This window comes from Pseudoalteromonas sp. Angola-7 (assembly GCF_028599255.1).
GTDB classification, from domain to species: Bacteria; Pseudomonadota; Gammaproteobacteria; order Enterobacterales; family Alteromonadaceae; genus Pseudoalteromonas; species Pseudoalteromonas atlantica.
Genome location: NZ_JAQREL010000011.1, coordinates 1 through 115,343, shown reverse-complemented (window position 1 = coordinate 115,343; position 115,343 = coordinate 1). Strand labels below are relative to the sequence as shown.

Genomic DNA, 115,343 nt, shown 5'->3' with positions numbered 1-115,343 from the left:
AAAGTCGGAGCCGTTTTCGGGTGCAGATTGCCATTGCCCTAAGCGGGCAAAGTTATATAAAAAGCCTGCTTTAAGCACATATTCTTTTTGCACCGCAAACGCGCTTGAGCTTGTACAAAGCGCAAGGCAAAAAAATAGGTAAAGCAATCGATTTAAAGGCTTAAGCATTGGCTCTCTTAAAATGTTGCACTAACAGAAAACGTGACACACTCGTCTATGTAATTAGGAACCGTAAATGTTTCGCGAGTATTGGCGTATTCTATGTGTGAGCCTGCAAATAAATTTTTGCCTGATACTGCTGTGGCCCAGTTATTGTTTATTTTCCAGTTCCATGTAAGGTCTACAGCGGTGTAGTTATCTGTATTGTAAGTGCTTGAGTTTTCGGCTCTTAGCGTGGCAAAAATAGAATGCTGCTCACTTAATTGGTAATTCAGTTTAGTAAATAATTGTCTGTTTACTGAGTCGTAGCCAATAGTAGGGCGTGTTGCATTAGGTAAGTCGTAATCTATTTTTGTATAGCTGTAGCCAACTTCGCTGCTTAAGTTGTCCATTAGTTGCATCGAGAACAATAAATCACCGCCGGTTGTGGTGGTTTCACCTACCGAAACAAAGTCGTAATCTAAGCTTGTTGTTTGAAGCGCCGCAAATGCTTGTGACACTTCCCCGGCTAAGTAAAAGTTTAATGCAGGTATAAATTGTTCTACATGAGGGTTTAAACTAATTACGGCCACATCATCCGCTTGCGTATTAAATGCAGAAACATCTAAAGACCACTCCGCCTTTGATATACGGTAGCCTAGCTCGTACGAGATATAATTTTCGGCTTTTACGTTATCGTTACCATTTAAAAATGTAGCTATATGGTATTGATCTATTTCAGCAATACCCGACTGCATGCCAATAACGTCTGAGATTTTTTGGCCATTTACTCTAAAGTTATCGTTAAATTCAATTAGTGTAGGAATACGTACGCTTCGTGAAATTGAACCCCATGCTAGGTGCTCGCTATTTGGCTGATAGGTAAAGCGGGCAAGGGGTTGATTTTCCCAACCGGTTAAATCGTTATGCTCTATTTTTGTGCCTACAATGAGGTTTAACGTATCAGGAATAACACTGTATTGCGCTTGCAGCATAGCACCGTATTGATGAAGGTCTTCTAGGTCTTTATCGCTATTAATAAAAATGCTGTCTTGAAAAGAAATATCATTAAATCGATAATTAAGCCCCCAATCTACCTGGAGTGCTCCGGTAATAAAGTTCATTTGATAATCAACGTCAATCGATTCAAAATCTTCATTTATATAGGGTTGTTCACCATGTTGTTTAAGCCACGACATTTGCAGCATTTGGTTTGCATTATCTGAAAGGCGATGCTCAACACGGGTCATTAATCGCGTATCGCGCCTATCTGCAATAGTTGGAAATTGCTGACTGCGGTTAGACGCATCTACTACCCCAGTAAGGTTTTGGCCGTGCTCTGTGTGGGTATGATCCCCTTGCAGGAGGATTGACCACTCATCGCTTGGCGTAAAATCAGCTCTAAAGCCGCCAGCGTGCTGTTTAGTAAAGTCATTAGGTTTAATGCGGCTGCCTTTTTTAGATGGTGCGGTATTTTTAGTATTATAGTAGCCCCTGTAACTACCAATATCAGAAATATCACCACCATGGCGAAGGCTTATGTCGGCATTTATTTGATTACCTGTAATTGCTTTAGCGTAAGTGTTGCGTGTATCTAAGCTATTTTTAGTAATGATATTGATCACGCCGTTATTTGCGTTATTACCCCATAACAACCCGCCCTGACCACGAATAACCTCAATGCGTTCAATATCGTATAAAGGCACATGCAACGACTCCCAATACACAGCCGCAAATTTGGGGGTATATAGGCTTTGCCCATCTATCATTACTAATAATTTGCTGGAATACCGTGAAGCAACACCGCGTGCAGAAATAGCCCATTGATTGTTATCAAGTTGTCTTACGGTAAGGCCTGGCACCATTTTTAATGCCTCAGGAATAGAGGTAGCGCCCGAGCTTGTAATTTGCTCTTTGCTTAGCACATAAATAGAAGAGGCGGTGTTAAAGGCCGATTGTGCTCGTTTCATTGCAGAAGTTGCTTGAACATCCATTCCCATTAACGCGTCAAGGTCTAAGTCATCGTCGTTTAATGGTTCTGCAGCAAGTATTGGTGAGGCAATAATAAGTGAGCACAATAACTTTTTAGGTATTTTCACCTAGGTTTCTCCACAGGGATCAAAAATCAAAAACAGGATATATTTTTGTAAAACATTTGTTACCACAAAATATTAGCATACTTTATATTGCTAAAAGTACACTTTATTAGGCTAACTAGCATAAATTACTAAGTAGTAAGGACGTTTTAAAACTTAACGCTAAATTATTAAAGTTTTGTAGTTTTTAAATAAAATTAACAAATAAAGCCTCAAAATCAAGTAATAAGGCGTGTAAATTAGGCGCTGCTTGTAAATTCGCTTATCTAATTTAGCCCGCTGGCTACACCATTAATTATTAGATGGTTTGTAAAACGCAGCACACCTAAACACACGCATTAATAAGGTAAATTACTTATAGTTAGCTGGTTCATACAGGTAAAATAATTTACCCTAAGTGTATTAGTCACTTTTATATTATTTGTTTTTATGAGCCTTCTTTTTTCTATTGCGTTAGCAAGCCTTCCTGCTTTACCCGAACCCGTTGCAAACAATGCCGTAGCTAAGGTTACTGTTGAAAACCAACGCTATTTTTTGAGTTTTATGGGGCTTGGTAAAAACAAACAACACACAGATGTACACAATAAGGTATTTTCGCTAAAACTGGGCGATAGCGCTTGGCAGCAACAAGCGAGTGTGCCTTCAAGTTTGCCATTAAAGGGGCGCTTAGCCAGTACTGCTGTTGGCTTAGGTGAATACGCTTATATTTTTGGTGGTTATACGGTAGATAGCGATCATACTGAAATTTCAAGCCCCGATGTGTACCGTTTCGATATAAAAAGCAACACGTATAAACACCTTGCAAGCATGCCAGTACCGGTTGATGACAGCGTAGCGCTAAGCTACAAAGAGCGTTACATATACCTTATTAGCGGCTGGCATAACGATGGCAACGTAAATTTAGTACAAGTTTACGATACTAAAAACAATACATGGCAGCAGGCGTCGCCTTTTTTAGGTGAGCCAGTATTTGGCCAAGCGGCTGCTATTAGTGGTAATACTATTGTTATTTGCGATGGCGTTAAAACCCAAGCAAATCCAGATTCACGCCGCTCTTTTGCAGGTGTTGCGCAGTGTTTAAAAGGCACAATAAATGCCAACAACCCGCTAAAAATAGACTGGCGTACTTTGCCCCACCCTACGGGGGAGTCGCATTACCGTATGGCTGCTACTAGCTACAATAACAATATTTATATGCTGGGCGGCTCTAACAACCCCTATAACTATGATGGTATTGGCTACAATAAAAAGCCCGCTCCGGCGAGCAACCATGTGTGGCGTTTTGATATAAAGCAAAACACGTGGCAGGTATTACCTAATGTAGCTGTTGGCAGTATGGATCACCGCGGGCTACTTAAGCACAATGGGGCTTTATATCGTATTGGCGGCATGAATAATCAACAGCAAGTAATAAGCGATGTATTAGGGTACGAGGTAACACAGTGAATACACTTTATATTACCGGTGCAGGGGTAAGTGCTGCTAGTGGCATACCTACATTTAGAGGCGAAGATGGCTTTTGGACTATAGGCAGTAAGAACTATACGCCTATGGAAATGGCCACGCGTGCTATGTATCAAAACAATCCGCGCGAGTTTTTAGCTTGGTATTACAACCGTTTTGCTGCCTATCGTAACCATGGCCCTAATGAAGTACACCATTGGCTGAGCGATAAAAATTTAATAACCCAAAATATAGATGGTCTTGATGGCAAAGCCGGTAACAAAAATTACATTGCTATACACGGTAGGCTCGATCAAATGACGTTATTTCATGAGCAAGGCGAAGCCGTTAAACCGCTTATGACTCCGTGGGATAGTGTAGATGAAAGTCGCCTGCATGAGTCTCTTTTTGAGCTATTTAATATTCAAAACCAAACACCGGAGCTTAATCATTCGTTTAAGCCTTTTGTGTTGTTGTTCGATGAATTTTACACCGAGCTTTACAGAATAACCGAAGCACAACAGCGTATGCTCAACGCCGATAAAATTGTATTTATGGGCACCTCGTTTAGTGTAAATATCACCCAAATGGCATTAGAAGTAGCCCGTAATTACGACATACCTGTAGAAGTGGTAGACCCTAACCCTGTTCACATAATGCACAGCAATGTAACGTACAAAAAAATGAATGCATTAGAATACATCCAATCTAATTAGAAAGTGCTATATTTTGAAGAGATTGCTAATGTTTTCTTAAATATTACAATCTCTTTATATAATATTAACGAGTCAACAATGTTATTATTATCCTTATTATAACAATACTAAAGAGACTTGAATGAGCGACCTAACTGCAATAGCAAACTTGTCCATTTTACTTGTAGAGCCTTCAGAAGTTCAGCAAAAAATAATAATAAAATCGCTTGCAGAAAGTGGTGTTAAACAAGTAGAAACTGCGGCTACTCAAGCGCAGGTTTTATCGTTACTTGAAAGTTACCACCCAGACCTAGTAATAAGCTCGATGTACTTATCAGACGGCACAGCCGACTCATTATTGCAAAAAATAAGACTTAACCCCGCCACTGAACATCAACCTTTTATGCTTATATCGAGTGAGCGTAATAAAAAGTACCTTGAGCAACTACGCCAGTCGGGTGTGTTGGCTATTTTACCTAAGCCTTTTAGCGCAAAAGCCATTACTCGCGCACTCAAAGCAACTCTCGATATAATAAGCGAAGAAGAAGTAGATCTTGATCATTTTGATGTAACGCTACTTCGCGTACTTGTAGTAGACGACAGCCGCTTTGCTCGTAAACACATAATACGCGTGCTTGCTGGCATGGGGATCCCCGAACCGGTAGAAGCCGAAAACGGAAAAGAAGCCATAGCGCACCTTAGTGAGCAATCGTTCGATTTAATCGTTACCGATTACAACATGCCAGAAATGGATGGTCGCGAACTAACCGAAACTGTACGTGGCTCAAATGCTTACTCGCATATTCCTATTTTAATGGTGAGCTCAGAGGCAAACGACACTCACCTAGCTAATATTGCGCAAGCAGGAGTTGATGCTATTTGTGATAAACCGTTTGAACCGGCCACAGTGCGAGAATTACTTTATAAAATAATGTCTTAGTCTTTTATAAAATGGCTAACAACAGCGGTAGTTTAATACATAACTACCGCTGTTTTGGCTTATTGGCTTGGCACGTTATATAACTGAAACGCTACAACACATAAAATAACTACAATACAGCTATCAAATACGCGCCACCTAAATGGGGAGCTTAAAACCTTTTTTAATTTTGGCGCAAACAACACTAAGCTACTAAACCAAATAACAGAGGCCACACAAGCACCAATAGCAAAGTGCATAGGCGCGGGTTGTAATGCGCCAATGCTGCCAAGCAGCAATACGGTGTCTAAATAAACATGTGGATTTAGTAAGCTTATAGCAAAGGCCGCAAGGGCCGTTTTCCACCAGCTCACTTTTATTACCTGAGTTACTTTTAACCCCGATGTGCCTTTAATTGCGCTGCGCGCAGAGCCAAATGCTAAGTAAAGTAACATAGCTATACCGCCCCACGTTAACCACGGTAATAACCCCGGCAGCCATAGCTTTAACTCATTAGCGGCAAATACACCTACAATAATTAGCGTGGCGTCGCAAAGTATACAAACCGCAGCTAAAACAAAACGGTTAGCGCCCGCCATACATTGGCTTAAAATCCAAATATTTTGCGCCCCAATGGCAATAATTAAACTTAGCCCTAACATCACACCCGACAAAAACGACATACTTCTAATCCGCTAAAATAAAACCTGTTATCCAATGCCTTGCAGGGTAGGGGGGATTCTGTTACAAATCCAATGAATATATTTATTGTTATATGCGTAAAACTCATGATTGATTACCAGTTACTCAATGCGCTTAGTGCCGTTATAAGTGAAGGCGGATTTGAAAAAGCCTCAAAAAAATTATTTATTACCCAATCGGCGGTGAGTAGGCGTATTCATCAGCTAGAAGCCAAACTAGGCGAACCCGTATTAATAAGAACCCAGCCGCCATCGCCAACAGCATTAGGCAAGCGCTTACTTAATCATTTACAGCAAGTATTACAGCTAGAAGTGGCCCTTAATGTAGAGGCACTTAACGAGCACACAGATTTAAACACCCCGCTTAGCGTAAAGCTTGCTGCTAATGCGGATTCGCTTGCCACCTGGCTGCCCGAAGCACTCGCCGTATTAGATACAGAGCTTGCGTGCAAATTACGCTTTGAAGTCATTAGTGAAGATCAATCCATTGCCCATAAAAGAATGAAAGACGGCGAGGTTATGGTGTGTATTAGCTCATCCCCCGAGCCCGTTAATGGCGGCCTAGTTAGCCCACTTGGCGCCATACGCTACAAAGCCATTGCAAGCCCCGATTTTATAAAACAACATAAGCTTACTGAGCTTTCGCAATTAGCGCATTTACCTTGCTTGGTATTTAGTGAGTATGACAAGCTACAACACCAATTTTTAGAAGATATTAATGGCTCAGCCCCACTGTTTACCCATATTTACCCTTCGTCAGAGGGATTTAAACAAGCCATGATAGCAGGCCTAGGTTATGGGCTATTACCTACATTACAGCTAGGAGATTCGCTGATAAAAGGCGAGTTAGTCGATTTATTCCCAGAATATTATATTGATACACCTTTATACTGGCACTATTGGCAAACCGAAAGCCCGCAGCTTAAAACGTTGCGTAAGTTTGCATTACAAGTAGCAGGCAAACGGTTAGAGCCTATTAACCCATAAAGGCTAAGCCTGCGTCTATAACTGCCCTAATCTGTAAATAAGCAGTGCTGTTTTAGCGGTGTTTTTATTAAGTGAGGTTAAATCGGCGGTTTCGTTTTTAGTGTGTGCGCCACTGCCCATTAGGCCTAGGCCATCAAGCGCCATATCAACATGGTTTGCAGCAAACGAAATATCAGCCGCGCCGGCATTACGTGGGTTTGCAGTCTCCACTTTGTTATAGCCTAAGTCTTGGCTTGCTTGGCTATACAGTGCAAGCAGCTTTTTATTACCCTCGGTGAGCCCCATTGGTGGGTAGCCGTCTTCAAAAATAAGCTCAGCGTGGCTGCCATTTAAGCTTTTAGCCACTATTTGCTGCATCACTTTTTTAGCGCCTTCTACCTGCTTTGGCGAAAGCGCCCGTAAATCACCCGCTACATGGACGGTTTGCGCAATTACGTTACTTTTACCAAACGCAGTGGCTGACGAGTTAGCACTGTCGTAATCGGCATTTGTACCGCCTACAATAAGCCCCGGGTTAAAGGTTAAATTAGGTTGTGTAGCTAGTTGCTCTCTAAAGTTATTTAAAATACGCGACGCCTCGTAAATAGCGCCATAGCCCACATTGTCACTAAATATTTGCGATGAATGTGCGGCATTGGCCGTTACATTTAACGTCCAACCGGTATAACCACGGCGCGCCGCCATCGCGGTTTTAATATTGTTATCGCCGTTCTCAAAACCTAGCGCTACGTCAGCCCAAATTGCTGCATCAACAATCGCCTTTTTAGATAAACTAAGTGGACGACCGCTGCTTTCTTCATCGCCGGTAAGCAGTACTTTTACGCTTACGTTTTCAAGTAAATTAAGCGCTTGCAGGCTTTTAAGCGCGGTAATTATAATAGTGTTACCACCTTTCATGTCGGCTACACCTGGGCCACTGGCGGTGTGTTCATCAATTGGTTTATAGGTAGTAAAGTTATCGTGTTTAGCAAATACCGTATCTAGATGGCCGATCATCAGTATTTTTATTGCATCGGGGTTTTTACTTTTGTGCGCAGCTAATACATGCCCTGCGCGGTTAAAAGCGCTGCCATCTAGCCACTCAACCTTAAAACCAATGGCTTTTAGTTGCTCGCTTGCAAGCGCGCCCACCTTTTTTACGCCTTCAATATTTAGTGAACCGCTATTAATGTTTACCGCTTGTTCTATTTCTTTAAGCGCTTGCGGCATGTTCTGCTCAACTTGTTTTACTATTTCACGCTCGTTTTTATTAAGCGCCGCGTGGCTTGTAAACGGTAGGGTACTCGCAAGGGTAAAAATAAGTGCTTGGCTAAATTTTAAAAGTGACATAACAGCCTAATAATTGAAAAGTAGTTCAGCTAATATGAAGTAAAAATACAAAGGGTTCAATAGAAGTAGATTGTGATTCTTAACTAATTCCATAATAAACAATGAGTTAAAAGGTTAAGGGTTAATGTGTGTATGCGTTATTGATTTAAACACAGGTATTTAAAATATGATTTGTTAATTAATAATCAACTAGTACAACTACACAGCTATATGTCTGATATTACTGATCTCCACCATTTTGGGGTTTTGCTACATTTAGGAAAGGTAAGGTGAAGCTAACTATTTGTTTACAGGTATTTATTTTATAGCTAGGATGAAAATAGTATAAAATAGGGACATTCGTCGGCGTACTGTTTTTTATAATACGGCTCACCGAAAATACCTTTGCGGAATTCTAATTAATATTAGAGTCTCCACTCTGGGACTGAGTATTATCAACATTACCATTTACACTTTCATATACTTCAGTATTAAACCATGATGCAGTTTCTATTTCACAAACTTTAATAATTGTACTGATATCATTCTCACTAGAATGTAATGCATTATAGTCATTTGTAAATATGACCTTAAGCTCATTCGAGGAACGGTATCCAGATAATACTGGGACTATTGAGATTTCTTGGTTTGGCAAAGATGATTCATTAGGCTCACCCAGTTGGTTTACAATACCTACATAAACTTTTTTACTTTTTAGAGTAATTAAGATTGGCTTTAAGTTACTAAAACTATTATAAAATAAACTGTCAATCGGACTATCTTTCAGAATTTCGCCAAGATAAGAGATACTCTGCACTTTGTTTCCGTAGTATCTTTCTGAAAGTGCATCTAACGAAAATGTATAAAATTGAGCCAAACATGTACAGAAATATGAAAAAATTACAGTAAGGAAAGATATTACCAATAACCAAGTAAATTGAACCTCTGAAGTTGATATTTTCTCTTTGTTTAAATCTCTACTCTTAATAATATCTAACAACCAGGTTACTGGTTGAAATGAGTAATTTGCAATAGCAAAATCTTTCAATAAAAAACATAGCAATGAAGTAACTAAGAGGTATACAACACCGTGTTTGGCTGACTTCAAGTAAAGTAATTGACCGTCATATCGGTGGAGTTTTAGTTTTTCTTTGGGGTATCGTGATAAGTGAATAAAACCACTTATCAAAATTGGTAAAATAAGTAAGGCAAACAAAGCTTAACCTTACCTTTGAGCACCACGTAGGTTTTCCGCTTTAACAATACGAGAAGCAGCTTCTTTTAATGCTGTGAACTCTTGAGAAGAGGCTATTTCTTTACCATCAACTACTACAGTACCACGCCCAACAACTTGAGCACCTTTAATTGATGATTTATCAAAGTTATTAGCAATTTCTTTAGCATTATCAGATAATAAAAAGTCTAGGATGTTTTTTATACTCATGCGAATCCCCTTCATTTATGTTAGATAAGTAGAGCGTATAATCCTTGCTCTCCAGCTAACTATATAACTCATTCTAAAAAAAAGCTACTAAATAGCACTCAACCATTTACGTAAGCAAAACTTACAAAAATCGTGCCGCGATTCTATAGATTAGACTATTGCAAAGCAAACATAAATTCGCATACATTATAATGGCATGCTATATTTCGAACGATTTATTTTGCATGGAGTATCTATAAAGTAATGGAACACGTTGAACCGATTGAACAAAAATATCATCTAGGATTAGTCGATGAACTCGAATCGACTGATATATTTTTATATGCGGGCACAATTTCCTGTGAGGGATTCACAAAACTATCATCAGAGTTAGAAAAACGGAATATTGATGGTACAAAAGGCGATAAAGTTGTTCTAATTATTAATACTTTCGGTGGTGATCCCCATGCAGGTTATAAGATGGCAAGGTTACTACAGTATGAATATCAAAATTTAACAGTAGCAATTCCTGAAATGTGTAAAAGCGCAGGATCGTTAATAGCTATAGCAGCAAACGAAATAATTTATGGGCCTTTAGGGGAGCTCGGCCCTTTAGATATTCAAACTAGAAAAAGAGATGAAATGGGCGAGCAGAGCTCTACTTTGGATATATTTAAAGCTCTCGATAATTTACAGACTAGAGTAATTGAATCTTTTCGCCATTATGTTACAGACATCAAATATGGCAGTGGCTTAAATACTAAACTAGCATCGGATATCGCTTCAACTTTAAGTGAAAGCTTAATAAAACCTATTTCAGCGCAGATTGATCCTGTAAAATTGGGTGAGCAAAAAAGGGCGCTAAGTATAGCGTTTGAATATGCTGAGCGACTAAATCAAAAATCTAATAACCTTAAAGAAAGCTCATTGAATAAATTGATTGAGGGGTACCCAAGCCATAGCTTTGTAATTGATTATTATGAAGCGGTCCAACTATTTCATGAAGTAAGGAAAGTTAAAACTGAAGTTGAATATATATTAAATGGGTTAGCACTGAATACCATTCAAAAGTTACAACAAGAAATTCATGAGCAGTCATTCATTGCTTGCGACTTCACTAAGCTAGCGAAACAAGTATTACAACAACAAACTAATATTAATAACGAAGAAGATCCTAATAGCGACGAAACGGCATCTAACGAAGACGTCAAGAATATTTTAGACGCTGTGGGTACAGATTAGCTTTTAACCGTCAGGTTTAACGCCATTGGCATTAAACCTGAAAGCTCAAATTCAACCAATCATCGTTAATTAGTCGGCATTAAATATATCTCGCGCACGTTGTTGCGCTGGTTTGCTTCAATGGCAAATAGTACGGCGTCGGCCACATCTTGTGGGTCGAGTTTGTCGGGTTTTGCTTCATCAAAAAATGGAGTGTTTACCATGCCAGGGGCTATGGTGGTACAGCGGCCGTTCCATTCGCTCATTTCTTCAGCTAAGTTTTGCCCAAACCCGTAAGCAAACCATTTAGTTGCACCGTAAATAGAGCCTTTTATTGGCTTACGGCCAGCGGCTGAGCTGGTTAATATAAAGTGGCCTTTGTTTTGGCGTAAATGGGGCAGGGTTGCTTTTGCCGTCCACAGCAGGGCTTTAATGTTTACGTCTATCATGGTTGACCATTCATCGGGGTCGCCTTTTTCGGTGCCTGCGGTTGAAACGCCCATACCCGCGTTGGCAAATGCGGCATCTAGTCGGCCAAATTTTTTAAGCCCTTTTGTTACTACGTTCTCAAGTTCGGTAAAGTCGGTGGCATCTGCGGGTACACTCAGTGCGTTATCTTCACCTAATGACTCAACTAGTTCAGCTAATTTATCTTCACTTCTGGCGGTAAGAATGACTTTATGGCCGTTATTAACCAATGTTTTTGCACTCGCTTCACCTATGCCACTAGAGGCACCTGTAATTAGAACTACTTTTTCTTTCGCCATGATTATTTCTCCTATGTTTACATATTCAAAATGATAAGAACGGTTTAATTAATACGTGCTATTGACTGTACCAGTTCTGGGTTAACGGGGCTTGAATGCAGGTCACTTTACGAATAAATTATTTGGATGATGTTAGGTGAGTGGCTTTAATGGGTTTTTGCAAAGGTGGAGTGTTCGTTTTTGTTATACTTTTTATAAAAAAAGCGCACCTTAAAGTGCGCTATACGTTTATTGTGTTATGTCAAAGCTAACTGAAAGGTCCTCAGTTTGCGGTACACTAATTTGCTTAAGTTGATAAACAGTGAAATCAGTATCTTCTAGCTCTGCATCGTCTATATGTGCGGTGCACGTATAGCCAAGTTGGTAGTCTCCCGGTGTAATGAAAGCAAGCTCAAACTCATATTGGTTATCGTCTTGATCAAATACAACATTTGCGGTCGCAAGTGGAGCATCTTCTGGGGTTTGCTCATCTATTTCGTATATATCTTTAGGTGTTTGAGCATCTGATGAATATAAATATACGGCGTGTCCAAACGTTGAATCTGCAGCAGCAGTGGCGATATTGTCTGTTTCACAGTTATTAATAAGCGCTTGGCTTACTGTGCCTTCAATTTCTTGTGACTCAGAAAGATTTTGTAATCGTACGCCTCTAGGTTTTAAAAAGATCTCCTCATTATTTTGGGGATCGACCAGCGATTTTTTTAGGTCAAATTCTAAAACAAAGTCGTTATCAGTTTGGTTAAGTGTAAAGCCATCGAGTTGTATTTCGCCTACACCATCATTCCCTTTTCTTTTTACCACGAGCGGAGCAATGCTGTCGTCTTCGTATACTACGTGAGATGTAAAACTAAGGTTATTTGTATCGCCATTTATAACTTGAGCGCGGATCCACGAGTATTCGCCTGCTGGCACTTCTTGATCGTCAATCAGCTCAAAAACATCGTCCCCGGTGTAATCGAGCAAATTAACCATTTGTGGTTGAGATGCGTCAGCTTCACTTCGGGTTTCAAAACTAAATTCTTCATCGCCTTGTGTTTTAATAGTGATTGAATCAAACACGACGTTAACCGCTTTTAAACCACTAACCGGCGCATCTGACACACCAAGGCTAAAGGTTGACTTGTCGCTAGATTGTGGCGGTGTTGTGCCATTGTCATCACTTGAAGAGCCACACCCGGCTAATGCAAAAAGAACGGCGCTGCTGACTAATGTTGATTTAAAATTCATGATTTACTCCTTTAGTTTATAGAGCAGATTGTAGAAGGGCTAAGCTGAATTTAGATTGAACTGGTTTTTAGAATAGTTACTTGAAGTTAATCTTTATTTTACTTTGCGCATTTTTGAACAAAAGTATGTACGCCATAGGTTAACTAGTTTGTGAGCACTAAGGTTTTAAGTGTGAAAATTTAAGCGAAAAAAAGAAAAACTTTGCCCAATTAATTTGCTGATATAGGCACACCTTCCACTTATTTTAATGCTATCGCTTTAAAATTTTTACTATATACTCCCGCCACTTCTTTTGAAGTGTATAGATTTAATTCTTGCTGATAATCAGCCCATAGTTGGAATATGTATGAAAGATAAACTTATTGTGTTTTGGCAAAGCCATTCAGAAACAATTATCACTTTAGGTTACAAAGTGGTATTAGCTTTGGCTATTTTAGTTGCGAGCGCGCTTATTGCGCGTTCAGTAAAAAAAGCGATTAAAAATTCTAAGTCGCCATTAAAAAAAGTAGACGAAACGCTACTGCCGCTGTTATCGAGCATTGCGGGGTATTTAGTTTACATAATTGCTGGGCTGTTTATTTTAGATATTTTTGGCGTTAATACGGCAAGCTTAATAGCGCTAATGGGCGCGGCGGGTTTAGCGATTGGTTTAGCCCTTAAAAACACTTTAAGTAATATTGCAGCCGGCATTATGTTATTAATACTTAGGCCATTTAAAATAGGCGATTTTGTAGATGCGAGCGGTACGCTTGGCACAGTGAACGAAATAAACTTATTTACGACCATTTTTAAAACCACCGACGGCCTTTATATCGCATCGCCTAACGGTAAAGTGTGGGGCGGCAACATTAAAAACTTTACCCGTAACGGTAAAAGGCGCATGGATATAGTGGTGGGAATTTCGTACGCCGACTCTATTGATGTTGGCTTAAATGTACTTAAAGAAGTTGCCGAATCAGAAAGCCGATTACTTGCAGAGCCTGCGCCTAAAGTAATGGTTACTTCAATAGGCGAAAGCGCAGTAAATATTCAATTACGTGCATGGGCTGTAAATGGCGATTACTGGCAAACCGTGTGGGATTTAAATAAACGCGTTAAAGAGGCCATAGAAGGCGCGGGGCTGAGTATTCCGTTTCCGCAGCGAACGCTGCATATATCTGAGTCGATGGCATCGGCAATAACGGTTAATAACGGTAAATAAAACCTTTAAACTCTATTAGCACAAACACAAATAAAAATAGCGAGCCTTGGCTCGCTATTTTTGTATCAGCTTTTTGCTGACGAGTATTACCCTTCTAATTGAAAGTCGTATACCGAGCCTAAATTAAGCAGCTGGGTTAGTTCATCCAGTGCTTGGTAGCTTTCGGTGAGTAGGGCTGAATCGGCAAAGTCGCTTGCACCTAGCTTATCGCGGTAGTTACGCTTTGCCCAGTCACAAAGCTGAGTGTATTTATTATCGGTTAAAATAACCTCTGGGTTTACCGCAGCAAGTTCTTGCTCGTTAAGAGCTACACGTAAACGCAGGCAGGCAGGGCCGCCGCCATTTTGCATACTTTGGCGCAGGTCAAAAAACTGCACTTGGTTTACTGGGTTATCGGCTAAAATCATTTCTTCAATGTAGGCATTTACTGCGCTATTACGTTGACACTCTTGTGGCGCTACTAATAGCATTGAGCCATCATCTAGGCTTACTAATTGGCTATTAAATAAGTAACTGCTTACTGCATCGCTAATGCTTACTTTATCAGTAGGTACTTCAATTATGTATAGCTGTTTGTTGCCGGTGTAGGCATCGCGAATTTCTTGCAGGGCATCGTGTTGGTTTAAAAATGCTTGCTGGTGGCAAAGCAATACGTTTGCGTTACCTACTGCAATTACATCGTTATGAAACACGCCTTGATCTATAACATCTGGATTTTGCTGCAGTAAAATTTGGCTCGATTCTCTTAAATTATGTAATCGGCAAATGGCTTCTGAGGCTTCTAGTGTTTGCCTTGCAGGAAACTTAGCCGGTTTTGGTAACTGGCTGTTAAAGGCACTTGCGCCAAATACGAACATTTCTAGGCCTTGCTCGCCGTGGCTGTCGCAAAGTCGGGTGTGGTTAGCCGCGCCTTCGTCGCCAAAAAAGCCCTGATCGGGTAAATGCGTGTGATGTGTAAAGTAGCTATCGTTATTAAACATGGCTTTTAGTAAGCGGGTAGTTGTAGCAGGCTCTAGCGAGCGGTGAAACTTATTGTTTAAATTAGCTGAGGTAAAGTGCACTTTGCCATCGAGGGTGTCTGGCGATGGAGAAACAGTAGCGGCATTGGCAGTCCACATTGCAGAGGCCGAATAACACGCGCGCAATAAAATAGGGTCGGCTTTAAATGCTTTATGAATAACTTGCGAGTCGTTGCCGGTAAAACCTAGGCGACGTAGTACGTTTAAATCGGGGCGTGCGTGGGGCGCAAACACACCTTGTGTTAGGCCTTTGTCGTGCATGGCTTTCATTTTTTCAAGGCCCTGTAACACAGCTTCTTGAGGGTTTGAAAAATTTGCCGCATTATTTAACGAGGCAACGTTACCATACGATAAACCCGCATAGTTGTGAGTAGGGCCAACTAAGCCATCAAAATTTACTTCTAAGGCGTGCATACACGTTCCAATCATATTGTTTTTAGTTACTTAACAATACAACGCAATGGCCGCGCTTGCAAAGCCTATAAATACGAAATTTATCGGCTGTAAACGCGCTCTTTGTCGCACGTGGTATGGGTATTGCTCGGATCGTTTACCTGCCATACGCTAATGTCTAAACGCCATAGTAGGTAAAGGGTGTGGTATAGGTTAGCCATGGTATTTTCCTTGAAAGTTTCACTGAACACATCTGTACTGTGGAAGAATTATGCCAACTGTTAATTGAATATTTTATGAATACAAATCAGATATTTATTAAAACACTAAAAATAACTTTTGAGCGCTTAGCACCATTTTGGGGCTAAAAGGCTTAAAAGTTGCACCAAAAAGCCACGCAGCGGGTGCGTGGCGTATGGTTTATACGCTGTATTTAGCGCCCTACTTTACCCTTTACTAGTGGGTCGAACGACAGCACACTAAATTTTCCTTGGCTGGCGTTTTTACCGTTATTTAATACTGGCGAGCGATGTAACTCATCTACGGTAAAATATATTTTATGATCGGCGCCATAACTAAAGCCATCAGGCCAGCTTAAGCGCTCGTCTTTAAATAATACGTGGTATTTACCGCTTGGTTTTACTACACCAATTGCGCCGTTGGTTATGTCGGTAACATACACATTGCCGCCGCCATCAACAATAATGCCATCTGAAATTGGTTTAGTGCCGTAACGCGTTACTTTACTTTCAAGGGCGCTTGCGCTCAGGCTTTTATTATTAATATCGCTTGTGGCAACACGATAAACCGATGTGCCAGACATAGAGCCAAAGTAAAGCCACTGTTCGCTTGGGTCGAGTGTGATTGGGTTTACCCCTAAACGTGCTGGTTGGCCGCCTAGTTTCATGGTGCGCCCTTCAATGACCATGTCGATGTTTTCGGCTGTGGTGTATGGGCTATTTTGTAATACTCTGCGCGCCTCACCTGTTTTTAAATTTACGGTAATAATAGCGGCTTGGCTGCCTTGTGCGGTGTCGGCAATGTATACAACGCCGTGTTTATTATCGATAACTAAATCGTTTAAAAACGAGGTGTCGGTAATGGTGGGTTTAGCTAAATAAATTATTTTATGCAGCTGCTCTTTGTTGGTATCCCAACCGACTAAACGCCCAGCATGATCAGGGCCTGATGTATCAAGCATCCATAACACGCCATCGGCAGATACATTTATGCCAAGTACATCGTAAAAGCCTTTGCCGTTTTTATACGCGTATGCCCATTCTTCATTAGGGTAGGGTTTGGTGGTGCCATCGCTTAATAGCTCCATAATTTTTTGTTTTTGGCCGTAAAAACCATGTACCGATAAAAACTTACGACCCGATGGCGTAATAGCAATATTACCCGGTGGGTGCTGCGCGTCGAAAGTAGCAACTGTTTTTAAATCGGTGTGCGTAGGTTGGGTATTAGCAAATGCACTGCTGGTTAAAAATGCGGTGCTGCAGGCTGCTGCTAAAAGTATTTTTTTAATCTGGTTCATGCTTAAAAGCCTTCTAGAACAAGTTTACCGCGTGCGGTGTGCGATTCTAAAATTTGATGTGCTTTATATAAATTAGCGGCGTTTATTAACCCTAAATTTTGCCCAAGCGTGGTTTTAAGTATACCTGAGTCTATCAGCTCGCTAATTTCATTAAGTAAGGTGTGCTGCGCTGTTATATCGGCGGTAGTAAATAGCGAGCGGGTAAACATAAACTCCCAATGCACCGATATACATTTACGCTTAAACTTTAAAATATCGAACGATGAAGGGTCATCTATTAGCGCAAATTTACCTTGCGGTTTAATACACTCAACTATTTGATCTTGGTATTGGTCGGTATGGGTTAAGCTAATAACGTAATCAAACTCAGCTAAACCAAGCTCTATGCGCTGCTCGTTTAAATTTTTAGTATGATCGAGCACATAATCCGCTCCTAACTCTTTAAGCCAGGTTACGCTTTGCTCGCGTGATGCAGTACCTACCACCTTTAGCCCCGTAATCTGCTTGGCAAGCTGTACTAAAATAGATCCAACGCCACCTGCGGCGCCAATAACTAAAATAGATTGCTGAGTATTTTGCTTATTTTTAGGCACTTGTAAGCGCTCAAACAGCATTTCGTAGGCGGTAATACTGGTTAGCGGCAGCGCTGCGGCTTGTGCGTCGGTTAATGTTTTAGGCGCACGCCCTACAATACGCTCATCAACTAATTGAAATTGCGCATTACTACCTTGGCGCGATAAATCGCCAGCGTAAAATACACGATCTCCCACATTAAATAACGATACCGACTCGCCAACGGCTTTTACAACGCCTACGCCGTCCCAGCCTAATACTTTGTAGCCTTGCTCTGGCGCTACATTTGCACGTATTTTTGTATCTACAGGGTTTACCGAAATAGCCTTTACTTCAATAAGTAGGTCGTGCCCGCTGGCTGTTGGGGTATCAAGCTCAATTGCTTGTATAGAGCTTGCTGTAAGCGTTTTAGTGTTTTTGGTGTAGCCAAATGCTTTCATGTGCGTTCCTGATGATTTTAACCAAGTGTTTTTAACTTATAAGCACTATAGCTCAGTTGAAAAATAGAAAAAGACATGAAAAACTAAAGCACTTTCAAATTTTAATTGAAAATATGCGATCATTTAACGATATTCAAACTTTTATAGATGTAGCCAGTTGCGCCAGTATTTCTGAAGCTGCACGACAAAACGAGCAAACCCCAGCGGCGGTAAGTGCAGCTATTAAGCGCCTAGAAAAAGACTTAGGAAACGTGCTGTTTATTCGCTCTACCCGAAGCTTACGCTTAAGTGTGGCAGGGGAGCAGTTTTTAAGTTACGCCAAAGACTCCCTTTCACTTATTCAACAAGGGGTAGCTGCAGTACAAACCGCAGTGGGCGAAGTAACAGGGACACTACAGGTATCGGCCCCGTGCGACTTAGGGCGCAATAAACTAAGTGAATGGCTTAATGAGTTTTTAGCACACTACCCGCATGTAAAACTTAAACTGCACTTAAGTGACGAAGTAAGCGACATTTACAGCCAATCAATTGATATTGCGCTGCGCTTTGGTGTACCAAAAGATTCGCAGTTAATTGCAGCGCCACTTTTTTTAAATAATGCGCGTATTTTAGTGGCCTCTCCTGAATATGTGGCAAACAATGGGTTGCTTACACATCCACTTAACTTAACGCAGCACACCACCATTACCTTTATGCGTTTTGGTGAAGTGTTCAAAGAGTGGCGATTTTATAAAAATGGCGCAGTGCAAAAAGTGCAGCTAAATTGCCAACACATAGTAAACGATGGCGAAATGGTTAGGCGATGGGCGCTAGAGGGCAAAGGCATTGCGTATAAGTCGTACTTAGATGTTATTGATGATTTAGCAAGCGGGCAGCTCGTTCATTTATGCCCCGAGTGGCAAAGCGATCCGCTACCGCTTTATATGATGTACGCCGATCGGCGCCAAATGACCCCGGTGATCAGCGCATTTAGGGCGTTTATTCAACAAAAAATAACTGCGTTAGTTGGCTAACTCATCATCGTTTTTAGTTGTTAAATCGCTTATTACTAAATCAAGCAGCAGCATTAGCTGTTTGGCTTGTGTGGGCTCTACACTTTCAAACTTACATAATATATTTTTTGGAATATCAGCAGCTTCGTTTTTAAGGGCTTGCCCACTTTGGGTAAGCTGAATTAGGCGCTTACGCTTATCGTGCTCATCTTTAATAACAGCCAGCAGAGACTTTTCGGTCATTTTTTTGAGTATTTGGGTCATAGCGCCACCATCAATAGCAGTTTTATCTATTAGCTGCGCTATGGTTATTTTGTCTTGCTCCCACAGCGCCATCATTACTACATACTGCGGATACGTTAAATTAAGTGCAGCTAAAGGCTCACGGTAAGCACGTGCAATGCTATTTGATGCCATATATAACCTATGACAAAGCTGATTTTTTAATTTTAATTGCTCAAATGACATACCTAACTCCTAGTGCGTTAATACCTTCAACTCAAAAAACATTTTAATTTGCATGCAAAGTATTTGCAATCTCTAATTACTTGACCTATTATTTTGCATGCAAATTAAATTAATTGATAAACTTTGGAGTTCACTATGAATGTATTACAAAACGTTGCCTACACAGCAAAAGCAACTGCAACCGGTGGCCGTGAAGGTGTAGCTAAATCAGACGATGGCCGTTTAAATGTAAACTTATCAACCCCAAAAGGGCTAGGTGGTGACGACGGACAAGGCACAAACCCAGAGCAATTATTTGCAGCTGGTTATGCAGCATGCTTTATTGGTGCACTAAAATTTGTAGCCGGTAGCGAAAAAATTGCGTTACCAAGTGATACACACATTAACTCTGAAGTATCTATTGGCGCGATTGAAGGCGGGTTTGGCATTGCAGTTAAATTAGCTGTATCACTCGGTGATATGGATAAAGCGGCGGCGCAAGAGCTGGTAAATAAAGCACACCAAGTATGCCCATACTCAAACGCTACACGCGGTAATATTGAAGTAGAACTTTCGGTTATTTAATTAACTGATTACTTAGTATTGTAATAGCCCAGTGGTTTGCCTCTGGGCTTTTTTATAAGCAAAGTTTATTAAATAGCTTATAAATACATGAAAACAGCATGATTAAATTAACCTATGTACCATCAATTGACACAGATGTATTTGTCATTGCAGTGATTAAGTAAGCAGCTCTTTAATGCTGAAAAATGTTGGGAGGATGAAAAGGGTTAAGGCGTTCTGCATGAACGCCGATAGAGGGCAGGCTTTATCGTTTGTATCGGATGTATTGGGTGTGCTTACAGCCCTAACTCCGATAACCCTGGGTGGTCGTCGGGGCGGCGTCCTTGAGGCCAGTGGAATTTGCGCTCTGATTCTTTGATGGGTAAGTCGTTGATGCAAGCGAAGCGATTTTGCATTAAGCCGTTTTCATCGAATTCCCAGTTTTCGTTGCCGTAGGAGCGAAACCAGTTGCCGCTGTCGTCGTGCCACTCATACGCGTAACGCACGGCAATACGATTTTCAGTGAAAGCCCATAACTCTTTTATCAGCCTATATTCCAATTCTTTTTCCCATTTTCCTGTTAAAAATGCAGCGGCTTCTTCGCGGCTGTTCACGAAAAAGCTGCGATTACGCCATTTGGTATCCACTGTATAAGCAAGTGATACCTTTTCAGCGTTACGGCTGTTCCAACCATCTTCTGCTAGGCGCACTTTTTCGATGGTGCTTTCGCGGGTAAAAGGGGGCAGTGGTGGGCGTGTACTCATGTTTAAATCCTCTTTGGGTAAAGTAACGTTGAATAACTTGTATAGGTTTCATCAATAAGTGACTTTGAATATTAGCCTGTTTAATTGAGCTACAAATCTAATATAACAGTGTCGCAATCTTTCGCTGGCACAGCGCAGCATAACAATACGTCTGGTGGGTCAATATGCGCACTTGGCTTGGTGCGATACGTTACAGCACCACTTTTTATTTTAACCGCACACGAGCCACATTGGCCGTTGCGGCAACTGTATGGTGGCGTAAGCCCTTTGCTTTCGGCTACGTCGAGCAGGGGCTTGTCACCCTTGTACCAGCTTTGTTCAATACCTGAGTGGGCAAACTTTATCACAGCAGATTCAGCCTCTAGCTCAGCGTGGTCGCTGGTATCTGTTGATTGGCGTGCTAAAGACGACGGCCCAAACGCTTCGGCATGAATATCTTGATCTTTTACCCCAATGCCGATCAGTAAGTCATACATACTTTGCATAAAACCTTGGGGGCCACACAGATAAAAGTCTTTGTCGAACAGCGATGGGAAATCGACGCTATGCTCTGTGGCCATTGCATTAAGTACGTCCATTACCAAGCTTTGGCTAATTCGCCCTTGGGAAGTGTAATCGTTCGACGCCGCAGAACTCTCTGTCTGAGCGTAGTGAATATCACTTAAGACAGAATAATACTGAATACGCCCAGCGCTGCGCTTTGCAATGTTGCTCAGCTCTGCATAAAAAGCGCGTTGCTCACTATTTTTTGCGGCTTGAATAACTGCCATCGGGCGGATATAGCGAGTGCGTGTACCTTCATTAACTGCATCATTTGCCATGGCCACCATTGGTGTAATGCCCACACCTGCACCTATTAAAATGGCTGGGCGCTGTTGTGAGTTATCGATAAAAAAATGGCCGCTTGGTGCTTTAATCTGTATTTCACTGCCAATCAATATTCGAGAATGCAAGGTACTTGATACCAGACCATACTCTTCACGTTTTACTGAAATACGGTAACCACTTTGCGATGGGGCACTGGATACAGTGTAATTGCGCACAAGCCAGTTTTCAGTATTTTGCTGTTTAATACGCAGGGTTAAGTGTTGCCCTGGGGAAAATGGCAGTACGGGAGAATCATCTTTTGGCTGCAAGTAAAATGAGCGGATTGTACTGCTCTCGTCTTCGATTTTACTGACGGTAAATGCGCGCCACTGGTTGCGTTTAGCTTGTGCTTTAACGATTGCTTCTGCCTGTGACCAAGTACCCGTTGCTTCAGAATTGGGAGAGTAGCTATCGAATTGAGCGCGAAATGGAAGTGCCGCTTTTAATGTCACCCCTTGGGTTAGGGTAAATTGCCAGCCGCGCTGCGCACCTTGAAACCCTTTAATTATCGGTGAGTCACTCTCCAGCAAGGTAACCGTGCCGGTTAACATAAAAACATCGCCGCTGGTAAAATCAACAAACAGTAAACCCGCTTTGGGGTTTAATACGAAATTACCCAGCGTATTGAAGAAGTTATTTCCTGCATAATCAGGAATGGTGAGGGTGTTTTCGTCAACCTTTATAAAACCTGGCATGCCACCACGGTGTGACACATCAACCCCCATAGCATTACGGGCAGATACCTGACGGTTTACTTCGTTTGCAGGTTCGTGACCCGCAGAACTGGCAACAAAAAACGTATCCGCTTGGCGGATAAAGGTCTTTAAGGCATCACTTAATTCAAAGAACGTTTCAGCGCGCGGGGCCTTGTATGGCGCATCTGGCGAACGGATAAAGTGAAGGTCGCGAGTTTGAATATACTGCGGACAATTGCCAAAAGATTGCTCAACTTCTAGGGTAAATTGGTGACTCGCTGCGCTAGTAACACAAGCGTTGACGCGGTTTCTACGCCGGGTCGCCATTTCTAACCCCAATAAACCCAATCGAGCACCTTGTGTGATTGCTGCGGCTAATGGATCACCTGATAAAATTGGGGTGTTTACTGTGAGCTGAGTCGGGGAAGGGGACTGCACGAAGCCGGGCTTTCCAGGCAAAATTGACGCCCAAAGTTGCCCCTTATCCGATGTACTACCCAACACCATAAACGGCAGTTGTTGGAAAAACTGCCTATGCTGATCTGGCATAAATTCGCGTATCGCGCGGCGGCCAATAGTACGCATTTTTTCGTAACTTCCGGCACGTCTTTGCATTTGCTGTTCACCTTCGTGAAAAGCACTTGAAGTAATGTGTGTATTCATAATGACTCCATGAGCGATGTGCGCCGGATAAGCATTTGCCAAAAATATTAAACTGGTGATGCAAAAGAATGTCGGGCTCAAACCTATTCATTGAAAGGCAGAGCCGCTAAAACAAACACTTACTTTACCAGTCCTGCTTTTGTAGCCTGCATAGGAACGAAACCGCTTAATCCCTCTACGTTAGATAACCAGCGACGTATATTTGGATATGGGTCAAGAGATACATCACCCTCGGGAGCGTGGGCGACATAGCTGTATATCGCAAAATCAGCCAAGCTCACTTTATTTGCCACTAAGAAGTCATTGCCATTGAGTTGCTGTTCCAGTTTTGTTAGGGCTTTTGCTGCTGTTTCTTTAGCGAAAACAGGGTCAACCGGCGAGTTGAAAACATTAATTAACCTCGCTGCACCAGGGCCGTAGGATATCTCTCCTGCAGACATGGCAAGGAAACGATGCATCTCAGCTTCGCTGGCAAGATCTTGCGGAATATATGAAGGTGCGTATTTGCGTGCCAAGTAAATCAAGATTGATATTGAATCGTGGATTACCTCGTCAGAATCCTCAATTACTGGTACTACACCTAATGGATTGAGAGCCAAAAAGGGGGCTTGTTTATGCTCCCCCGCGGGTAAGTCTACATAAATAACTTCATGGGCTATGCCTGCAACACTTGCAAATAACTCTACTCGGTGGGCATGGCCGGATAATGGAAAACCGTGAATTTTAATGGCGTTTGACATGATATTGACCTTATTTAATCGTTAACTGATGACTTTTGCTGTTAGCCACTGACCTGTTGTGGCATGGGTAAATATTAGGCGTTGAGTCTCTTATGAACAATATGTTGATTTATGGAATCACTATGTACAAAATATTCATAAATTGGGCGAAGCATTACACGGAGCAATATAGGGAGCTCTTATGGATACACTTGACGGCATGCGCACGTTTATTGCGGTGGCAAAGCAAAAATCTTTCACAGGTGGTGCTAAGCAACTAGGCATAAGCACTAAACTGGCGAGTAAATACATTGCTCAGCTGGAGCAAAAGCACGGTGCCTTGTTGTTCCACCGTACTACGCGCACTGTTACCTTGACCGAAACTGGGCAGGCGTATTTTGTGCGATGCGTTCCTTTGCTGGAACAATTTGAAGAGCTAGAAGATGTCATTCAGCATCGTCAGTCTGCTCTGTCTGGCACGGTTCGCTTAACCGCACCTACCGCATTTGGCAGTACTAAATTAGTTGATGCACTGGCCCCATTTTTAGCCAAGCATCCGAAAATCAATGTTGAGTTGAACCTGTCTGATCAGTACGTGGCTATTATCGATGAAGGTGTGGATGTTGCTGTGAGGTTTGGGCCGTTGAAGGATTCAACGCTGATCGCAAAAAAATTGATGGATATGCGTATTGTTTTTTTTGCCTCTCCTGAGTATTTAAAGCGCAATGGCAAACCAAGCCATCCCCGTGCGCTGGCGACACACAATTGTTTATTGCAAACTTCTCAAAACGACCCTGAAAACTGGAAGTTCAAGGAAGATGGCAATACGTTCACCGTCAATGTTAGCGGTGATTTTGCTTCTAACTCCCCCAGAGCAGTAACCCACATGGCTTCACAAGGGCTGGGAATAGGCATGGGCCCACAATACGTGACTGAGCCTTACGTAAAAGACGGCTCATTGCAGTTGCTGTTCGAACCCTATGAAGCAAGCATATTGGAGCTAAATGCAGTGTATGCTTCAAACCGCCACTTACCGGCAAGAATACGAGCATTACTTGATCATCTCGCGCTTTCTTTTGCAACTTAGTGGTAATTACCTCAATAGCTACTGTGCAGGCACAATGTATAACGTACCTGCTTATTAATTTAGACTTTGCTTGTGAAGTAGAGCAAAGCGTAGGGCATCTTTTTATCGCACAGACCTGCGTAAATACCTTGTTAGCATAAGGCTTTAAATGGCAGCAGCGATAAAGCACACCAAGTATGCCCATACTAAAACGCTACAAAAGCCCAGTGGTTTGCCACTGGGCTTTTTTGTGCGCTGCAATTTACTAGAAATCACATTAATTGAAGTGGGCTTTTAAATAAATATACGAAAAATCGCATATTCACTATTTCATATATTCTCATTTTGTTTTATTGTATGCACACTAACTAAACGAGGATGCTATGGAACAACTCAACCCACTACAATTTTACAAATGCTTAGCCGACGATACACGCTTAAAAGCCATGTTATTAATTAGCCATGAGCAAGAGCTGTGTGTGTGTGAGCTTGTTGCTGCGCTTGAACTGAGCCAACCTAAAGTGTCGCGCCATTTAGCGCAGCTTAGGCAATGTGGCTTATTGAGCGACCGTAAGCAAAATCAATGGGTGTATTACAGCATTAACAAAGCCTTGCCGGAGTGGGCTCTTAGCGTAATAGCACAAACCAAAAACGAAAATTCTGCGTTTTATAACGACGATTTAAATCGACTCAATGCAATGGGTAATCGCCCAGAGCGTGCAGCAAGCTGCTGTTAATTAAGCAAATTGATATAACTTTACTAAAGGTATTTATTATGACAATTAAAGTAGGTATTAACGGCTTTGGCCGTATGGGACGTTTAACACTGCGCGCAGCACTAGAGTGGCCAGAAGTAGAATTTATTAAAGTAAATGATGTTGCAGGCGATGCTAAAACACATGCCCATTTATTAGAGTTTGACTCAGTGCACGGGCGTTTAGCGCACAGCGTTACAGCAAACGAGAATAGCTTTAGTGTGGGTAAACACACTATTGCCGTTACCAATAACAAAACCATTAGCGATTCCAATTGGTATGATTGCGATGTTGTAATAGAAGCCAGCGGTAAAATGAAAACCACTGAGCTGTTAAATCAATATTTAGCACAAGGTGTTAAGCGCGTTGTGGTAACCGCTCCGGTAAAAGAAGACGGCATTTTAAATGTGGTTATGGGCGTTAACGATAATTTATATAACCCAGATGAGCACAAAATTGTGACTGCGGCTTCGTGTACGACTAACTGTTTAGCGCCTATTGTAAAAGTACTGCAAGAAAAAGTAGGCATAAAGCACGGCTCAATGACCACTATTCACGATATTACCAATACCCAAACTATTATTGATGCGCCACATAAAGACTTACGTCGTGCTCGTTCATGCGGGACAAGTTTAATACCTACCACAACCGGTAGTGCAACAGCCATTACGCATATATTCCCTGAGCTAAAAGGTAAGTTAAATGGCCATGCCGTGCGCGTACCTTTAACTAACGCATCTATTACTGACTGTGTATTTGAGCTTGAGCGTGGTGTAACTGCCGCTGAGGTGAATGAGTGGTTTGCTCAGGCGTCTAAAAACGAGCTTGCTGGCGTATTAGGTTACGAAGAAAAACCGCTGGTATCGATTGATTACAAAACCGATCCACGCAGTAGCATTATTGATGCGCTTTCTACCATGGTTATTAATAATACCCAGCTTAAATTATACGCTTGGTACGATAACGAATGGGGCTACGCTAATCGTACTGCCGAGCTTATGCTTAAAGTTGCTAAAAGTGACTTGGTTTAACCATTAATTAAAGGTTTTAAGGGCGTTAACCATGTTTGAGCAACTCGCTAATTTACCTACAGCAATAAAACAGTATTTAATAATTACCGGTAATTACTGGGCATTTACCTTAACCGATGGCGCACTACGTATGCTGGTGGTGCTGCATTTTCATCAGTTAGGGTATGGTGCGCTGGCCATTGCCATGCTGTTTTTGTTTTACGAAATTTTTGGTGTGATCACCAATTTAGTCGGCGGTTGGCTAGGGGCTCATTTAGGCCTTAATAAAACCATGAACTTTGGCTTGGCGCTGCAAATAATGGCGCTTGCCATGTTATGTGCGCCAAGTGAATGGCTCACTGTGGCTTATGTTATGGCGGCGCAAGCGCTTAGCGGCATAGCAAAAGATTTAAATAAAATGAGCGCCAAAAGCGCCATTAAAAACTTAGTGCCCGAGGGAGAAAGCGGCCAAGGCCAGCTCTATAAATGGGTGGCTATTTTAACGGGCTCAAAAAATGCGTTAAAAGGGGTCGGCTTCTTTTTAGGTGGTTTACTCCTTACTGTACTGGGTTTTGTAGGTGCTTTAAAAGCCCTAATTATACTACTTACTATTGCGTGGATTATTAGCGTTGTATTTTTAAAAGGCGACATGGGCAAGGCTAAAAATAAGCCTAAGTTTAAAGAGCTATTTTCTAAATCCCGTGCAATAAATTTATTAAGTGCAGCACGATTATGCTTGTTTGCCGCGCGTGATGTATGGTTTGTAGTGGCTTTACCTATTTATTTAGCCCAGCAGTTTAACTGGAACTTTTGGTGGGTAAGTGGCTTTATGGCACTTTGGGTAATTGGCTACGGTGGTGTGCAATCGCAAGCGCCGCGTATTACCGGCACCAGTAACTCAAACGTTGATACCGTTAAACATGCCTATTTATGGGTGTTGCTGCTAAGTGGTGTAACAGCACTATTAGCTCTTTTTATGCAACTTGATGTGGCCGTGCATGCCACGCTAATTATAGGTTTGCTTATTTTTGGCGGTGTATTTGCCGTTAATTCATCTGTGCATAGTTACTTAATTGTCAGCTTTGCTAAAAGCGATGGTGTATCGCTTGATGTTGGCTTTTATTATATGGCCAATGCCATGGGGCGTTTACTGGGCACAGTGCTTTCGGGGTGGGTGTTTCAGGTTTATGGCTTTGTAGCGTGTTTGTGGGTGAGCCTTGCTTTACTCATAGGTGCCACGATAACCACTGCTATTTTGGCCAAGCGTTAGGCCTAATTGTTCAAAAAACTTAAATTATTTTATGTTATTGATGGCTTGATGCAGTTTGTATATTAAACTGTAGGGGTGTTTTAACAAAAGGTAATTTAAGTGCGAGAACTCACGTTAGCAAAAAAGTTATTATGGATAACTGTAGGGAGTACATTTTTAACAGTATTAGTACTTTCTGGGGTTTTATGGTGGCAAATGTCATCAAACAGCGAGGCGCTCGCTAAAGAATCTGAAGATTATATCGTGGCCGAAGTTGAGCAAAAGCTTAACGCAAACGCGGCTGCTTACGGCGAAAAAATTGCCGGATTTATCAACGAAGCTTACCGAATTCCAAACTCATTAGCTGCATTACTTGGTGATGCGGCTAATACTCAAACATTAAACCGCGACACGGTAGTGAGCATTAACCGCTCTATACTCGAAAAAAATCGGTTTTTATCGTCAATTTATTCGCAGTTTGAAGCCAATGCCTTTGATGGGCAAGACGCGCAATTTAAGCAAGGATATAAACACTCAGTTAATGGCGATGGCACGTTAGAAGTATATATAACGCGTGACCAAAACGGCATTATTGAGCAGCAAAAAGTAGCTAACGCTGCCGATAAATACCTGACCTCGTTAAACGAATTTGGTATTCGTGAAGCGCATTGGTATTTATGCGCAAAAGATACACTCAAGCCCTGTATTATGGAACCTTACCTTTACGAAATACCTTCTGGCGATTCGGTTATGCTTACCTCTTTAACCGTACCTATTACTAAATCGGGCCGCTTTATTGGTTTAGCAGGCGTTGATTTAACGCTCCCTACGTTTCAGGGCTTAACCGAAAAGCTTTCGAGCGAACTTTATAACGGCCAAGCAAAAGTAACACTTTTAAGTGATATAGGTTTAATTGTAGGCAGCAGTCATTATAAATCTAAATTAGGCCGCCCATTTAAAGAGGCGGTTAGTAGCAATACTTACAGTGAGCTGGTTAAATTTAAAGGGCAACATGGCCTTTTTAAAACACCTAGCGAGTATTTAGTTAACTACCCAATTAACATTAAGCTGGCTAACACTCAGTGGAGCCTACTTATTGAAGTGCCAAGTAATTTAGCGCTAGAGGGGCCCAATGCCTTAGCTAAAAACATGAGCGACTCGGCCAATCAGCTCGGTGTTGTTATTTTAATAACCGGTGCTGTTATTGCTTTAATTGCTTTTATTATTATGAAAGTGGTAGTGGGCACTGTGGTTGCACCCCTTGAGCAAATTCAACAACGTGTAGATAACCTTGCCAGCTCAGAAGGTGACTTAACTCATACGCTCCATGTAGATACCCACGCAGAGCTGATTGCGCTTGCGGGTGGTTTTAATGCCTTTTTAGCTAAGCTACGTGGCTTAATTGCAGAGCTTAAAGATGTGTCATCGCAAACAAAACAGCAAGGCGAAATAGCACAACATATTGCTATTGATACAAAACATAATGTGCAATCGCAGTTTCAAGAAATTGAAAGTGTAGTGACCGCTATGAACGAAATGAGCGCCACCGCACTTGAAGTTGCCAGAGCCTCTGAGCAATCTGCTCAACAAGCGGATGAAATAAATGGTTTAGTGGTTAGCAGTGAGTCGAGCTTGTCATCGGCTATGAGCCAAGTGAAAACCATGTCTGAAGAAATAAAAGAAGCCAACCAAGCGGTTGAAAAAGTGGCTTCGCGTAGTAAAGATATTACGCAAATTTTAGATGTGATAAGAACCATTTCAGAGCAAACCAACTTACTTGCACTTAATGCCGCCATTGAGGCAGCACGCGCTGGCGAGCACGGCAGAGGCTTTGCCGTAGTTGCCGATGAAGTACGTGCACTGGCGTCTAAAACACGCTCATCTACCGATGATATTAGCCAACTTATAGATAGCTTATTGTTAGAAGTAGGTAATGCATCAACCGTAATTGAAAAAGGCGTAGTACGCGCGCAAAGCGCAGTAGACGAAACCTCAGTGGCGTTTGACGCGCTGCACAGTGTGGTAGTAAAAGTAGATGAAATTACTAATCAAATTACCCACATTGCCACCGCAGCCGAAGAGCAAAGTTTAGTAACCGAAGAGATAAACCGTAACCTTACGCTAATTTCTGATGCGGCATCGCAACTTGCTGATTTATCTACCCAAGCTGGCGATAGTAGTGAAGCGCTTAATGCACTGGTAGCGCAGCAAGATAGCGAGCTAAATAAACTTAAAACGTAAGTAAAGCTCAACCCTTGCAAATATAAAAAGCGGCTAATTCACACGAATTAGCCGCTTTTTTTAGTTGAGACTTTTTAGAAGTTAGTAAAACGAAACGTTATAGCTTTTTGATCAAGGCAAACATTTGGTTGATCATCGGCTGCGCTAATTGCTCAACCCCTGGGCGGTTAAAATAGCCACGCAGCCCAGTAAATTGCACCTGAAAAAACTGCGCGTATTCAAGCGCGGTAAGGTTGCTGCTTAGCTCATTATTTTTAATGGCTTGAGCAAACAAGGTGGTTAAGTAGGCTTCAAACTTTGCTGATAGATCTAGGCTTAGCTCGTATAACGAGGCGTCTTTTTCTGCAAATTCGCTGTTTGCTTTTACCAACATACAAATAGCACTTGGGCTACAGTCTTTGGTTTTAATAATTACGTTTTCTACAAACGCACGCAAACCACCTAAAACAGAGTCAGAACTTGCTAAAAACCCATCAATTTGGCTTTTCATTTGTACTGTGTAGTCTTTTAAAGACTCGCTGTATAGGCCTTCTTTAGAGCCAAACGCCGCATATATACTGCCTGGGCGCATGTTAATGGCTTCTTGTAAATCGCGGGTTGAGGTGGCGTTAAACCCCTTTTCCCAAAACAATTGGCTTGCAACGCGAATTACATTATCGCGCTCAAATTTAACTTTGTTTGCCATTTTATTCTCAACTATTTTGAACGTATGCTCAATTTTAACTTGAACAGTCGCTCAAAATCAAATAGTATGTGTCTCGAAGTTACTTAACCTGACACCAGGTTACTCAAACACATTAATTTATTGGAGCAGAACATGGCAGAATTTACGTTATATACCCAAGACAACGCACCAGAAGAGTCAAAATCGCTTATGGCTGATTCAGTAGCAGCATTTGGCATGTTACCTAACCTTCATGCCGTAATGGCAGAAGCGCCTACGCTACTTAAAGGTTACCAAGTACTGCATGAGTTATTTCAAAACACCTCGTTTAACGCAGAAGAGCTAACTGTGGTATGGCAAACAATTAATGTTGAGCACGAGTGTCATTACTGTGTACCAGCACACAGCGCAATTGCCGCTTCAATGAATGTAGACCAAGATATTGTTGATGCTCTAGTAAACAAAACACCACTTGCAGATGCAAAACTTGAAACACTACGTGAAACCACACTTGCAATGACACGCGATCGCGGCGTAATTAGCGATGAGCAAATTGAAAAGTTTTTTGCAGCAGGTTACGGTAAACAGCAACTACTAGAAATTGTTGTAGGCTTATCGCAAAAAGTAATGAGCAACTACACTAACCACCTTGCTGATACACCAGTTGACGAACCATTTAAAAAGTTTGCTAAATAATAGCGGTTTTATAAATAACAAAGGCAGCTTAGGCTGCCTTTTTGTGTTTTAAGCGAATGGCCATTATTTAAATTTAACGGCTTTAGTGCTGCGTGTATAAGTACGCTGCTCGGGCTTAGTCCACTCACCCTTTTTTAAATAAGAAGTTGAAACTACAAACGTATCGTTTTTTAGCTCGCTGATCGAGCGCACTTTAGTAATACCTTCTTTACTGCCTGTTACCTCTTCATACGCTACAAATTGGGTAGGGCTGAGCACTTTCATGGTGCCTTTTGTGTAAAAACCTGCGGTAGTAAAATAGTAAAACACCAATGACTCTTTTTTACTGTCGTAAAAAATCATTGATTCCCCACCATATTCGCCTTCATTAATAGAGTGCTTGGTATGTATAGCTTTACCATTTAATGCGCGCTCCCAGAGGCCAACATCTTGTACAGGTTTTGCACCTTTAGGTACGTCAAAATCGGCCTGCCATGTACCTAAATAAGGTTTAAATACAGCGAGTTCTTTATCAAGGTTACTTGGGGTATCAGCGGCGTAGCTATTAAAGGCGTATAAGCATAATACTAAAAATAGGGCTTTAAAGTATGTCATAATTTGGCTCTTATTATTTTGGTTTAACTCTTTTTAGTATAGGCGATCATGAATTGATAAAGAAAACATTAATCACCTTCTCACTGCTTTTTTTGGTCGCAGTATGGCAAGCTCATTGGCTTTATAATATGAGCATTTATATACCAAGCTACTTTACAGGTTTAAGCTTTTTTACTTTTATAATGTACGCATGGGATAAACGACAAGCTAAACAATCAGCGCATAAAAAAGTAAACCGCACACCCGAGCGCATGCTTCAGTTACTGTCGTTACTAGGCGGTTGGCCCGGCGCACTCATTGCACAGCAATGGCTTAGGCATAAATCGCAAAAACGTCGTTTTATAGTGGTGTTATGGCTATGTATTATTTTAAATGTAGCGAGCATACTGTCGATATTTTTTCTGGTAGGCTAAAAATATAAACACAAAAAGGACTTTTATGACTAGTTCAAGGTTAGCAGGTGTCACTTTAACGCTTATTTTATTTTTACTATTTCCGATACAAGGATGCGCAGATATGTTTGGCTTTTTTAACAAACAAGATGTAACACTATCACTGCAAATAAAAGGCCGGCTAGTAAAAAATGGAGAGCCGCAGGCGGGTGTTAAAATTACCAGAGAACTCATTTATGGTGATACCTACACAGATGAAGTAATAAGCGATAGTAATGGAGATTTTTACTTTAAAAGTAAAACTATACGCAGCTCTAATCCTACAAATATGTTTTTTAATAGCTCTTTGCTACAGAGTATTTATATTGGAAATAAAAAAGATGAAGATTCAATACTTTGGGATACTTCAATACAGTTCACGCAAGAGCAAGCGCTACTTTCTGATATGCTAAATCACTTTGAATGCGACCTCAGTGAAGAGGCTGAAACTTACGATATACCGATAAAAGATACTGGCCAGTATTATACAGTTTATACGCGGTGCCTAATTTCGAAGTAGCAAAAGCGCAGGTAATGTATTCTCAGCGTTAATTAGAAAAATTAAAATTAATTCTGTGGACTCAGTAAGTTTTATTTTATAGGTTGAATAAAGTACCTAAACAAATTGGTCTTGTTTAGGTACTACATTAAACAAAATGAGGGGGGATCTACTGAGCTGACTGACTTGGTTCCATTTTATCTAGCTCAACAGTTAAGATAGTTTTTTTATCTACAACAACCCATTTACGATAAGTAAGGAAGCCCGGTTTACTTACTTCTACATCGTACTTGCCTTCTTTGAGCTCGATCGCATCTTGGTATACTGGTGCAATGTTCATAATGCGCACTCGAGCGTCCGCAGGATTGGTTATTACCGTAAGTGAAATAGGAGCAATCGCTTCCGCTGCTTCAGTTAAAGCTGTATTGTCTTCAACAGGCTGCTGTACTTCATTATTGCTTGAAGTGGTCGAACACCCAGTTAATATCATTATTGCTGCAAGTGCGCTTATTTTTTTCATAGGTACTCCGTAAAGCCTTTCAATTTTAGTGTGTATTTGTCACGAAAAATCTAGAAGGAGTGCATATAAGATGGGTTAGCTAAACTCGTCTTCCTTGACTTTCGTTTGTTATTAAACAAATTAGCCTTAGTTTAATATGTATCCATCTAAGGTTCAATAATGTTATTAAATTATCAACAAAATTATGTTCAGTAAAAAATTGACTTATAGAATGAGTATAATAATGATTATTTCGCCTCATTTACTGCGTAGTTTTTAATAGACGCCATATCGTTTACTTAAGCCTTATCACTTTACTACGCAAATACTAAACCATACATACTATAACTTACCTGAGTTAGACTCTCTTGTTCTATAAGCAATACTGTTATCTGATTAACGTTATTAATTTGGACTTACCATCGTCTGCTAGACACCCAATAGTGCATTTACTCTTTAAGCGCAGCACCTCTAAACCTCTTTGTGAATAATTCATTTAAAATATTTTTTGCACAAAGAGAAAAGAATGAGAAGTAAATGAGGGACCCGATTTGAAATACAGCCAAAGGCTAGGGCGCTAAATTTTTAAGGCTTTAGCGCCTAGCCAACACCCGTGTTGTTAAAGAGCGGGTTAAATTAATACTTAACGTGTTGGAACAGCGGCGATTACTTCTTCATCATTATTATCGCGCTCAAAGTTTAAGTTAAACTGACCTTGTCGAGTGATAGTAAAAATAGCGCGCTGCCAATTTTCCACTTCATTTTTAATGGCGTGGTCAAATAACGTTTTAAACAACGCTGTTATATTTTCAGATACAGCAATTGAATGCTCTTTTCCGTCATCTAGTTTTATAAAGAGGGCCTTGCATTCAAGTTCCTTGTTATTATCGCAACCTAAAATAAGCTGAGCTTCATGCCATGGCTCTTTTATTTGTTGATAAAGATATTGACCTAGGTGTTGCGGGATGTGTTTAATATCTGGTTGCATGTGCAGTCCTTAGCGATAAAGTTTATAAAGTGCCATTTTCGTATTTCTTGGCAAGCTCTTTCCACGTATCAAAGAATCCACCTTGGAAAAAGTAACTATCTGAAACTGTTAGTGATTGATAGCCCGACCCATCAAAATCTTTTCGAGAATAGTTTGAAAGCTCATAGCCTTGATCGCCTCGTTTATTTAGCCGACCCATTAAGCGAGTAAGGCCAATATCTTCACCTTCCACTAGGTCGTCAGTGCTAATCTTGCCGTGGGGCAACCCACCTTCGTGAGGCATTTTGGTAAAAAACTCAAATTTATTAACAAACCAAGGCAAAATTGATAATGGTGCATCAAATTGCCTCGTTGCTAGAAAAGGAGGCTGATTTTTTGGTGAAATAATCCAATGAAGGACGATTGATAAGTACCCGTTTTGATTGTAAAAAGAGTGATATCGCCCAGGGTAGTTTAATGAATCTTCAATGGTAGTTAAATGCTTTATCCCTTTCGGTGGGATTTCGGGGGCTTTAATTTCTTTCAGTTGGGGTAAAAATTGTGTCGTCATTATTACATACCGAGGTTAAGTGGTTTAATTACTGGCGTGATATTTAAGGAGTCACCAAATTGTTCTAAATTAATCAACTTTCTCTCAAAGTTAAACGTTTCAACAGCACCATATTCTGTTCCTTCTAATAAACTTTTTGTTAAACCGTTGCCTAGAAAGTGTTGGTTGTTGCCGAGAACCCTTTGCATTTCAAGCCGCTTTTTTATTAGATCAATCTCATTTTGGGTTAATTCTAAATTTGAGAAGTATTTTAATGCCCCTTCCGTATCCCATTCAGCTTCCATAACGCCAGAATTGAGTGCTTCACTGTACAATTCATTGTACTTAGCTTGAAATTTAGGGGTAAGTAGCGTATCTAGTTGCTCGGGCGTGAATTTTTCTGATAACTCTTCTCGTGCAAATTTATTGAGATTTCCATAAGTGGGTACAATACTTTTGGTATCTGCTAGTGCGTGTGCTTGTTGTGTATCTATAATAACCAGTGAGTAATCGTTTTTGGGGTTATAATCAAGCCCAAGTACTTTACTGATAATTTCTGGATCGGAGTCTGCACTTTCTAATTGGTCAAATGTGGTAGACCAATATTTTGCGCCAAATCCTGACTCACCTTGAAATGGTGCGCCCAACATGCCAGGTTTGCCTTGATACTCTAAATATGATGACTCCATAAAACGAACATGGAAGCGTTCGTTAATTACACTTCCACTATTTGCTAAAGCAATTAATTCATCATCGCTATATTTAGCCACATAGCCATATTTTAGTAAGTTCTCTCTTGCTACTTCTAACCTTAGCATTGCCTCTTTTAATGATTGAGGCTCAGGCCGACGGCGCTTTGCTCCGGGTGTTAAGTCATCATCTACTTTTTCAATACGATCAGTGTGCTGCTGCTCTGTATTACCTATGCGCGTATGATTCAAGCGCTTTAGCTTAATAGCTTCAGTGAGCTTTTGTATTGCTTGCGCTGCTTTGACAAAATAACGAGATTTAGACACTGCAGATACAATGGCACCGGCACCAAATGTGACCAGTGCTAATAAAATTTCCAAGGCGAGCTTACCCACTAAACGCACTTTTTCAACACTGGAGTGTGCGTCAAAATAATCATAAGGGAAACTGGCCAGTAGCGCTCTGGCTTCTTCATCTTGTGCAATCATAACTAAAGTTTTAAATCCATCGGCGATGGCATCAAATGTATTGTCAGCACTTTCGAGTATTTGTTCGCACTCATGCCTAAGTGCCTCAACATCTCCGCGAGCAAGATACTCAAGTATACGCAAACAAGCAGCCCCAAAGTCAAAAATGCTATCGCCGGACCACTCTAAAAAGTCGCCAACACCAGATACAATGCTCGAGCCTTGCTCATATAAACCAGTCATAAATGCACCGGTATAAATTAGTCCTTGCATTGCTATATTTTCTTGGTCAATCAACGCTTCTTGTACTTTAGCTTGGGCACGAATTTCTTTTACCATAGCGTTAAGGTTAGTACGTAAATCAGCGCGAAGCTTGTCTAGCTCATCATCAGTCGTACCTTGGTAGGTTACGGAGTAGTTTCCAGTCGGTACACTTTGAATAGTAGCAACTCCCGATAATAATTGTCCTTTATACTCCCCCCCCTTAGCATGGTCAATGACATAGCTAATATCCTCTACAGGTAAGCCATCATCATAAAAATAACTGAGTTCGATAACTTTATCTTGAGCGGTAGCTATTCCAGACTCTGAAATATCAAAATCTGTGATGCTTGCTATACTCGCAGGGCTTGCATTGCTTGGTGCCCGCGCGGTTTTTGGGCTGGTTATGTCGTAATCAACCGGCCCATCAAAGGTTATAAATGTGCCATCGAGTGTGAGCACGTTAGTGGCGGTAATATCAACATTACCTTGGCTGTCGAGCTTTATTTCGCCGCCCACGTTGTGAATAATTAAATCGCCATTGCCAGAGCCCGTTATGTTTATATTATTGTTAGTTTGTAAAAACGTAGAGCCAGTAGGCACATTAAGCTTTAAATCGCTATTATCAGTTTTAAGAAGTATGTCGCTTTGGGCATTTACTTTTAGTGCACGCCCGGTGAAAAGTGATATTTCTTTCTCACTCTTAAGGGTTGTATTTTTACCACTGAAGGTTTGGCTGCCACCGCTTTGATAATTTACATGGTTGTTATTAGTGGTTTGCGATACGGTATTTTTAACATCAATAAATTGATTGTTTTTAATAACAAACTGAACATTTGCTTGCTCGGTTTCAAGGCACAGGTCGCGCCCAGCGTGTAAATTAATAGTACCGAGTTGGCTTATCCATTGAATAAACTGGCGACCTGATTTTTTAGCATTTAATTCAATATAGTGCTCACTTGCGAGCGTTTGTAAGATGACTTTGGGTACATCTTTGTCGTCATCGAACATGAGTTCATTTTGCGCTGCGCTTAATAAGCGATTATGTGTTGGGTTAGCGGCTGTAACTACGCTTGGCTGGTCGGCGTTTAGTGCAAAACCCATTATAAATGTGTTGTTTGGGTCGTTATTAATACACCCAATAAGTACCTCAGAGCCACCGACCAGTGGGAAATGCCAGCCAGTGGCTTGAGGTTGGTTTTCACAAGCATATAGTGCTAGCTTTTTTAGTGCTGGGCTTGATTGAATTAGTGGTCTAGCTGTTTTATCAAACTCGTTACGAATACGGTATTGGCCGTGTTCATCTACAAATGCATTACTTGTAAGGGATTCTACGGTTGCTGGAAATACCATGGGCTTTGGGGTGTGCGACTCAGGCATTGGCTTAAAAGGTGTACCGCGCTCTATAAATTGCGCTACGCAGTGGTAGTGTGTTTCACCTTCGTGGCTGCTTTCATCATTTGCTTGATTGAGCGTGTGTTCAATTGCAATACATAGCAAGTCACCGCTTGCAAATCCCATATTATCGTCAAGCGAAATAGAGCACCCAGCAAATACATCAGGTACGTTACCCGTGAGCGTAACTAATTTATTGTGTGTGGCTAATGCATTACTAAAGTTTTGCGTTTGCGCTGATGCTTCGGCGTTTGAGTTTGCAGCAGGCTCGAAAAAAGATTGACTGTTACTGGCTACTTTTTGAAATTGCCCATGGGCATTACTTTGCGCTGCATTATTATATAAGGTTTGTGTTACTTCGCTGTGCATAAAGCCAACAAAGCTACCCCAGTATTGGGCGTTCATCCCTGCGTTTGCTTTAACCTCTAATACACCTGTACTTAAATAGGGGCTGTTGAGGTTGCTGTCACTTATAACAAGTGTTTCGGTGCTAGATTCGCTTTCAATCCAGTAAAAAAGACCATGCTGAGACATTAATCTATTAAAAAAGGCCCAGTCACTTTCCATTGCTTGCACACATTGCTTTAAATGCGGTAATGCGGAGCTTGTCCTAAAAACAATTTGTCCTGATGAATAACCTGCTTTTTGTGCTAAGTAATTTAATACATCTTGCACGTTTACAGTAATAAAAACTTTGCTGTTTGAGGTGTTTTTTAAGGTAGATAATCGGTCTTGAATATGTATTTTGTATCGGTGTTTATTATTAAATACACCTAAATTGGTTACAGCTGTAATTATACCTGTCTGCTCTCGGTAACTATTATTTTTATCACTAAATATAACGGTAGCATTTGCTAAAAGGGAGTTGGTTACTACAGGTGAGGGGGATTCTGCAGTTATATTATATTGAAAGCCTAAATTCACATTTTCATGACCGTTTAAGCGCGTCACATTAAGGGTTTTGTTATTAACCTCTAAGAAAAAACGTGTTTTAGCCACTGCTATGCAATCCCTGCTCAGTAAAATTAGTGGGTAAACATACCTATTTTTATAATTTCGATCAACATATTAATTGTAATTTCAATATTTGATTGTTCCAAAAAAGGGGATTGTTATTTAGGCTGTTGCAATTAATGCAATTGAAGGTTTTTTAGAGTTTTTATTCTAGTTTGTTTTCTTGCTGCTTTAGTTTTAATTAAGTTCCATATATGTTGACAATGCTGTAGAGGTGTTTGTATCATTGCGCCCATTAAATGGACTTTTTACTAACCTTCATCTATTAAGGTTTTTAGAATAATTGACAACAAGGAGCAAGTTATGAATAAAAAAGAATTTATAAATCAAATAAATAGCCTTTACTCTTTGGCTTGGTCTCTTACTGTTAATGTGTCTTCATTACTTGATCAAGTAGGTATTCCACCTCATCGTGTATTTTCAGAAAAAGCAGTTGAACACTTTTTCTTTTTCTTAAACAACCCTCCCAAAAAAAATGATCAAGTAACATTAATAGAGAATGATGTCTCTACTTATATTAATGAACTTTGTGTTATTAATACTAAATTTATTACGTCTATTGATGATGTTGTGACTCAATCTTTATTAGTGGAATCACAAGAAAAAAATAAAAAAAGTATATTGTTTGGTTTTTTTAAAAGCAGTAAATGGTCGGATTGCGCAAACGTTAGGTTTGATAAAGTTATATGCCCTGTCTATGAAGCTACGCTGTGTAAAAACTAATTTTAATTTTAAGTAAATAATATTTAATGAGGTAAAAATGCGCTTTCTATTTAATTCAATTATCAGCTTTTCGCTCTGTATAGTTTTAACTGGTTGTATGAGTACGAATGTGAGTTTAGATGTAAAAGCAACAGATAATTTAAATCTTAATCAGTTTGATGAAGCGCTCCCTGTTGTTTTAAAGGTATATCAACTCTCAGATATACAGACATTTAAAACGGCCACCTTTGAAGAACTATGGAAATCAGATAAATCTATTTTAGCTAATTCATTAATCACTTTAGAAGAGCGTACGATTCATCCATCTGAAGAATCAAAAATCAAATTTGAGCAAGCTGAAAATGCAAAGTTTGTAGCTATTGTCGCTCTATTTAGAGACCGAAATGGCGACAACTGGAAAGCATACTATCCGCTAGCCGATGGCCCAGTTAAGTTATCTACCTCTTTAGACGTATTAGTAACTAATAATGAAGTCCAATTACCTGGTGTGGATAAGGCTGAGTAATGGCATTTAAAGCGTCGACAAAACCCGTCTGGGCAGAAGGTGTATTGCTAGCACAACAGCATTTTCAGATGTTTGATGAATACCACGAACAAAACCAAATTGCTCGCCAGGCACTAACAACACCTTTGGGTTTTGGATTACAGCATTTTGCAATTGATGAGTCTTCACTCGCTAGGGGCGTTTTAAAAGTAAGCAGCTTTACTGTGCTTTTAGAGAATGGGCGCCTACTAGAATTTGATAGGCAAGGGCACGAAGACCTAAAGCTTGAGCTCGATAGTAATCACCAAGATAGCATTATTTATCTTGCTATAGCTTCTAATAAAACTGTTAGTAACATAGAAGGGTACGCTACGCATGGTCAGTTAAGTGCTTATGAAGCGGATTATATCGATTTAGAAGATAGCCATGACCCATCTCGTAGCAGAGAGGTATTAATCGCAAAGCCAAAATTTATACTTTTGAGCGACCATGATGTTAAAACATACTTTGATACAATTGCGTGCATTAAAATTATGCGCAGCGAAGATGGTTCTTTTTCATTAGATAAACATTATGTTCCTCCACTATTAAATATAAGCGCTTCTTCATACTTAACCGAGCTTTTAAACAGGACTGCAAATCTTGTTAATGCAAAAGTAAATGTTTTACTCAATCGACGCAAAAACTATGGTTCAGTTACTGATTTCGGTCCTAATGAAATGAACACGTTTTTATTATTAAATGCTATGGCCCCATCAGCTAAAAGGCTCGATCATTTAAAAAGCTTAGCGTTGGTGCATCCTGAGCGCTTGTATTGCGAGCTTGTTGATTTGATCAGTTCTGTTTCTATGTTTGAGCATAGCGACTTAGTAAATCAGGTCCCTCCTTATCAACATAAAAATTTAAGTAAGGTGTTTGCCCAATTAGACGAATTATTAACACGTTTACTAGAAGGCGTAGTGCCTAAGAAAATGGCCGGGCTTAAACTTGAAAAAACCTCTAATGCAATTTATCAAGTGGCTACTATAGATTCTGCAATATTTGCTAATAACGACTTTTATCTAGCTGTTTATTTTGAGTCTGAAGATACAAAGTGGATTGAAACATTCAGTGAACAGGTAAAAGTTGGTGCAAGTGAAAAGCTCGATATCATGATTTCTTCGGCGCTTGCCGGTGTTCAGCTAACACACTGTCAACGTCCACCAAATAAATTAGCAATAAAAAGTGGTTATGAATATTTTAGGCTTGAGTCACATGGCTTTATTTGGCAACAAATTATTGAAGAGCAATCACTTAGTTTATTTGTGCCATTTGGTCTGCAATCTGCACAAATTGAAATTGTGACAGTAGCTCGTAATTAACATTGAGTAAAAATATGCAAGAAGCACAGCAAGAACAAGACTTAGTCGCCTGTATATCACCGGTTATAAACGCATTAACACCTTTGAAGTTGAAGCAGTCTACAACAGTAGAGCTAGAAGAGTTTAGAGATACCTTACTAACTAGCTTCGATGAGTATGAGCGAAACTGTTATTCACAACAGGTGACAACGAGTGTGATGCAAGAGGTTAAATTTGCGCTGACAGCTATGTGTGATGAGTTTGTTATGAGCTCTGGCGCTCACTTTCGTATGGATTGGATGTCGCGCCCATTACAACTAGAATTTTTTGGTAACAACCGAGCTGGTGAAGAGTTTTTTGAGCGTTTAGCAAAGCTCAGAACTGGTGGTGAACAAAAACTTGCAGCCCTAGAAGTGTATTATATTTGCTTACAGCTAGGCTTCGAAGGCATTTACAAAGTTAAAGGTATTGAGCAATTAAAAGCATTAATAGTTGATGTTAGAGCGCAAATTGAAGACATAAAAGGCACACCCAACTCACAGCTTTCTGACAATGGGATTCCAGCGGAAGGTTTTGCAATGAAAGTTGGGCGAAATATACCGTACTGGGTGATATTGGCAATTTGTTTAGGCTCTATAGCTTCAATATTTGCAGGCTTTCACTATGTCATTAGCAAGCAAGCAGCTCAAAGTGCCCAGGTTATTGATAACCAAATAGAAGTGCTTACACAGCTCAATAAAACCAACGAAACACGATAAGTATAGGTAATACAATGCAAGGAAGAGTTAATAAAAGCGGCTTAGTTCATTTTTTATTGGGCTTAGTTTCATCGCGAGCAACAGGCCAGTTAATCGGCTTAATCGCGGTGCTGAGTATTGTATGGTTTGCTGGGCGCATGGTTGGCCTAGATACAACCGACAAAAAACTTATCGCTATGGGTGCAGTAACTGCTGTATTTGTTTTATTTATTTTTATTCGTTGGTTATGGACAAAGCGTTCGGGCGATAAACTCGTATCAGAACTTGCTAGTCATAATGCAGGCTCCAGCGCGGAGTTAGATGAAATAAAAGAAAAGATGCAAGAAGCTTTAGGCTCACTGAAAGCATCTCACTTAGGGGCTGGTTACAGAGGTAATACTGCTCTTTATGCACTTCCGTGGTATATGATTATTGGTCCTTCGGCTACAGGAAAAAGTACCTTATTTGCTAATTCTGGGCTCCATTTTCCTTATTCAAATTCAAACGAGCTTCACATTCAAGGTTTTGGCGGTACACGTAATTGTGATTGGTGGTTTTCTGATCAGGCAATTTTAATTGACACAGCTGGGCGTTACACCACCGAACAATCTGAAAATAAAGAATGGTTATCTTTTCTTTCATTACTTAAAAAGTACCGTCCTAAACTCCCTATTAACGGTGTAATGGTTGCAATTAGTGTAGCTGATGTTTTAACGGCTGATAGTGAAGAAATACGCCAACATGTAAAGCTAGTACGTGAGCGAATCGAAGAGCTGATTACCCAGTTAGGGGTTATATTCCCAGTCTATATTACCTTTACTAAAACAGATTTAATCAGTGGATTTGAACCTTTTTTTAGTGACTTATCTGAAAAAGAGCGTGAACAAGTTTTTGGAGCTTATTTGCTTGATATAAGTGAGGATCAAAAAAATGATCCCGCAGAGATGTTTGAGCTACGGATGCAAGAGTTATATGAGCGTTTGTGTGAACAGCGTTTAAGCAAAGTAGCTAGAGAGCGTAATGAACACAGAAAGCAATTAATTCTAGATTTTCCAAATCAGTTTCAATCAGCTTCTACAAAGCTAACCGAATTTGTTAATTTGTTGTTCAAATCAAACCCATATCAAGAGGTTCCTTGGTTTGCTGGCGTGTATTTTACTTCAGGTACCCAAGAAGGAACACCAATCGAGCGTATTACAAACGGTGTTAGAGATCAATTTGGTGCGGTTGTAGTTGATCAAAAGCAAGAAACAATTACCCAAAGCTACTTTATAAACCGGGTGTTCAATGATGTTATTTTTAAGCTCCAAGATTTAACGCGAGGCAATCGTAAGAAACGCTTGATAGGTCGCTGGTTAAAAGGATTAACAGTGACCTCTGGTCTTGCGTCAATTGCTGCAATTACAGCGCTATTGATTACCTCATATACAAGTAATCAGCTGTTGTTAAATCAGGGTGAGGCTCGGGTTAAAGCAGTTGTAGAGGCTAATGTAAATAAAGCAAAAGACGAGCAGAAACTTGCGGTTACTCTAGCCTTATTTGAACATTATGGACAGCTTAAAACGTATGAAGATTCACTACCGTGGTATTTCATTTTTGGAATATACGAAGGGGATGAAACAGTCGACAGTGTTGCAAATGTTTTGTTTAACCAAATGAATCAGCTTATAACATACCCTGGAGAGCAGTATGTTTTGGCTAAAATAAAAGAGTATGAAACACAGTGGATTGCAGACGAATTAGAAGCTAAGGCTACAATACGTCAGCCATATTATGATGCTCTAAAAATGCATCTTATGATGAGCTCAAACCCTGAACACATTTCTAAAGAATTTGCAAAAGAGCAATTACTCAATTTTATAGCTGAATATTTTCACATTGATATTCATGCACCTGAGCAAGAAGCGATTAATGTTCGAATTAGTAGTTTGGTAGATATGTATTTACAAAACTTAGGTGATGATATTGAGGCTCCTGGCAAAATTGATTTCTGGCAAGCAAATGAAACTGCAATTACCGTCGCACGTGAAAACTTAAATACACAGCCTGAAGCATTTCCTTTGTACGAGCAGGTTATTACTAGCTTCGCTGAGCGAAAAAAACCATTAAAACTTAACGACTTTATGGCCTCTAAAAACCGTGATGTTTTTAAAAGTTCATTCAATATTCCCTATGTATACACAAATTTAGGATGGCAAGAATATGTATATCCTGAAATAAAGCGCATATCTCGTTTAGTATTCTCTGGCGATTGGGTAATGGGTACAAGTAATGAAAACGGTGAAAATGTTGTAGATGAAGCACAAGCTGAAACTTTAGCTAAAGCAATGCGTGCCTATTACTTTAAAGATTACGGAAACACTTGGTTTACATTTCTGGATAATATTAGAGTTCCTGCGTTTAGGGATTTAAATGATGCAAGTATTGATTTCGCAAGGTTATCATCTGTAGATGGTCCTTTTAGCGACCTTATGAAGCTGGTTGATAGTAATATAACTCTTGCTGATTCACCTTCAAAAAGCCAAGCTTCGATTGGGAAAACAGCATCTGACGTAGCCAATAAATTAGCTTTAGATACACCTAATATTACACAAATGAGTACAGTTCGTGCTCCTGAGCTCGAGAGTCGTTTTGCTGATTTAAGGCGTTTTGCTCAGGCTAATGAGGATAAAAATTCTTCAGATTACTTAAGGCAATACATTAGTTCATTAAGCAGTATTCATTCTGATATCAAAGCGATGGCTGCAAGTAGCGAAGATGACGCCCAAGCTATGGTATTTGCACAAGACTTACTCTCAGGAAATAGTCAAAGCAATGCACTGCAGTCATCGTGGATTATTATTGAAAGTCAAACTCGAGCATTAGACCCTGAAACAAAGGATACACTTGATACGCTGTTTAAAGCGCCACTTCATGCTGGTATTGCAACGATTATGGCAAAAGCACGAAGTCAGTTAAATCAAGAGTGGGAAAACCAAGTTTATACAATGTACAGCAGCAGTTTAGCTGGTAAATACCCTTTTAATCTTAGTGGGCCTGATGCGGCAATAGCGGATGTTTCTGAATTTTTAAACCTTGAATCCGGAGTGTTATGGAGTTTTATTAATACTCAGCTCAAACCTTTTATGAAAGTTAGGCGTGGTACGTGGGAAGAAAAACAATGGAATGGCGTTGGTATTGGTTTTAGTAAAGAATTACTAGATGGCTTAACTAAAGCAAATAAAGTGACGCGCTCACTATTTGCCAGTGGCGCTGATAGTGCGGGGTTTACCTTCCAAATGATGCCAGTTCCTCATCGCGGTATCCGGGAAACTTATTTAGGCTTTAGTGAACAAGGCTATAGGTATCGTAATGAGCCTGAAGAGTGGAGAAATTTTTCGTGGCCAGGTCGTGGTGCAGCTGAAAAAGCAGTGCTTTATGGTCTAGATAACACAGGCCGAAGAATATCTATTGAGCAAGATGGACCTTGGGCTTTATTAAAAGTTCTTAACTCTGCAAATGTTAAATGGATCAAAGGCACCGAATTTTTAGCCACATGGGAATTAACAGATAAGTCAGAGCAACCACTTAAGGTGCAGTTCTCACTTAAGTCGGGACGAAATAGCGGTATTTTTTCTAAATACATGCTTACTTCTTTTGCATTACCAAGTTCGCTGTTTGAACAGAGCCCAAGAATGGCTCAGTCTCAAACACGTATTATGCAATAAGGTCGACTATGTTTGGTTTATTTACGAAAAAGAAAGCTCCCACACTTGTTAAGCAGCATGGTTATGGGTTTATGGGTAAAACACCTGTCAGGCCTGATTTTGTGAAGCTGAATATATCATCTCGTGAGTCTGTTGCTTTTGACCATTGGCTCCAAGAAGGCTTTGCCCATTTAAATAGAGGCCGTAAATTAAGTGACAATAGTCACTTAAATGGTACAAAGTCACTATTTTTTATTTCTGGAAATGCAGATGATGGCGGGCTGCTGGGTATTTTACAACCTAGTAAAGATAGCAGTGGTCGGTTTTACCCTTTTAGCTCGTTTGTTCACAGTGGTCTTGAAACGTATAAAAAGCACCCTGCGTTTTTATTTATATTTGCTAGCCAAATCATAGAGCATTTACTAGGTGTTAATGAGAGTATTAAAAACGCTGATAGTATCAACGACATGCAAAAGTATGCTCAAGACTATAACAAAGTTGCAGATGCGCTAAAGCAACAACCAAATTTAACCCAAGAGCTTGATAAGCTTAGAACAATCCCGATGAGTGTGTTTTGGGATCATCTTGGAATGAATGATGTTTCTAAGCGAGCAATTTTGATAGAAGAACTATCAGCAGTGCTTAAGTCTATTGCAAACAGGGGCTGTTTACGTAGCCAATTTGGTATTAGATTACCAATGCCTAGTTTTAACCACGAAAGCGCTTTAGTAGCAGGCTTTTGGCTTCACTTAATAGCTTCTATGGTGGCTGATCATAACTGGCAGCCATGGTTTTTTTATAGCTTAGGTGATGAAAATTGTGAACCAAGCCTAACTGTATTTTGTAGACCTATCCCCGCCTCTTATTTTAATAGTGTGTGGGAGGGGAGCTCAAAAACTAAAGATATTATAGATCTATGTGATTTAAAAGTAGATAAACAACCATCTGAACACACATTGAATTTTGCAGATATGGACAACGTGAGTGTTTACGATGCATTACGTAGGTGGTGTAAAGCATGACTATAAAGCAACCACATACACATACTACATGGATAGAGTGGTTAGAAGCGCTGAGCGCTCCACTTTTAGGAAATAAATGTGGTGAAGATTTAAAGTACGATGAGACATTTAAGTCTTTAAAAGCCTCTTCCTCTGGCGTTGGTGAAGTAGACTTTAAAGTGATGTTTATACAAGCATCTGATTTGCTTAATTCACAAAGTAAAGATCTAAGACTAACTAGTTACTTAGCATTAGCAGCTACAAGTGAGTTCGGTGTTATAGGCTTAACGCACTCTTTATTGCTTTTTAATCGCTTATTAACCACTTATACGGATGAAGTCCACCCGACAAAAGCAAGAATGCGAAATGCTGTAAATACATGGTTTTTACAACAGCAAGAGCGTTTAAAAGGGATTGCTGAAGCTCACACTACTGAGGCTGAGCAATGGCCTGAGCTTATTGCTGCTCTTACGCAATATAACGAACAATGCGTTCCGCTGCTAGATAGTGAGTCAGGCCCTTTGTCTACTTTAAATGAGTGGGCATTAAAGCAACAAAAGCGTAACCCTGTTGCAGTTGTAGAAGTACCAAAACCTAAAGAGGTAAACTCTTCAGTTAAGCCTGAAGATAATCAAGCTAAAGAGCAACAGTCTCAGGTCCAAAGCCAGCAACTTCAAGCTACCTCATCACAGAGTAACCCTGTGAGTGTAAGTGATGTTTCAACAGATTCAGCTTATTTAACTGCAATAAGGCAATTACTAAATTTTGATAAAGAACAAAATAATATTGAGCGTGTAATTAAGCTTTCAAGGGCTGCTCGCTGGAGTAAATTGTCATTGCCAGTAAGTGACAATGGAAAAACACGATTACCAGCGCCACGAGCTGCTGCATTTGCTCCTATTGAAAATGCTTTAGCAGCAGATGAGCCGCAACAAGCTTTAAACTTAGCAGAAGCCTTATTTATGGAAGGGGCAATGCAGTTTAATTTAAATTTGCAAATATTAAGCCTCTCAGCCTTAAAGAAGATCAATAAGCCTCACTTAGTAAACTGGTTAGAGCAACAACTTGTTGGTTTGGTTGAGCAGTTTCCTAGCTTATCTTTGCTTCAATATGATGACGGCAGCCCATTATGTTCATCAACTAATAAAGAGTTTTTAAAAGAGCTTGCACATGAATCCAGTGGTGAAAAGACAGCAGTGTTAAAAAATGAATTTGAAGAGCAGTACAAAGCGCTTTCATTGGATGTAGAAAAAGGTCAACTGGCTATGGCATTAAATCACGTTGATTCAATAAATATATTAACCGACTTTGATAAAGCGCAAGCCCAGTTATTAAAAGCAAAGTTACTTATTAAGGCTGAGCACTATGAGCACGCATTGGCTCTGCTTAGTATTTTATTAGAGAAAATTAAAGTGCACGAATTAGCACAATGGCAACAACGTTTTTGTATGGAAGTATGGCGATTTTCCAAGCAGTGTTATGCAAGTTTGTCACAAGCGCCAGAAGATGAAATGAGTTTAGCTGCTAAACATATTAGTCAGCAAATGATGGTAACTAATCCCGCAGAGGCATTAGCTTGGGTTTAGTTACAAAGGCCTGACTAATATGTCGAGGTTTAATTGGAATTGAGCAAACAAACGCAAAGGAAAAAACATGAGTGATACATTTCAAAAAGAGATCCCAAGGGCCAGAATCAATATCTCACTAGAGCTTGATACAGATGGAGCGTCACAAAAAAGTGAACTTCCGTTAAAAATGCTAGTTATTGGTGACTATTCAAATGGTCAAAATAGCCAAGAATTAGCTGAGCGTGAGCGAGTAACAATTAACAAAAATAATATTGAACAAGTGCTTAAAGATATGGCCCCTAAAGCCAATTTTCAGGTCTCTAACAAGATAAAAGGTGACGGGGAAATTAATGTAAACCTTGAGTTTGATTCATTTAAATCATTTGATCCTGAGTCTGTTGCAGCCCAAGTACCAGAGTTAAATAAAATGATGGCTATGCGTAATTTACTACGTGATCTTAAGTCTAATCTTTTAGATAACTCATCGCTTCGTAAGGAGCTTGAGCGTGTACTTCAAAATCAGCCTGAACTAGATGAGCTTAAAGCTAAACTAGATGAAATTGCACCGCTTGCTTCTGAAGATGAAAAGCAGCCTGTAACTAAATAAGGAGATTATTATGTCAATGCAAGAACAACTCAATGTTGCAGCAAAAACAGTTGAAGAGGCGCCGCAATCTACCTATGAAAATTTATGTGGCATGGTTGATATTTTACCAGTAGCTGATGAAATCAAGCTGGATACATTCCGAGATGCAGGTAATTTAGCTGAAACTCGCGCTAATGAGCGTTTAACTGCAGCTATTAATGTTTTTTTAGACATGGCAGGTACAAGTGGTCAAGAAGTAACGCGTATCGATAAGTTACTTTTAGATGATTATATTGCAAAAGTAGACACTATAATATCTGAGCAACTTGATCAGATATTACATCATCCAAACTTTCAAAAAATGGAATCGGCTTGGCGCTCATTACGTTATTTAATTAACCGTACGCCAAATAATGCAAATATTAAAATTGAAATGCTTGATGTGGATAAAGAAACCCTTCGAGATGATTTTGAAGAAGCGCCTGATACTACGCAATCAGCACTTTATAAGCATGTTTATACATCTGATTACGATACGCCAGGTGGTGAACCTGTATCAACTATGGTTTCTAACTTTGAGTTTGATTGTTCAGCCCCTGATGTTTCATTACTACAAGAAATATCACGAGTATCGGCAGCGGCGCATTGTCCGTTTATGGGTAGTGTGGGTCCTAAGTTCTTCTTAAAAGACTCGTTGGAAGAAGTATCTAAAATTCAAGATTTAGGCTCATACATGGAACGAGCTGAATTTTTACGCTGGAAAAACTTCCGAGAATCTGAAGATTCTCGCTATATTGGTTTAGCGTTTCCACGTTTTTTACTTCGTTTACCTTATGGAGAAACAAACCCGCTACGTAATTTTAACTATCAGGAAGATGTAAATAGTCAGCACCATGAACGTTATTTATGGGGTAATGCCACATTTGCATTTGCTGCAAATATCATTCGTAGCTTCCACGATAATGGTTGGGCTGTAAATATTCGAGGGCCACAATCTGGTGGTAAAGTTGAAAATCTTCCACTTCATTCATTTGAAGCGGGTAAAGGCTCAGAAACAAAAATTCCAACTGAAGTACTTATTTCTGAGACTAAAGAGCTTGAGTTTGCTAACCAAGGATTTATTCCTCTTAGCTACTATAAAAATTCAGACTTTGCTTGTTTCTTCTCTGCCAATAGTGCGCAAAAGCCACAAGTTTTAGAAACTAATGAAGCAACAGCTAATGCTCGTATTAATTCACGTTTACCTTATATTTTCTTGGTGTCGCGTATTGCACATTATTTAAAAGTTTTACAGCGTGAAAACATTGGTTCGAGTAAGCCTCGCCATGAACTAGAGCAGCAATTAAATGATTGGCTAGGCGCGTTAGTGACTAAAATGAACAACCCTGATGAGTCGTTAATTGCAACACACCCATTGAAAGATGCAAAAGTGACTGTAGCTGAAATCCCTGGTAACCCGGGTTATTACCGCGTAAGTACTTACATTGTACCGCACTTCCAAGTTGAAGGAATTGATGTGCGTTTAGCGCTAGTTGGGCAAATGCCTGGCGAAAAATGAACTGCCACGCCGCCAATGAAACGGATTTAAGTACTATCAAATACGTCTATTTGGTGAGTAGTTGGATGGCGATTGAAAGGATTAAGACGTTTGTCTAAAAGTTGCCCCAAGTTGGTTGCATCCAACTTGGGACATATTCCCCAGTGGCATGAAGCAGAGGGCTTTTTGGGGGGCATAAACTTTATGTTTGTGCCAATGCCAACTAACAGGAAACACTTCATTCTAAAAGGAGAATAATGAAATGGCAATTCCAGCGTATATGTGGTTAAAGGATGACCAAGGTAATGACATCAAAGGTTCTGTAACTGTTGCAGAGCGTGAAGGTTCAATTGAGATCCTACACTTTGATCATGAACTTCGTATTCCTACGGATAACGATACAGGTGAACTAACAGGTACTCGTAAGCATGAACCTTTTGTAATTACAAAAGCGGTTGATGCGGCTACGCCGTACTTGTACAAAGCGTGTTCAAACGGCCAAACACTTAAGCAACTTGAGCTTAAGTGGTACCGTATTGATGACACAGGGACTGAGCGTGAATATTTCTGCCACAAATTGGAAGATGTAAAAATCACTTCAATCTCACCAACAATGCATAATGTAAAAGACTTAGACAAGGAGCGTTACCCGCATCTTGAAACAGTATGTTTACGTTACAAACGCATTACTTGGACATACTTAGATGGCAACATCGAGTTCTCTGACTCTTGGACTGAAGGTCGTTAATTAGTCAGTAGTTTTAAAGGATATGCGTAAGCATATCCTTTTATTTGAGGTAATTAGTGGCATTATTCGATTTTTTAACTCAGCCAGTTATTCGTAATGGTCAGCACGGCTTTCAAGCAAATGAGCAGCAAAGTGTATGCAATCATTTAAATGAATTACTTAATGCTCGCAGAGGGGTATTAAAACACTTGTCTGACTATGGTTTGCCTGACGTAGAGGATATTTACGAGGGTTTACCGTACTCGCAACATACATTAGCGTTTGAAGTTAAAAAATTGATTGAAAAGTACGAACCTCGAGTTCGCTACGCCAATGTTGTGCCGGTTGAAATAAAAGAAGACAACTGTGTGATTAGATTAGATATTCAAGCATTTTTAACAAATGGTCAAAGTATAAAATTAAACACACGATTTGAATCAGGCGGAAAAGCTGACGTTGTACAGCGCGCTAAAAATAAAGATTAACGTTAAGCAAAAGGATTGACAAATGCAGCAATATTTTGATGCTCAAATGCGCTTGTTGACTCAAGCTGGTAAGCAGTTCGCTCAGTTTTATCCTGAGCATGCAGGTATGCTTAATATTGATGCATTAAAAGATAGAGACCCGCATATTGAGCGCCTACTCGAAGGTGTAGCCTATTTAACAGCCCATACGCAAAAAAGGCTTGATGAGTCTGTACCAGAAGTATCTGAACAGGTGTTGCGTCAATTGTGTCCAATTTTATTGAGTTATTACCCATCAACAACGGTTGTTCAATTTAAGCCTAAACTCGCAATGCAAAAAACGCATAAAATTGAAAAAGGTTTAGAGCTGAACGCACAAAAATCAAAAGTAGATAACAAAAAGGTTGTCTTTAGCACTTCTCATGAATTAGATGTAACTCCACTTGATGTAGAGCATGTAAAGTATCAAGAGTCGCATTTAGGAGCAGAGCTTCGTATTGGTTTAAAATTTATTTGCCAAGGAGAGCGTGCCAACTTTGATTTATCAAAATTAAACTTTTACTTAAGAGGTGACACTCCTCTTTGTAGTGCTTTATTTTTATTATTGAAGTCACCAACTAAACAGGCTGAGCTTGACTTTGGTGCAAGTCATTTTGAATTTAATAAAAAACTTAAAGTAAAAGGGTGTGTACCAACTTATTTAGGTATTGATGGTGCATTACTACCAAGTGCTGCTAAAAGCCACCCAGGGTATGCTTTATTGCTCGATTATTTTAATGCAAAAGATCGGTTTTACTTTTTAACTTTTACTGGCTTAGCGAATCAAGAACTGCCCGAGCACATAGATAGGTTTGAGCTTGTATTTAGGGGGGAAAACAAATTGCCTCCAGGTCATCAGCTCAGCAAAGAAAATATCCTCATTAACTGCGTTCCTGCAGTAAATATTTTTGAGCAAGCAGCAGAGCCAATTAAATTAGAGTCTAATCGAACCGATTATATGATTAGTGCTGACCAAGCAAGAGCTGATCATGTATTTAGTTATTCGGTTGATGCGGTAGCAGGGCGGAACTCAGTCACTGGCAATACTCATACGTATACTCCTCGATACCAAAGCGTGTTTGAGGACGAGAAAAAGCTATATACCGTTCAAACAAAAGATGTGGGTTCTGCTGCTCCTTCGCATTACCTTCAGCTTCCCTTTAATTTAGGTGAAGAGAAAGAAACCCTCTCGGTAGATTTAACTGCATTTAATGCTGGTTGGCCTAGACAGCTTTTACAAGAGGGGGATTTAAATGAAGGCGGTAAAAATATGCCAAATATTGTTGACGTTAAAAATGTTATACGTCCAACTAATTATTTAGCCTGTCCGAGTCAGCCAAAACATTGGCAATTAATTAGTCTACTAAATGTAAAGTTTTCTCAAATAACACAAGTTACTGAGTTAAAAAGATTGCTTGTATTATTTGATTGGTCAGGTAAACCCGAAAACCGTTTTCGTATCGAAAGTATTATGAAAATTACCGCTATGCCAATTAGCCAAATAAAACGGGGGATTTTTATTAAAGGAGTCGATGTTCAGATAGATATTGATGAAAGTAAGTTTGTTGGCGATGCCGACCTATTTCATTTTTGTAATGTTCTACATGAATTCTTTTTAATGTATGCCCCCATTAATGAAAGTGTACAAACACGGGTTAATGCCATCCCAAGTTATAAAACGTGGACATGGGATATAGAGCCAGGTAAAAGCTATCAGCTATGAGTACATTCGAAGTTAAAAATGCACATCCTGTATGGGCTAAGTTGCCTCCAGCTATAGAGCATTTAATTGCTAAACCATGGCAGTTTAGTTTATTTAAAGCGATGAGCCTCATAGAAAAACACTGGGCAGCTCCAAATGAGCTTGAGCAGGGCATAAGTCAACGGGTTATGTTTAAGCCATTTAAAGAGCTTGGCTTTCCTGCTACCGATGTACGCCAATGCACACTCGAAAACGATGGCAGGGGCCGATTAAGTTTATCCACGTCATTTTTAGGATTATATGGCGTAGATGCGCCAATGCCTCACTATGTTTTAGAACAAGCTGCGAGTGATGAGCAAAGTGGCGATAGAGTAAGGCAGTTTTTAGATATATTTAATCATGTTCTTTATTGTCAATTGTTCCAAGCCTGGAAAAAGTCTCAAATTAATATTGCAGGTCGTGGTGCAGAGCAGTTTGATGGATTAATAGAATCTATTTTACTGGGCAAAACAGATCAAAAAATTCAGTGCGGTATTGCAAGCTTAAAGCAAACTAGTGCTTCTGGTTTAGCACAGTTACTTAAACACAGCTTAGATATAGAGTCATTAAAAGTAGATGACACAAGGGCCAATTGGCAATCTATAGATACACCAAGTGCAATTGGTACTAACAATCAAATGATACTAGGAAACTCAGCAGTATTAGGTACCAAAGTATTGGTAAGCGGAAGTATTTTAACGATTGAAATAGGCCCTGTAACAAACGAGATAGCCTTAAACCTCACACCTCGCAGTGCTGATGGAATCAAAATGGCTGCACTTTTAAGTGCACACTTACCTAGCAATATCGAATGGGTATGCCAAATAAAAGTTGCTAATGAGGCGCTTGCTGAACAAACAATAGGCAAGCATGGGCTTGTGCTAGGCCATAACTCATATTTAGGGGCTGCAGCTGCCAATATAACAACACACAGCTACACCCATAACCAGTATAAACATTAAGGAATTAAGGATAAAAAATGGACGCTAAAGGTATAAAACAACTCATAGATAAGCTTAATGGCCACACCGCTTCGGCGCTAGAGTCAGCAGCAGGTTTTGCAAGTAGCCGTAGTCACTTTGAAGTACTTCCTGAGCATCTTCTTATTAAATTAATGGAAGAGGGAAGTAATGGTGACCTTGAGCACATTTTTCATTTTTTTAATGTTAATCAAGATGCTGTATGGCATGAGTTATTAGACTTTTTAAACAGGCAGCCAGCAGGAAACCAAAGTAAACCCACGTTTTCACGTCGTTTGTATGAATGGTTAGAGCGTGCATGGTTAAGTGCTAATGTTCAACATAAAAGTGACTTTATTACAGGAGCCGCTCTAGTTGACTCATTAACAGAGCTATTACCGTACAGCCCAGTACTTCAGCTACCAGCGTTACTGGATAAAATAGATTCTCGCTTTTTAGCCGAAAATCTTGAAAAAATATGTCAGCAGTCATCAGAACGCCTTAGTCAAAATGTGAGTAAAACGGCCGAAAATCAAACCGCGGGTTCTCAAGGCGGTAATGCGCTAGACGAGTTTTGTGAAGACTTAACTGAAAAAGCAAAGCAAGGAAAAATTGACCCGGTATTAGGGCGTAATGACGAAATTAGAATGATGGTAGATGTACTTTGCCGTCGTCGTAAAAATAACCCTATATTAGTAGGCGACCCAGGTGTAGGTAAAACAGCCGTAGTAGAAGGGTTTGCACAAAGAATTATTGATAATCAGGTGCCAACAGATCTTCAAGGTGTACGGTTATTAGTGCTTGATATGGGCTTGCTACAAGCAGGTGCAGGCGTTAAAGGTGAGTTTGAACGCCGGTTAAAAACAGTGATTGATGAAGTCAAAAACTCAACTACACCCATTATTATGTTTATTGATGAAGCGCACACGCTCATAGGCGCTGGTGGTGATGCCGGAATGAGTGATGCGGCTAACTTGCTTAAACCTGCTCTTGCTAGAGGTGAACTTAGAACAGTTGCTGCAACTACATGGAGCGAATATAAAAAATACTTTGAAAGAGATGCTGCGCTTGAGCGTCGCTTTCAGCTAATAAAAGTTGATGAGCCTACAGAGCAGGCTGCGCAGCTTATGCTTGCGGGCTTAAAAGACAAATACCAAGAGCATCATAATATTCAAATTACGGATGATGCGATTGAGGCTGCGGTGGTTTTATCGTCGCGCTATATAACAGGTCGCCAATTACCAGACAAAGCTATTGATGTACTAGACACGGCCGCAGCGCGTGTACGTATGTCTTTTGCTACTGATCCCGCGGCTATTGAAGCTGAGCGTGAGCATATAAACTATCTCGAAACGAGAATAAATAGCCTAAATGTTGAGTTTGGGCAAGGCTTAGCGGTTGATCAAGATAAGCTAACTTACTTAATCGAAGAATTAGTTAATGCACAAGATAAGTTAGCACAGCTTACTCATTCAAGAGAGTCACAAATTTCTACGTTGAGCCAAATTAACGAAATTAAACAAGCGACAGACCAAGAGCTTGATAGTGAATCGTTGTTAGCTCTTCGCCAAGCACTTAAAGAGCAAAATACGCAAGATAATGGCCTGTTTAGTGAAGTAGACGCCGACGCAGTCGCGCAAATCATTTCGCAGTGGACCGGCGTACCTGTAGGGGCAATGGTTAAAGACCAAATTAGTAATTTAATCAATCTTGAAGCCACAATTAGCCAAGAAGTTATAGGGCAGCAGGCTGGCTTAGCCAAAATAGCGCAAACGCTTAGAGTAAGTAAAGCGGGTGTTAGTAATGATGAAGGCCCATTGGGTGTATTTTTATTAGTAGGACCGTCGGGTGTAGGTAAAACTGAAACCGCGCGTTGTTTAGCAAAACAATTATTTGGTGGCGATAAGTTCTTAACCACAATTAACATGAGCGAATATCAAGAGTCGCACACCGTATCCCAACTTAAAGGTTCGCCTCCTGGTTACGTTGGTTACGGCGAAGGTGGTGTGTTAACTGAGGCTGTTAGGCAACGTCCATACTCGGTAATTTTGCTCGATGAGGTAGAAAAAGCGCATAAAGATGTGATGAACATGTTTTATCAGGTGTTCGAACGCGGGAATATGCGCGATGGGGAAGGTCGAGAAATTGACTTTAAAAACACCGTTATAATTATGACTTCTAACTTAGGCTCTGCAGAGTTGATTGAAGCGTGTACGCCACCGACCGTTATTGATTTGAGCCCTCAAGAAGACGAGCAAGAGCAGCAAAGCGAACAAGAAGCTGAAATTAACAATGCATTAAATCCAGCTCAAGCGCTAATTAATGAAGATGGGACACCTTGGAAAGTGCCATCAATAAGTGCACTCACAGACTTAATAAAGCCGCAATTACTTGCATTTTTTGCTCCCGCCTTACTTGCGCGTATGCAAGTTATACCTTACTTAGCATTAGACTCAGAAGCACTGCAATCAATTGTTAGCTTAAAACTTGAAGCTATTGCCAATAGATTACATGAAAACCACAAAATGCAGCTAAGAGTGGATGCGAGTGTGTTAGAAAAGTTAACGACACAATGTACATTATCTGACAGTGGAGCACGCATGGTTAACGCGGTAATTGAGCAGCAGATATTACCGGGTATTGCTAAATCAATTTTAGAGTTTATGGCACAAGAAGATATGCCAGACATTTTAACCCTAGCTGTTGATGAGCAAGACGAGATCACTGCAACATTTGCCGATAACGCATAATTAAGGATAAACAAATGGGATTCATGGACATATTTAACGAATTAAAAAGTAACACCAGTCATTTTAGTGTTGTTATACAAGGTATGCCTGATGAAATGGTATATGTAACTGACTTTGATTCAAAAAATGATCGTTTATGCGAAGACTATGAATTTAAAATACAAATTTTAAGCCCAGAGCACCTAACATCAGAAATGTTAATAGGTAAAGATATTACTTTATCAATGGTATGGTCAATGGTTGACCGTACCATCTCGGGCTTAATTAGTGGTTTTACCGCTCATGGACAAAGCCATCAAGGTTTTCATTATACTTTGGTGATGAACTCCCATTTAACATTACTCAAGCACCAGCATTCTAACCGCGTTTTTACTGCTATGGATGCCGGGAAAATAATTTCGAGTGTATTCGAAAAATCAGGGTTTCCTACACAAAAGTTAAGTGTAAAGGCAAGCTCATCTACACTCGACATGACCGTGCAATATAATGAAACAGATTACGATTTTGTAACACGTTTAATGCGTAAGCATGGGTTTGTATATTCTTTTGTAGAGCAAACTGGTGGTGATTGCGTACTCTACATATGTAACAAAGCCAAAGAAATAAGCAATTTATATACTCCAGTTAATTTAAGCTATGTCCCACCTTCAGGGCAAGTTAGAACAAGTGAGTCTATTTTTGCTATTAGTAGGCAGGCTCAACTGTTTGCACAAAATACACAACTTAATGATTATAATTATCAGGCCCCTGCAAACTTACAGATCACAGCTAATAATTCATCTCAAATAGTTGGTTTTGGTGAAGATTCTCATTATGCAGACAATTATCAAACTGCTGAACAAGGGCAGTTATTTGCAACTATTAGGCAGCAGTCATTAGATTGCCAAAGAGAGCAAATAATAATAGATACCGATTGCAGAGCCTTGCGTCCAGGAATGCAATTAAATATATACGATCACCCTGAGCACGATGGACAGTACCTTGTAACTCGCGTTGAGCACAAGGGAAGCCAAAATGCGGCTGTAGAGTATGGCTCTAATGTAAAAGGTTTAACTTATAAAAACCAAGCTTACTTAATAAGTATTGACCAAACCTTTAAAGCGCCTTTAATGCAAGCACGGCGTGTATTTGCAACGTTTAACGCGCTAATTGAACAAGAAATAGATGACAAAGGTAATTACGTTGTAAAGCTGCCTTTTAATCAAGATGGAGAAGGGCAAGAAAGTCGCTCAACACGCCTAATGCAGCCTTACGGTGGCAGTGGTCATGGTATGCATTTTCCACTAACACAAGGTACAGAAGTATTAGTATGTGGAGAAAATGGCGATTTAGACAGGCCTATTATTTTAGGTGCCCTTTATAATGAAAATGCACCAAACCCTGTAACAAGCGAAAACCCAACTGAAAATAAATTAGTAACTAAAGCTGGGCACAGCTTTGTAATGGATGATAAAAAAGGCGAAGAAAAAATAAGCCTTGCCAATAAAAATAATAAAAACCAATTAATACTTGATGCAACTAATGGCGCACACCAAGCAACGCTTAAATCGGTTGATGGTGACGTAAAAATTTCGGCTAAAGAAAACCTGCAATTTGTTGCTGAGAACGACGCAAACTTTACAGTTGCTAATAACTTTACAACGCGAGTAGAAAACAATCTGCAAATTCAAACCCGCGAAGGAGATATTACTGTTACTTCAGCCGCAGATTTAACTTTAAACTCAGTATCAAATAGTCGAATTCAAGCAACTGACGGTAACCTAGAGCTCACAGCAAGTGATGAGCTAAAAATGCAAGCACAGCAGGATATTAATGTTTACTCGGTTGATGGCAACCTTGAGTTACAAGCCCCACAAGGTGATTTAGAACTAAATAGCGGTAAAAATATTACTATAAAAGCAAATGGGCAAGGCTCAATTCAGTTAAGTCAAGGTGGTGCAAGTATTGAAATAGATGCTGCGGGTAACCTTACAATTGACGCCACTAATATAACGTTAAGTGCCACTAATATAGCAATTAAAGGCAGTGCAATTAGTAATAACTAAGTTAAAGGAGTAATTTAATGAACGCAAAAGTTAAAAGTATATTTAATCACGATCAGCAACTTGCACCTGTAAGTAAAGTTGATGAATTTGGCCGAGTTAAAAGCGTTACAATAAATAACGACGAACATAATGTGGTAGCACAAGCGGCCCACATAACACCATGCCAAGTGGGCGACACAGTACTGCTTACCCATACTGCACAGGGCTTTATAGTCACAGGGCTACTTGCAAGTGAAGAGCAAGCGCCCGCTGCATTTATTAAAAATAGCCAAGGCCATATAACTATTGAAGCGCAGCAAAGTATTAGCCTTCAAACGGCTAAAGGGACAATAGAAGTATTTGCCGACGGGGCGATAGTGCTCGAAGGGCGAGACATAACAGCCAATAGTGAGCAAGATCTTACCTTGGCTGGCTGGCCAATTAGGCTTAATTAATTCTATGTTTGCACAAGTCGCTAAGGTTAAGCAGCATCAGCAGCGCTTAACTACTTTATTAAAACACAAACAAAAGTTGCAAGCGCAAGGCGTTTACCCGCTTGCGCGACTAAATGTAATTGAAAGCCAATTACTAAATCATTTATATACGCTCAGCGATTTAAAAAGTGATGCCCCCACAGATTACTTTGCAGGTAAAAATTTGACACAAGTCAGTCAATTAGTACTGAATGAATTTATTACCTTTGCGGCAGAAAACCCCGATCACCACAGTATATACACGCTATTGTTGCAAAATCTTAATTTCAAAAGTGAGTTGACCGCCGCTGAAACCTTTTTAGCTTTAAAGTCGGACAAACATTTAAGTAATTACGGTGTATTACAGCACTTACTTGATTATTGGCAGTTAGATGATGATAAAGCACTACGCAACAGTGTACTCAACGAAAAAGAAGAGCTAGATAGCACCGCTCTAACTTTACTTTTTTCGCAGCACTTGAGTGAAACAGAGCTAAACAGTGCCATGCTACATGCTAATTTTGATATTGCTTACGCAGCACTCGTAAATGCCTATTGTAATAAAGCAAGTGACGTATCAGACATGCTGTTTAAAGTTTTTGCAAAAACAAATGATGACGACAAAAAAGCAAAATTACTTGCCTTAGCAGGGCTTACTAACGATCCGCGCTGGGATGAACCTTGCCTTCTTTTTTGTAAAGCCAATCCCGAGCTTTGCCAGCATGTACTAAGCCACTTTGTATATAAACGCGCATTGCCTTTATTTATTAATTTAATGGCGCACGGGGTAACGCAAAAACCAGCATATGCAGCGTGGTTAACAATAACTGATAGGCCGCTTGCCCAAGCAGACAAAGTGACTGTAGTGGAATCAAATAACGAAAAAAACGTACATAGCGGCATAAACCTTGACGATGCAGAGCATGCAAGGCAAACGTTTGCATTAACGCCCGGGGATCAATTATTAAACGGCATTAGCTTTTTACACAGTAATGCAAAACAAAAACTAAAAATGCTTGCAGGTGAAGTTGTGCAACGTGTAATAGCACCGCATTATCCACTGCAAAAAGCCTGTGGTTTGTACCATGTATTAGTGAGCGCCAAACAATGGCAAAGTGTTATAGCGGAGAGCTCAAGTGCTGAATAACTTTTCTCCTTGGCAGGCTAGTTTTTTTGATGGTTGGTTGAGTGACCGCACATTGGCTCAAGTTGTTCTTGTAAAACAAAGCTTTGAATTTGACGAAAAAGGCAATGTTACACCAAACGAGCCTGGACCCGATATTGTTGTAGCGGATGACTACGATGGCGACCCCGCATATACGCCACTGAGTGAAGTAAGCGAGCAAGTCGCCTTTAAAACAGGTTTTGAAGTGTATGGCGACTTTACAGCTTACCCACCTAAAGCCAAACAAGCGCGAGTGATTGAAGTAGAGCTTGGCCTTTATAATAAAACACAGCCACTATTTAATAAGCGTTTACGTGTAACAGGCACACGTTTTTGGAAGCGCTCTTTGCTAGGGCCAGTCGCAACTGATCCTAATATTATTGAACCTACACCTATCAATTACAGCAATGCCTTTGGTGGAAAAAACCTGAATGACGAAACCGATTACCTGCTAGAAAACCCAATAGGAAAAGGTTTTAAGCTTAAAAATAAACAGGCAATAGGGCAACAACTACCCTCTATTGAGTATGCAAACGAGCTTCTGCGAAAGCCGAGTCATACTACGCCAGTAGCTGGTTTTTCAGCTATACCATCACATTGGTCACCACGTATAGAGCTTATGCCCGACATTGATAAAAAAGCACTAATGGCAGGTAATTACCCATTTAAAACAATGCTTGATGAACATTTTAATAATGTGGCACCTTTAGATCAGCGTATAAAAAATGAGTTTACAGCAGGGTGGGCGTTTTCGCTTTCTGGACTGTACCCGTTACAAAACTATGGTCAGCACCAGCGAGTAGAGCTTCCATTTGACGAGCCAATAGTTCAGCTAGTTAACACATTAAACAGACATACAATTAATATGCGCTGCGACACCTTAATTATTGATTCTGACGCGCAAAGTTTTTCTTTATTATGGCGCGGGAGCATTGATGCTATGCACGTAGGCGCAAATAGTCAGTTAGTCGTGGCAAAAAAGGAAGCTAACAATGAAGTTTGATGTACTTTGCCACATAAATGCCACAGGGTGTACACCAAGCAGCCTATATACCGCTGTTGCAAACCAAATGTTATTTTCTAAACCGAGTAAAGCATTAATACGTTGCGATATAAGCTTAGATGCTCCTTACATAATGATAGAAATGGAAGAGCTTGCCCAACTAGACAGGCAAACTAAATGCTTACTACTACTAAGCCAGCTTATCGAAAACCTTGACATTGCAACCCTTAGAAAAACATCTCGTATAAGTCAAATAATGTTTGTATTACCACAGGATGAGTTAAAAAACCCAGTAATAAGTGATGATACCGTCAATGAGCTTTTAGCTGAGGTGATCTCTCAGCAAATACCTGATTTTATACAAACAACAACTATCGACTTTAAAAATATAGCCCCAGATACGTTAATAATTGCAGTAGATTCGTGTGTTAGTTACCAGTATGTGAGCGAGCAAGCAAAAAATAACGATGTGCAAGTGCTAAATGGCCCTCCGGGTATAATTAATGGAGAAGGTGGATGTGCATTACTTATACATGGTCAAGGTGGGCTAGAAGCACATCTTTTTAGTGGCGAGTTAAAAGAACAGCTTAACCAAGCACAAGCGTGTGTTAATGATACTTACCTCTTTGCAGCTAAGCAGTCGTTAGCATGGCAAAAAAAATGGTTTGCTAATACACAAGCATTGTATAGCCCAGAAGACGAATTAATAGAGCTTGCCGACTTAAATAATACTATTGGCTATCAAGGCGTTGCAAACGACCTAACTGGTTTAGTGCTTGCAAACAGTTATTTAAATAACCCATTAAGTGAAGGGTTAAATCATGTGTTTTTATTATTTAATTCACCCAATGAGCAATTAATAAAAATTTCAAGGAGTGAAAATTCATGACATACATTAATGCAGCCGCAGGTAAACAAACTGGCAGTGTGCAATATGATATAGACGCGCTAACTGCCGATGTTCGCTCAGGTGGGTCATTAACATGGCGACACAATAATCCAACGCTATTAGCCCTCAATAATAGTGCACGAAGTAACGGCGCGTTAGGTAAAGCCAGTAATGTTGCTATATTTGAAGACAGAGATGCCGGTGAAGCTGCTTTTTTAGATGAAATAGCACGCCCAAAATACCGCGATAAAACACTAGGCGAAATGGTTAATACCTTCATACCCGACTATATAATTCCGCCACCACAATGGGACGATGAAAAAAACGAGCCCATCTTGCCGTGGAACGAACCACAAACAGATATGGATGTTAATAAACCGATTACCAATGCCCAAGCATTTTTAGACTTAGTGTCGAGTCATTTAGGGTGGCAAGCCGGCAGTCAAGAGCAGTTAACCAAAGATGCGCAATCGCAAGCAGCGCAAGTAGCCACAGTATCAGGGCAAAATGTACTCATAAATGGCCGTACCGCGGTACACAAAAAAAGCGGCGGTAAGTTAAGTACCATAGATGTATGTTTAACCACAGTAGGGCCAAGTGTAATCCCTATTCCATACGCAAATATGGCTGCGGCCAGCGATGTAGCAAGTGTTGCAGGTTCAGTAAAAATCAATGGTAACGGTGCTGCTAACATCAAAAGTAACTTTTCAAAGAGTAAAGGCGACAAGCCGGGTAACAAAAAAGGCATAGTAAGTGGTACAAACGATGGAAAAGCCGAATTTATTATGGGCTCATTTAACGTACTTATTGAAGGTAAACCCGCAGTGCGCCAAGGCGATCCAATGATTTCAAACGCAAAAAACACCCCACCTATGCCTCTCGCGCAATCAGGTGGCGCATCACCAAGAGGGTTGAGTGTGGAAATGAGGGATTCAGATACACAAAGTGAAGACCCTGCGGAGGCTGTGTATAACATTAAAGCCAAAAGTGATGAGAGCTTTATTGGTCAAGGAGTTTTTAAGTTGTCACAAGGTAACTACCAAAAAAACAAAGTGCTGGGTGAGGAATAATAATGACAACTACTCGTAACTATGTAGAGCCAATACCGAGTGCAGAGCAAGCGTGTTCTCTTGATTTAATTGTACCTACGCAATGTGGACACGAATTAAGTATTCCGTTTGGTGAAGCTGAAACTCAAACTAAAAGTAACCCGAAACAAGCTGATCAAATCCCGCAGCAATTGACAATAAAGCCATTGGTTTTTTCAGAGCCTTCACTAGATAAAAATAAAGCTACGGCGCCAACCTATATTGAGCAACCTGAAAATTTTGTTGAGAACACTGCATGCGGATATTTATATGTATTTGTCGATGGTTTTCTTTGGCGTGAATATGCGGTGCTAGGTGCAAATGGCTACAGTGAAATTGATTTAGCAAAAGAACACAGCTTAGATACGCGAAAACATTCAGGCATAAATGTAAATAATCTCATTATTCCTTCAGCTGCAAAAAATTTATACAGTGGCAGCACCCTTCAAAAAACAAAAGTAGAGGTCGCATTTTCAAGAGTACAATGGTCTTGGGATTACATTTGTACTTTAGGCGGCATGTTCGAAAGTGATAAACGCTTATCGCTCAAACCACTGATGCAAAAATGTAATGACACTACAAAAGCGGCAGATTACAGATCGCACAGGTTTACCTTATTAGACTTTACTCAAGGAAAACCACAGATTTTAGGCTCTGATGGAAGCTTATATTTGCATGATAAACTAGGTATTGCGCATCGTTTATTTATGCAAATGGAAATGGCTAAAATAGCCATGCAGTTCGACTATGATAAATTAAAGTCAAAACCTTTTTATGACTCTGCAATTCTTGCTTATCAGTTATATTTAAATGAAAAGCTACATAAAAAAATATCAACGTTTGCAGGCCCAGCAGCAGGGAATGTTGAAGTTCATGAAGATAGGAGTCTACAAGCAGGCTCATTACGTGATGTTGCTAAGCACCTTGATGAAAAAGAGATAGAAAAGTGGCTTATTTCAGAAACTTCAATCAATGCGTTAGGTATTTACCTAGACAGTCGAAAACAGCTTACAGATTTTTTCCAAGATAAGTCAGCAGCAGAGTCGCTCCAAACAACATGCAAAAATCAAAATATATCACCCTTACCTAATTGGAGTGCTGTAACGCGAGACTTAACATGCTTAAAGGAGAATGCTTATGGAGCTGCTATAAGTTCGTTGTATCAGTATTTAAATGCAACAAATGAACGTACTGCTGAATTACCTATTTTTATAAAACCTATTACAGATAGTGCAAAAAAAAATGAACTCAAAAAGCGTATAGCTGAAGCAGAAAAAGACGGGCAAACACTTGCCAAAAACCTATGTAATGATCCTCAAAGCTTTGTTAGAACACAATTAAGTGCTAAAGAAAGTGCTTATGGGCAAGATTTTAATAACGCGCAATATGCCAGTATTACGCCTGATAAATCACAAGAGCCCGGCACCTTTGACCCAGATAAATGGCAAACGTATTTTACAAATATTGATCAAGCAGGTCACAGCCTTGGTAATACAGAAACACTAATAGCTCATGCTTTCAAAACGTCTGATAAAGTACTCACCGAGTTAATTAAATATTGGAAGCGCGCATTCGACCCAGCTACTAACCCTAATGTGTCGACACTTCAAATAAAAGTGATTGGCGCAAGCTTAAAAGCATCAGGCATTGAACCTTATGGTAATATTAAAATTCATAACTTTAATGGTGTACCAGAAGGGCATACAATTATTGGTGTTGATATAGTAGAAAGCACGCTATTTAAAGAGCCTAAACTCAGGCGTGCAAGTAAAGCACTAGATAGAGTGATTAACGCGATAGATAACAATAAAAAGCCAAGCGCTAAAGATATTAGTATTATTTCGGGGAATGTACCGCGTGAAGTCACGGGCGACAAAGGTGCTCACGGCACAGTAACCATCACGGACAGTAAAACAGGTAAAACAATTGGTGTACAAGCCTCTAAACACGCCGCTGCTTTTATACAAAAGGGGCTGGATACAAAAAACTTTGCTAAAGACTTATCAACTCTCACGCTTGATGTTTTAACGTTACCTACCGAGCATGTATCAAATTCGATGTTGGCGGCGCATTACAACAATTTAAACCCTATAAAAAGCACGGCAATGCGGTTACCATCAACAGCTAAATTAATGGATAACTGGATAAAATCAAACCCCGGGACCTTTTTTTTACTCGATTCAATCAGCACTATTAATACTTATAAAGAGTATGAAAAGAACTTTAAAGGTAAGGGAGAAGGGTATGAATTCTTTAAAAATATAGCGTCCATTTCTTCGGTTATTATCTCATCGGCCCAAGTGTACGAGGCTTACTTTAATAACCGCACTGCTATGTCAAAAGCGATGTATACTGATGCTGCAGAAAAAGTTGAAGACTTTATGCGTTATAAAGAGGGAACAGTCTTATTTACAAAGCTAAGGTTTGCGGCTGGCTTGGCAGGTGTTTTAACCTCTAGCTTATTAATCTGGGACGCGCACGATTTAAATAAAAAAGGGCAGCATGGCGCAGCGCTTGCCAGTTTGATTGGTGGCGGCTTGGGTATTGCCAGTGCTTTTCATGGCGCTGTACTTGCTTCAATGGGACCATTTGGTTGGGCGTTTTTAATTGGCAGTATTTTAGCTGGGCTCGTCGCGAGTTACCTAACAATCACTGATGCCGAAATATGGGCAAAATACGGCATATTTTCAAATAATAAATCGATAAAAATAAATTTTGATGAACAAACAAAAAAAATAATCCTACCTTCACAAAACGATTATACAACGTTTACAGACCCCAAACTTTACATGAGATTTATCACTTCTGTACTCTTTAGCCCTAAGCTAGCAATTAAAAAAATGGCTATGAGTTGGGACCAATATGTAATTGAAGTCGGGTTACCCTTGTATATTGAACAAAAAAGCCAAGTTTACTTAAATGTAACAATAAAACGTTACTCACGAGGTGGTCAATCACTCAACGTAGAAACAACCCCTATTTACGTTCCAAAAACAGGGCGGCCTGTTCGCTCTCAAACAGCATTTGGAATTAAAGACATCGCCGTGTTACAACCGCTTGAGTACGAGCGTGATGCTAAAGGGCAAATAATAAAAGCGAATACGTTTGGGGAGTTTGATAAAAGTATTGTATGGCATATAAATGCAAAGGCGCGTGTTGAGGTAGAAAATGTGTCGTACCCACAAAAACTGTTAGCTTATAAAAAAATAGACGAAGAGCAAGCACAACTAGAAAATGCTATTGATTGGCAAACAGAAATTTTAAAACTGTAAGGGACAAAATGTCGATTTCATATAAATTTGCAAAACTAAATGCAAGAATGATAGAAAATTCGCAAAATTTTAAAAATTATTTTTCAAAAAAGAGGTTTAATAAATTTACAGGTTTAATGGGGTTTCAAATAGTTAAAATATTAGTATTAAAAGATGAAGAAAGAAGGCTTAAAGACTCAAATAGTATTGATAACGAAGGCCGTTATTTAGGTTTTCATCATGCGGGTGATTGGACGCTAGGGTTAACATTAGGGCCTATTTTTTTAGGGGTTTTTGGCAGTCTTGTATCTATACTGGCTATTTTTGGGGTTTTTATTATGGATAATATGGAATACCCATGGGCTTTTCTATTTATTACTATTTGTTGGAACTTATTCTTCTTAAACTTCGGCCCCATTTTAGCGCGGTATATTCTACCTAGACGTGAGGTGTATTTTGACCGCCAAAACCAAACAGTGAGCTTTTCGTGGTCAGTAAACAACGCAGATAAAAATGAGCATGGCCATTCGACATTTCCTTTTGAGGATATAGAAGCGTTTTATTCTAAAGCTAACCATTCACAAGGCCACGGTGTAACCCATGCGATGTATATTGCCCATAAAGATTACGAAAACCACCGTGGTGCATTTAGTGAAATACGTGTAAAAGACAACCCACAAAACCCAAACTACTGTAAGTACACATGGGAGCGCGTTGTGCGCTTTATGGACGTAACCAAACCGCTCGTTGATTCACCTGAAATAGAGCCGTTTCGCCATTTTGACCCAATAACACGCGATTTTGATAAACAAAATAACCGCCCTGAAAAGTACTGGCGTTTAATGAGCTACAAGCAGATGAAGCAAATAGAAGAAGCACTTGATGATGATATTTACCGCTTTAACTTTGACGGCGCTATCACCAACCCAAAACGCTGGGCAAATAAAGAAATCACCAAGCCGTGGGAAAAGTGGCCAATAGATGAAAGCCTAAACAAACCAGACAACACACCGTATTGGAAACGCCTGATGAAAACCCTTGCAATGCAAATTATTGCGGGCGTTTAAACGCGGTTGCTCTTTAAAAATCAGAAAAGGAATTGAGACCTAGGCGTTATATGTTGCCTAGGTTTACTGTCACATGGCGACACAATGCCCCCACTTTTTCAGACTCAAACCAATATTTTAAATATATCCAAAGTGTATTGTTTTCGCCTAAAGTGACTGTTAATACGCCAACTTTTTTGATAATCGCAGCTATTATACGGTGAAAGTAGATTTACTCATGTTTATTGTTGATAAGTCTGAGTTGCTATTAAAACTAAACAAGACAGCCATCCTAATTTTGCAGTTTGGCTAACTAAGCACTAGACTTTTCCAGTGCAAAAAACAAGTAGGGTCTCTTATGGTAATCACAAGAAAGCGTCAAGTAAGTTTGGCTGATACACAATATTACCACTGTATCCTTTGCTAAAGGGTTAAATATATCGACAGAAAACTGACTACGCAAGTTACACGCGTATCTCACGAGGCCGGTTATAGGCCATCATCACAAGCAGGTTAATGTGAAAACTTAAATAGAAAACGGCGAGCGAATATCAGTAACTGTGGAAAGCTACTGGCATAGACTTAAACTATTCATTAATAAATCATAACTGCACCAGTGCAGTTATTTTATGCCTATAATTTAGGTTTATAGATGAAAGTGGCTTATTTAGTAGATGAAAAGAAGTTACGCAGTCTTAAAAAATAAATTATTAACCTAAGAAATAAATCTAGTGACACAGCCTTGCTTGCTAATTTAGAGTGAGTGTCTCGTTTATTTTTTGCACTTATAAAGCAAAAAGTATTAAAACCACTAATTTACTTAATCGCACACTTCATGCCTCTTTGCGCGACAATTTTAACTTTTCTGTTAACCCTGGCGCAGTACAAGGGGTAACGGGCAGCTTTTTTTCTCATTTATTTAATTTAAGCACGGGCTTTGCTTTAGTAGGGCATGGGCTTGGCGCGTATGAGGGCGATTCGGTTATAACTATTCGGGGGACTAACTCGCTAAGAGATGGATTAACCGATGGGCACTTTGGTGTGAGTGGTGGGTCAAATGGCAGTATGGTGCATGCTGGTTTTAATAAGACTTTTTATAGTATGAAGCCTGCGCTGCAAGAGTTTATAGCAGCGAATATTCAAGATAAAGTGACTGGTTGCGTTCATTTAGTTGGCCACAGCTTGGGTGGTGCGTTAGCGACGCTTTCTGCTGATTGGATCAAAGCTGAGTATTCACTTCCTGTAAAATTATATACGTTTGGTTCGCCACGTGTTGGGCTTGAAAACTTTTCTCGCGCAGCAACATCTAGAATCGATAAAATTTATCGCTGTACACATGGGGCTGACCCAGTGGCTAAAGTGCCTTTATGGCCTTTTTCGCATGCTCCGCACAATGGCCAAGAAATACGTTTAGATAGTGGACAAGGTTTAAAAGGTGCTGCTCATACTCTTGCTGGTACGCCTGGCTACTTAAACACTGCCAATAGCAATAATTGGAACAACTTAACTATACAAGCTAATCACTTTTTAAACATGCCTGTGCGTTTAAAATTTGAAGACAGAAATCAAGCATCATTTACCTCACATTGGGCAGATAAACTAGGTGCTGCATTAATTACCCTTTTAAAAGATGCAGGCTATTACAGCGCAGTTGCTGCCCAAGCAGCTATTGGTACTGGGCTCACTTTTTACGATATGTTGGCGCGAACGCTTGATAAAATAGCTAAAGCGTCAGCCTCGTTTGCAACACAAACCTTAGGTTTATTAGGGCATATGTTAGTGTTTGCAGGCAAAGTAATTAGTAAAGCGGTGGAGCTGACTTATAGCTTTATAAAATCTGTTTTCGACTCAACCCTAGGCGCTTTATACAGAGCTGCAAGAGAAGGGCTTAGCGGCCTAGACTAACCTTAATTTAAATCTCAATCTCGCTCTAACAAAATAGCACCACTTTGGTTTTCGCCTAAGTGGTCGTTTTTGTTATACATAGGGCACTTACTCATAGATAAACACCCACAACCAATACAGCCATCTACGCGGTCGCGTAGGCGCTGCATATAAGCTATGCGCTCATCAAGCTGTGCTTGCCATTGCTTCGAAAGGGCTGACCAGTCTTTTTGTGTGGGAGTGCGCTGCTCAGGTAATGTGGCCAGGGTGTGTTTAATTTCATCAAGCGTTATTCCCATGGCTTGTGCGGCTTTTATTACCGCTATACGGCGCAGCACATCTTTTTTATAGCGGCGTTGGTTGCCGCTATTTCGCCAACTACGTATGAGTCCTTTTGTTTCGTAAAAGTGTAGGGTTGATACTTTTATGCCGCTGCGCTTAGCGACATAACCTACGGTTAGGTTAGCCTCGATTAGTTTTTTTTGATCTATTGGCATTGTTTTAAATTTCCGGTTGACCTCAATATAAGTTGAGGTTTTAAGCTTCTTTCAACATTAAAAAAGGAGCTAACTAAATGCAACAAAAACTTAAGCGTAGCACTGTTATTATTTACTCAAGCGCACTTAAAAATGGTAATACGCAGGCACACGTTAACAGCTTTGCTGAGCAAAACGATGTAAGGATAATATGTTTAGATGATTATAAAATAGCGCCGTACTGTTATAACAAAAACTATAAAAGCGATGACTTTTATGCTGTATTTGAAGCACTGTTAAAGTATGACCACTGGGTGTTTGCCTCACCCGTTTATTGGTACAGCACCACGGTACAAATGAAATTATTTATTGATAGAATAACCGACTACATAGACGATGAAGCATTAAAACCAAAATTACGAACGCTGCGTAGTAAGCATTTTTCTTTGCTTTCTAATGCGTCATCAAGTGAAGCGCCGGCGTGTTTTGTAGAGCAATTTAAAAATACGTTTAGTTATTTAGGTATGCAGTTTATTAATCATCACCATAAAAGTACCCAAAAGGTTGCTTAAATTGCAGCCTTTTTTGGTTGTCTCTGGTAGTTTAGTAATACGCTTAAAAACACAGGATTGTTTTATGAAATATTTACTAGGGTTAGTGCTGCTTTTTAGCCCGTTTATTAATGCTAATGAGCAACCAATTAACGGGTTTGGTAATTATTATAATGTACCAAAGCATGACAAAATTAATAGCTCTACGGTATTTAAAATAGCATTTGATGTTGCCGATGGCGCTAAAAAAGGCGAGCAAAATAATTCAATAAATTCGCTAGCGCGTTTTATTAACATGCATGTAGCGCATGGTGTAAAGCTTAAAAACATTCAGCTTGCATTAGTTGTGCACGGCAGCGCAAGCGTTGATGTGTTAGCTAACAGCGAATATAAAAAGCGCTTTAGTGCTAACAATAAAAACCAAGCCTTAATTAAGCAGCTACTTGCTAATAACACTCAGGTGTATGTGTGTGGGCAATCGGCAACTCACTTTAAAGTAACGCCTGAGCTGCTTATTTATGGCGTAAAAATGTCGCTTTCTGCGATGACCGCTCACGCACAACTTCAACAACAAGGCTATACGCTCAATCCATTTTAATGACGCAAATAACAAAAAATATACTCTGCTTTGGCGACTCTAATACGTGGGGTTTAAACCCCGAAACAGGTAAGCGCTATGATGAAAAGACCCGTTGGACGGCGCGGTTACAGCAACAGCTAGGCAGCGGCTTTACCGTAATAGAGTCGGGGCAGCCAAACCGTACGCTTGTGAATAACCCGCCTTTTACGGGGGAGCTTAATGGTATTCGCTATTTAAAACCCGATTTGCAGCAACATGCTTTACACACGCTCATTATTGCACTTGGCACTAACGATTTAAAAAAGCGTTTTAACTTAGCCCCAGCAGATATAGCCACCGGCCTTACGCATTTTATTGGTTCTATTAAGCAATTTTACTCGCCCGCTAATTTACCGAACATAATTGTTATTGGTCCTTTATTTATTAACCCTCAGCATGGATTAAGCCATATTTATTTAAACTGTAATCAAAAGTTATTGCCCTTAAACGATCTCTTTAAACGTATAGCTCAAGAGCACGCGCTTAATTACGTTGATATATCACACCTTAACGCCCCCCTAGGTAGCGATGGTATACATTTAAATAGCCAAGGCCATACGCAGCTTAGCGATATACTCAGCCACCTGGTTTTGCAATTATAATGCAAACAAATCAATAAATTAAAAACGTAATTTGCTTTAATTATTTTACAAGCTTGATTGCTTTTATGCCCAGATATGCAATTATTATTGCACCTGACTCACACACAGCTTCTTTAAAAAGGTGTTATGAAACAATATCAACGTAGGTCTTTAATTGCAGTATTAAGCGGTGTCGTGGTTTTTATTATATGTGCTAGCACACTGATGTACTTTGCTGCACAAAAGCTAAGCAGGCAGTTAGCGCGAGATTCAAATTATATTGTTCAACACATAGATGCTGCCGCAACAGAGCGTAGAAAAATTTTAACCCGCCTAAATAACGCAAACGCTAAACAATGTAATAACAATACATTGATAGAAATGCGCCGCGCGTTGTTTGATGCACAATACGTGATAGATATTGGTTTTTTTACAAATAATGAGCTGGTTTGCACCACCGGTGCTGGAAAGCTGGCAGCTACAATTACCGATAATCCTCCCGACTATATTCGAATTGATAAATACGATAATAAACCTGTGCGCGTAAGGTACGAACCGCAATTGTATTTGCTTTTGTTTAGTGGCCGAGCAATGGAAGTGATAATTGTAAGGCAAGGTAATTACAATTTAATAGTCGATACGCGTGCTTTTAACGATAAAGTAATTGTTTCTCCTCAGTGGGAAGTACTTTATAAAAACACGCGCGAGACGTTTCATTTAGCAGGGGCTAAAGGGGTTTATGAGCAGGTAAAAAATCACTCATTTTTACCTTATGAATCAATTATTAAATGCAGTACTAATAACCCCGAGTACTGCGCAGCCGCACAACTTCCGTGGAGCCAATTTTTTGCTGATAATCAATTTTTATTGATTATTTCGCTTATTTTAATTTCGTTAGCGGGTGTATCGAGTGGACTGTTAATTGACTATAGCTTAGCGGCTAGGCGCTCAACTATCACGCGTGTGCGCAAAGGCCTTAAAAAAGGCTCATTTTATTGGACCTACCAACCCATTATTTGTTTGCAAACGGGTAAAGTGGTTGGCTGTGAGGCGTTAGCCCGTTTTGAAGATAAATACGGGGTTTTATTCCCTGATCAATTTATTCCTATTATAAGAAAAACCAATTTAACGTGGCGCTTTACCCAAGCCATGATTGAAAAAGTACTTTATGAGCTAACCACCGTTGAGGCATTACCGCGCAATTTTAAAATTTCTATTAATATTTTTCCCTATGATGTAGAAACAGGCAATATTGCGCTTTTAAAAGACATACCTGCACTCACCGATTCGCGCTTTATTATTTGTTTAGAAATAACAGAAGACGAATACTTAGACTCAACAGTTGCCCATACCCACTTTAAAAGGCTGGTTGAGGCGGGCTTTAATTTATCGATAGATGATTTTGGTACGGGTTACTCTAACTTAAAAAATCTACAAAACTTGAGCTTTCATCAGCTTAAAATTGACCGCACTTTTGTACAAGATATAACAACACAAGGCTTAAAGGCATCAATGATCCCCAATATTATGGCGTTGGTACGTAAGTTTAACTACACCTGTGTAGCAGAAGGCATAGAAACAAATGAGCAAGAAGCCATACTAAAACAAGCTGGCGTACATTATGGCCAAGGCTGGAAGTATGCCAAGCCCATGGCACTTCGAGAGTTTAAAGCGTATTTAAAATTGCAAACGGTTTAAACGTGTTTTACCTCATATACGTATCAGTATGATATTTATAACAGTGTAAGGTTTTAAAATGATTAAAATAATAGCCAGCGCATTTATGGTGTTAATGCTTAGTGCGTGCTCAGCTCAATACCCAAATCAGCAAATTACCGGTAAGCAGTTTCCTACCATTAGCGGCCAAAGCCTAGATGAGAAAAGCGTAACCATACCGAGTAATTTTAAAGCCGATAAAACCTTGTTACTCATTGGCTATAAACAAGATAGCCAATTTGACATAGACCGTTGGTTAATTGGCTTAGACATGACAGGGGTTACATTACCCACTTACGAACTGCCTACCATAGCAGGTATGGCCCCGCGTATGTTTAGTACATTTATAGACAGCGGTATGCGCAAGGGTATACCAAAAGAGCTGTGGGGCGGGGTAATCACTATTTATGAAGATGGTGAAGCTGTGCAAAAATTTACAGGTAATAAAAACCCAAACAATACTCGCGTTGTTTTAATAGATAGCAAAGGTAAAATTTTACATTTTTACGATAGGGGCTTTTCGGTAGAGGCGCTTAATAAACTAAACGAAAAAATAAAATAAAGGGAGCCAAGCTCCCTTTAGTATTAAGTGTGTTTAAAACGCATAACTTACACTAAAGCGCGTAGTGCGTGGCATAATATAGCGGCCATTTGGGGCATCGGCATTACGTGGGTCGCCCTCTGTTATACCTTGCTCATCCGTTAAGTTATCAATGGCCAGTTGTAGTTTTATGCCTTCCATAGGTTCTAAAATTAGGCCTAAGTCTACTTTTTCGTAGCCATCAAGAGTCACCGTGTTTTCGTTGTTACCAAAGCGGTCATCAACAGCCGACAGTGTGCCATATAACGTGGCATACATACCTTGTAGCTCAAAGTCGTAGCTAGGTGTGATACGCACTTGCCACTTTGGCTGACGCTGAGATTCATTTCCTTCATTGGTTGGGCTTTGCGTAATTTCGGTTTCTTGTAGTGTGGTATTTAAATTAACCGAAAAACCCGACTGATGATTAAAGTTATAATCAAGCTCAACACCGTACGCTTCGTTTGTTAAAATTTCTGCAGGTACACCTGGGCGGCGTACAAATGTATCGCCCTTTACTTCGTTAACAAACAAGGTAGCGTAAAAGTCTGTAGAGTCAGAAATTAGCTTGTAGCCAAATTCGCCTTGGGTTACTTCTTTAATTAGCTTTTCGCCGCCTTCATAAGCGCTAAAGTTATCTCTAAAGTCGTCAAAGTAAGGCATTTTATAACCACGGTTTACGCGTGCAAATACACCCATATCATCGTTTATTGAATAGTTAATCCCCGTTGTCCACGATGTTTTACTTTCATCATAGTTAACTGTTTTGGTAATAATTCCATCAAGGTCTTCATCAACACTGTATTCTACTTCATGACTTTCGTGGCGCACGCCTGCATCTAATGTAAAGTCGTCGGCAAATTTGTATTGAGCTGTTACATAAAACGCATTGGTGCGCGCATCACCTGTTGAGCTAATATCGTAGTTAAAATCGCAGCCATCAGTGCTTTGATTACACTCAATGCCAGTTAGCGACTCGCCGCCGGCTTCTAGTACGTGGTAAGCCGTATTACCTAAACTCCACCAATCGTTTGCCGATGTACTGGCTGTGTAGTAACCAAATGTGGCTGATAAATCATCAAATTGCTTTGAAAACGCTAAATCGTTTGTAAATGAGCTAATTTCTTTTAAAACAACCCAGCGTCCAAGCTGTTGTATAGGGGTGTCGCTTGCGTATTCTGTATTGGTTACTGCACCAAATGCGGTTTGCCCATTATCGGCAACGTCTCCAACTGTGGTTGCTGAGCCACTTGGCACTAATCCGTATGTATTAGCATCCCCTTTAGTTATATTAAAGCGGTCAGAAAATTGCCAACCATTATCAAGCTCTAGTTTAATGCTACCACCTGTTACGTGGCCGTCCCAACCTCGGCCATCCCCTAAATCAATATCGTGTGCTTGTGCATCGGGGCCGGTAAAAATGGTTGCTTGGCGGTTTAACGTGCCAAGTTGGGTATATTCTGCGTCAATCCCTTCAATATTAAGTGGGGTAGGTAAGTACCATGCACCATGGTCATCTGTTTGACGGGTATAAAAGTTAAGCTCGCCGTTATCTAAATCTTTAGTGATATTAATGGTAAATTGGCTGCCTTTCTCAGAGGTAAAACCTGCATCACGAATACCCGGAGAGCTTTTTACATAGCCGCCAACCATAAAGTATAAATCGTCAGTAATTTCACCACTAATAACAGCATCTACTCGTTGTAGGTCGTAATCAGATGTTGTGTATTTAAATAAGCCTTCGGTGTCTTCACCACCGCGCTTTAGCCTAAAGTTAGTTGTTAAACCCGGTTGACCGTTTGATAAAACAGGGTTTGGCCCACCGCGTAAAGCCTCCATGGTCTCAATCGTTTCATCAATTCTAAAAAGTGAAGAGTTTTCTAAAAACGATAATGTAGGGGCTGGGTAAACGGGTGACCCTTCAATACTTAAGGTTAAAAATGGGGCGTCACCGCCGCCAGGAAAACCACGTACAAATACATTGGCACCAGATTCACCCCCTGAGCTTTCTACCCAAACCCCAGGTACGGCTTTAAACAGATCGGCAGTGCTTTTTGGTGAAAGTTTAATAATTTGCTGGCTATCAATATTTGTAACAGCGTAGCCTGCATCAATTTTTCTGATGCCGACCCCGGTAGGTGTGCCCGAAACAACAATTCGCTCTACCTTGGTTTCTTGTGCTTGCTCTTGTGCAAAGGTGGCGTGTGAGCTTAAGGCTAAAGTTATAGCGCACGCTAATGTACTTTTTGCTTTATTGAATGTCATGTGTGATCCCGTTTTAGTGTGTTAAACAGTGTGTTTTTTACTGCGCTGTAAACAAAGTTTTTATGTAAACAGGCTGTATATGATGAAACCTTAAAGATTAATGCAAACGTTTGCAATATTTATTTGTAAATTATTTATGAATTATATTTGTAGAAATATTGAGCGTAAAAGCCAAGGTATGGCTTTTTTAGCCTGTGAGGCAAGCCAGAAAAAATTAATAATGCTATATTGTCAGCTAGTTACATTAAACATTAGTTAATACAACGCGGCTCAGGGTTTTCATGGATAACAAAAAAATAAAATTAGCTGATTTAGCAAAGCTGGCAGGGGTGTCTACCTCTACGGTTTCGCGTGCTTTAAATGACAACCCGTTAATAAAACAAGAAACACGCGATAAATTAAAACAACTCGCTAAAGAGCATAATTTTAGTTTAAACACCGCTGCAAGCCGCTTGCGAACGCAAAAAACAAATGTTGTTGCTGTTATCATTAACTTAGATGAACAAACCGAACAATCGATTAGCGATCCATTTTTACTTAAAGTGGTTAGCGAAATTAATCTTGCACTTAATCAACAAGGGCTAGAGCTTTTATTGTCTAATTCAATAATGGCACAGCACGATTGGGCCAATTATTTTATTAATGGTCGAAGGGCCGATGGTATTATTGTGGTTGGGCAGGGTAAAGATCAGCGCAATATAGAGGCGGCTGCTAAAGCGGGGATCCCTTTGGTTGTGTGGGGAGACCCTAAAACACCCAGTAATTACCCTATTGTAGGCAGTGATAACTACCTAGGTGGAATGCAAGCCACTGCGCACTTAATCGAACACGGTGCAAAAAATATTTTATTTTTAGGCGACCCAGAGCACGGTGAAATTAGCGAAAGACACCGCGGTTATGTGGCTGCGCTATCTACGCATAAACTAGAGCAGCACGTTGTTTCTATTGATATTACTAGTAGTTCGGCGTATCAAGAAATTAATAGTCTATTACGCGAAAAAGGGCTCTACTTTGATGCAATAATGGCTTGTAGCGATATGGTTGCTTTAGGTGCAATGAAGGCGTTAAAAGAGCGCTATGTCAGTATTCCTAACGATGTTGCATTGGTGGGCTTTGACGATATAGCAATGGCAGATATTAGCCATCCGTCGCTTTCAACAATTAAACAAAATACTCAATTAGCGGCTGAACTTTTAGTTAAAAAGCTTATGCAACAATTTATGGGTCAAAAAGTTGAATCTCAAGTTATTGATATAGAATTAATAACTCGCCAATCGAGTAAACGCTGATTTATGAATGATAGATACAAATTTTAAAACTTGAAATGCAAACGATTGCATTGATTTTTATTCTACACTAAACTCAACATTCACTGACACAAACACACACGCTAATTACCCAAAGGTGTTAGCTTTAATCGTTATGGCGCACTGCGTTATAAGTAAGGCAAGCTATGAGTAAAACAAAAATCACACTAGCAATTGCTGCAAGCTATTTTATTTTCGCAATATTATTAAATAGCGTAGGAACAGTCATTTTGCAGGCAATAAATACACTGGGCGTTAGCAAAACTGAGGCGTCTGTTTTGGAAGGGTTTAAAGACTTATCAATTGCGATAATGTCTTTTGTTGTTGCCTCATTCATTCCTAGATTAGGGTATAAGCTCGCGATGTTAGGGGCTTTAGCGGTCGTTGCATTAGCGTGCTTAAGCACCGCACTGATCAGCGAATTTTATATGTTTAAAGTGCTATTTGCAGTGATAGGCTGTGGCTTTGCGGTAGTAAAAGTTTCTGTTTATTCGATTATTGGCCAAGTAACCGAAGATGCTAATAGTCACTCGTCACTTTTAAACACTATCGAAGGGATTTTTATGGTGGGTGTATTAAGTGGTTATTGGATTTTTACCGCCTTTATAGACCCAAGCCAAAGCAATGCGTGGCTCAATGTTTATTACGCGTTGGCTGCGCTTACTTTAATTGTATTACTAAGTGTTGTTATTGCACCGATTGCGCCTGCAATTGATAAAAATAAAACTGACTCTAGTTTGAGTGACTTTATAGCCATGCTTAAATTAACGTATCAGCCCTTGGTGCTTATTTTTATTATAAGTGCATTTTTATATGTCCTTATTGAACAAGGCGTAGGTACTTGGCTGCCAACCTTTAATAACCAAGTTTTGCAATTGCCTGTGGCTATAAGTATTCAGTTAGCGAGTATTTTTGCAGCGGCGTTAGCGTTTGGTCGATTAGTTGCGGGGCAGGTGCTTAAGCACATTAATTGGTTTTTTGTTCTGTGCGGATGCTTAGTCGCCATGGCATTACTTATTATTATAACGTTACCCCTAACTGAAAACCTACCTAATACAGCAATCACTAGCCTATTTGATGCACCACTAGCTGCATTTGTTTTGCCCCTCATTGGCTTTTTTATGGCGCCAATTTATCCAGTGTTAAATTCGGTAATGCTCAGCGCATTAGAAAAGCACCAGCATGCAGCCATGACAGGGTTAATCGTTGTGTTTTCAGCACTTGGAGGCACAACTGGTTCAATGATCACAGGCTACGTATTTGAGCATTTTAGTGGTCAGCACGCATTTTACCTGTCGTTAATTCCCATTAGCTTAATTTTTATAAGCGTGATTATTTTTAAACAGCGCACCCGCGCCATTTCTCAGCACGCTGCCAGCATATAATTGATTTAGGATTGTTATGAATTTTTTTGAGAGCCAGTTATTTAAAGATGTACAGACCCAACATATTTTTGATGACTGTAAAACATTTGCAGATGCAACTGCACGAAACAGCTGGCAAAGTGCGTGTAAACACTACGAGCAAGTAGCACCGCTTAATCAAGCCCAATTAAAAGAGTTTGTAAATGCTCACTTTATTACGATCCCCTTACTCCGTATGCAAAGTGAGCCAGATACCGCAAGCGTTAAACACTACATTAACTCTTTGTGGCATGGTTTGAGACGGGCGGCTGATAAACCTAAAGCCGATTCTTTATTAGCATTAAAGCATAGCTACATTGTGCCTGGTGGGCGTTTTCAGGAAATATACTACTGGGATAGCTACTTTACAGCGCTTGGCTTAATGGATGCTAATAAACCTGAAATTGTTGAAGATATGCTGCAAAACTTTATCGACCTTATAAACGATTATGGGTGTATTCCAAATGGCAATCGCAGTTACTACTTATCGCGTTCACAGCCACCTATTTTAGCGCTTATGGTTGAATTACTATGGCAGCACGAACACAACAAAACCAATAATGTAGCGTGGCTTGAAAAATGTGTTGATGCGCTTGAAAAAGAGTATGCGTTTTGGATGCAAGGCGCAGAAGAGCTTACTAACGAGAAAACGACACTAAGGCGAGTTGTAAAAATGCCATGCGGTGGCAAGCTAAATCGTTATTGGGACGATGAAGCAACCCCTAGGGCAGAATCCCTGAGAGAAGATCTGACACTCGCAGAGGGCTTAGCTGAGCATAAAAAGCCCGACTTTTATCGACATATACGCGCAGCGTGTGAATCAGGCTGGGACTTTAGTTCTCGCTGGCTAGCTGAGCCTGATTCACTTAGCTCTATACAAACGACCGATATAATACCCATTGATCTTAATTGTTTGCTTTATAACCTAGAAAAACAGCTTAGTAAGTTTAATAAGCTGCTAGGTAATAGCCAACAAGCCGATTTATTTAGCGACTACGCAGCAGCTCGCCGCACACTGATTAATAAATACATGTGGAGTGAGCAACAACACTTTTTTGTTGATTATAATCATCACAAAGCGAGTCAATCTAAGGTGTTAAGCGCTGCCGCAAGTACTGCATTATTTTTTAACTTAGCGTCTGAGCAACAAGCTCAACATATTGCCGAGCGACTAAGCCGCGACTTTTTAAAGGCTGGTGGCATAGTTACTACCGTTACCTCTACATCACAGCAATGGGATAGCCCTAATGGGTGGGCTCCGCTGCAGTGGTTTGCTGTAAAAGGGCTTAATAATTACGGTTTTAGTGATCTTAGTAAACGTATAATGCAAAACTGGCTAACAATGGTAGAAAACGACTTTTCTGTTAATCAGTGCCTACTAGAAAAATACAATGTGTGCGTGCCTCAATTAAAAGCAGGGGGCGGAGAATACGTAGTACAGCAAGGTTTTGGCTGGACTAACGGGGTTACCTCACGCTTTTATACGTTATGTGAGGACTGATCAGAGCAGTATTTTATATGAAAATAATTCATTCATTATCATTAAGTTATTGTAACTATTAACTAAATATAATTGGTGATTGTTTTATGCCGTGTATGAATAATACCAAGGGCGCATTGTAAGTTGTTAATAAATTCGGTAATGTGGTGTAAACATTTCAAGGAAGAAATCTATGCTACAACCACACGCCGTTTTTGTAAAAACCACGTTTCAATCTTCTTTTCACTGTGAAAGCTACACAACTATATTAAAAACCATGCAAGCTATTTTTGGCGATATTAAAATGGACGACGTGATCCCTAAAAACGAGAAAAGGGACAAGTTTGATTTATTTTTAATTGATGGCGCTAAAAATAACTGGTTAGATTTGCTGCCTGCCGACTTAATTTGCCTCGCTAAAAAGCATAAAGTTGTCTTATTTAATGTAGAGCCCAATGCCGTGTGCGAAAAAAACCTACTGTTAAATCATTTCAATGGTGTGTTTTATAAATCAGATGCACCAGAAACTATTTTTAAAGGGCTAGTTAGAATAACCGCAGGCGAGTTATGGTTTACGCGAAAGGTTATATCAAAAGCGTTTTCAGATATTCTCTCGGTTGCCTCTTCGTTTAATAGCCTACAAGAAGATATCACCCTAAAAAAAGGGGATTATGCGCACCTTACTAAACGTGAAAAATCGGTTATTCACTTAATTGCTCAAGGGGCGAGCAATAACGCCATTGCCGATAAACTTAATATAAGTGACCACACCGTTAAAACGCATTTGTATAGTGCCTTTAAAAAAACCAATTCTCGTAACCGTGTTGAATTGGCAAATTGGGCTCAGCGTTACATATCGGTTTTATTACCTATGGCTAAGTAGTTATAGCAATTTTTTAAAACACGATTGTTGTATACACTCATATAAAAAAGGCTACATCATGTAGCCTTTTTAGTTTTTAAATTATAGCCTTATACCAATTCGCTTAATCAAGTGTTATTGCGCATTGGTATTACGCTGCTTTTTGTGCCCACAAGCCTCTATCAATTCCTTTTGTAATTAAGTCTGTGAGTGCTTTTTCAATGGCTTGGGTTACACATATGCTCATCGGTTCGTTATCACTAAAGCCGGCTTCGGCTTCGGCTAAGCGTTTGTAGCTTACGTACCTAAAAAATCCTGCACGCATTTCTTGGCTAAGTACTTTTTTGCTGGTGGCTACGCTAAGTAATACTTGGCCGGTGCGAACATCAACTGCGCGTAAATATATAGATATTGCATCTTCACGGTATAACTCAGAGGCGCCAATACCAAAGTATTCCATTCCTAAACCGCCTGTTTTTACATTGGTATCGTAGCTAATAATACCGCCTTCTAAAATTATTTTAGCGGTTGTTAGGGGCGGTAAATCTGGTTGGTTAGGGTTGTCAGATTGGCCTGCACGAATAATTTTTCGCTCTGTTAAAATATTTTGTAAGCCTTCGCGTTCAACCGGTGTAAACCAATCAGACTCGTGCAGTGCTTGCACTAAAATAGAGTTAGCACCTTGCGTTACTGCCGTTGAAAACGAGCTAACATTAGTTTGCGGCTTGTATTGGCCTGTTTGATCTCTAAACGAGTACACAGACACAGGGATACTGCCTACAGGTTTAGGTAAGTTTTTTAAATCACTAAATATTTCAGTGGGTTCTAATGTGGTGGCGACTTGCTGTGAGGGAGGGATTAAGTTTCCCATACTTGAGCAACCAGTTATGGCTAATAGAGTTATTGTTATGAGTATTTTGCGCATTATCCAAACCTCGGAACTTCGATGATCACGACAGAGTCATCTAATATATTGGTTATTTTTACTGTAATAGTGTCGGTTGTGCTGGTGATGACTTCTATTTGATAATCGCCACTCATGAATATTGAGTCTTGGTCAAATAGGCTGTCTTCAATTTCTTCGCCAAACGCCATATCGGTAATTTCTCTTACCATGCGGTTTAAATACGTGCGCTCTAATGAGTCTTGAAATTGCTCGGCGTAGCCTTTTTCGATGGTTGGGGCTTTGTGTTTGTTTTGCGCTTGCGCTTTACTAAGCAGCATAGTGGCATTGAGTGGGTTACCACCAAAGCTTGGGTTGATTGGGGTATAAATAATTTCAGTTGCCGAGGCTGAAAAACTAAGTGTTGTTATTATTATAAGTGCTATTTTTTTCATTTTACCATCCATTTACTGCCATATCGGGTGACGATGTTGCCATATTTGAGCGTGCCATCGCGTCTATTACAGTGTAAACAGCTTGCTCAACGCGTTCGTCGAGGGGCGCTAATCTACGTCCTAAATAGGTTACATACACGAGTTGGTTATTCATAATTAGCGAAAGCTTTGTGCCAGCTTTTGGTATTACTGTTTCTCTTATTTCTATATTAAAACCAGCGGTTGAAGGGAGATCTCGCCAGTAATTTGAAAACTCGTAATAAAATTGATGGCCAAAACGACTAATGCTTCTATCAAGCAGTAAGCCATCTATTTCTAGTTCTTGCGCAGCATTGCTTAGCGAAGAAAAAAACAGAAAAAAACTCAGTAGGTAGTAACGTAAGAGAATATTTATTTTCATAGTAAAATGGGGAGGGTTAACCTCCCCACCTCAATAATTACATTTGCGTAATTGTTGCTGTGTTGCCATCACCAATTTGCGTAACAGAAACCGTGCTGTCGTAGCCAATTACTGAGCCTTCAACAAGGTTATCGTTACCTACTTGAGTAACTGTGAACGATACGTTTTCACCGCCCACTAAAAAGGCTGACTGCTCAACGCCGCTTACCCAGTTACCTTCACCTTCTTGTGAAATATCAATACTGTGGCTACTACCTTCAACCATCATATCGACTAGGTTTAACATGCCATCTTGCGCAATATCGATTTGGTTATCGTTACTATCTAAAATACCCGCAAGCGTAACAACTGCTTCGTTTTGAGCACCACTTTGGGCAATATCAATATCGTTATTGTTTGATGTAAGCGATACATCAGGGTACGACGATTGCACCAGCATGACGTTTTCATCACCAGATTGAACTAAATCAACATCGTTATCTGTGCCGTTAAAGTTAGCAAGGTGAACAGAGTTTAAGTCGCCAACTTGAGTGGTTGAAAACTCATTATCAGAGCCAATTACACCCATGTAAGATTCGTTAAAGTCACCGTTTTGTAGTGAAGTTAGCTCGTTGTTATCGCCAATTAAATCGGCTGTCATTAAGTTTTCAGCGCCAACTTGCGTTGCTGTCACTTCGTTATTTGCACCTTCAAATAAGTTTGATTCAATTGTATTTAATGAACCTTCTTGATCTAAATCTATTTGGTTATCATCGCCAACAACAGCTGCAAACGTTACTGCATTTGTTAAGCCATCTTGCTCAATTTCAATTTCATTTGCATCACCAGAAATTGAACTAAATGCTACAGCGTTACGGTCGCCGTTTTGTTCAACATCAAGTTCGTTGTCGTTACCTTGTAAGCTGCTTACTTTAAAGGTATCCCAGTAGCCGTCTTGAACTAAATCAAGTGTGTTTTCATCGCCTGAAAGCATAGTGATTTCTGCTTCATGCCATTCACCCTGTTGTAAAGACATGATTTCATTTGCATTACCTTGCATATCCATGTTGTAGAACCAGTGGCCGCCGCTACCTTGCTCTACATCAATAAGGTTGTCATCACCGGTTACGATGTTAATCGCTTCGTTATTTACGAAAAAGCCTTGGCCAAATTGGCTAACAAATAACATGTTGTTGTTACCTGTTACCTCAGAAATAAACCCATTAGCAACGCCATCTTGCGAGTACACTTGCATGTTGTTATCGCCAGTTGTTGTTACTTCGGCATAATTCCCAAATTGGCTTTGCACAACTTCAGTGTCGTTATTGTTACCAGTTGTGGTCACAAGCATGGTGTTGCTGTCGCCTTCTTGATAAAGAAACGCGTTATTTTCATTTGAAGTTTGGCTCAGGGTTAAGCTGTTTTCTAGACTCTCTGTAGATACCTGTGTACTTAGTTGCGAGCTAGACACTGATTTGTTTTGTGTATCTGCGTGTGAGGCAAAGCTGGTACCGACTGCTAATGCAACAGCGCAGCTTAAAAGTGTTTTATTCAACTTCATTATTATTCTCCTTGAAATAGTAAAATCAAATACCTTAAGTGTTATAAATTTTAATAAGATATTTTCGCTCAGCATGCCGTGCTGAAATAATGGTGTGATCCACTGTTAATTTGATTTTGTAAATCGTTTGTTATTACAAATGCTAAGTTCAAGCCTGTCATTTTTATTAAACATAAAGTGGCTAAACTTTTTTGTAAGAACACCTTCACTGTATTCTCCCCGGCGAAGGACTTAAATCATCTTTTTTTACCAATTTTATTTTTTCTGTATTTCATAAAGTTATAAAAAAGTATCCATATAGGAACAAAACTAGGAAGGAAAACTAGTAAAAATGTTTGGTCCTTAAAAAGGTAAAAATGGCGAGTGGTATTTCATAAAAATGACTGTGTTGTATGTTTTTTTGTTAATCAGTCTGGTTAAAAATGTTGATTTTTAGTTGTTTGTTATTTTTTGACTTGTGTAAATCCATATTTATTAGTTTTCTAGTTCTATGCCACGTGATCCTCTTGTATTTGAAGTTGTAAGTAAACTTACTTAGTACGGCTAAGTTAAACCAACTATGGATAGAACAATGAAAACAAAATTATCTATTATCACTCTTGCTTTACTCCCGTGTTTAGCTGCTGCAAAACTACCTGATGCAGGTGTTAAACACCCTGTTGTAGCAAGTAGTGATGCAGTAATTGTTAAATACAAAAAAAATGCATCAGCACAAATGCGTAAACAAGCGCGTTCGTTAGTTAAAGCAACAATTTCAGATGTAAATGCTGATGAAATTGATGATAACTATAAGTCTTTACTTTCTGGGCGGTTAGCTAAGTTTAAAATTTCGGGCATGAGTACTAAAGAAGCCATTGCGCGCTTAAAATCTCACCAAGCGATTGAATACGTTGAGCCTGATTACCAAGTAAGCATTGCTCAAACGCCTGATGATCCGCGCTTTGATGAGTTATGGGGTTTAAATAACGACGGCCAAACAGGCGGTACTGCTGATGCTGATATTGATGCAGTAGAAGCATGGGATATTTCTACAGGTAGCCGCGATGTTGTGGTAGGTGTAATTGATACCGGTATTGACTATAGCCACAGCGATTTAGCTAGCAATATGTGGGTTAATAGCAGTGAAGTGCCTGGAGATGGCATCGATAACGACGGTAACGGCTTTGTAGATGACGTGCACGGTATTAATGCAATTACCAACACTGGTGACCCTATGGATGATGAAGGCCATGGTACTCACGTATCGGGCACCATAGGCGCAAGCGGTAATAACGCAACAGGTGTTGTAGGCGTTAACCACGAAGTATCGATGGTAGGGTGTAAATTTTTAGATGCTGCAGGTAATGGCTCAACATCAGATGCAATTAAGTGTATTGATTACATGGTAGGACTTAAAAATGCCGGTGTTAACTTACGTGTTTTAAATAATAGCTGGGGCGGTGGCGGTTATAGCCAAGCATTAGCCGATGCAATTGCCTCAAGCGAAGCAGCCGATTTACTGTTTGTAGCGGCAGCGGGCAACGACACCATAGATAACGATGTAAACCCGCATTATCCTTCTAACTACGAAAACGCGAGCGTGTTATCTGTAGCAAGTACGGATCAAACCGATAATATTTCGTGGTTTTCGCATTATGGTTTAACCAGCGTTGATATGGGCGCCCCTGGTAGCGCAATTTTATCTACTACACCAGGTGAGAGCTATGCGTCTTACTCAGGCACATCAATGGCGACTCCTCATGTAGCTGGCGCTGCAGCGTTAGTGCTATCTATTAACCCAGAACTTAACACACAAGAGCTTAAAGAATTACTAATGAGCTCTGGCGATGCAAACGCTGCACTGCAAGGTGTAACGGTGGCAGGTACGCGCCTTAATGTTAACCAAGCACTTATTGATGCAGATCCTACACCTGGCTTTAAAATTTCAGCCAATCCACTTACGCAACAAATTGTAGCGGGCCAAGCTACAAATTACACATTTACCATTGGCTCAATTGCCCAGTGGGATGAAGAAGTAACGCTTGAACTATCATCAACATTAAGCGGCGCTTATTTGTCGGCTAGCACGGCTCGCCCTGGTGATGAAGTAATGCTTAACGTTGAAACCGACACTGATACACAGTGGGGTGAATACGAGCTAACCGTTACTGCAACAGCGGATGAAATTGTTAAACAGCAGTCAGTTAAATTAATGATTCAACCGGTAGGCCTAAACGACTTTACCTACAGCAGTAATGCAAGTGTTGATATTCCTGATAACTCGCCAGTGGGCGCCGTATCAGTAATTAATGTACCTGATGATTTAACTGTGTTTGGTACAACAGCGGATGTTGATATTACGCATACTTACTCAGGCGACTTAGTGGTTAAGCTAGTATCAGCACAAGGCACGCAAGTAACGCTACAAAGCAACGTGGGTGGTTCAAGCGACGACATAGTGAGAAGCTTTACGTCTGAGTCATTTAACGGTGAAGTGGCAACAGGTGATTGGACGCTACACGTTGAAGATACCGCAGCAGCCGATACGGGTACCATTAATACTTGGTCTCTTACATTAAGCGCTATTGGTGAAGTTAGCCCACAACCACCGCGTGCGGGTTTTGATGTAGAAACACAAGGCTTAACCGTTAACTTTACTGATTCAAGTACGGATGCAAACAACGATATTACACAGTGGAGCTGGGAGTTTGGTGATGGAGCAACATCATCTGATCAAAACCCAATGCATGTGTATGCAGCCTCTGGTAATTATGATGTTGTACTAACCGTAACTGACAGCGAAGGCAATACAAGCACATCAACGCAAACGGTTGTAGTAAGTGATGTAGAGCTTGAGCTTACCCTTAAACGCGCTAATAAATCTCGCCTTGATACTATGCGTGTAGATTTAAGTTGGGAACGTGTTGGCGCTGAGTCATTAAGCGTATACCGTAACGGTGAGCTGGTTGATACCACATCAGACAACGGCCGTTACCGCGACTACGTACGTGGTGCTACATTACCATCGTACGATTATCAATTATGTGTAACTGAAAATGTATGTTCTAACATCATTACAGTGTCATTTAACTAACTACTCCTAAAGTGACCTTAAGCCCAGCACTGCTGGGCTTTTTTTGTTTTACGATAAATCTAATAAGCTCTTAGAGTTTAGTTTTAACGGCTCACATCTAGGCTTTATTATACCAATGCGCATAATTATATGATCTATTTTGAGGATGGATAAACGTGTTGATAGCAAGGCAAAAAATTCGCTATTTAGTTGTTCTAAATGAGAATTTTTTAACGCAGATAGCGATACGTTTAGCCCCTGAAAATGATTAAGTACTATTGCGGATTGGTATTATACGGATGAGTTTTAAGCCAGTGTTCGGCTATTTGTTCGCGCGTGGCAAACCACACTTGCTCATGCGATTTAGCATATTCTAAAAACCGTGCAAGGGCTTTAATGCGCCCAGGGCGGCCAATTAAGCGACAATGCAGCCCTATCGACATCATTTTAGGGGCGTTTTCACCTTGTGGGTCGCCTTCCTCGTATAGCGTATCGAATGCATCTTTTAAATAATTATAAAACTGATCGCCGGCATTAAAGCCTTGCACTGCAGCAAAGCGCATGTCGTTTACATCAAGTGTATAGGGCACTATTAGCTGTGGCTTACCTTCTTTAATACTGTAAAAGGGTAAGTCGTCGCTGTAATCGTCGGCATCATATAAAAACGAGCCATTTTCTACCACAAGGGCTGCTGTGTTAGGGCTTGTGCGCCCGGTGTACCAGCCTGTGGGCTTTTTACCAGTAAGCGTTTGAATGACTTCAATGGCTTTTTGCATGTGCTCGCGCTCGGTTTGTTTATCTATATGTTGATAATTAATCCAGCGCAGGCCGTGGCTTGCAATTTCGTGCCCAGCTTCAACAAAGGCTTTAGCTACATCGGGGTGGCGCTCAAGGGCCATTGCCACAGCAAAAATGGTGACCGGTATATCGTATTTTTTAAAGAGTTTTAGTAAGCGCCACACGCCTGCGCGCGAGCCATATTCGTAAATAGACTCCATGCTTATGTGGCGGTCTTCTACATGGGGAGCGCTGACTATTTCAGATAAAAACGTTTCGGCTGCTGCATCACCATGCAGTACACAGTTTTCACCGCCTTCTTCGTAATTTAACACTACTTGCACGGCTATACGGGCTTTATTAGGCCAATTGGCATGCGGAGTGTGTGCACCATAACCAATTAAATCGCGCGGGTAATGTTTAAATTGCTCGCTCATATTACTGCTCCTTTTTTACTGCGCTAAGCCAAGTGCCAAGCAATTCGCGCTCTGCATCAGTCATTTTGGTCATATTTGCCAATGGCATATCTTTGGTAATAACGGCGCGAGTATGAATAAGTGCACTGGCTTTTTTTACATCAGCAAGTGAGTCGAGCTTAAAGCCGAGCGGCGCGGTTTGAAAAAGCTTTGATGTAGGTGTTTCACTGTGGCACTGTGTGCAGTGTTTATTAACAATATCCCACGCTTGTGCATCGCTTATACTTGCTTGTAGATCATTTTGTGCGTTTACAGAGCTACTTGGCCACGGTGCTATGGCTAGCATTAACGCAAAAAACGCGGCAATACCGCTTATTAGTACTGAAGGCTTATTAACACCTTGGTGCTTTAAATTAAAAAAGTGGCGTATCCACATACCAATAATAAAAAAGCCAATAAGCACTAACCAACCAAACTCATGGCTATAGGTATACGAAAAATGGTTACTTAGCATAATAAAAATAACTGGTAGGGTGGCGTAGTTATTATGGACTGAGCACTGCTTTGCTTTTAAGCCCGGCGCTGAATCAGGAATGCGCCCAGCTTCTATTTCGCTTACCATGTAGCGCTGTGCAGGCATAATAATGTGATATACATTACCGGCCATACAGGTACCAATTAATGCACCAACATGAATATACACTGCGCGGTCACTAAATAGCTGATCAACCCCATACGTCCATAACGCTAAAAAGCCTACACCTAGGGCAATAAATGCCTTGCCATTTTCAACAAGCGGGCTTTTACACAATAACCGATAAACACCATAGCCTAAGCCTATAAAACCAAGTGATGCACCAATAGCTGCAAACTTACTGAGCTCACTTTTACTGGCATCGAGTAAATACACATCTGCGCCCACATAATATAACAGCGTAAATAACAGCGCGCCGCTGATCCAGGTTGTGTAGGCCTCCCATTTAAACCAATGTAGGGTAGAGGGCATTTGTTCTGGGCCATTTTGATACTTAGCCACTTCGTAAAAGCCGCCGCCATGAATAGCCCATAAATCGCCTTTTATGCCTTTATCTCGTTTCCATTGTGGCGGTGTTTGTAAGTTATTATCAAGCCACACAAAATAAAATGAGGCGCCAATCCACGCTATACCTGCTACCACGTGAAAGTATCTAAACACCAAATGAGCAAGCTCAAATAAATAGTTTTCCATCGGGTTATGCCTCTTCTAAATCGGGTGTGGGTGCAAACTGGGTTTGTTGGTCGCGTTTATACACGCTTTTACCCATAATGTAGGTTTGTTCAATACAGCGGTCGTCGCCTAGCATCATCATGGCAAAAAGCTGTTCGTGAAGGGTTTTGGCATGGCCAATTCTGAACTTTAAAAACGAGGTGGCCGCGTAATCCATTACAATAAAGTCGGCCTCGCAGCCTTCATTAAAGTTACCTATGGTGCCTTCTAAATCAAGGGCACGTGCGCCGCCTAGGGTGGCTAAATAAAACCCTTTAAATGCTGAGAACTTTTGACCCTGTAGCTGCTGAATTTTGTACGCTTCGTTACCTGTTTGTAGCATAGAAAAACTTGTGCCTGCGCCAACATCGGTACCCATACCCACATTTATTCCATGCTCTTCACATCTCTTTAAATTTAAAAGGCCCGAGCCTAAAAATAAGTTAGAGGTAGGACAGTGCGATATAGCCGCGTTGTTATCTGCAAGGCAGCAAAGCTCGCGCTCAGATAAATGAATACTATGGGCAAATACCGAGCGTTTTCGCACCATTTTAGCTTGCTCGTATACGCCTAAGTAATCATCAGCCTCTGGGAATAACCCTTTTACCCATTCGCACTCGTCTTTGTTTTCAGATAAGTGGGTATGCAGGTAGGTGTCGGGGTATTCTTCTAATAATTGAGTACATTTTTGTAGTTGCTCTGGGGTAGATGTGGGCGCAAAACGTGGCGTTACTGCATAGCTTAATCTATCAACATTGTGCCATTTTTCTATCAGTGCTTTTGATTGATCGTAACTGGTTTGCGCGCAATCTGATAAGTCATCTGGGCAGTTTCTGTCCATCATTACCTTACCGGCAATCATACGTAAATTACGTTTTTGAGATTCGTTAAAAAACGCATCTACCGATTGCGGGTGCACAGTACCAAATACCAATGCGGTAGTGGTGCCATTACGCAGTAGCTCATCTAAAAAGCGATTAGATATGTCTTTTGAATAATGCTCACAGGTAAACTTTTTTTCAGTGGGGAAGGCGTATTCGGTAAGCCAGCTTAAAAGCTGCTCGCCATACGCACCAACCATTTCGGTTTGTGGTAAATGTATGTGCGTGTCTATCATGCCGGGCATTACCAGTTTGCCATCGTGGCGAATAATAGTGGCTGACTTATCAATGCTTGGCAGTATGTCTTGCTCGTAACCAAGGTTAACCACTTTGCCGTTTTGAATAACTAACACGCCTTTTTCAAAATAGCGATGGGCGCTTTCGCCGGCTATGGCGGGGTCGTCAACAAAATCGAGTATGTTGGCACAAATTACCGTCATTTTATTATTGTTGTGGGTGCTCATAATTAGCTGCCTCTGTACGTTGAGTAGCCAAATGGGCTAAGCAATAACGGAATATGATGGTGTTTTTCATCTTGTAATCTAAAGGTGATTTGCGCCTCTGGGTAAAACGCAGGTGTTTCTTGGTTTTCATAATAGCTGTCTAAGTCAAAAACCAGTTTATAGGTGGCAAATTCTAAGTCTGTGTTGAGCCAGTCGGTAATTCGCCCGTCGCTATTTGTTTTACCTTGAGCAATTAATTGCCACTCGTTATTAGTGAGTAAAAACAATTGTACAGCTACATTTTCAGCCGGTTTGCCTGTGCTGGTATCGAGAATATGGGTAGTGATAGGGCTTTTATTCATAGCAATGACTCCAATCTTATTTTTGTTATTTTGGCTTGTTCGCCCGCGGCTATATTAAGCTCTGTGCTGCGGGTGTTGTGTATGCGCTGCTCAATAAGTTCAAGCATTTGCTCAGCACTTTTACCACTGGCACACACAATAAATATAAAGCCAAATTTACTGAGGTATTCTTTATTTAGCGCAATCATTTTTTTAAGGGTTTGCTCGTTTGCTTTACTCATTCCTGATTGTTCGTGCCCCGCTTTTTGCGCTGTAGCGGCGTACTTTTTACTTAAAGTTGATAAATCGCCTATTTGCGGGTGGCCTTCAAAAGCGGCTAAATAATCGCTTTCGCCTAGGCTATCCCATACGCTTTGAGCGCTGTTAAATAAGTGCTCTTTATTTTCAAATGGCATGATATTTAGCATACCGCTTACCCAGTTAGGGGCGGCGCAACAATGCTCTAATGCTTGATGCGCTTGCGCTGCATTTAGGTTATTAATTTTTAAGCTACTCATGCGTTTTCTTCCTCGTGCGTGGTGCTAATTAAGGCATTTTTAAGTGCACGCCATTGCAAGCCTTGGCGTTTGGGCGCATGGGTTTGCATAGCCTGATAAAGGCCAATTAACTGCCCGCTAATTGATATTGCTACTTCCATAGGGAGCTTGCCCGTTACATTTTCAAGCCCGACAGGGCAGGTCATTTGCTTTATTTGCTCGGTGGTAAAATCGCGATGGGCTAAGCGCTGTTTAAAGCGTTTTGCTTTAGTATCTGAGCCAATTACACCAAGCCAATTAGCATCAGCGCGTTTAATAATGGCTTGTGTAAGTGCAAAGTCGAGCTGGTGGTTATGGGTTAATATTAAGTAATTATTAGCCTTTGGCGCGCGTTTTACTTGCTCTGTTGGTTCTTCATCAACCACTTTTATTACGTTATTAGGAATAACTTGTGGGAATACATCGGCGCGGCTATCTATCCAGCGTATGCGCATCGGTAATTGCGCCAATATACCAATAAGCGCCTGTGCTACATGGCCTGCGCCGTATATGTCGAGGGTAAAGCGCTCGCATTGCATGCACTCAAGCATAACAGTGGCAGCTCCCCCGCAGCATTGGCCTAAATTTGCGCCTAGGTTAAATTGCTCTATCACTTGGGCGGCCTCGCCTTTGGCAAGTAGCTCGCGTGCTTTTTCTATTACTACGTATTCAAGGTGACCACCGCCAAGGGTGTCGTAAATGTGCTCGCCGCTTATTACCATTTTAGAGCCTGTGCCACGTGGGGTTGAGCCATTGGTGCCAAGCACAGTGGCAATAACATAGTTAGTGCCGCTTTGTTCGTGCTCGTTGATAGCTTGCGCCCAATTTTGCGTATGAAAACCCTGAAACGATTCATTTAAATTAGCCATGTTGCTGCTCCTTAAACCAGCTAGCGGTTTGCTCAATTGCATTTAATACACGCTCAGGTGTGGCAGGTGTATCAAGTGGGGCGGTGTATTTGTAATCGGCCACACTGCTTATAGCATTACGAATAGCACTCCACACACTAAAGGCCAACATAAACGGCGGCTCGCCAACCGCTTTTGATCTAAATACGGTGGTTTCTGGATTGGCCGAGTTATATAAATTTACATTAAATTCGGCAGGGGTATCGCCAATTGCAGGAATTTTATAGTTAGCTGGGCCAAAGCTTGCAAGCTGGCCTTTATCATTCCATTGTAAGTCTTCGGTGGTAAGCCAGCCCATACCTTGCACAAAAGCCCCTTCAATTTGGCCTATATCAAGTGCAGGGTTAATTGAGCTGCCCACATCGTGCAGTATATCAACACGCGTTACGGTGTTTTCACCTGTCAGCGTATCTACTTCTACTTCACTGAGTGCTACGCCGTGAGCGTAGTAAAAAAATGGGCGGCCTTCGCCTTTGGCTCTATCGTAATGAATTTTAGGCGTGGCGTAATAACCGGTTGATGAAAGCGATATACGATTCATGTAAGCAAGGTTTGCAAGTTCGCTAAAGCTAATTTCGCCTTTGCTAAAGGTTATGAGGTTGTCTTTAAATACAATACTTTGGCTGTCTACCTCAAAGTGTTCGCTTATAAAGTGTATTAAGCGCTCTTTTATGGTGTTTACCGCGTTTAGCGCCGCCATACCGTTTAAGTCGGTACCGCTTGAGGCGGCGGTTGGCGAGGTGTTGGGTACTTTGTCGGTACGGGTTGCGCTTATGCTTACTGCGTCAAAATCAACACCAAAGCCATGGGCTACTATTTGCGCTATTTTTGTGTTTAAGCCTTGGCCCATTTCGGTGCCGCCATGGTTTAAATGTATCGAGCCATCACTATAAACATGCACGAGTGCTCCCGCTTGGTTTAAGTGTTGTACGGTAAACGATATACCGTATTTAACCGGCGTCATCGCAAGGCCTTTTTTTATAATAGGGGATGATGCATTAAAGGCTTTAATCGCCTCTTTTCGTGCCCAGTAATCACCCGACTCCTCAAGCTGGGCAATCATATCTTTTAAAATATGCTGCTCCACTGTTTGATGATACGGCGTAGTGTCGCGGCCTTTTTTGTATAAATTAAGTTTTCGGATCTCAAGTGGGTCTTTACCTAATTTAGCGGCAATGTCGTCCATTATTAGCTCCGCCATGATCATGCCTTGCGGGCCACCAAATCCTCTAAATGCAGTGTGGCTTACAGTGTTTACTTTACAGCGATTCCCCTTAATGGTGGCAGTTGGGTAGTAATAAGCGTTATCGGCATGAAACATGGCGCGGTCTACAATGGCATCAGACAAATCAGGGGAGTAGCCACAGAACCCGTTTACGGTTACATCAGCGCCTTCAATTAGGCCATTTTCGTCAAACCCTACATGGTATTGATTATAAAATGGGTGGCGCTTACCGGTAAGTTTAAAATCGTCGCTGCGAGCTAGGCGCATTTTAACGGCGCAGCCAAGGTGGTAAACAGCAAGTGCTGCAAGGCAAGCCCACGGTGCGCCTTGGGTTTCTTTACCGCCAAAGGCTCCGCCCATACGGCGGGTTTCTACGTTTACAAAGCTAAATGGCTTTTTTAAAATTTTAGCAACTAAGTGCTGCACCTCTGTTGGGTGCTGCGTAGAGCATTGCACATGAATCCCACCGTCGTTATCGGGCTGAGCAAGTGCTATTTGTCCCTCAAGGTAAAAGTGTTCTTGCCCGCCTATGTGTATTTCGCCTGTAAGCTGGTGAGCTGCATTATTTATTGCTTGCTCGCTATTACCGCGGTTAAGTGAATGTGGCGGCCTTACCCAGTGCTCTTTTTTAATCGCTTCTTTAATATCAAGTATGGGGCTGGTTTGCTCGCATTCTATAACCACTAAGCGAGCAGCGCGGCGCGCAATGGCGTAGCTTTTGGCAACTACTACCAGCACAGGTTGCCCGTGATATTGAATTTCGTGATTGGTTAATAGCACATCGCCAGGGAATACTGGGCCAATATCAAGCTTACCGGGTACATCATCAGCCGATAAAATACGCTTAACGCCTGCCACTTCAAGCGCTTTACTTGTATCTATTGATTTAATAAAGCCGCTGGTAATAGGCGCAAGCACAGGGTAGGCGTGCAAGCAGCCATGGGGCTCTGGGTTATCGTCGGCGTAGTTTGCATGGCCACATACTTGCTTTATTGCGCTTTCGTGATACTTAGATTGGCCAACACTTCCACCTTGGGCTTTTAGTTTATCCATTTCAAAGTGACGCATGTGAAATCCTCGTAATGGCAATGTTGTTATTATTTTTACTGCTTGGCTGTGCACCGCAAAACTCAATACCAATACGCTGTAGCAAGTTTTTGCTTACCGTAGTGCGGTAATGCGCGCTGCTGCGTACATCGCTCATGGGAGCAAAGTCATCATTTATAGCACTAGCGGCATCTATAAACGTGCTTACTTGCAAGGGGTGAGCATTAAGCTTTTGCTCTATGTGCGCGGCGCGTTTGGGTATTGCGGCCATGCCGCCCATGGCGCAGCGGGCACTGTTAATTACGCCTTGCGTTTGCTCTATAGACAGCACTAAACACACAGTAGATATATCATCTTCAAAGCGTTTTGAAATTTTATGACACGCAAGCTTTAACGAGTCTGGGCGTTTAGGTACGGTAATTTTGCTAATGACTTCATCGCTTTTAATGACTGTCTTTTTGTAATCAACAAAGTAGTCGGCCACGTTTATTGTACGTGTGCCTGCTGCGCTTAATAAATCTAAAGTGGCATTAAGTGCGATTAATAAAGGGGCTGGATCGCCAATAGGAGAGGCGTTTCCTATGCTGCCACCTAAGGTGCCACTGTTACGTACTTGGTTAGAGCCAAGGCGTTCAAACAGCTCCTTAGACTCTGGGTAGTAATCGTAAAAAGCGTCTACAAACTGGCTGTAAGGGAGTGCTGCACCAATATGTAGCTCGCCGCTGTTATCGGTTAAAGTGCACAGCTCACTGGTTTGGCTAAGCGATATAATAATATCGGGCAATAGCATGTTTTGGCTAAGCTCAATGGCAAAGTCGGTGCCACCAGCAACCAAGTGTGCCTGCTGGTAACGCGCTTTAAGCTCAACAAGTTGCGCTGCACTTTGCGGTAAATAAAACGTACGAGAGCCATTTTTTAAACAAGGAATGTCATCACCTATATTTAGTGATGCCTTAAATTGTGCCGCCATGGCAGAGTAAGGCTCATTTTTACGCTCGTAGCTATAAGCTTTTTCAACTGCAAGTAAAATAGGGCTGTAACCCGTACAACGACATAAATTACCCCCTAGCGCATGAATAGCGGCTTTTTTACCTGGGTAACTCGGGTTATTAATATAAAGCGCCAACATGCTCATTATTATGCCAGGGGTACAAAAACCACATTGCGAACCATGGCACTCAACCAATGCGCGTTGCACTGGGTGTAAATCGTTAAGTGTAGGGTAAAGCCCAGTTGTTACAGCCTCTACGGTTACTATGTGTTTTGCGTGTGCATTACCTAATAAAAGCAGGCAGCTATTCATGGTTTTATAGTGCCAAACTGGCTCACCGTTTGAATTTAGTTTTTCTTCGCCAACTAAAATTGTGCATGCGCCACAATCGCCTGTTGCACACCCTTCTTTGGTGCCCATTTTCCCTTTTTTGGTGCGAAGCCAGTCCAAAATGGTGAGATTCGGCGCGCATTCTTCTACTTCTATTGGCGTGTCATTTAATAAAAACGTAATCACACAGACCCCCTTAACTTTTATAAAGCCCTGATGTGTAAAGGCTTGGCGTATTTTTTTTCTTGTTGTTTTTAAGCAGGTAAGAAAAAAACTTTTTCATCTTGGTAAGTTAATTGCAGATACCATGCCATTGTTGACCGCTTGGTCAGCTAAGTTTCTAGGCTAGCTTATTTAACCAACAAGCACAAAGAAAGGTTTAAATAATGGACAATAAATACCGCCTTACTATGCAGGGAATGACAAAGCAGTACCCCGGATGTATAGCCAACGACGGCGTAACAATAAAAATAAAACATGGTGAGGTACATGCCCTGCTTGGTGAAAACGGCGCGGGTAAAAGCACGTTAATGAAAATGCTTTACGGTGTAGTTAAACCTGACCAAGGGGACATGTTTTTTAATGGTCGTAAAATGGACATAAAAGAACCCGCCGATGCCCGCGAATTAGGCATAGGTATGGTGTTTCAGCATTTTTCGTTATTTGAAACCCTAACAGTTGCGCAAAATATCGCGTTAGCGCTGGGCGATTTAGCAGGGCATAGCAGCACACTTGCCAGCAGAATTAGTAAAACATCGGCTAGGTACGGCATGCCGCTGGACCCGCATAGATTGGTGTCTACGCTTTCAACAGGCGAGCGCCAACGAGTAGAAATAGTCAGGTGTTTATTATTAGATATTCAACTGCTTATTTTAGATGAACCCACCTCGGTACTCACTCCGCAAGAAGTAGATGCACTGTTTAAAACCCTGCATTCGCTTAAAAAAGAAGGCTGCTCGGTGTTGTTTATTAGCCATAAGTTGCATGAAGTTATTGCGCTGTGCGACAGCGCCACTATTTTGCGCGCCGGCAAGGTAAGTGGGCATTGCATTCCTAAAAACGAAACCAGCGAATCAATAGCTCGCTTAATGGTAGGCGACAGCACACCAATAAGTAACCAAACGCGCAGAGCGACTGGCACAGGTGATTTTTTAACAGTCGATAACTTATCTACCAGTGCGCAGGCGTTATTTGATATTGCGCTTAAAAATATTAACTTTGCCGTACAACAAGGCGAAATAGTCGGTATTACAGGGGTTGCCGGTAATGGGCAGGAGGAGCTATTAAAGGCGCTTTCGGGAGAGGAGCCGCAAAAAAATAGCAACGCAATAAAATTTAAAAATACCGCTGTTGATGCGTTATGCCCTCTAAAAAGGCGCAGGCTTGGGCTTGCATGCGTACCCGAGGACAGACTAGGGCGCGGCGCAGTACCCGATATGGACTTAGTGCACAATGCACTCCTTACCAGTTTTGATAGTGGTTTAGTTAAAAAAGGCTTTTTAGTAAAACAAAAAATTAGCCAACTCGCCGACAAAATCATTAAAAAATACAACGTAAAAACCCCCAGCAACCGTACTCACGCAGCAAGCCTTTCGGGCGGCAATTTGCAAAAGTTTATTATTGGCCGAGAGGTTGAGCAAAACCCACAATTGCTGGTTATGTCGCACCCTACTTGGGGTGTAGATATTGGCGCGCAAGTTGCCATTCACGAGGCAATTTTAACGCTGCGCGACGAAGGCTGTGCAGTACTGGTTATTTCAGAAGATTTAGACGAGCTCTATAAAATTTGTGACCGTATTGGCGCAATTTGCGATGGCAAACTATCGCCTATTTTAAATACCGACTGTGTACCACTTGTGCAATTAGGGCAGTGGATGGCGGGCGATTTTAATCACGACACTAAAAGCAACACAGCAAAAATAACACCGCAAGGAGCGCTGGCATGATAAAGCTTGAACCCCGCGTAGAGCGCTCAAACACATGGAGTTATCTCTCTCCTGTTTTAGCCATTTTACTCACTTTAATAACAGGTTATGTGGTGTTTGCCTTATTAGGGCACGACCCGATTAATGCCTTATATACCTTACTCATAGCGCCTATTTCTGACTGGTACGGCGTTACCGAGCTATTAGTAATGACCATTCCAATTTTATTATGTGCCTATGGTTTAGCGCTGTGTTACAGGGCGTCGGTGTGGAATATAGGTGCTGAAGGGCAGCTACTTATTGGCGGCGTATGCGCCAGTGCCGTAGCTGTTAACTTTGTTGACTCTACAAGTTCCTTTGCCTTAGGGCTTACATTACTTGCAGGTATTGCCGGTGGCATGTTGTGGGCAGGCTTAGCTGCCTTTATGAAATTACGTTTAAACACCAACGAAATTTTAGTCACCATTATGCTCAATTACATTGCCGTTAATGTGTTGCTGTGGTCAGTACACGGGCCATTAAAAGACCCATACGGCTATAACTTTCCTGAAAGCGCCTTATTTGGCGATAGCACCTTACTACCGGTTTTATTTGAGGGTACTCGCCTTCATTTAGGGCTTGCATTTGCGCTATTAGCGCTGTGTGCCACATGGGTGTTTATTAGTAAAACCTTTGTGGGTTTTCAAATACAAGTACTTGGGCTTGATGCATCGGCGGCCAAAATGGCGGGCTATAAACGTGCGCTTTTAATTGCTGGTGTATTGGTAATAAGTGGCGGGTTAGCTGGGCTTGCAGGGGCTGGCGAGGTGGCTGGGCCTATAGGGCAATTAGTGCCGCAAATATCACCCGGTTATGGTTATGCCGCAATTATTGTGGCTTTTTTAGGGCGCTTACATCCGCTTGGGATCACCTTAGCAGGGCTGTTAATGGGGCTTATTTATATGGGCGGCGAAATGGCGCAAATAGAAATTGGCCTACCCAATGCCATTACCGGCATTTTTCAGGGCTTAATGCTGTTTTATTTACTCTCGTGCGATGTGCTTATTGGTTATCGCATTAAATTGTTACTGCCATTTAAACAACAAAAAACGCAGCTAACACCCATCGCACAGGAATCTTAAACATGGATTTAGAGGTATTCACAAATATTTTATACGCCACTATTCGCACCGGCACGCCTTTATTGCTGGTGGCTCTAGGTGAAATGGTATGTGAGAAAAGCGGCACACTTAACCTGGGGCAAGAGGGCATGATGCTATTAGGCGCGGTGGCAGGGTTTATAACCATGTACCAATGCGACAACCTCTTTATAGGCTTTAGCGTGGCTGCGCTTGTGGGGGTTATGGCGTCGTTAGTATTTGCGTTTGTAGCACTTAATTTAAATGCTAGCCAAGTGGCTGCTGGGTTAGCGCTAACTATTTTTGGCACGGGCTTGTCGGCATTTTTAGGCGTTGATTACGAGGGTAAAACCATTAATGCCTTACCCACTTTAGCAATTACAGGGTTTGAGCATATTCCGCTACTGGGCAAAGCGCTGTTTTCGCAAGATGCCATTGTGTATTTAAGTTGGGTATTAGTACTTGGTGCTTATTTATTTTTTAAATACCACAGGGCAGGGCTTGCGGTACGCGCCATTGGTGAAAATCCAGGCGTTGGTAATAACTTAGGCTTGCCTGTAATGCGTACTCGCTATTTAGCCGTTATGTTTGGCGGCGCAATGGCGGGTATTGCAGGGGCGTACCTATCGCTTGCTTACACACCCCTTTGGACACAAAACATGACCTCGGGACGTGGCTGGATAGCACTGGCTTTAGTGGTATTTGCAAGTTGGCGAATTGAGCGGGTAATGCTAGGCGCTTATTTATTTGGTTTTGCCAGCATTATGCACTTAGTGGCACAGGCGCTTGGCTTAGCGGTGGATTCTAATTTACTGGCCATGCTGCCTTATGGTGCAACGCTTATAGTACTGATTATGCTAAGTAAAAATAAACAAAAACTAAAAATGTACGAACCCATGTGGCTAGGTAAGCCTTGGCATAAGGGCCATTAAAATTTTATACAAAGAGTAACAATAAGCCTTCAACAGGATATTAAAAATACAACACGGAGAATAACAATGAAAAAACTAATAACAGCGCTTGGCGTAGCACTTAGCTTAGGGTTAAGCGCGAGTGCAATGGCAAAAGGCAGCGTAAAAGTAGGGTTTGTATATGTAAGCCCGATTGGCGAAGCTGGTTGGACTTACACCCACGATGTAAGCCGCCGATACCTAGAGGATAAATTTGGCGAAAAAATAAAAACCACCTTTGTAGAAAGCGTGCCAGAGGGCGCCGATGCAGAGCGAGTTATTACACAACTAGCCAAAAGCGGGCACGATTTAATATTTACCACCTCGTTTGGCTACATGAACCCGACCATTAAAGTGGCTAAACGTTTTCCTAACGTAAAGTTTGAGCATGCAACAGGTTATAAACGCGCTAAAAATGTGGGCACTTATTTTGACCGTATTTACGAAGGGCGCTACCTAACCGGTGTTATTGCTGGGCACATGAGTAAATCTGACAGTATTGGCTATATTGCCGCGTTTCCTATTCCTGAGGTAATACGCGGTATTAACGCGTTTACTTTAGGCCTGCGCTCAGTAAAACCTAACGCAAAAGTAAAAGTAGTGTGGGTTAATAGCTGGTTTGATCCTGGTAAAGAGCGCGAAGCTGCCGACAGTTTAATCGACCAAGGTGTTGATATTATTACCCAACACACCGACTCACCCGCCCCACTTCAAGCCGCAGAAGCCGCCGGAATATACGCGATTGGTTACCACTCAGATATGAGCGGCTATGGTAAAAAAGCGCACCTTACGGCGCCTGTGCATCATTGGGATGAGTTTTACGCCGAGCGCGTGCAGCAAGTGCTTGATGATAAATGGGAATCGCAAAATGTATGGAAAGGCATAGATGCCGGTATGACCCGCTTAGCGCCGCTGAGTAAAGACATTCCCGCCAATGTGGTTGCAGAGATAGAGGCGATTAAAACCAAAATTGCCAACGGCGAGTTTCATCCATTTAGTGGCCCAATTAACAACCAGCAAGGTGAGCTGGTAACTAAAGCGGGGCAAACAATTGATGATAAAACCTTACTGGGTATGGACTTTTATGTAGAGGGTGTTGAAGGGCAGCTTAAATAAGCGCCACTGTATTTAAACTAAAACCTGGGCAAGGCGTGTATACCTTGCCCATATTAAAGCGCCAAAAGGATGTTGACTATGTCAAACCAAGAAGCAATCTCAGAAGACATAATTTACGCAGTAGATGATAAACCAGGGCTGACCGAATCTTTTTTCGCTGCCCTGCAACATGTACTGGCAAGTTTTGTAGGTATTATTACGCCCACACTTATTATTGGTGGCGTGTTGGGGCTTGGTAGCGAAATACCGTATTTAATTAGTATGGCGTTGTTTGTATCGGGTGTTGGTACATTTATTCAGGCTCGCCGTGTGGGGCCAATTGGCTCAGGGCTGATTTGCGTACAAGGCACCAGCTTTGCGTTTTTAGGCACTATTTTGGCAACCGGTTTTACCGTAAAAGCCACTGGAGGCGGAAACGATGAAGTACTTGCCACCATTTTTGCTGTGTGTTTTTTAGCAGCCTTTGTAGAGATATTTATTAGCTTTTTTATAGAAAAGCTTGGCAAAGTAATTAAGCCTGTAGTGACCGGTGTGGTGATCACCACCATTGGGGTTTACCTCATTAAAGTAGGTATGACGGACATAGGCGGCGGGCAATGGTTGTTAACTAATATGCCTGAAAAGTTTGCCTCGCCAAGCAACTTAATTGTGGGTTTTTCGGTGGTGGCGCTGGTGGTATTACTAAATGCTAGCAAAAATCAGTGGGTAAGGCTTACCGCTGTAGTCGTTGCCATGTTAGTAGGGTGGTTACTTGCACTTATTTTAGGTATAGCCAAATTTAAAATGGGCGAATTTGATTTAATCGCCATGCCATTACCCTTTAAATATGGTTTTAATATTGATTTTGGCGCCATGATTGCCTTTAGCTTTTTATACCTAATTACCGCCATTGAATCCACAGGCGATATAACCGCAAATTGTGCGGTGTCTAAATTACCGGTAAAAGGCGCAAGCTATTTAGCGCGTATACGCGGAGGTATTTTAGGCGATGGCGTTAACTCAATGATTGCTGCCGCATTTAATACGTTTCCTAATACTACTTTTAGCCAAAATAACGGCGTTATTCAGTTAACCGGTGTAGCAAGTAGATACATTGGCCTGTGGATTGGTGTAATTTTGATTATTTTAGGGTTATTTCCGGTGATTGGTGCCGTGCTACAAAATATTCCTAAACCAGTGCTAGGCGGTGCAACGCTTGTGATGTTTGGCACAGTAGCTGCCGCAGGGGTAAAAATTCTTGCAAGCGAAAAAATAAATCGTCGTAGCTTACTTATTATTGCGGTGAGCTTAGGTATGGGGCTAGGGGTTAGCTTTGTGCCCGAAATGTTTATAAATGCGCCTAAGCTGGTAACCGCTATTTTTGGCAGCGCTGTAACGGTATCGGGTTTAACCGCCATCGTTATGACGCTTGTTTTACCAGAAAATTATTCAGCAAGTACAGATCATCTTAACTAGACTAATAAAATTATAACAAAGGGATTAACAATGAAAATTACAACAATTAAAAAATTAGCCTTAGTCAGTGCTATCGCGTTGTGTTCAAGTAGTGTGTCGGCAAAAGAGCTGTGGTCAGATTTTAGTATAACCGCCATGACCGGCGCCGATTACCTCGAGCCGTTTTCGGGGGAGGAAGATGACAGAAGCGTAGTAACCATTGAGCATGCATCGGGGCATACATGGGGCGGTACCTTCTTTTTTATGGATAGATTAAGTAACCCCGATGAAGTATACGGAGAGCTAAACATAAACCCAACGCTATACAAGCCACAAAACAGCTTTGTTAAAGAGGTATTTTTAGGCCTACAAACAGAATATGGCTCGGGCGATACCGATCAAAATAACTACTTATTAGGTGGCGGCGTATCGTTAGATGTACCAGGGTTTCAATATTTTAATGTGGCTTATTACCGTCGTTTTCAGGACGATATTGGGATAGAGCGTGAAGATAACAACCAAATAACCGTAACGTGGGGCTATAACAAGGGTAACTTTAGATACGATGGCTTTTTAGATATTGTTGACAGTACCGACACTATGTTTGGTAAAAGTGAAGGCGGTTTTAACTTTACCTCACAACTTAAATACAACATTGCTCCTATGCTTGGCCTAGACACAGGTCGCCTTGATGTAGGCATAGAATACGTATATTGGAAAAATAAGTTTGGTGTAGATGGTCAAACAGAGCACAACCCAAATTTGATGGTTAAATGGCATTTTTAAAACTTTAAGCGTTACAGAATACAAAAAAGGCTGCTAGTTAATGCAGCCTTTTTTGTATTATTAAACGCAATAAAATTGGCTTATTGTTAATAATGACACTGCAGTAACCCGCATCTTAATCGGTTAAGTTTTATTGTGAATTAATGAAATGTTAATTGCTGAATGTATTGATAATTGTTATCATTACGCAAAGTAACTAATTAAATACCACGTAATGACTCTGAAAAACACTTTAGCTCTGCCTCTAATTGCTGTCGCGCCATTTTACACTTTGGCTAACGCTAACAATGATATAGAAACAATAGTAGTGACCGCCTCTGGCTTTGAACAAACCTTAGCGCAAGCGCCAGCTTCTATTACTTTAATTAGCAAAAAGCAGCTAGAAAACCGCGCTTATAAAGACTTAACCGATGCACTTAACGATGTTGCAGGGGTTACGGTTACCGGTGGTGGCTCGCGACAAGATATAAGCGTGCGTGGCATGCCAGCGCAGTACACTGCTATTTTGGTAGACGGTAAAAAGCAGTCAGGGCGTGAATCACAACCAAGCGGCAGCGGTGGCTTTGAGCAAGATTGGCTGCCACCACTAGATGCTATTGAACGTATTGAAGTTGTGCGTGGGCCTATGTCTACGTTGTATGGGTCGGATGCAATTGGCGGCGTTATTAATGTTATAACCCGTAAAAATTACGACAATTGGCATGCTAATGTTCGCCTAGAAACTACACAGCAAGAAAACAGTAATTCGGGTGATGAATACCAAGGGCAAATATATGCAGCGGGGCCATTAATAAAAGATTTATTTAGCGTTAACCTTTCGGCTCTTTACCAAGAGCGTGAAGAAGATGAAATTGAGCGCGGTTACGGTGAAAAAGAGCTGACAAGTTACAGTGGTACACTGCATTTAACAGCCACCCAGCACGATGTGATATCGCTTGAATACAGCGAACACGATCAAAAACGTATTTCTACCTCGGGGCTATCGTTACCTAGTCGAAATAGCTCTAGCGAAACGAACAATAACCGCAGCACGTGGTCGTTAGCACATAAAGGTAGCTATAGTTGGGGCGCTGCGCATTCGTATATTCAACAAGAGTCGGTTGAAAACGAAGGCCGTGAAATAACCATCGAAAATACCTTAGCAAATACGCAGTGGTCAATTGCACTTGAAAACCACCATGTAACATTAGGCAGCGCATTTGAACAAGAAAAGCTTGATGACAAAACAACAAACGCAGCCACTATTACTAAAATAGGTAACAAACAATGGTCGCTATTTACTGAAGATGAGTGGAGCTTACACCCCGATTTTACCCTTACCACGGGTTTACGAGTTGATGATAACGAGCAGTTTGATTCGCACTTGAGTCCACGCCTGTACGGAGTTTGGAATATTAATGAGGCATGGACTTTTAAATCGGGCGTAGCTACCGGTTACAGAGCGCCAGATTTACGCGAGCTTAGCCCTAATTGGATCCAAAGCAGCCGCGGTGGCGACTTATATGGAAATGCTGACCTAGAGCCCGAAACATCCGTGAGTAAAGAAGCGGCTGTGTATTATGCTAACAGTGACTTTCAAACTAATATCACGGTTTTTCATAATAGCTTTGAAGACAAAATTAACACCGTTTTATGTCCTCTCACAGTGTGTGGTGATGAAACCGACCGCTATAACATCAATATTGATAAAGCGGTGACTTATGGGGCTGAGCTAAATATAGAAACAATGTTAAGTGCAGATATTACCCTTGCAACTAGCTACAGCTATACTTTTTCTGAGCAACGCAGTGGCGACAATAAAGGCCAGCCACTTACGCAAATACCTAAACATTTAGCAACGCTAAATATTAACTGGGATGTAAGCGATAACATTAATACGTGGGCACGTGCTAATTACCGCGGTAAAGAAACCGAAGCAGCCTCTATAACTAGCCGTTTAACCTCAGCCCCTTCTATTGCAACAGCAGATATAGGCAGTGCGTGGCAAGTAAACGGTAACGTTAAAGTTATGTTTGGTATTTACAATATATTTGATAAAGCAACCAGCTACGATGAATACGGCTATGTAGAAGATGGCCGACGCTACTGGCTAGCTATAGATACAAAACTATAAGGGGTGTTTATGCCAAAGTTTATATTATCTGCTGTGGTACTTAGCTTTTTAGCTACGTACCCGGCTATTGCGCAAAATACACAATTAACAGCGCAAGATTATGTCGAAAAAGGCATGCAGTACGCTGATGAGTTTCCGGGGTTAACAAGCCTATGCGATATACAAAACCCGTTACGTGATTTAACAAAGCGTGTTCGTACTAATAATGAAGGTAAAAAGCGCAGTAAAAAGTTGGGTAGTAAACGGCGTTCATCAACGATTGAACCTACACAAGTGTTTGATAACCTTTATTATGTAGGTACTGGTGGAGTGGCAAGTTGGGTAGTTAAAACATCACAAGGGCTTATTGTTATTGATGCGCTAAATAACAACGAACAAGCTAAAAATTACATTGAAAAAGGTTTGCTTAAACTAGGCTTAAACCCCGAAGATATTAAGTATTTAATTATTAGCCATGGGCATGGTGATCATTACGGTGGGCAAGAGTACTTAGTTAATAAATACAAACCGCGTGTTGTAATGAGTGAGGTTGAGTGGCGACGCTTAGAACAATCAAAGCTTGATTTTGAAAGCCCACGTTGGGGCAAACGGCCAACAAGAGATATAAGCACAAAAGAGGCAGATACAATTACGCTTGGCGATACTAGCATTGGCGTTCATTTAACGCCTGGACACACCCCCGGCACTATTTCGTTGTTGTTCCCAGTATATGATAACGGCAAAAAACATATGCTAAGCCTGTGGGGAGGGACTGGGCTAAACTATGGGCCTGATATTGAGCGAATTAGCGCTTACAGTGTTGCCGCAAAACGTTTTGGCAATGTGGCAATACAAGCCGGTGTAGATGTGTTTATATCAAACCACCCTAAACGCGATGGTTCGTTTGAGCGCATAAAGCAACTTAAAAATAGAGCCCCCGAGGCGGCGCATCCATTTGTAATAGGCCAAGAGCAAGCCTCGCATGGTTTTTCTATGTTGAGCGATTGCACTTACGCGCAGGTTTTAAAAATTAAAGGAGAGTAAGGCACTTATTTGCAAAAGTTTTTAATATTAGGGGTTAACCATTTAACCAATGTGTTGTAATTTGGAGTATCTATATTTACTTTTAACGCCAGATTAAAAGGATGAATGATGAAACCCCTCATTTTAATTTTATGCTTGTTTATAAGCTGCTCAGTGTGGGCCGAAACCACTAAAAATATGCCCGTAGCAATAAACTGGTTACAGTTAATTGATGCGGGTGAATACACAAAAAGTTGGCAACAAGCCGATGCGCTATTTAAATCGCAATTAAGTAAAGCAAACTGGAAAAGCGCCCTAAACACAGTGCGTGCGCCACTAGGTAAAGTGGCTACGCGAGAACAAATAAGTGCTAATGCTTACTCATCTTTACCTGGTGCCCCGCAAGGTAAATACCTTATTGTGCAATTTAAAACGCAATTTTCAGCAAGGCTTGCGGTGGAAACCCTTACATTAAGTAAAAGCAGTGGGCAATGGCGCGCGGTTGGCTATTTTATTAAATAACCAGCGTTCAATACCAATCCGTAATAATACATAATCATTTTCAGGGGCTAAACGTGTCGCTATCTGCGTTAAAAAATTCTCATTTACGACTGCATGGATGCAGAAGGTAGAGCAATGCAGGAGCAATTGCCGAGAACAACTAAATAGCGAATTTTTTGCCTTGCTATCATCACGTTTACCCATCCTCAAAATAGATCACTTAATTATGCGGATTGGTATAAGTTAAAAAACTATTTTGCGTATTTATTAATATTAGAAAAAGCCATTAACACATCGCGGGCATAATTAAGCCGCGGGTGAGCAAGCGCCCCTTTACGCCACGCTAAGTACAAATTGTTTTCCGGCCCTTGCGGACCAAGTTTAATTAATCTACCCGATTGAATATCGTCATGACATATATAATCAGGCAGCACGGTATAGCCTACACCGGTTCTTACTATGCCGGCGAGCGCGCGTATGTCGGGGCATCGGGCAATTATTTTTGACGTACAGCTTTGTTTAAATACAGTATCAAAATACTGGCGTATAAGCGGTAATTGACTGTCGTAACTGACCACCGGCAGCGTATTTAAAAGTGCTGGCGTAATGGTTTGTCCCTCTAAGCTTTGCGCTAATAAACGGTGCGCCACCAGTACTAGCTCTTCGCTGTCGAGCACTTCAAAGTCGTAAATTTTGTTATCGGGCAGAGAGGCTGTAATGGCCATATCGGCAACGCCGGTGTCGAGCGCTGAATAAATTTGCTCACGATTACCAGGCAGCACGACCACATCAACATTGCCTGCTTGTAACAAATTTGCCAGCTGTGCTGAGGCAACATAACTAATATATTCGGCGGGTCCGGCTAGTGTAATCGTTCCGCTCACATCGTTTGAACGGGTGCGTACAGAGGCAACTTTTTGCTCTATAGCATCAAGGTGATTTGCCACTTGGCCTGCTAAATCGTGGGCGGCATTACTTGGTTCTACGCCTCGGTGACGCCGCTCAAATAACGATTTACCTACCACCGACTCCATTGTTTGTATATGCGCGGTTGCAGCTGGTTGCGACAGCCCCAAATTTTTAGCAGCCCGAGAGATGTTTTTACAACGATATACCTCAACAAAGGTGCGTAATTGTACAAAATAAGACATAAAACATTAGGTATCAGAAATCCGATAGGTAAAGCAAGATTAACTGAATTCTAGTTATTGTAAAGTGCGCGTACACTTGCGCTCGTTCAGTTAGACATTAAACGTTTTCATATTTAATTTATAAAATAGGTAATTAATTACTTGAAAGTTAACTATTAATTCCCATTTTATAAAGCAATGAGCACCAGGGGCTGAGCCCCGTAACCAAGTAGAGTACAAATATGTTAAATTTTGCATTTAAAAACCGCACCGAGATTTTATTCGGCAAAGATCAAATTAATGAGATCGCAAGCCGCGTACCAAGCCAAGGCAAGGTCATGTTTTTATACGGTGGCGGTTCGATCAAAAAGAACGGCGTATATGACGATGTAGTAAATGCACTTGAAGGTGTGGACTTTGTGGAGTTTTCGGGAGTTGAGCCAAACCCAACTTACGAAACACTTTCAAAAGCTGTAGAAATTGTGAAAGAGCAAAACGTTAGCTTTATATTAGCTGTAGGCGGCGGTAGTGTTATCGACGGCGCTAAATACGTAGCGGCAGCAGCAAAATACGAAGGCGACGGCTGGGATATTTTAGTTAATGGCGCAGAAGTAAAAAGTGCATTACCTATTGGCGCGGTATTAACGCTTCCGGCTACAGGCTCAGAAAGCAACGGTAACTCGGTTGTTACCCGTAAAGAAACCCAGCAAAAACGTGCCTTTGGTACGCCAATAGTGCAACCGCAATTTGCTGTGCTTGATCCTACGTATACATTCTCACTGCCTACTCGCCAAATTTCTAACGGTGTAGTTGATGCGTTTGTACATGTTATTGAGCAATACTTAACGTACCCAGTTAATGCGCCACTGCAAGACCGTTTTGCTGAAGGCATTTTATCTACGCTAATTGAGCAAGGCCCTAAAGCCCTTGAAAACCCAGAAGATTACGACGTACGTGCAAACGTAATGTGGTCGGCAACGATGGCACTAAATGGCTTAATTGGCCAAGGCGTACCGCAAGATTGGGCTACGCATATGATTGGCCACGAGCTAACAGCGCTTTATAGCTTAGATCACGCTGTAACACTTGCAATTGTATTACCGCCGCTTATGTTTGTTCAGCAAGAGCAAAAACGCGCTAAAATTATTCAGTTAGGTGAGCGTGTATTTGGCCTTGATATGCAAGACAAAAACGAGCTGATTGATGCAACCATTAAACATACTCAAGACTTTTTTGAGCAAATGGGCATTAAAACAAAACTTGGCGATTACGACCTAGGTGAAGACGCGGTTGAAGCCGTTGCCAACAACCTTGAGCGTAACGGCATGACAGCCCTTGGTGAACATGGCGATATTGACATAGCTAAAGCGAAGAAAATTTTAAGCCTAGCGCTTTAATTTAATTGTTTTTTGAATGGCGCTTTTTAGCGCCATTTTTTATGCTCAAAAAGCTAAAAGCTAAAAGCTAAAAGCTAAAAGCTAAAAGCTAAAAGCTAAAAGCTAAATGGTGCAATTAACTAAGCGAGTTTATTATTTAACTTAACGATACAGCTAACAGGGACTTACCATGCGCGGCTTGTTATTATTTATTGGTTACTCATCTTATATTGGCAGTGTGGGCGATGGCCTGCTTGGCTTGTATGCACTATGGGTATTAATAAGTAATAATTTAGCATTTTTAAGCTTATCGCTTAATGACTTTTTAGCGCAGTATGTAGAGTTTATATATTGGGTGAAGCAGGTTGCTTTTTATGTCATGCCGCAAAGCTTTGCTAATTGGTTATTCGGCATTCCAGCCGTTATTTACTTTCCCGTACGTATACTAATGAGCCTAATAATTGGCTGGTGGGCACTAAAAAAGGCAGCTCAACTAAAAGCTGAAAGATACTAAAAGTGGTTACATATAATAAATTCGACATACTCTTTCTTGACGGTGTCGCAGGGCTACTTGCAGGTTTAACGTTGTTTAGTTTTCAAGGATGGTTTCACGAAGTTTATTCTTTACCTCTATATGTCCTTCAATTTATTACAGCAGCTAATATGCTTTATGGTGCGCTGGCATTATTGCTGGCTTCTAAAAGAAAAAGAAGCTTTTTGATCATTAAATTATTAGCTTTAGCTAACACATTTTGGACATTGATTTGCATCTGTTTCATTTTTATATACCTAGATTCTGCAAGTTGGAAGGGTATAAGCCTATTAATTTTAGAGTCTCTTTTTGTTGGCTATTTAGCTTATTATGAATAGGTTAATCGCAATAACTTAATTTACAGTCCTACTTATAAAAAATGTGTAAAAACTACTCACTTTTAAAATAATTACCTTTTTAAATACCGCATTTCACAATAACCCATCATTAATTTCATCAAAAATTTATTAACCCATTGTTTTTAATTGTATTTTCAATCCTCGCTTTTGGCTTTTGCTAATTACATCTGGCATATAAATTGATACACCAATGTATAAAATTTAAAAGGGAATGCACATGACTGCTGAATACTTTATGGTGCTGGGGCTGCTCGGAGTGGCTTTTTTTTCGGTTGCAGGAGCACTGCTAGGCTACGAAAAAAACATAAGTGGTTTTGGGGTGGTTGTGGTGGCTACTGTCACTGCGCTTGGCGGCGGTACTCTCAGAGACATTTTGCTAAATAAGCCTGTATTTTGGATTGCTACGCCCGAATATTTATACTCAACTTACGCCGCCATTGTAGCCACAATATTATTTGTACGTTACTTGCCTCATGTAAATAACTCTTATTTTTTATTCGTCGATGCCATAGGCATGGGTTTGTTTAATATTATGGGGATCGAAAAAGCGCTGATTAGCGGCACAGGTATGTTAATCGCCATTACTATGGGTGTAACAACCGGTATTTTTGGCGGGCTTATACGCGATGTAATTTGTCGTGAGTTGCCCTCGGTTATGCGAAACGAACCTTATGCCTCAGCGTGTTTAATTGGCGGCCTAGTTTATGCTGCGCTGTTTACCATAGAAGTCGATTACATTTGGTGTATTTTAGGCTCACTTTTTACCACTGTATTTTTAAGATTAGGCTCGCTTAAATGGGGCTGGCACCTAACCATTTTCAGAAAAAAAGATTTTAAAGATCAAAGAGAGTAGCTCTTAGTTATTTATAGGCTGGGTTTGCATATGGTACTCATAGTTATCTTCCCCAGTGACCTTAAAGCCTAGTCGAGTATAAAGTGCTTTAGCAGGGTTGTTTTTAAGTACTGTTAGTTTGATAGGCTTTAACTTTGCAGGTTTAATTACTTGCTCAATAACGCCTCTGCCGTAGCCTTTATTTTGATGGTTGGGGTGTATTTGTAATTGCATTATTTCAATGTGGCTACCCCATACCTTGTAATTTAGCGTACCTATAGTATCACCATTAAACTGTATAAGATGAGAGCAATCGTATTGCTCGTCAACCCTTTCATTATGCTGTTGCTCAGTTAAAAATAAGCCGGCCACCTCAAGGTGCGCTACCATAGTAAGTTTTCTAAGATTTAATTAATAACCTGAGCCTTGGCTAATAAATCTATCTCAAGCAGCTATTTTTAGCGCTAACTGCGTTGAATTTACTTGCAATAGGCTAGCTATTGACGCGCAAATTCGCCTTGTTTTCACTTAAAATTTCTAGCTAGAGAAAACTGACCCAATAACATTACTAGCCAACTATATCTAAATCTCTTAACCAAAGCTCAGGTTAAACCTCTTTTCGCGCGTGGCTTTTGTAAACGTAAAAACCAAAATGTCCTTCCTTGTATTTAAAAAATTTAACTTTAGTTGAATCACTTTTTGTAAAAATTAGGTCTTTATTAGCCATTACAGATTTAATGGGCACACAATGAACATAACACACACAAATAACGCACTCACCTTTTTACTTACACTCAGCTTTGCATTACTTGCTGTATCGTTTGCTTTAGGTGCAAATCCAAACGCACTCTCAGCTACCTTTAGTTTTTATGAACTTGATACCTTACTCAGTAACAATACATTAGGTTTGCTCACAGGCACCGCGATGATTGCGTTGGCAGTCACCACCTTAGCTGCGCATTTAAAATTAATAAAGCCTGTGCCTGCACTTATACTCGTGTTAGTTGTTAGCATGGTGCCTTTACTTACCTTATTTGCCAGTAACCGCTGGATGGCACAGTTAGGTGGCTTTCCAATTATTGGCAGTGGGCAAGGCATAATTAAATACTTTGCTGTTATCCCTTTGTATTTATTTTTGTTTTATAAAAATAAGCTCACAGACAAACAACACGTACTTTTAAACTTTATACCGGTTGCTATGGTTTTACTGTGGATTGGCGGCATGAAATTTTATGAGTTTGAAGCCAAAGCCATTGTAGGACTTGTAGAAACCTCACCGTTTATGTCGTGGTTATACACGGTATTTAGCGTACAAGGCGCATCAAACGTAATTGGTGGGTTTGATGTATTATTTGCAGTGTTACTTGGCATAGGCATTTTACTTAATAATAAAAAGCTTATTATTGTTAGTGGCTTAGCGTGTTTAAGCGTATTTTTAATGACCCAAACATTTTTAATTACCGCAAACGGCGCGTTTAGCTCAAGCACGTTATTAGAGCGTTTAGGGCAATTTGTAATTAAAGATTTATGGTATGTAGGCAACCTAATTGTTATTGCCACTTTAATGCTACTTAAGCCAGCTAAATAATATAAAGAGGGCATTATGATCAGTTGCCACCAATACGACTACATCGAAATTGCCTGTATGCACCATTTACGCATTGAGCTTATATTAAAAAATGGTGATAGTGTATGTGGTGTCGCAACTGATACAAAACGCAATGCACTCAAACAAGAGTGCATTGCCATTAACCTAAATGGCGAGCTAAAGCTTATTGTGCTCACTACAATTAGTCTACTTAAAGCGCGTGAGAGTAATCCTTATTTTGATCATGTGAACTTTGATGTAAAGTAAATCACTAACCCATTCGTTTTATCATAAACACTCCAGCGAGCCTGTTTCATCATTATGTTAAGGCTCGCTTATCTCGCCAATGCTTTAACTCATACGGCTAAATGCACAAAGGCAAATTTACCTTTAGAGAGAACTGTTCACATAAACAGTTATTTTGACTTTGTCCAATAACATTATTAAAAGTTGCTTTGGTGCAAAATAACAAAGGCTTTTTCACTGCATGCCTAATTGGTTGTTTACATTGCAGTTATTTAGTGGAATTATTGAGCGATGTAATATGCGCGGTTTTGGGGCGTTATAACCCCCCAAAGTGGTGTTCAATAAACTGTTAGGGTTACAAGGAGAGTTCGTGAAAGTATCATTTTTATTCGCAATAGGAGTTTTACTTTTGAGTGGATGCTCAACTACAAAGAAAAATTCTTCTAACGAGCATTTAGATTTAATTGGTAATAAATAAGCTGTACTTGATTACTGGGTGGTTAAAAAAGATTGCTCCCAAATACCCCCAACAGGCTAACACCAAAAAAATATCGGGTTGCGTTGAATTCTCGCTAATTATTGATTCAAGTGGTAATGCAATTAACCCTAAAATAATAAAAGCGTTTCCTGAAGGTGTATTTGATATTCAGGCTACAAGGGCTATTGAAAAATGGAAATGGGTTCCAACATCAACAAATCCAAATAGACAACCTGTTGCAATTACTATCCAACTTGACTTTGTGGTTAGAAATTCATCTAACTACAAAGATGCATATAAAAACTGTAAGATTTAAGTAACCCTAACAAGCTGTTAAACAAGGACAAAAAACAGTTGGTTTTTGCTCATGCGTCGCCAATTTTAACCAATTATTTTTAGCCTCTTAATGAGGCGTTGGTATGACTCCCACTGTCAAGTTAAACGCACTGATCCCTGCCTAACTTTTTAAGCCATAATTACTTTAGCTCGAATTAGAGCGAGTTAATACATAGGATGAAGCAAGTAATGTCGTCG

At 40.7% G+C, this 115,343-nt stretch carries 103 protein-coding genes and 1 pseudogene (1 of these 104 running past the window's edge); 66 read left to right on the top strand and 38 right to left on the bottom strand.

The annotated features are described in order from the left end of the window. On the bottom strand, positions 1 to 168 hold the 5' end (the start) of the coding sequence (locus PSH50_RS14770; protein ID WP_095206797.1) for a YfiR family protein. The gene continues 366 nt to the left of window position 1, outside the view; 168 of the gene's 534 nt are visible here — the first part of the coding sequence; it begins with the start codon at positions 166 to 168; the stop codon falls past the left edge of the window. An 8-nt stretch (positions 169 to 176) separates the two neighbouring features. Beyond that, complete coding sequence (locus tag PSH50_RS14765; RefSeq protein WP_273586890.1) at positions 177 to 2,237, bottom strand: TonB-dependent siderophore receptor; 2,061 nt, start codon at positions 2,235 to 2,237, stop codon at positions 177 to 179. Positions 2,238 to 2,663: 426 nt separating this feature from the next. Between PSH50_RS14765 and PSH50_RS14760 the strand changes: the two genes are divergently transcribed. The 3 genes from PSH50_RS14760 (at position 2,664) to PSH50_RS14750 (ending at position 5,312) form a co-directional block, all read left to right on the top strand. Then, entirely contained in the window at positions 2,664 to 3,680 is a 1,017-nt protein-coding gene (locus PSH50_RS14760) for a kelch repeat-containing protein (RefSeq protein WP_273586891.1), read from the top strand. Next, positions 3,677 to 4,393 (top strand): Sir2 family NAD-dependent protein deacetylase, encoded by a 717-nt coding sequence (locus PSH50_RS14755; protein ID WP_054981658.1) that lies wholly within the window; start codon positions 3,677 to 3,679, stop codon positions 4,391 to 4,393. The genes PSH50_RS14760 and PSH50_RS14755 overlap by 4 nt, the downstream gene beginning before the upstream one ends. 121 nt (positions 4,394 to 4,514) lie before the next feature. Beyond that, complete coding sequence (locus PSH50_RS14750) at positions 4,515 to 5,312, top strand: response regulator (protein ID WP_004587007.1); 798 nt, start codon at positions 4,515 to 4,517, stop codon at positions 5,310 to 5,312. A gap of 59 nt (positions 5,313 to 5,371) precedes the next feature. Here PSH50_RS14750 and PSH50_RS14745 read toward each other — a convergent pair whose 3' ends face one another. Beyond that, positions 5,372 to 5,974, bottom strand: a complete 603-nt coding sequence (locus PSH50_RS14745; protein ID WP_273586892.1) for a LysE/ArgO family amino acid transporter — start codon at positions 5,972 to 5,974, stop codon at positions 5,372 to 5,374. 105 nt (positions 5,975 to 6,079) lie between these two features. Between PSH50_RS14745 and PSH50_RS14740 the strand changes: the two genes are divergently transcribed. Beyond that, complete coding sequence (locus tag PSH50_RS14740; RefSeq protein ID WP_273586893.1) at positions 6,080 to 6,979, top strand: LysR family transcriptional regulator ArgP; 900 nt, start codon at positions 6,080 to 6,082, stop codon at positions 6,977 to 6,979. Positions 6,980 to 6,994: 15 nt separating this feature from the next. Here the strand turns inward: PSH50_RS14740 and PSH50_RS14735 are convergent, their stop codons facing one another. The 4 genes from PSH50_RS14735 to PSH50_RS21250 all read right to left on the bottom strand — a co-directional run bounded on the left by PSH50_RS14735 (position 6,995) and on the right by PSH50_RS21250 (position 9,878). After that, entirely contained in the window at positions 6,995 to 8,308 is a 1,314-nt protein-coding gene (locus PSH50_RS14735) for a M20/M25/M40 family metallo-hydrolase (protein ID WP_273586894.1), read from the bottom strand. Positions 8,309 to 8,702: 394 nt separating this feature from the next. Continuing rightward, the gene (locus PSH50_RS14730; RefSeq protein WP_273586895.1) at positions 8,703 to 9,503 is read right to left on the bottom strand and encodes a hypothetical protein; all 801 of its coding nucleotides are present in this window, start codon (positions 9,501 to 9,503) and stop codon (positions 8,703 to 8,705) included. 9 nt (positions 9,504 to 9,512) lie between these two features. After that, a complete protein-coding gene (locus PSH50_RS14725) occupies positions 9,513 to 9,731 on the bottom strand; it encodes a hypothetical protein (RefSeq protein WP_273586896.1) in 219 nt (72 codons plus the stop codon). 87 nt (positions 9,732 to 9,818) lie between these two features. Continuing rightward, positions 9,819 to 9,878 (bottom strand): hypothetical protein, encoded by a 60-nt coding sequence (locus PSH50_RS21250; protein ID WP_369127934.1) that lies wholly within the window; start codon positions 9,876 to 9,878, stop codon positions 9,819 to 9,821. Positions 9,879 to 9,974: 96 nt separating this feature from the next. Between PSH50_RS21250 and PSH50_RS14720 the strand changes: the two genes are divergently transcribed. Continuing rightward, positions 9,975 to 10,952 carry a hypothetical protein gene (locus PSH50_RS14720; protein ID WP_273586897.1) on the top strand — a complete coding sequence of 326 codons (978 nt, stop codon included), beginning with the start codon at positions 9,975 to 9,977 and terminating at the stop codon, positions 10,950 to 10,952. A 65-nt stretch (positions 10,953 to 11,017) separates the two neighbouring features. On the opposite strand, the gene PSH50_RS14715 is transcribed toward PSH50_RS14720, so the two are convergent. Together PSH50_RS14715 and PSH50_RS14710 are read right to left on the bottom strand one after the other, a co-directional pair. Then, on the bottom strand, positions 11,018 to 11,698 hold the full coding sequence (locus PSH50_RS14715; RefSeq protein ID WP_096042718.1) for an SDR family oxidoreductase: 681 nt from the start codon (positions 11,696 to 11,698) through the stop codon (positions 11,018 to 11,020). A 228-nt stretch (positions 11,699 to 11,926) separates the two neighbouring features. After that, positions 11,927 to 12,925: a DUF4382 domain-containing protein gene (locus tag PSH50_RS14710; protein ID WP_273586898.1), complete on the bottom strand. Its 999-nt coding sequence runs from the start codon at positions 12,923 to 12,925 to the stop codon at positions 11,927 to 11,929. Between the two features lie 346 nt (positions 12,926 to 13,271). Between PSH50_RS14710 and PSH50_RS14705 the strand changes: the two genes are divergently transcribed. Next, positions 13,272 to 14,126, top strand: coding sequence for a mechanosensitive ion channel family protein (locus tag PSH50_RS14705; protein WP_029773660.1), 855 nt, complete (start codon positions 13,272 to 13,274; stop codon positions 14,124 to 14,126). An 86-nt stretch (positions 14,127 to 14,212) separates the two neighbouring features. Here PSH50_RS14705 and astB read toward each other — a convergent pair whose 3' ends face one another. The 3 genes from astB to PSH50_RS14690 all read right to left on the bottom strand — a co-directional run bounded on the left by astB (position 14,213) and on the right by PSH50_RS14690 (position 18,088). Beyond that, positions 14,213 to 15,559 (bottom strand): N-succinylarginine dihydrolase, encoded by a 1,347-nt coding sequence (gene astB, locus PSH50_RS14700; RefSeq protein WP_273609812.1) that lies wholly within the window; start codon positions 15,557 to 15,559, stop codon positions 14,213 to 14,215. 412 nt (positions 15,560 to 15,971) lie between these two features. Then, positions 15,972 to 17,075, bottom strand: coding sequence for an L-dopachrome tautomerase-related protein (locus PSH50_RS14695; RefSeq protein ID WP_273586900.1), 1,104 nt, complete (start codon positions 17,073 to 17,075; stop codon positions 15,972 to 15,974). Between the two features lie 2 nt (positions 17,076 to 17,077). After that, entirely contained in the window at positions 17,078 to 18,088 is a 1,011-nt protein-coding gene (locus PSH50_RS14690) for a zinc-binding alcohol dehydrogenase family protein (protein ID WP_273586901.1), read from the bottom strand. Between the two features lie 113 nt (positions 18,089 to 18,201). Here PSH50_RS14690 and PSH50_RS14685 point away from each other — a divergent pair, with 113 nt between their 5' ends. Then, complete coding sequence (locus PSH50_RS14685) at positions 18,202 to 19,101, top strand: LysR family transcriptional regulator (RefSeq protein WP_029773656.1); 900 nt, start codon at positions 18,202 to 18,204, stop codon at positions 19,099 to 19,101. Here PSH50_RS14685 and PSH50_RS14680 read toward each other — a convergent pair. Then, positions 19,090 to 19,548, bottom strand: a complete 459-nt coding sequence (locus tag PSH50_RS14680; protein WP_273586902.1) for a MarR family winged helix-turn-helix transcriptional regulator — start codon at positions 19,546 to 19,548, stop codon at positions 19,090 to 19,092. The genes PSH50_RS14685 and PSH50_RS14680 overlap by 12 nt on opposite strands. 135 nt (positions 19,549 to 19,683) lie before the next feature. On the opposite strand from PSH50_RS14680, the gene PSH50_RS14675 reads away from it, so the two are divergent. Beyond that, a complete protein-coding gene (locus PSH50_RS14675) occupies positions 19,684 to 20,112 on the top strand; it encodes an organic hydroperoxide resistance protein (protein WP_029773654.1) in 429 nt (142 codons plus the stop codon). A gap of 275 nt (positions 20,113 to 20,387) precedes the next feature. On the opposite strand, the gene PSH50_RS14670 is transcribed toward PSH50_RS14675, so the two are convergent. The 3 genes from PSH50_RS14670 to PSH50_RS14660 form a co-directional block, all read right to left on the bottom strand. Beyond that, a complete protein-coding gene (locus PSH50_RS14670) occupies positions 20,388 to 20,855 on the bottom strand; it encodes a nuclear transport factor 2 family protein (protein WP_273586903.1) in 468 nt (155 codons plus the stop codon). Positions 20,856 to 20,944: 89 nt separating this feature from the next. Further along, positions 20,945 to 23,080 carry a pyridoxamine 5'-phosphate oxidase family protein gene (locus PSH50_RS14665; protein WP_273609811.1) on the bottom strand — a complete coding sequence of 712 codons (2,136 nt, stop codon included), beginning with the start codon at positions 23,078 to 23,080 and terminating at the stop codon, positions 20,945 to 20,947. Positions 23,081 to 23,199: 119 nt separating this feature from the next. Next, positions 23,200 to 23,820, bottom strand: coding sequence for a glutathione S-transferase family protein (locus PSH50_RS14660; RefSeq protein ID WP_273586905.1), 621 nt, complete (start codon positions 23,818 to 23,820; stop codon positions 23,200 to 23,202). Between the two features lie 181 nt (positions 23,821 to 24,001). On the opposite strand from PSH50_RS14660, the gene PSH50_RS14655 reads away from it, so the two are divergent. The 6 genes from PSH50_RS14655 (at position 24,002) to PSH50_RS14630 (ending at position 30,120) form a co-directional block, all read left to right on the top strand. Further along, positions 24,002 to 24,886 carry a LysR family transcriptional regulator gene (locus tag PSH50_RS14655; RefSeq protein ID WP_273586906.1) on the top strand — a complete coding sequence of 295 codons (885 nt, stop codon included), beginning with the start codon at positions 24,002 to 24,004 and terminating at the stop codon, positions 24,884 to 24,886. A gap of 148 nt (positions 24,887 to 25,034) precedes the next feature. Beyond that, a complete protein-coding gene (locus PSH50_RS14650; RefSeq protein ID WP_273586907.1) occupies positions 25,035 to 25,163 on the top strand; it encodes a hypothetical protein in 129 nt (42 codons plus the stop codon). A gap of 85 nt (positions 25,164 to 25,248) precedes the next feature. Next, a complete protein-coding gene (locus PSH50_RS14645) occupies positions 25,249 to 25,602 on the top strand; it encodes a metalloregulator ArsR/SmtB family transcription factor (protein WP_006794425.1) in 354 nt (117 codons plus the stop codon). A 38-nt stretch (positions 25,603 to 25,640) separates the two neighbouring features. Continuing rightward, positions 25,641 to 26,651, top strand: a complete 1,011-nt coding sequence (locus tag PSH50_RS14640; RefSeq protein ID WP_273586908.1) for an ArsJ-associated glyceraldehyde-3-phosphate dehydrogenase — start codon at positions 25,641 to 25,643, stop codon at positions 26,649 to 26,651. A 31-nt stretch (positions 26,652 to 26,682) separates the two neighbouring features. Then, a complete protein-coding gene (gene arsJ, locus PSH50_RS14635) occupies positions 26,683 to 27,900 on the top strand; it encodes an organoarsenical effux MFS transporter ArsJ (RefSeq protein WP_273586909.1) in 1,218 nt (405 codons plus the stop codon). 99 nt (positions 27,901 to 27,999) lie between these two features. Continuing rightward, entirely contained in the window at positions 28,000 to 30,120 is a 2,121-nt protein-coding gene (locus tag PSH50_RS14630) for a methyl-accepting chemotaxis protein (protein ID WP_121638297.1), read from the top strand. Positions 30,121 to 30,217: 97 nt separating this feature from the next. Here the strand turns inward: PSH50_RS14630 and PSH50_RS14625 are convergent, their stop codons facing one another. Then, on the bottom strand, positions 30,218 to 30,805 hold the full coding sequence (locus PSH50_RS14625; RefSeq protein ID WP_024032893.1) for a TetR/AcrR family transcriptional regulator: 588 nt from the start codon (positions 30,803 to 30,805) through the stop codon (positions 30,218 to 30,220). Positions 30,806 to 30,937: 132 nt separating this feature from the next. On the opposite strand from PSH50_RS14625, the gene PSH50_RS14620 reads away from it, so the two are divergent. After that, entirely contained in the window at positions 30,938 to 31,480 is a 543-nt protein-coding gene (locus PSH50_RS14620) for a carboxymuconolactone decarboxylase family protein (protein WP_024032892.1), read from the top strand. A gap of 63 nt (positions 31,481 to 31,543) precedes the next feature. Here PSH50_RS14620 and PSH50_RS14615 read toward each other — a convergent pair whose 3' ends face one another. Further along, positions 31,544 to 32,074 carry a hypothetical protein gene (locus tag PSH50_RS14615; RefSeq protein ID WP_064387144.1) on the bottom strand — a complete coding sequence of 177 codons (531 nt, stop codon included), beginning with the start codon at positions 32,072 to 32,074 and terminating at the stop codon, positions 31,544 to 31,546. A 53-nt stretch (positions 32,075 to 32,127) separates the two neighbouring features. On the opposite strand from PSH50_RS14615, the gene PSH50_RS14610 reads away from it, so the two are divergent. After that, positions 32,128 to 32,487: a DUF1294 domain-containing protein gene (locus PSH50_RS14610; RefSeq protein ID WP_273586910.1), complete on the top strand. Its 360-nt coding sequence runs from the start codon at positions 32,128 to 32,130 to the stop codon at positions 32,485 to 32,487. A 25-nt stretch (positions 32,488 to 32,512) separates the two neighbouring features. Then, positions 32,513 to 33,025 carry a DUF6795 domain-containing protein gene (locus PSH50_RS14605; RefSeq protein WP_273586911.1) on the top strand — a complete coding sequence of 171 codons (513 nt, stop codon included), beginning with the start codon at positions 32,513 to 32,515 and terminating at the stop codon, positions 33,023 to 33,025. 148 nt (positions 33,026 to 33,173) lie between these two features. Here PSH50_RS14605 and PSH50_RS14600 read toward each other — a convergent pair whose 3' ends face one another. The 4 genes from PSH50_RS14600 to PSH50_RS14585 form a co-directional block, all read right to left on the bottom strand. After that, on the bottom strand, positions 33,174 to 33,524 hold the full coding sequence (locus PSH50_RS14600; RefSeq protein ID WP_273586913.1) for a PEGA domain-containing protein: 351 nt from the start codon (positions 33,522 to 33,524) through the stop codon (positions 33,174 to 33,176). Between the two features lie 622 nt (positions 33,525 to 34,146). Beyond that, on the bottom strand, positions 34,147 to 34,491 hold the full coding sequence (locus tag PSH50_RS14595; RefSeq protein ID WP_273586914.1) for a DUF600 domain-containing protein: 345 nt from the start codon (positions 34,489 to 34,491) through the stop codon (positions 34,147 to 34,149). A gap of 22 nt (positions 34,492 to 34,513) precedes the next feature. After that, positions 34,514 to 35,041, bottom strand: coding sequence for a hypothetical protein (locus PSH50_RS14590; RefSeq protein WP_273586915.1), 528 nt, complete (start codon positions 35,039 to 35,041; stop codon positions 34,514 to 34,516). A gap of 2 nt (positions 35,042 to 35,043) precedes the next feature. Next, positions 35,044 to 38,832 carry a type VI secretion system Vgr family protein gene (locus PSH50_RS14585; RefSeq protein ID WP_273586916.1) on the bottom strand — a complete coding sequence of 1,263 codons (3,789 nt, stop codon included), beginning with the start codon at positions 38,830 to 38,832 and terminating at the stop codon, positions 35,044 to 35,046. A gap of 318 nt (positions 38,833 to 39,150) precedes the next feature. Here PSH50_RS14585 and PSH50_RS14580 point away from each other — a divergent pair, with 318 nt between their 5' ends. The 23 genes from PSH50_RS14580 (at position 39,151) to PSH50_RS14470 (ending at position 70,033) form a co-directional block, all read left to right on the top strand. Then, a complete protein-coding gene (locus PSH50_RS14580; protein ID WP_273586917.1) occupies positions 39,151 to 39,570 on the top strand; it encodes a hypothetical protein in 420 nt (139 codons plus the stop codon). Positions 39,571 to 39,607: 37 nt separating this feature from the next. Continuing rightward, the gene (gene tssJ / locus PSH50_RS14575; RefSeq protein WP_273586918.1) at positions 39,608 to 40,075 is read left to right on the top strand and encodes a type VI secretion system lipoprotein TssJ; all 468 of its coding nucleotides are present in this window, start codon (positions 39,608 to 39,610) and stop codon (positions 40,073 to 40,075) included. Then, on the top strand, positions 40,075 to 41,415 hold the full coding sequence (gene tssK, locus PSH50_RS14570; protein ID WP_273586919.1) for a type VI secretion system baseplate subunit TssK: 1,341 nt from the start codon (positions 40,075 to 40,077) through the stop codon (positions 41,413 to 41,415). Before tssJ ends, tssK begins: the two co-directional genes overlap by 1 nt. 14 nt (positions 41,416 to 41,429) lie before the next feature. Next, entirely contained in the window at positions 41,430 to 42,152 is a 723-nt protein-coding gene (icmH, locus tag PSH50_RS14565) for a type IVB secretion system protein IcmH/DotU (RefSeq protein WP_273586920.1), read from the top strand. 14 nt (positions 42,153 to 42,166) lie between these two features. Next, entirely contained in the window at positions 42,167 to 45,838 is a 3,672-nt protein-coding gene (gene tssM / locus PSH50_RS14560) for a type VI secretion system membrane subunit TssM (RefSeq protein ID WP_273586921.1), read from the top strand. An 8-nt stretch (positions 45,839 to 45,846) separates the two neighbouring features. Beyond that, positions 45,847 to 46,839 (top strand): type VI secretion system-associated protein TagF, encoded by a 993-nt coding sequence (tagF, locus tag PSH50_RS14555; RefSeq protein WP_273586922.1) that lies wholly within the window; start codon positions 45,847 to 45,849, stop codon positions 46,837 to 46,839. Further along, the gene (locus PSH50_RS14550; protein WP_273586923.1) at positions 46,836 to 48,404 is read left to right on the top strand and encodes a type VI secretion system domain-containing protein; all 1,569 of its coding nucleotides are present in this window, start codon (positions 46,836 to 46,838) and stop codon (positions 48,402 to 48,404) included. The genes tagF and PSH50_RS14550 overlap by 4 nt, the downstream gene beginning before the upstream one ends. A 67-nt stretch (positions 48,405 to 48,471) precedes the next feature. Continuing rightward, positions 48,472 to 48,993 (top strand): type VI secretion system contractile sheath small subunit, encoded by a 522-nt coding sequence (gene tssB, locus PSH50_RS14545; protein WP_273586924.1) that lies wholly within the window; start codon positions 48,472 to 48,474, stop codon positions 48,991 to 48,993. A gap of 10 nt (positions 48,994 to 49,003) precedes the next feature. Beyond that, the gene (gene tssC, locus PSH50_RS14540; protein ID WP_273586926.1) at positions 49,004 to 50,530 is read left to right on the top strand and encodes a type VI secretion system contractile sheath large subunit; all 1,527 of its coding nucleotides are present in this window, start codon (positions 49,004 to 49,006) and stop codon (positions 50,528 to 50,530) included. A 241-nt stretch (positions 50,531 to 50,771) separates the two neighbouring features. Next, positions 50,772 to 51,257, top strand: a complete 486-nt coding sequence (locus PSH50_RS14535) for an Hcp family type VI secretion system effector (protein WP_007584479.1) — start codon at positions 50,772 to 50,774, stop codon at positions 51,255 to 51,257. Positions 51,258 to 51,313: 56 nt separating this feature from the next. Next, positions 51,314 to 51,721, top strand: a complete 408-nt coding sequence (gene tssE, locus PSH50_RS14530; protein ID WP_273586927.1) for a type VI secretion system baseplate subunit TssE — start codon at positions 51,314 to 51,316, stop codon at positions 51,719 to 51,721. Positions 51,722 to 51,743: 22 nt separating this feature from the next. Beyond that, positions 51,744 to 53,462 carry a type VI secretion system baseplate subunit TssF gene (tssF, locus tag PSH50_RS14525; protein WP_273586928.1) on the top strand — a complete coding sequence of 573 codons (1,719 nt, stop codon included), beginning with the start codon at positions 51,744 to 51,746 and terminating at the stop codon, positions 53,460 to 53,462. Then, positions 53,459 to 54,442 carry a type VI secretion system baseplate subunit TssG gene (tssG, locus tag PSH50_RS14520; RefSeq protein ID WP_273586929.1) on the top strand — a complete coding sequence of 328 codons (984 nt, stop codon included), beginning with the start codon at positions 53,459 to 53,461 and terminating at the stop codon, positions 54,440 to 54,442. The genes tssF and tssG overlap by 4 nt, the downstream gene beginning before the upstream one ends. A gap of 17 nt (positions 54,443 to 54,459) precedes the next feature. Beyond that, positions 54,460 to 57,189 (top strand): type VI secretion system ATPase TssH, encoded by a 2,730-nt coding sequence (gene tssH / locus PSH50_RS14515; protein ID WP_273586930.1) that lies wholly within the window; start codon positions 54,460 to 54,462, stop codon positions 57,187 to 57,189. Between the two features lie 23 nt (positions 57,190 to 57,212). Beyond that, on the top strand, positions 57,213 to 59,234 hold the full coding sequence (locus tag PSH50_RS14510; RefSeq protein WP_337939019.1) for a type VI secretion system tip protein TssI/VgrG: 2,022 nt from the start codon (positions 57,213 to 57,215) through the stop codon (positions 59,232 to 59,234). A 17-nt stretch (positions 59,235 to 59,251) separates the two neighbouring features. Beyond that, positions 59,252 to 59,668: a hypothetical protein gene (locus PSH50_RS14505; protein ID WP_273586932.1), complete on the top strand. Its 417-nt coding sequence runs from the start codon at positions 59,252 to 59,254 to the stop codon at positions 59,666 to 59,668. Further along, the gene (locus tag PSH50_RS14500) at positions 59,622 to 60,833 is read left to right on the top strand and encodes a hypothetical protein (protein WP_273586933.1); all 1,212 of its coding nucleotides are present in this window, start codon (positions 59,622 to 59,624) and stop codon (positions 60,831 to 60,833) included. The genes PSH50_RS14505 and PSH50_RS14500 overlap by 47 nt, the downstream gene beginning before the upstream one ends. Beyond that, complete coding sequence (locus PSH50_RS14495; RefSeq protein ID WP_273586934.1) at positions 60,823 to 61,854, top strand: DUF2169 domain-containing protein; 1,032 nt, start codon at positions 60,823 to 60,825, stop codon at positions 61,852 to 61,854. Before PSH50_RS14500 ends, PSH50_RS14495 begins: the two co-directional genes overlap by 11 nt. Further along, positions 61,844 to 62,743: a hypothetical protein gene (locus tag PSH50_RS14490; protein ID WP_273586935.1), complete on the top strand. Its 900-nt coding sequence runs from the start codon at positions 61,844 to 61,846 to the stop codon at positions 62,741 to 62,743. The genes PSH50_RS14495 and PSH50_RS14490 overlap by 11 nt, the downstream gene beginning before the upstream one ends. Then, on the top strand, positions 62,740 to 63,813 hold the full coding sequence (locus PSH50_RS14485) for a DUF4150 domain-containing protein (protein WP_273586936.1): 1,074 nt from the start codon (positions 62,740 to 62,742) through the stop codon (positions 63,811 to 63,813). Before PSH50_RS14490 ends, PSH50_RS14485 begins: the two co-directional genes overlap by 4 nt. 2 nt (positions 63,814 to 63,815) lie before the next feature. Then, the gene (locus PSH50_RS14480; protein ID WP_273586937.1) at positions 63,816 to 67,103 is read left to right on the top strand and encodes a hypothetical protein; all 3,288 of its coding nucleotides are present in this window, start codon (positions 63,816 to 63,818) and stop codon (positions 67,101 to 67,103) included. 8 nt (positions 67,104 to 67,111) lie between these two features. Continuing rightward, entirely contained in the window at positions 67,112 to 68,149 is a 1,038-nt protein-coding gene (locus tag PSH50_RS14475; RefSeq protein ID WP_273586938.1) for a hypothetical protein, read from the top strand. A gap of 738 nt (positions 68,150 to 68,887) precedes the next feature. Continuing rightward, positions 68,888 to 70,033 carry a lipase family protein gene (locus PSH50_RS14470; RefSeq protein WP_273586939.1) on the top strand — a complete coding sequence of 382 codons (1,146 nt, stop codon included), beginning with the start codon at positions 68,888 to 68,890 and terminating at the stop codon, positions 70,031 to 70,033. Between the two features lie 14 nt (positions 70,034 to 70,047). On the opposite strand, the gene soxR is transcribed toward PSH50_RS14470, so the two are convergent. Beyond that, complete coding sequence (soxR, locus tag PSH50_RS14465; RefSeq protein ID WP_273609810.1) at positions 70,048 to 70,509, bottom strand: redox-sensitive transcriptional activator SoxR; 462 nt, start codon at positions 70,507 to 70,509, stop codon at positions 70,048 to 70,050. A 77-nt stretch (positions 70,510 to 70,586) separates the two neighbouring features. On the opposite strand from soxR, the gene PSH50_RS14460 reads away from it, so the two are divergent. From PSH50_RS14460 to PSH50_RS14440, 5 genes are all read left to right on the top strand, one after another. Then, entirely contained in the window at positions 70,587 to 71,060 is a 474-nt protein-coding gene (locus PSH50_RS14460) for a flavodoxin family protein (protein WP_273609809.1), read from the top strand. 64 nt (positions 71,061 to 71,124) lie between these two features. Continuing rightward, a complete protein-coding gene (locus PSH50_RS14455; protein WP_273609808.1) occupies positions 71,125 to 71,637 on the top strand; it encodes a DsrE family protein in 513 nt (170 codons plus the stop codon). After that, positions 71,637 to 72,260, top strand: a complete 624-nt coding sequence (locus PSH50_RS14450) for a GDSL-type esterase/lipase family protein (RefSeq protein ID WP_273609807.1) — start codon at positions 71,637 to 71,639, stop codon at positions 72,258 to 72,260. The genes PSH50_RS14455 and PSH50_RS14450 overlap by 1 nt, the downstream gene beginning before the upstream one ends. 126 nt (positions 72,261 to 72,386) lie before the next feature. Further along, the gene (locus PSH50_RS14445; protein WP_273609806.1) at positions 72,387 to 73,937 is read left to right on the top strand and encodes an EAL domain-containing protein; all 1,551 of its coding nucleotides are present in this window, start codon (positions 72,387 to 72,389) and stop codon (positions 73,935 to 73,937) included. 58 nt (positions 73,938 to 73,995) lie between these two features. Continuing rightward, positions 73,996 to 74,517 carry a hypothetical protein gene (locus PSH50_RS14440; protein ID WP_273589165.1) on the top strand — a complete coding sequence of 174 codons (522 nt, stop codon included), beginning with the start codon at positions 73,996 to 73,998 and terminating at the stop codon, positions 74,515 to 74,517. A gap of 33 nt (positions 74,518 to 74,550) precedes the next feature. Here PSH50_RS14440 and PSH50_RS14435 read toward each other — a convergent pair whose 3' ends face one another. Beyond that, positions 74,551 to 76,800 carry a TonB-dependent receptor gene (locus PSH50_RS14435; protein WP_273605285.1) on the bottom strand — a complete coding sequence of 750 codons (2,250 nt, stop codon included), beginning with the start codon at positions 76,798 to 76,800 and terminating at the stop codon, positions 74,551 to 74,553. Positions 76,801 to 77,078: 278 nt separating this feature from the next. On the opposite strand from PSH50_RS14435, the pseudogene PSH50_RS14430 reads away from it, so the two are divergent. From PSH50_RS14430 to PSH50_RS14415, 4 genes and pseudogenes are all read left to right on the top strand, one after another. Beyond that, positions 77,079 to 78,089: pseudogene (locus PSH50_RS14430) on the top strand (LacI family DNA-binding transcriptional regulator); the annotation flags it as partial. A gap of 164 nt (positions 78,090 to 78,253) precedes the next feature. Further along, positions 78,254 to 79,492, top strand: coding sequence for a sugar MFS transporter (locus PSH50_RS14425; protein ID WP_138576559.1), 1,239 nt, complete (start codon positions 78,254 to 78,256; stop codon positions 79,490 to 79,492). Positions 79,493 to 79,508: 16 nt separating this feature from the next. Further along, positions 79,509 to 81,011: an alpha,alpha-trehalase TreF gene (gene treF / locus PSH50_RS14420; RefSeq protein ID WP_273609805.1), complete on the top strand. Its 1,503-nt coding sequence runs from the start codon at positions 79,509 to 79,511 to the stop codon at positions 81,009 to 81,011. A gap of 172 nt (positions 81,012 to 81,183) precedes the next feature. Next, complete coding sequence (locus PSH50_RS14415) at positions 81,184 to 81,873, top strand: response regulator transcription factor (protein WP_064387111.1); 690 nt, start codon at positions 81,184 to 81,186, stop codon at positions 81,871 to 81,873. Positions 81,874 to 82,003: 130 nt separating this feature from the next. Here PSH50_RS14415 and PSH50_RS14410 read toward each other — a convergent pair whose 3' ends face one another. The 4 genes from PSH50_RS14410 to PSH50_RS14395 are packed head-to-tail and all read right to left on the bottom strand — an operon-like array spanning position 82,004 to position 85,130. After that, complete coding sequence (locus tag PSH50_RS14410; RefSeq protein ID WP_004587046.1) at positions 82,004 to 82,777, bottom strand: CsgG/HfaB family protein; 774 nt, start codon at positions 82,775 to 82,777, stop codon at positions 82,004 to 82,006. Then, positions 82,777 to 83,202, bottom strand: a complete 426-nt coding sequence (locus tag PSH50_RS14405; RefSeq protein WP_004587047.1) for a curli assembly protein CsgF — start codon at positions 83,200 to 83,202, stop codon at positions 82,777 to 82,779. Before PSH50_RS14405 ends, PSH50_RS14410 begins: the two co-directional genes overlap by 1 nt. After that, positions 83,192 to 83,590: a curli production assembly/transport protein CsgE gene (locus tag PSH50_RS14400; protein ID WP_004587048.1), complete on the bottom strand. Its 399-nt coding sequence runs from the start codon at positions 83,588 to 83,590 to the stop codon at positions 83,192 to 83,194. Before PSH50_RS14400 ends, PSH50_RS14405 begins: the two co-directional genes overlap by 11 nt. A gap of 37 nt (positions 83,591 to 83,627) precedes the next feature. After that, positions 83,628 to 85,130: a curlin gene (locus PSH50_RS14395; RefSeq protein WP_273609804.1), complete on the bottom strand. Its 1,503-nt coding sequence runs from the start codon at positions 85,128 to 85,130 to the stop codon at positions 83,628 to 83,630. Positions 85,131 to 85,701: 571 nt separating this feature from the next. Here PSH50_RS14395 and PSH50_RS14390 point away from each other — a divergent pair. Then, positions 85,702 to 88,203 carry a S8 family serine peptidase gene (locus PSH50_RS14390; RefSeq protein WP_273609803.1) on the top strand — a complete coding sequence of 834 codons (2,502 nt, stop codon included), beginning with the start codon at positions 85,702 to 85,704 and terminating at the stop codon, positions 88,201 to 88,203. 254 nt (positions 88,204 to 88,457) lie between these two features. Here PSH50_RS14390 and puuE read toward each other — a convergent pair whose 3' ends face one another. The 8 genes from puuE to xdhA are packed head-to-tail and all read right to left on the bottom strand — an operon-like array spanning position 88,458 to position 97,509. After that, positions 88,458 to 89,396: an allantoinase PuuE gene (puuE, locus tag PSH50_RS14385; protein ID WP_273609802.1), complete on the bottom strand. Its 939-nt coding sequence runs from the start codon at positions 89,394 to 89,396 to the stop codon at positions 88,458 to 88,460. A gap of 1 nt (position 89,397) precedes the next feature. After that, the gene (locus PSH50_RS14380) at positions 89,398 to 90,603 is read right to left on the bottom strand and encodes a urate hydroxylase PuuD (protein ID WP_273609801.1); all 1,206 of its coding nucleotides are present in this window, start codon (positions 90,601 to 90,603) and stop codon (positions 89,398 to 89,400) included. A 4-nt stretch (positions 90,604 to 90,607) separates the two neighbouring features. Further along, on the bottom strand, positions 90,608 to 91,966 hold the full coding sequence (gene guaD, locus PSH50_RS14375) for a guanine deaminase (RefSeq protein WP_273609800.1): 1,359 nt from the start codon (positions 91,964 to 91,966) through the stop codon (positions 90,608 to 90,610). A 2-nt stretch (positions 91,967 to 91,968) separates the two neighbouring features. Next, the gene (gene uraH / locus PSH50_RS14370; RefSeq protein WP_273609799.1) at positions 91,969 to 92,307 is read right to left on the bottom strand and encodes a hydroxyisourate hydrolase; all 339 of its coding nucleotides are present in this window, start codon (positions 92,305 to 92,307) and stop codon (positions 91,969 to 91,971) included. Further along, the gene (uraD, locus tag PSH50_RS14365) at positions 92,304 to 92,804 is read right to left on the bottom strand and encodes a 2-oxo-4-hydroxy-4-carboxy-5-ureidoimidazoline decarboxylase (RefSeq protein ID WP_248443438.1); all 501 of its coding nucleotides are present in this window, start codon (positions 92,802 to 92,804) and stop codon (positions 92,304 to 92,306) included. The genes uraH and uraD overlap by 4 nt, the downstream gene beginning before the upstream one ends. Next, the gene (gene xdhC, locus PSH50_RS14360) at positions 92,801 to 93,691 is read right to left on the bottom strand and encodes a xanthine dehydrogenase accessory protein XdhC (protein WP_273586950.1); all 891 of its coding nucleotides are present in this window, start codon (positions 93,689 to 93,691) and stop codon (positions 92,801 to 92,803) included. Before xdhC ends, uraD begins: the two co-directional genes overlap by 4 nt. After that, entirely contained in the window at positions 93,684 to 96,023 is a 2,340-nt protein-coding gene (gene xdhB / locus PSH50_RS14355) for a xanthine dehydrogenase molybdopterin binding subunit (protein ID WP_273609798.1), read from the bottom strand. Before xdhB ends, xdhC begins: the two co-directional genes overlap by 8 nt. Next, positions 96,010 to 97,509: a xanthine dehydrogenase small subunit gene (gene xdhA / locus PSH50_RS14350; protein WP_273609797.1), complete on the bottom strand. Its 1,500-nt coding sequence runs from the start codon at positions 97,507 to 97,509 to the stop codon at positions 96,010 to 96,012. Before xdhA ends, xdhB begins: the two co-directional genes overlap by 14 nt. Before the next feature lie 200 nt (positions 97,510 to 97,709). On the opposite strand from xdhA, the gene PSH50_RS14345 reads away from it, so the two are divergent. From PSH50_RS14345 to PSH50_RS14305, 9 genes are all read left to right on the top strand, one after another. Beyond that, positions 97,710 to 99,269 (top strand): ABC transporter ATP-binding protein, encoded by a 1,560-nt coding sequence (locus PSH50_RS14345; protein WP_273609796.1) that lies wholly within the window; start codon positions 97,710 to 97,712, stop codon positions 99,267 to 99,269. Then, positions 99,266 to 100,369, top strand: a complete 1,104-nt coding sequence (locus PSH50_RS14340; protein WP_248451954.1) for an ABC transporter permease — start codon at positions 99,266 to 99,268, stop codon at positions 100,367 to 100,369. Before PSH50_RS14345 ends, PSH50_RS14340 begins: the two co-directional genes overlap by 4 nt. A 2-nt stretch (positions 100,370 to 100,371) precedes the next feature. Continuing rightward, a complete protein-coding gene (locus PSH50_RS14335) occupies positions 100,372 to 101,298 on the top strand; it encodes an ABC transporter permease (protein WP_273609795.1) in 927 nt (308 codons plus the stop codon). A gap of 66 nt (positions 101,299 to 101,364) precedes the next feature. Continuing rightward, complete coding sequence (locus PSH50_RS14330; RefSeq protein ID WP_273609794.1) at positions 101,365 to 102,432, top strand: BMP family ABC transporter substrate-binding protein; 1,068 nt, start codon at positions 101,365 to 101,367, stop codon at positions 102,430 to 102,432. 78 nt (positions 102,433 to 102,510) lie between these two features. Beyond that, on the top strand, positions 102,511 to 103,887 hold the full coding sequence (locus PSH50_RS14325; RefSeq protein WP_054981699.1) for a uracil-xanthine permease family protein: 1,377 nt from the start codon (positions 102,511 to 102,513) through the stop codon (positions 103,885 to 103,887). Positions 103,888 to 103,917: 30 nt separating this feature from the next. Next, positions 103,918 to 104,652 carry a DUF5020 family protein gene (locus PSH50_RS14320; RefSeq protein WP_256850878.1) on the top strand — a complete coding sequence of 245 codons (735 nt, stop codon included), beginning with the start codon at positions 103,918 to 103,920 and terminating at the stop codon, positions 104,650 to 104,652. A 214-nt stretch (positions 104,653 to 104,866) separates the two neighbouring features. Further along, positions 104,867 to 106,765 (top strand): TonB-dependent receptor, encoded by a 1,899-nt coding sequence (locus tag PSH50_RS14315; protein ID WP_273609793.1) that lies wholly within the window; start codon positions 104,867 to 104,869, stop codon positions 106,763 to 106,765. 9 nt (positions 106,766 to 106,774) lie between these two features. Continuing rightward, positions 106,775 to 107,788: an MBL fold metallo-hydrolase gene (locus PSH50_RS14310; protein ID WP_273609792.1), complete on the top strand. Its 1,014-nt coding sequence runs from the start codon at positions 106,775 to 106,777 to the stop codon at positions 107,786 to 107,788. A 105-nt stretch (positions 107,789 to 107,893) separates the two neighbouring features. Continuing rightward, a complete protein-coding gene (locus PSH50_RS14305; protein WP_248443452.1) occupies positions 107,894 to 108,289 on the top strand; it encodes a DUF4019 domain-containing protein in 396 nt (131 codons plus the stop codon). 230 nt (positions 108,290 to 108,519) lie between these two features. Here the strand turns inward: PSH50_RS14305 and PSH50_RS14300 are convergent, their stop codons facing one another. Beyond that, entirely contained in the window at positions 108,520 to 109,419 is a 900-nt protein-coding gene (locus tag PSH50_RS14300; RefSeq protein WP_138685306.1) for a LysR family transcriptional regulator, read from the bottom strand. A 221-nt stretch (positions 109,420 to 109,640) separates the two neighbouring features. Here PSH50_RS14300 and PSH50_RS14295 point away from each other — a divergent pair, with 221 nt between their 5' ends. The 4 genes from PSH50_RS14295 (at position 109,641) to PSH50_RS14280 (ending at position 112,518) form a co-directional block, all read left to right on the top strand. Continuing rightward, entirely contained in the window at positions 109,641 to 110,795 is a 1,155-nt protein-coding gene (locus tag PSH50_RS14295) for an iron-containing alcohol dehydrogenase (RefSeq protein WP_273609791.1), read from the top strand. A gap of 169 nt (positions 110,796 to 110,964) precedes the next feature. Then, positions 110,965 to 111,288, top strand: a complete 324-nt coding sequence (locus PSH50_RS14290; RefSeq protein ID WP_256845735.1) for a hypothetical protein — start codon at positions 110,965 to 110,967, stop codon at positions 111,286 to 111,288. Between the two features lie 2 nt (positions 111,289 to 111,290). Then, on the top strand, positions 111,291 to 111,644 hold the full coding sequence (locus tag PSH50_RS14285; protein ID WP_273609790.1) for a hypothetical protein: 354 nt from the start codon (positions 111,291 to 111,293) through the stop codon (positions 111,642 to 111,644). A gap of 238 nt (positions 111,645 to 111,882) precedes the next feature. Next, positions 111,883 to 112,518 (top strand): trimeric intracellular cation channel family protein, encoded by a 636-nt coding sequence (locus tag PSH50_RS14280; protein ID WP_256850872.1) that lies wholly within the window; start codon positions 111,883 to 111,885, stop codon positions 112,516 to 112,518. A 3-nt stretch (positions 112,519 to 112,521) separates the two neighbouring features. On the opposite strand, the gene PSH50_RS14275 is transcribed toward PSH50_RS14280, so the two are convergent. Further along, the gene (locus PSH50_RS14275; protein ID WP_273609789.1) at positions 112,522 to 112,887 is read right to left on the bottom strand and encodes an N-acetyltransferase; all 366 of its coding nucleotides are present in this window, start codon (positions 112,885 to 112,887) and stop codon (positions 112,522 to 112,524) included. A 358-nt stretch (positions 112,888 to 113,245) separates the two neighbouring features. On the opposite strand from PSH50_RS14275, the gene PSH50_RS14270 reads away from it, so the two are divergent. From PSH50_RS14270 to PSH50_RS14260, 3 genes are all read left to right on the top strand, one after another. Beyond that, on the top strand, positions 113,246 to 114,085 hold the full coding sequence (locus tag PSH50_RS14270) for a DUF417 family protein (RefSeq protein WP_273609788.1): 840 nt from the start codon (positions 113,246 to 113,248) through the stop codon (positions 114,083 to 114,085). A gap of 15 nt (positions 114,086 to 114,100) precedes the next feature. Next, the gene (locus PSH50_RS14265) at positions 114,101 to 114,352 is read left to right on the top strand and encodes a Rho-binding antiterminator (protein WP_273609787.1); all 252 of its coding nucleotides are present in this window, start codon (positions 114,101 to 114,103) and stop codon (positions 114,350 to 114,352) included. A 464-nt stretch (positions 114,353 to 114,816) separates the two neighbouring features. Further along, entirely contained in the window at positions 114,817 to 115,125 is a 309-nt protein-coding gene (locus tag PSH50_RS14260) for an energy transducer TonB (RefSeq protein WP_273609786.1), read from the top strand. The last annotated feature ends 218 nt before the right edge of the window (positions 115,126 to 115,343 follow it).

Excerpts from the sequence above, each read along its gene's own strand:
- PSH50_RS14720 (WP_273586897.1), top strand. The coding sequence starts at position 9,975 with ATGGAACACGTTGAACCGATTGAACAAAAATATCATCTAGGATTAGTC.
- PSH50_RS14750 (WP_004587007.1), top strand. The coding sequence starts at position 4,515 with ATGAGCGACCTAACTGCAATAGCAAACTTGTCCATTTTACTTGTAGAG.
- PSH50_RS14735 (WP_273586894.1), bottom strand. The coding sequence starts at position 8,308 with ATGTCACTTTTAAAATTTAGCCAAGCACTTATTTTTACCCTTGCGAGT.
- arsJ (WP_273586909.1), top strand. The coding sequence starts at position 26,683 with ATGTTTGAGCAACTCGCTAATTTACCTACAGCAATAAAACAGTATTTA.
- astB (WP_273609812.1), bottom strand. The coding sequence starts at position 15,559 with ATGCACGCCTTAGAAGTAAATTTTGATGGCTTAGTTGGCCCTACTCAC.
- PSH50_RS14265 (WP_273609787.1), top strand. The coding sequence starts at position 114,101 with ATGATCAGTTGCCACCAATACGACTACATCGAAATTGCCTGTATGCAC.
- PSH50_RS14580 (WP_273586917.1), top strand. The coding sequence starts at position 39,151 with ATGAATAAAAAAGAATTTATAAATCAAATAAATAGCCTTTACTCTTTG.
- PSH50_RS14690 (WP_273586901.1), bottom strand. The coding sequence starts at position 18,088 with ATGAAAGCATTTGGCTACACCAAAAACACTAAAACGCTTACAGCAAGC.
- PSH50_RS14760 (WP_273586891.1), top strand. The coding sequence starts at position 2,664 with ATGAGCCTTCTTTTTTCTATTGCGTTAGCAAGCCTTCCTGCTTTACCC.
- PSH50_RS14400 (WP_004587048.1), bottom strand. The coding sequence starts at position 83,590 with ATGAAAATAAATATTCTCTTACGTTACTACCTACTGAGTTTTTTTCTG.
- tssJ (WP_273586918.1), top strand. The coding sequence starts at position 39,608 with ATGCGCTTTCTATTTAATTCAATTATCAGCTTTTCGCTCTGTATAGTT.
- PSH50_RS14645 (WP_006794425.1), top strand. The coding sequence starts at position 25,249 with ATGGAACAACTCAACCCACTACAATTTTACAAATGCTTAGCCGACGAT.
- PSH50_RS14415 (WP_064387111.1), top strand. The coding sequence starts at position 81,184 with ATGCTACAACCACACGCCGTTTTTGTAAAAACCACGTTTCAATCTTCT.
- PSH50_RS14425 (WP_138576559.1), top strand. The coding sequence starts at position 78,254 with ATGAGTAAAACAAAAATCACACTAGCAATTGCTGCAAGCTATTTTATT.
- PSH50_RS14590 (WP_273586915.1), bottom strand. The coding sequence starts at position 35,041 with ATGACGACACAATTTTTACCCCAACTGAAAGAAATTAAAGCCCCCGAA.
- PSH50_RS14695 (WP_273586900.1), bottom strand. The coding sequence starts at position 17,075 with ATGAACCAGATTAAAAAAATACTTTTAGCAGCAGCCTGCAGCACCGCA.
- PSH50_RS14550 (WP_273586923.1), top strand. The coding sequence starts at position 46,836 with ATGACTATAAAGCAACCACATACACATACTACATGGATAGAGTGGTTA.
- uraD (WP_248443438.1), bottom strand. The coding sequence starts at position 92,804 with ATGAGTAGCTTAAAAATTAATAACCTAAATGCAGCGCAAGCGCATCAA.
- PSH50_RS14395 (WP_273609804.1), bottom strand. The coding sequence starts at position 85,130 with ATGAAGTTGAATAAAACACTTTTAAGCTGCGCTGTTGCATTAGCAGTC.
- icmH (WP_273586920.1), top strand. The coding sequence starts at position 41,430 with ATGCAAGAAGCACAGCAAGAACAAGACTTAGTCGCCTGTATATCACCG.
- PSH50_RS14740 (WP_273586893.1), top strand. The coding sequence starts at position 6,080 with ATGATTGATTACCAGTTACTCAATGCGCTTAGTGCCGTTATAAGTGAA.
- PSH50_RS14300 (WP_138685306.1), bottom strand. The coding sequence starts at position 109,419 with ATGTCTTATTTTGTACAATTACGCACCTTTGTTGAGGTATATCGTTGT.
- PSH50_RS14320 (WP_256850878.1), top strand. The coding sequence starts at position 103,918 with ATGAAAATTACAACAATTAAAAAATTAGCCTTAGTCAGTGCTATCGCG.
- PSH50_RS14655 (WP_273586906.1), top strand. The coding sequence starts at position 24,002 with ATGGATACACTTGACGGCATGCGCACGTTTATTGCGGTGGCAAAGCAA.
- PSH50_RS14510 (WP_337939019.1), top strand. The coding sequence starts at position 57,213 with ATGGACATATTTAACGAATTAAAAAGTAACACCAGTCATTTTAGTGTT.
- PSH50_RS14480 (WP_273586937.1), top strand. The coding sequence starts at position 63,816 with ATGACAACTACTCGTAACTATGTAGAGCCAATACCGAGTGCAGAGCAA.
- PSH50_RS14680 (WP_273586902.1), bottom strand. The coding sequence starts at position 19,548 with ATGTCATTTGAGCAATTAAAATTAAAAAATCAGCTTTGTCATAGGTTA.
- puuE (WP_273609802.1), bottom strand. The coding sequence starts at position 89,396 with ATGAGCGAGCAATTTAAACATTACCCGCGCGATTTAATTGGTTATGGT.
- PSH50_RS14710 (WP_273586898.1), bottom strand. The coding sequence starts at position 12,925 with ATGAATTTTAAATCAACATTAGTCAGCAGCGCCGTTCTTTTTGCATTA.
- PSH50_RS14640 (WP_273586908.1), top strand. The coding sequence starts at position 25,641 with ATGACAATTAAAGTAGGTATTAACGGCTTTGGCCGTATGGGACGTTTA.
- PSH50_RS14275 (WP_273609789.1), bottom strand. The coding sequence starts at position 112,887 with ATGGTAGCGCACCTTGAGGTGGCCGGCTTATTTTTAACTGAGCAACAG.
- PSH50_RS14325 (WP_054981699.1), top strand. The coding sequence starts at position 102,511 with ATGTCAAACCAAGAAGCAATCTCAGAAGACATAATTTACGCAGTAGAT.
- xdhC (WP_273586950.1), bottom strand. The coding sequence starts at position 93,691 with ATGGCTAATTTAAATGAATCGTTTCAGGGTTTTCATACGCAAAATTGG.
- PSH50_RS14620 (WP_024032892.1), top strand. The coding sequence starts at position 30,938 with ATGGCAGAATTTACGTTATATACCCAAGACAACGCACCAGAAGAGTCA.
- PSH50_RS14345 (WP_273609796.1), top strand. The coding sequence starts at position 97,710 with ATGGACAATAAATACCGCCTTACTATGCAGGGAATGACAAAGCAGTAC.
- xdhB (WP_273609798.1), bottom strand. The coding sequence starts at position 96,023 with ATGCGTCACTTTGAAATGGATAAACTAAAAGCCCAAGGTGGAAGTGTT.
- PSH50_RS14310 (WP_273609792.1), top strand. The coding sequence starts at position 106,775 with ATGCCAAAGTTTATATTATCTGCTGTGGTACTTAGCTTTTTAGCTACG.
- PSH50_RS14440 (WP_273589165.1), top strand. The coding sequence starts at position 73,996 with ATGATTAAAATAATAGCCAGCGCATTTATGGTGTTAATGCTTAGTGCG.
- PSH50_RS14475 (WP_273586938.1), top strand. The coding sequence starts at position 67,112 with ATGTCGATTTCATATAAATTTGCAAAACTAAATGCAAGAATGATAGAA.
- tagF (WP_273586922.1), top strand. The coding sequence starts at position 45,847 with ATGTTTGGTTTATTTACGAAAAAGAAAGCTCCCACACTTGTTAAGCAG.
- PSH50_RS14455 (WP_273609808.1), top strand. The coding sequence starts at position 71,125 with ATGAAATATTTACTAGGGTTAGTGCTGCTTTTTAGCCCGTTTATTAAT.
- PSH50_RS14675 (WP_029773654.1), top strand. The coding sequence starts at position 19,684 with ATGAATGTATTACAAAACGTTGCCTACACAGCAAAAGCAACTGCAACC.
- PSH50_RS14410 (WP_004587046.1), bottom strand. The coding sequence starts at position 82,777 with ATGCGCAAAATACTCATAACAATAACTCTATTAGCCATAACTGGTTGC.
- PSH50_RS14605 (WP_273586911.1), top strand. The coding sequence starts at position 32,513 with ATGACTAGTTCAAGGTTAGCAGGTGTCACTTTAACGCTTATTTTATTT.
- tssF (WP_273586928.1), top strand. The coding sequence starts at position 51,744 with ATGCAGCAATATTTTGATGCTCAAATGCGCTTGTTGACTCAAGCTGGT.
- PSH50_RS14665 (WP_273609811.1), bottom strand. The coding sequence starts at position 23,080 with ATGAATACACACATTACTTCAAGTGCTTTTCACGAAGGTGAACAGCAA.
- PSH50_RS14335 (WP_273609795.1), top strand. The coding sequence starts at position 100,372 with ATGGATTTAGAGGTATTCACAAATATTTTATACGCCACTATTCGCACC.
- PSH50_RS14485 (WP_273586936.1), top strand. The coding sequence starts at position 62,740 with ATGACATACATTAATGCAGCCGCAGGTAAACAAACTGGCAGTGTGCAA.
- tssC (WP_273586926.1), top strand. The coding sequence starts at position 49,004 with ATGTCAATGCAAGAACAACTCAATGTTGCAGCAAAAACAGTTGAAGAG.
- PSH50_RS14270 (WP_273609788.1), top strand. The coding sequence starts at position 113,246 with ATGAACATAACACACACAAATAACGCACTCACCTTTTTACTTACACTC.
- PSH50_RS14745 (WP_273586892.1), bottom strand. The coding sequence starts at position 5,974 with ATGTCGTTTTTGTCGGGTGTGATGTTAGGGCTAAGTTTAATTATTGCC.
- tssH (WP_273586930.1), top strand. The coding sequence starts at position 54,460 with ATGGACGCTAAAGGTATAAAACAACTCATAGATAAGCTTAATGGCCAC.
- PSH50_RS14330 (WP_273609794.1), top strand. The coding sequence starts at position 101,365 with ATGAAAAAACTAATAACAGCGCTTGGCGTAGCACTTAGCTTAGGGTTA.
- PSH50_RS14685 (WP_029773656.1), top strand. The coding sequence starts at position 18,202 with ATGCGATCATTTAACGATATTCAAACTTTTATAGATGTAGCCAGTTGC.
- PSH50_RS14450 (WP_273609807.1), top strand. The coding sequence starts at position 71,637 with ATGACGCAAATAACAAAAAATATACTCTGCTTTGGCGACTCTAATACG.
- guaD (WP_273609800.1), bottom strand. The coding sequence starts at position 91,966 with ATGAGCACCCACAACAATAATAAAATGACGGTAATTTGTGCCAACATA.
- PSH50_RS14295 (WP_273609791.1), top strand. The coding sequence starts at position 109,641 with ATGTTAAATTTTGCATTTAAAAACCGCACCGAGATTTTATTCGGCAAA.
- PSH50_RS14445 (WP_273609806.1), top strand. The coding sequence starts at position 72,387 with ATGAAACAATATCAACGTAGGTCTTTAATTGCAGTATTAAGCGGTGTC.
- PSH50_RS14380 (WP_273609801.1), bottom strand. The coding sequence starts at position 90,603 with ATGGAAAACTATTTATTTGAGCTTGCTCATTTGGTGTTTAGATACTTT.
- tssB (WP_273586924.1), top strand. The coding sequence starts at position 48,472 with ATGAGTGATACATTTCAAAAAGAGATCCCAAGGGCCAGAATCAATATC.
- PSH50_RS14670 (WP_273586903.1), bottom strand. The coding sequence starts at position 20,855 with ATGAGTACACGCCCACCACTGCCCCCTTTTACCCGCGAAAGCACCATC.
- PSH50_RS14405 (WP_004587047.1), bottom strand. The coding sequence starts at position 83,202 with ATGGATGGTAAAATGAAAAAAATAGCACTTATAATAATAACAACACTT.
- tssM (WP_273586921.1), top strand. The coding sequence starts at position 42,167 with ATGCAAGGAAGAGTTAATAAAAGCGGCTTAGTTCATTTTTTATTGGGC.
- treF (WP_273609805.1), top strand. The coding sequence starts at position 79,509 with ATGAATTTTTTTGAGAGCCAGTTATTTAAAGATGTACAGACCCAACAT.
- PSH50_RS14280 (WP_256850872.1), top strand. The coding sequence starts at position 111,883 with ATGACTGCTGAATACTTTATGGTGCTGGGGCTGCTCGGAGTGGCTTTT.
- PSH50_RS14460 (WP_273609809.1), top strand. The coding sequence starts at position 70,587 with ATGCAACAAAAACTTAAGCGTAGCACTGTTATTATTTACTCAAGCGCA.
- tssK (WP_273586919.1), top strand. The coding sequence starts at position 40,075 with ATGGCATTTAAAGCGTCGACAAAACCCGTCTGGGCAGAAGGTGTATTG.
- PSH50_RS14600 (WP_273586913.1), bottom strand. The coding sequence starts at position 33,524 with ATGAAAAAAATAAGCGCACTTGCAGCAATAATGATATTAACTGGGTGT.
- PSH50_RS14595 (WP_273586914.1), bottom strand. The coding sequence starts at position 34,491 with ATGCAACCAGATATTAAACACATCCCGCAACACCTAGGTCAATATCTT.
- PSH50_RS14305 (WP_248443452.1), top strand. The coding sequence starts at position 107,894 with ATGATGAAACCCCTCATTTTAATTTTATGCTTGTTTATAAGCTGCTCA.
- PSH50_RS14490 (WP_273586935.1), top strand. The coding sequence starts at position 61,844 with ATGAAGTTTGATGTACTTTGCCACATAAATGCCACAGGGTGTACACCA.
- PSH50_RS14435 (WP_273605285.1), bottom strand. The coding sequence starts at position 76,800 with ATGACATTCAATAAAGCAAAAAGTACATTAGCGTGCGCTATAACTTTA.
- PSH50_RS14650 (WP_273586907.1), top strand. The coding sequence starts at position 25,035 with ATGGCAGCAGCGATAAAGCACACCAAGTATGCCCATACTAAAACGCTA.
- soxR (WP_273609810.1), bottom strand. The coding sequence starts at position 70,509 with ATGCCAATAGATCAAAAAAAACTAATCGAGGCTAACCTAACCGTAGGT.
- PSH50_RS14725 (WP_273586896.1), bottom strand. The coding sequence starts at position 9,731 with ATGAGTATAAAAAACATCCTAGACTTTTTATTATCTGATAATGCTAAA.
- PSH50_RS14340 (WP_248451954.1), top strand. The coding sequence starts at position 99,266 with ATGATAAAGCTTGAACCCCGCGTAGAGCGCTCAAACACATGGAGTTAT.
- PSH50_RS14390 (WP_273609803.1), top strand. The coding sequence starts at position 85,702 with ATGAAAACAAAATTATCTATTATCACTCTTGCTTTACTCCCGTGTTTA.
- PSH50_RS14535 (WP_007584479.1), top strand. The coding sequence starts at position 50,772 with ATGGCAATTCCAGCGTATATGTGGTTAAAGGATGACCAAGGTAATGAC.
- PSH50_RS14660 (WP_273586905.1), bottom strand. The coding sequence starts at position 23,820 with ATGTCAAACGCCATTAAAATTCACGGTTTTCCATTATCCGGCCATGCC.
- PSH50_RS14290 (WP_256845735.1), top strand. The coding sequence starts at position 110,965 with ATGCGCGGCTTGTTATTATTTATTGGTTACTCATCTTATATTGGCAGT.
- uraH (WP_273609799.1), bottom strand. The coding sequence starts at position 92,307 with ATGAATAAAAGCCCTATCACTACCCATATTCTCGATACCAGCACAGGC.
- PSH50_RS14705 (WP_029773660.1), top strand. The coding sequence starts at position 13,272 with ATGAAAGATAAACTTATTGTGTTTTGGCAAAGCCATTCAGAAACAATT.
- PSH50_RS14625 (WP_024032893.1), bottom strand. The coding sequence starts at position 30,805 with ATGGCAAACAAAGTTAAATTTGAGCGCGATAATGTAATTCGCGTTGCA.
- PSH50_RS14315 (WP_273609793.1), top strand. The coding sequence starts at position 104,867 with ATGACTCTGAAAAACACTTTAGCTCTGCCTCTAATTGCTGTCGCGCCA.
- PSH50_RS14615 (WP_064387144.1), bottom strand. The coding sequence starts at position 32,074 with ATGACATACTTTAAAGCCCTATTTTTAGTATTATGCTTATACGCCTTT.
- PSH50_RS14715 (WP_096042718.1), bottom strand. The coding sequence starts at position 11,698 with ATGGCGAAAGAAAAAGTAGTTCTAATTACAGGTGCCTCTAGTGGCATA.
- PSH50_RS14505 (WP_273586932.1), top strand. The coding sequence starts at position 59,252 with ATGAACGCAAAAGTTAAAAGTATATTTAATCACGATCAGCAACTTGCA.
- tssG (WP_273586929.1), top strand. The coding sequence starts at position 53,459 with ATGAGTACATTCGAAGTTAAAAATGCACATCCTGTATGGGCTAAGTTG.